Annotated in this window: 112 protein-coding genes and 12 tRNA genes (2 of these 124 cut by a window edge); 23 read left to right on the forward strand and 101 right to left on the reverse strand. The window is 45.5% G+C overall.

Features of this window, described 5'->3' with window-relative positions; genetic code table 11:
* The 23 genes from FME95_RS05275 to FME95_RS05385 all read right to left on the reverse strand — a co-directional run.
* A protein-coding gene (locus tag FME95_RS05275; RefSeq protein WP_246109323.1) for a GrpB family protein crosses the window boundary here: on the reverse strand, window positions 1–273 show its 5' portion. The gene continues 252 nt to the left of window position 1, outside the view; 273 of the gene's 525 nt are visible here — the first part of the coding sequence; it begins with the start codon at window positions 271–273; the stop codon falls past the left edge of the window.
* 85 nt (window positions 274–358) lie between these two features.
* Window positions 359–751 carry a YunG family protein gene (locus tag FME95_RS05280; protein ID WP_147713361.1) on the reverse strand — a complete coding sequence of 131 codons (393 nt, stop codon included), beginning with the start codon at window positions 749–751 and terminating at the stop codon, window positions 359–361.
* A 32-nt stretch (window positions 752–783) separates the two neighbouring features.
* On the reverse strand, window positions 784–1,083 hold the full coding sequence (locus tag FME95_RS05285; RefSeq protein WP_147713362.1) for a HigA family addiction module antitoxin: 300 nt from the start codon (window positions 1,081–1,083) through the stop codon (window positions 784–786).
* Window positions 1,083–1,361, reverse strand: coding sequence for a type II toxin-antitoxin system RelE/ParE family toxin (locus FME95_RS05290; RefSeq protein WP_147713363.1), 279 nt, complete (start codon window positions 1,359–1,361; stop codon window positions 1,083–1,085). Before FME95_RS05290 ends, FME95_RS05285 begins: the two co-directional genes overlap by 1 nt.
* A 98-nt stretch (window positions 1,362–1,459) precedes the next feature.
* Window positions 1,460–3,064: an amidohydrolase gene (locus FME95_RS05295; protein ID WP_187265450.1), complete on the reverse strand. Its 1,605-nt coding sequence runs from the start codon at window positions 3,062–3,064 to the stop codon at window positions 1,460–1,462.
* Between the two features lie 555 nt (window positions 3,065–3,619).
* Window positions 3,620–4,393 (reverse strand): hypothetical protein, encoded by a 774-nt coding sequence (locus tag FME95_RS05300; protein ID WP_147713365.1) that lies wholly within the window; start codon window positions 4,391–4,393, stop codon window positions 3,620–3,622.
* Window positions 4,394–4,405: 12 nt separating this feature from the next.
* Entirely contained in the window at window positions 4,406–5,038 is a 633-nt protein-coding gene (locus FME95_RS05305) for a hypothetical protein (RefSeq protein ID WP_147713366.1), read from the reverse strand.
* Between the two features lie 181 nt (window positions 5,039–5,219).
* Window positions 5,220–5,534 carry an SEC-C metal-binding domain-containing protein gene (locus FME95_RS13815; RefSeq protein ID WP_147713367.1) on the reverse strand — a complete coding sequence of 105 codons (315 nt, stop codon included), beginning with the start codon at window positions 5,532–5,534 and terminating at the stop codon, window positions 5,220–5,222.
* A 115-nt stretch (window positions 5,535–5,649) separates the two neighbouring features.
* Window positions 5,650–6,330 carry a hypothetical protein gene (locus tag FME95_RS05315; protein ID WP_147713368.1) on the reverse strand — a complete coding sequence of 227 codons (681 nt, stop codon included), beginning with the start codon at window positions 6,328–6,330 and terminating at the stop codon, window positions 5,650–5,652.
* Window positions 6,330–7,397 carry a ParA family protein gene (locus tag FME95_RS05320; RefSeq protein ID WP_147713369.1) on the reverse strand — a complete coding sequence of 356 codons (1,068 nt, stop codon included), beginning with the start codon at window positions 7,395–7,397 and terminating at the stop codon, window positions 6,330–6,332. The genes FME95_RS05315 and FME95_RS05320 overlap by 1 nt, the downstream gene beginning before the upstream one ends.
* A 147-nt stretch (window positions 7,398–7,544) precedes the next feature.
* The gene (locus FME95_RS05325; RefSeq protein WP_147713370.1) at window positions 7,545–7,871 is read right to left on the reverse strand and encodes a hypothetical protein; all 327 of its coding nucleotides are present in this window, start codon (window positions 7,869–7,871) and stop codon (window positions 7,545–7,547) included.
* Between the two features lie 100 nt (window positions 7,872–7,971).
* Complete coding sequence (locus FME95_RS05330; protein WP_147713371.1) at window positions 7,972–8,364, reverse strand: hypothetical protein; 393 nt, start codon at window positions 8,362–8,364, stop codon at window positions 7,972–7,974.
* A 100-nt stretch (window positions 8,365–8,464) separates the two neighbouring features.
* Entirely contained in the window at window positions 8,465–9,169 is a 705-nt protein-coding gene (locus FME95_RS05335; protein WP_147713372.1) for a hypothetical protein, read from the reverse strand.
* A 72-nt stretch (window positions 9,170–9,241) separates the two neighbouring features.
* Window positions 9,242–9,685, reverse strand: coding sequence for a GNAT family N-acetyltransferase (locus tag FME95_RS05340; RefSeq protein ID WP_147713373.1), 444 nt, complete (start codon window positions 9,683–9,685; stop codon window positions 9,242–9,244).
* 123 nt (window positions 9,686–9,808) lie between these two features.
* Window positions 9,809–10,240 (reverse strand): hypothetical protein, encoded by a 432-nt coding sequence (locus FME95_RS05345; protein WP_147713374.1) that lies wholly within the window; start codon window positions 10,238–10,240, stop codon window positions 9,809–9,811.
* A 102-nt stretch (window positions 10,241–10,342) separates the two neighbouring features.
* Window positions 10,343–10,654, reverse strand: coding sequence for a cupin domain-containing protein (locus tag FME95_RS05350; protein ID WP_147713375.1), 312 nt, complete (start codon window positions 10,652–10,654; stop codon window positions 10,343–10,345).
* A gap of 169 nt (window positions 10,655–10,823) precedes the next feature.
* Window positions 10,824–11,036, reverse strand: a complete 213-nt coding sequence (locus tag FME95_RS05355) for a hypothetical protein (protein ID WP_147713376.1) — start codon at window positions 11,034–11,036, stop codon at window positions 10,824–10,826.
* A 103-nt stretch (window positions 11,037–11,139) separates the two neighbouring features.
* A complete protein-coding gene (locus FME95_RS05360; RefSeq protein WP_147713377.1) occupies window positions 11,140–11,883 on the reverse strand; it encodes a KilA-N domain-containing protein in 744 nt (247 codons plus the stop codon).
* 135 nt (window positions 11,884–12,018) lie between these two features.
* Window positions 12,019–12,351: a DUF6508 domain-containing protein gene (locus FME95_RS05365; RefSeq protein ID WP_147713378.1), complete on the reverse strand. Its 333-nt coding sequence runs from the start codon at window positions 12,349–12,351 to the stop codon at window positions 12,019–12,021.
* 547 nt (window positions 12,352–12,898) lie between these two features.
* Window positions 12,899–13,396, reverse strand: a complete 498-nt coding sequence (locus tag FME95_RS05370) for a hypothetical protein (protein WP_147713379.1) — start codon at window positions 13,394–13,396, stop codon at window positions 12,899–12,901.
* A 166-nt stretch (window positions 13,397–13,562) separates the two neighbouring features.
* A complete protein-coding gene (locus tag FME95_RS05375) occupies window positions 13,563–14,675 on the reverse strand; it encodes a SpoIID/LytB domain-containing protein (protein WP_147713380.1) in 1,113 nt (370 codons plus the stop codon).
* Complete coding sequence (pbpC, locus tag FME95_RS05380; protein ID WP_147713381.1) at window positions 14,672–17,002, reverse strand: penicillin-binding protein 1C; 2,331 nt, start codon at window positions 17,000–17,002, stop codon at window positions 14,672–14,674. Before pbpC ends, FME95_RS05375 begins: the two co-directional genes overlap by 4 nt.
* A 15-nt stretch (window positions 17,003–17,017) precedes the next feature.
* The gene (locus FME95_RS05385) at window positions 17,018–24,613 is read right to left on the reverse strand and encodes an alpha-2-macroglobulin family protein (protein WP_147713382.1); all 7,596 of its coding nucleotides are present in this window, start codon (window positions 24,611–24,613) and stop codon (window positions 17,018–17,020) included.
* 351 nt (window positions 24,614–24,964) lie between these two features.
* Between FME95_RS05385 and FME95_RS05390 the strand changes: the two genes are divergently transcribed.
* The 3 genes from FME95_RS05390 (at window position 24,965) to FME95_RS05400 (ending at window position 29,394) form a co-directional block, all read left to right on the forward strand.
* Window positions 24,965–25,807 (forward strand): M23 family metallopeptidase, encoded by an 843-nt coding sequence (locus FME95_RS05390; protein WP_246109324.1) that lies wholly within the window; start codon window positions 24,965–24,967, stop codon window positions 25,805–25,807.
* 108 nt (window positions 25,808–25,915) lie between these two features.
* Entirely contained in the window at window positions 25,916–27,034 is a 1,119-nt protein-coding gene (locus tag FME95_RS05395; RefSeq protein WP_147713383.1) for a phosphoserine transaminase, read from the forward strand.
* Window positions 27,035–27,279: 245 nt separating this feature from the next.
* Window positions 27,280–29,394 carry a methyl-accepting chemotaxis protein gene (locus tag FME95_RS05400; protein ID WP_147713384.1) on the forward strand — a complete coding sequence of 705 codons (2,115 nt, stop codon included), beginning with the start codon at window positions 27,280–27,282 and terminating at the stop codon, window positions 29,392–29,394.
* A 61-nt stretch (window positions 29,395–29,455) separates the two neighbouring features.
* Here FME95_RS05400 and FME95_RS05405 read toward each other — a convergent pair whose 3' ends face one another.
* From FME95_RS05405 to grxD, 3 genes are all read right to left on the reverse strand, one after another.
* Window positions 29,456–30,670 (reverse strand): MFS transporter, encoded by a 1,215-nt coding sequence (locus FME95_RS05405; RefSeq protein WP_246109325.1) that lies wholly within the window; start codon window positions 30,668–30,670, stop codon window positions 29,456–29,458.
* A gap of 1 nt (window position 30,671) precedes the next feature.
* Window positions 30,672–31,424, reverse strand: a complete 753-nt coding sequence (locus FME95_RS05410; RefSeq protein WP_147713385.1) for a HesA/MoeB/ThiF family protein — start codon at window positions 31,422–31,424, stop codon at window positions 30,672–30,674.
* Between the two features lie 163 nt (window positions 31,425–31,587).
* Window positions 31,588–31,911: a Grx4 family monothiol glutaredoxin gene (grxD, locus tag FME95_RS05415; protein WP_147713386.1), complete on the reverse strand. Its 324-nt coding sequence runs from the start codon at window positions 31,909–31,911 to the stop codon at window positions 31,588–31,590.
* A gap of 147 nt (window positions 31,912–32,058) precedes the next feature.
* Here grxD and argF point away from each other — a divergent pair, with 147 nt between their 5' ends.
* A complete protein-coding gene (gene argF / locus FME95_RS05420; RefSeq protein WP_147713387.1) occupies window positions 32,059–32,973 on the forward strand; it encodes an ornithine carbamoyltransferase in 915 nt (304 codons plus the stop codon).
* A 189-nt stretch (window positions 32,974–33,162) separates the two neighbouring features.
* Here argF and FME95_RS05425 read toward each other — a convergent pair whose 3' ends face one another.
* From FME95_RS05425 to msrB, 3 genes are all read right to left on the reverse strand, one after another.
* Window positions 33,163–34,869, reverse strand: coding sequence for a SulP family inorganic anion transporter (locus FME95_RS05425; protein ID WP_246109326.1), 1,707 nt, complete (start codon window positions 34,867–34,869; stop codon window positions 33,163–33,165).
* Between the two features lie 135 nt (window positions 34,870–35,004).
* Window positions 35,005–35,673: a DNA-3-methyladenine glycosylase I gene (locus tag FME95_RS05430; protein ID WP_147713389.1), complete on the reverse strand. Its 669-nt coding sequence runs from the start codon at window positions 35,671–35,673 to the stop codon at window positions 35,005–35,007.
* A complete protein-coding gene (gene msrB / locus FME95_RS05435; RefSeq protein ID WP_147713390.1) occupies window positions 35,670–36,074 on the reverse strand; it encodes a peptide-methionine (R)-S-oxide reductase MsrB in 405 nt (134 codons plus the stop codon). The genes FME95_RS05430 and msrB overlap by 4 nt, the downstream gene beginning before the upstream one ends.
* Window positions 36,075–36,397: 323 nt before the next feature.
* Here msrB and FME95_RS05440 point away from each other — a divergent pair, with 323 nt between their 5' ends.
* Window positions 36,398–37,612 carry a pyridoxal phosphate-dependent aminotransferase gene (locus FME95_RS05440; RefSeq protein ID WP_147713391.1) on the forward strand — a complete coding sequence of 405 codons (1,215 nt, stop codon included), beginning with the start codon at window positions 36,398–36,400 and terminating at the stop codon, window positions 37,610–37,612.
* Between the two features lie 60 nt (window positions 37,613–37,672).
* Here the strand turns inward: FME95_RS05440 and FME95_RS05445 are convergent, their stop codons facing one another.
* The 3 genes from FME95_RS05445 to FME95_RS05455 all read right to left on the reverse strand — a co-directional run bounded on the left by FME95_RS05445 (window position 37,673) and on the right by FME95_RS05455 (window position 41,127).
* On the reverse strand, window positions 37,673–38,803 hold the full coding sequence (locus FME95_RS05445; protein WP_147713392.1) for a 4-phosphoerythronate dehydrogenase: 1,131 nt from the start codon (window positions 38,801–38,803) through the stop codon (window positions 37,673–37,675).
* Window positions 38,804–38,814: 11 nt separating this feature from the next.
* Window positions 38,815–40,347, reverse strand: a complete 1,533-nt coding sequence (gene rhlB, locus FME95_RS05450; protein WP_147713393.1) for an ATP-dependent RNA helicase RhlB — start codon at window positions 40,345–40,347, stop codon at window positions 38,815–38,817.
* A 222-nt stretch (window positions 40,348–40,569) separates the two neighbouring features.
* Window positions 40,570–41,127 (reverse strand): elongation factor P hydroxylase, encoded by a 558-nt coding sequence (locus FME95_RS05455; protein ID WP_147713394.1) that lies wholly within the window; start codon window positions 41,125–41,127, stop codon window positions 40,570–40,572.
* Window positions 41,128–41,322: 195 nt separating this feature from the next.
* Here FME95_RS05455 and FME95_RS05460 point away from each other — a divergent pair, with 195 nt between their 5' ends.
* On the forward strand, window positions 41,323–42,720 hold the full coding sequence (locus FME95_RS05460; protein ID WP_222709909.1) for an MATE family efflux transporter: 1,398 nt from the start codon (window positions 41,323–41,325) through the stop codon (window positions 42,718–42,720).
* Between the two features lie 40 nt (window positions 42,721–42,760).
* Here FME95_RS05460 and tusA read toward each other — a convergent pair whose 3' ends face one another.
* The 4 genes from tusA to FME95_RS05480 all read right to left on the reverse strand — a co-directional run bounded on the left by tusA (window position 42,761) and on the right by FME95_RS05480 (window position 45,774).
* Window positions 42,761–42,994, reverse strand: a complete 234-nt coding sequence (tusA, locus tag FME95_RS05465) for a sulfurtransferase TusA (RefSeq protein WP_147713395.1) — start codon at window positions 42,992–42,994, stop codon at window positions 42,761–42,763.
* Window positions 42,991–44,061, reverse strand: coding sequence for a 23S rRNA (cytidine(2498)-2'-O)-methyltransferase RlmM (gene rlmM, locus FME95_RS05470; RefSeq protein ID WP_147713396.1), 1,071 nt, complete (start codon window positions 44,059–44,061; stop codon window positions 42,991–42,993). Before rlmM ends, tusA begins: the two co-directional genes overlap by 4 nt.
* Window positions 44,062–45,045: a YheT family hydrolase gene (locus FME95_RS05475; protein WP_222709910.1), complete on the reverse strand. Its 984-nt coding sequence runs from the start codon at window positions 45,043–45,045 to the stop codon at window positions 44,062–44,064. It lies immediately after the preceding gene.
* Window positions 45,046–45,234: 189 nt separating this feature from the next.
* Window positions 45,235–45,774, reverse strand: coding sequence for a hypothetical protein (locus tag FME95_RS05480; RefSeq protein WP_147713398.1), 540 nt, complete (start codon window positions 45,772–45,774; stop codon window positions 45,235–45,237).
* Between the two features lie 184 nt (window positions 45,775–45,958).
* Between FME95_RS05480 and FME95_RS05485 the strand changes: the two genes are divergently transcribed.
* The 7 genes from FME95_RS05485 (at window position 45,959) to FME95_RS05515 (ending at window position 52,861) form a co-directional block, all read left to right on the forward strand.
* Window positions 45,959–46,034: transfer RNA gene (locus tag FME95_RS05485), tRNA-Asn, on the forward strand.
* Window positions 46,035–46,082: 48 nt separating this feature from the next.
* Window positions 46,083–46,158 (forward strand) — tRNA-Asn (locus FME95_RS05490).
* 540 nt (window positions 46,159–46,698) lie between these two features.
* Window positions 46,699–48,267 carry a cytochrome ubiquinol oxidase subunit I gene (locus FME95_RS05495; protein ID WP_147713399.1) on the forward strand — a complete coding sequence of 523 codons (1,569 nt, stop codon included), beginning with the start codon at window positions 46,699–46,701 and terminating at the stop codon, window positions 48,265–48,267.
* Entirely contained in the window at window positions 48,267–49,409 is a 1,143-nt protein-coding gene (gene cydB / locus FME95_RS05500; RefSeq protein ID WP_147713400.1) for a cytochrome d ubiquinol oxidase subunit II, read from the forward strand. Before FME95_RS05495 ends, cydB begins: the two co-directional genes overlap by 1 nt.
* Before the next feature lie 24 nt (window positions 49,410–49,433).
* Window positions 49,434–49,553: a cytochrome bd-I oxidase subunit CydX gene (gene cydX / locus FME95_RS05505; protein WP_147713401.1), complete on the forward strand. Its 120-nt coding sequence runs from the start codon at window positions 49,434–49,436 to the stop codon at window positions 49,551–49,553.
* 90 nt (window positions 49,554–49,643) lie between these two features.
* Complete coding sequence (locus FME95_RS05510) at window positions 49,644–51,248, forward strand: ABC transporter ATP-binding protein/permease (protein WP_281289412.1); 1,605 nt, start codon at window positions 49,644–49,646, stop codon at window positions 51,246–51,248.
* A complete protein-coding gene (locus FME95_RS05515) occupies window positions 51,245–52,861 on the forward strand; it encodes an ATP-binding cassette domain-containing protein (RefSeq protein WP_147713403.1) in 1,617 nt (538 codons plus the stop codon). The genes FME95_RS05510 and FME95_RS05515 overlap by 4 nt, the downstream gene beginning before the upstream one ends.
* A 147-nt stretch (window positions 52,862–53,008) precedes the next feature.
* Here FME95_RS05515 and bamJ read toward each other — a convergent pair whose 3' ends face one another.
* The 7 genes from bamJ to dapA form a co-directional block, all read right to left on the reverse strand.
* Window positions 53,009–53,731 carry a BamJ family beta-barrel-assembly machinery protein gene (gene bamJ / locus FME95_RS05520; protein WP_147713404.1) on the reverse strand — a complete coding sequence of 241 codons (723 nt, stop codon included), beginning with the start codon at window positions 53,729–53,731 and terminating at the stop codon, window positions 53,009–53,011.
* Between the two features lie 192 nt (window positions 53,732–53,923).
* Entirely contained in the window at window positions 53,924–55,369 is a 1,446-nt protein-coding gene (locus tag FME95_RS05525) for a hypothetical protein (RefSeq protein ID WP_147713405.1), read from the reverse strand.
* A 190-nt stretch (window positions 55,370–55,559) separates the two neighbouring features.
* Entirely contained in the window at window positions 55,560–56,393 is an 834-nt protein-coding gene (locus tag FME95_RS05530) for a porin family protein (RefSeq protein ID WP_147713406.1), read from the reverse strand.
* 57 nt (window positions 56,394–56,450) lie between these two features.
* Entirely contained in the window at window positions 56,451–57,161 is a 711-nt protein-coding gene (gene purC / locus FME95_RS05535; RefSeq protein WP_147713407.1) for a phosphoribosylaminoimidazolesuccinocarboxamide synthase, read from the reverse strand.
* 39 nt (window positions 57,162–57,200) lie between these two features.
* Complete coding sequence (locus FME95_RS05540; RefSeq protein ID WP_147713408.1) at window positions 57,201–57,968, reverse strand: MBL fold metallo-hydrolase; 768 nt, start codon at window positions 57,966–57,968, stop codon at window positions 57,201–57,203.
* Window positions 57,969–57,970: 2 nt separating this feature from the next.
* Window positions 57,971–58,546, reverse strand: a complete 576-nt coding sequence (locus tag FME95_RS05545; protein WP_147713409.1) for a hypothetical protein — start codon at window positions 58,544–58,546, stop codon at window positions 57,971–57,973.
* Window positions 58,547–59,422, reverse strand: a complete 876-nt coding sequence (dapA, locus tag FME95_RS05550; protein ID WP_147713410.1) for a 4-hydroxy-tetrahydrodipicolinate synthase — start codon at window positions 59,420–59,422, stop codon at window positions 58,547–58,549.
* A 151-nt stretch (window positions 59,423–59,573) separates the two neighbouring features.
* On the opposite strand from dapA, the gene FME95_RS05555 reads away from it, so the two are divergent.
* Window positions 59,574–60,071 (forward strand): peroxiredoxin, encoded by a 498-nt coding sequence (locus tag FME95_RS05555; protein WP_147713411.1) that lies wholly within the window; start codon window positions 59,574–59,576, stop codon window positions 60,069–60,071.
* Between the two features lie 27 nt (window positions 60,072–60,098).
* Here the strand turns inward: FME95_RS05555 and FME95_RS05560 are convergent, their stop codons facing one another.
* The 3 genes from FME95_RS05560 to hisA form a co-directional block, all read right to left on the reverse strand.
* Complete coding sequence (locus tag FME95_RS05560) at window positions 60,099–61,190, reverse strand: AI-2E family transporter (RefSeq protein WP_147713412.1); 1,092 nt, start codon at window positions 61,188–61,190, stop codon at window positions 60,099–60,101.
* A gap of 2 nt (window positions 61,191–61,192) precedes the next feature.
* Window positions 61,193–61,450, reverse strand: a complete 258-nt coding sequence (locus FME95_RS05565; RefSeq protein WP_147713413.1) for a sulfurtransferase TusA family protein — start codon at window positions 61,448–61,450, stop codon at window positions 61,193–61,195.
* Window positions 61,451–61,552: 102 nt separating this feature from the next.
* Window positions 61,553–62,329 (reverse strand): phosphoribosylformimino-5-aminoimidazole carboxamide ribotide isomerase, encoded by a 777-nt coding sequence (gene hisA, locus FME95_RS05570; RefSeq protein ID WP_147713414.1) that lies wholly within the window; start codon window positions 62,327–62,329, stop codon window positions 61,553–61,555.
* Window positions 62,330–62,429: 100 nt separating this feature from the next.
* Between hisA and FME95_RS05575 the strand changes: the two genes are divergently transcribed.
* Window positions 62,430–63,737 (forward strand): M48 family metallopeptidase, encoded by a 1,308-nt coding sequence (locus FME95_RS05575; protein ID WP_147713415.1) that lies wholly within the window; start codon window positions 62,430–62,432, stop codon window positions 63,735–63,737.
* Here FME95_RS05575 and nadA read toward each other — a convergent pair.
* From nadA to aspS, 16 genes are all read right to left on the reverse strand, one after another.
* Window positions 63,722–64,771, reverse strand: coding sequence for a quinolinate synthase NadA (nadA, locus tag FME95_RS05580; protein ID WP_147713416.1), 1,050 nt, complete (start codon window positions 64,769–64,771; stop codon window positions 63,722–63,724). The two genes, FME95_RS05575 and nadA, sit on opposite strands and share 16 nt — an antisense overlap.
* A gap of 131 nt (window positions 64,772–64,902) precedes the next feature.
* Window positions 64,903–64,978 (reverse strand) — tRNA-Lys (locus FME95_RS05585).
* 28 nt (window positions 64,979–65,006) lie between these two features.
* A tRNA-Lys gene (locus FME95_RS05590) sits at window positions 65,007–65,082 on the reverse strand.
* A gap of 108 nt (window positions 65,083–65,190) precedes the next feature.
* Entirely contained in the window at window positions 65,191–65,868 is a 678-nt protein-coding gene (gene queC, locus FME95_RS05595; RefSeq protein ID WP_147713417.1) for a 7-cyano-7-deazaguanine synthase QueC, read from the reverse strand.
* A gap of 41 nt (window positions 65,869–65,909) precedes the next feature.
* The gene (gene ybgF / locus FME95_RS05600; RefSeq protein WP_147713418.1) at window positions 65,910–66,671 is read right to left on the reverse strand and encodes a tol-pal system protein YbgF; all 762 of its coding nucleotides are present in this window, start codon (window positions 66,669–66,671) and stop codon (window positions 65,910–65,912) included.
* Window positions 66,672–66,685: 14 nt separating this feature from the next.
* Window positions 66,686–67,189 carry a peptidoglycan-associated lipoprotein Pal gene (gene pal / locus FME95_RS05605; protein ID WP_147713419.1) on the reverse strand — a complete coding sequence of 168 codons (504 nt, stop codon included), beginning with the start codon at window positions 67,187–67,189 and terminating at the stop codon, window positions 66,686–66,688.
* A gap of 87 nt (window positions 67,190–67,276) precedes the next feature.
* Entirely contained in the window at window positions 67,277–68,581 is a 1,305-nt protein-coding gene (gene tolB, locus FME95_RS05610; protein ID WP_147713420.1) for a Tol-Pal system beta propeller repeat protein TolB, read from the reverse strand.
* A gap of 2 nt (window positions 68,582–68,583) precedes the next feature.
* Window positions 68,584–69,390 carry an energy transducer TonB gene (locus FME95_RS05615; RefSeq protein ID WP_147713421.1) on the reverse strand — a complete coding sequence of 269 codons (807 nt, stop codon included), beginning with the start codon at window positions 69,388–69,390 and terminating at the stop codon, window positions 68,584–68,586.
* Entirely contained in the window at window positions 69,383–69,808 is a 426-nt protein-coding gene (gene tolR, locus FME95_RS05620) for a protein TolR (RefSeq protein WP_147713422.1), read from the reverse strand. The genes FME95_RS05615 and tolR overlap by 8 nt, the downstream gene beginning before the upstream one ends.
* A complete protein-coding gene (gene tolQ, locus FME95_RS05625) occupies window positions 69,805–70,512 on the reverse strand; it encodes a protein TolQ (RefSeq protein ID WP_147713423.1) in 708 nt (235 codons plus the stop codon). The genes tolR and tolQ overlap by 4 nt, the downstream gene beginning before the upstream one ends.
* 199 nt (window positions 70,513–70,711) lie before the next feature.
* Entirely contained in the window at window positions 70,712–71,722 is a 1,011-nt protein-coding gene (gene ruvB / locus FME95_RS05630; RefSeq protein WP_147713424.1) for a Holliday junction branch migration DNA helicase RuvB, read from the reverse strand.
* A 9-nt stretch (window positions 71,723–71,731) separates the two neighbouring features.
* Window positions 71,732–72,337: a Holliday junction branch migration protein RuvA gene (ruvA, locus tag FME95_RS05635; RefSeq protein ID WP_147713425.1), complete on the reverse strand. Its 606-nt coding sequence runs from the start codon at window positions 72,335–72,337 to the stop codon at window positions 71,732–71,734.
* Window positions 72,334–72,978, reverse strand: a complete 645-nt coding sequence (locus FME95_RS05640) for a trimeric intracellular cation channel family protein (protein WP_147713426.1) — start codon at window positions 72,976–72,978, stop codon at window positions 72,334–72,336. The genes ruvA and FME95_RS05640 overlap by 4 nt, the downstream gene beginning before the upstream one ends.
* A 12-nt stretch (window positions 72,979–72,990) precedes the next feature.
* The gene (ruvC, locus tag FME95_RS05645; RefSeq protein ID WP_187265452.1) at window positions 72,991–73,512 is read right to left on the reverse strand and encodes a crossover junction endodeoxyribonuclease RuvC; all 522 of its coding nucleotides are present in this window, start codon (window positions 73,510–73,512) and stop codon (window positions 72,991–72,993) included.
* An 11-nt stretch (window positions 73,513–73,523) separates the two neighbouring features.
* A complete protein-coding gene (locus FME95_RS05650; RefSeq protein ID WP_147713427.1) occupies window positions 73,524–74,246 on the reverse strand; it encodes a YebC/PmpR family DNA-binding transcriptional regulator in 723 nt (240 codons plus the stop codon).
* Window positions 74,247–74,528: 282 nt separating this feature from the next.
* The gene (gene aspS / locus FME95_RS05655; protein ID WP_147713428.1) at window positions 74,529–76,316 is read right to left on the reverse strand and encodes an aspartate--tRNA ligase; all 1,788 of its coding nucleotides are present in this window, start codon (window positions 76,314–76,316) and stop codon (window positions 74,529–74,531) included.
* Between the two features lie 131 nt (window positions 76,317–76,447).
* On the opposite strand from aspS, the gene FME95_RS05660 reads away from it, so the two are divergent.
* Window positions 76,448–77,011, forward strand: coding sequence for an outer membrane beta-barrel protein (locus FME95_RS05660; RefSeq protein ID WP_147713429.1), 564 nt, complete (start codon window positions 76,448–76,450; stop codon window positions 77,009–77,011).
* Window positions 77,012–77,129: 118 nt separating this feature from the next.
* Here the strand turns inward: FME95_RS05660 and FME95_RS05665 are convergent, their stop codons facing one another.
* Window positions 77,130–77,909, reverse strand: a complete 780-nt coding sequence (locus FME95_RS05665) for a hypothetical protein (RefSeq protein ID WP_147713430.1) — start codon at window positions 77,907–77,909, stop codon at window positions 77,130–77,132.
* 81 nt (window positions 77,910–77,990) lie between these two features.
* Window positions 77,991–78,260, reverse strand: a complete 270-nt coding sequence (locus tag FME95_RS05670; protein WP_147713431.1) for an acylphosphatase — start codon at window positions 78,258–78,260, stop codon at window positions 77,991–77,993.
* A gap of 305 nt (window positions 78,261–78,565) precedes the next feature.
* On the opposite strand from FME95_RS05670, the gene FME95_RS05675 reads away from it, so the two are divergent.
* The 4 genes from FME95_RS05675 (at window position 78,566) to fnr (ending at window position 82,373) form a co-directional block, all read left to right on the forward strand.
* On the forward strand, window positions 78,566–79,759 hold the full coding sequence (locus tag FME95_RS05675; protein ID WP_147713432.1) for a TsoY family (seleno)protein: 1,194 nt from the start codon (window positions 78,566–78,568) through the stop codon (window positions 79,757–79,759).
* A 160-nt stretch (window positions 79,760–79,919) separates the two neighbouring features.
* Entirely contained in the window at window positions 79,920–80,516 is a 597-nt protein-coding gene (locus FME95_RS05680; protein WP_147713433.1) for a gamma-glutamylcyclotransferase family protein, read from the forward strand.
* A gap of 146 nt (window positions 80,517–80,662) precedes the next feature.
* On the forward strand, window positions 80,663–81,553 hold the full coding sequence (ttcA, locus tag FME95_RS05685) for a tRNA 2-thiocytidine(32) synthetase TtcA (RefSeq protein ID WP_147713434.1): 891 nt from the start codon (window positions 80,663–80,665) through the stop codon (window positions 81,551–81,553).
* 82 nt (window positions 81,554–81,635) lie between these two features.
* Window positions 81,636–82,373 (forward strand): fumarate/nitrate reduction transcriptional regulator Fnr, encoded by a 738-nt coding sequence (gene fnr / locus FME95_RS05690; protein WP_147713435.1) that lies wholly within the window; start codon window positions 81,636–81,638, stop codon window positions 82,371–82,373.
* 101 nt (window positions 82,374–82,474) lie between these two features.
* Here the strand turns inward: fnr and nudC are convergent, their stop codons facing one another.
* From nudC to FME95_RS05775, 17 genes are all read right to left on the reverse strand, one after another.
* Entirely contained in the window at window positions 82,475–83,293 is an 819-nt protein-coding gene (gene nudC, locus FME95_RS05695) for an NAD(+) diphosphatase (RefSeq protein WP_147713436.1), read from the reverse strand.
* A gap of 51 nt (window positions 83,294–83,344) precedes the next feature.
* Complete coding sequence (ylqF, locus tag FME95_RS05700) at window positions 83,345–84,208, reverse strand: ribosome biogenesis GTPase YlqF (protein WP_147713437.1); 864 nt, start codon at window positions 84,206–84,208, stop codon at window positions 83,345–83,347.
* A 102-nt stretch (window positions 84,209–84,310) separates the two neighbouring features.
* Window positions 84,311–84,387: transfer RNA gene (locus tag FME95_RS05705), tRNA-Asp, on the reverse strand.
* A 72-nt stretch (window positions 84,388–84,459) separates the two neighbouring features.
* Window positions 84,460–84,536, reverse strand: a tRNA-Asp gene (locus tag FME95_RS05710).
* Between the two features lie 6 nt (window positions 84,537–84,542).
* A tRNA-Val gene (locus FME95_RS05715) sits at window positions 84,543–84,618 on the reverse strand.
* 175 nt (window positions 84,619–84,793) lie between these two features.
* Window positions 84,794–84,870 (reverse strand) — tRNA-Asp (locus FME95_RS05720).
* Window positions 84,871–84,876: 6 nt separating this feature from the next.
* Window positions 84,877–84,952, reverse strand: a tRNA-Val gene (locus tag FME95_RS05725).
* A gap of 148 nt (window positions 84,953–85,100) precedes the next feature.
* Entirely contained in the window at window positions 85,101–86,378 is a 1,278-nt protein-coding gene (locus FME95_RS05730; protein WP_147713438.1) for a TRAP transporter large permease, read from the reverse strand.
* Window positions 86,375–86,890, reverse strand: a complete 516-nt coding sequence (locus FME95_RS05735) for a TRAP transporter small permease (protein WP_246109327.1) — start codon at window positions 86,888–86,890, stop codon at window positions 86,375–86,377. The genes FME95_RS05730 and FME95_RS05735 overlap by 4 nt, the downstream gene beginning before the upstream one ends.
* Window positions 86,891–86,905: 15 nt before the next feature.
* Complete coding sequence (gene dctP, locus FME95_RS05740; RefSeq protein WP_147713439.1) at window positions 86,906–87,892, reverse strand: TRAP transporter substrate-binding protein DctP; 987 nt, start codon at window positions 87,890–87,892, stop codon at window positions 86,906–86,908.
* Window positions 87,893–87,903: 11 nt separating this feature from the next.
* Window positions 87,904–88,743 carry a TRAP transporter TatT component family protein gene (locus FME95_RS05745; protein WP_147713440.1) on the reverse strand — a complete coding sequence of 280 codons (840 nt, stop codon included), beginning with the start codon at window positions 88,741–88,743 and terminating at the stop codon, window positions 87,904–87,906.
* An 82-nt stretch (window positions 88,744–88,825) separates the two neighbouring features.
* The gene (locus FME95_RS05750; RefSeq protein ID WP_147713441.1) at window positions 88,826–89,323 is read right to left on the reverse strand and encodes a hypothetical protein; all 498 of its coding nucleotides are present in this window, start codon (window positions 89,321–89,323) and stop codon (window positions 88,826–88,828) included.
* A 1-nt stretch (window position 89,324) separates the two neighbouring features.
* The gene (locus tag FME95_RS05755; RefSeq protein ID WP_147713442.1) at window positions 89,325–90,023 is read right to left on the reverse strand and encodes an OmpA/MotB family protein; all 699 of its coding nucleotides are present in this window, start codon (window positions 90,021–90,023) and stop codon (window positions 89,325–89,327) included.
* The gene (locus FME95_RS05760) at window positions 90,020–91,267 is read right to left on the reverse strand and encodes a hypothetical protein (RefSeq protein WP_147713443.1); all 1,248 of its coding nucleotides are present in this window, start codon (window positions 91,265–91,267) and stop codon (window positions 90,020–90,022) included. Before FME95_RS05760 ends, FME95_RS05755 begins: the two co-directional genes overlap by 4 nt.
* A 91-nt stretch (window positions 91,268–91,358) precedes the next feature.
* On the reverse strand, window positions 91,359–92,492 hold the full coding sequence (locus FME95_RS05765; protein WP_147713444.1) for a sodium ion-translocating decarboxylase subunit beta: 1,134 nt from the start codon (window positions 92,490–92,492) through the stop codon (window positions 91,359–91,361).
* A gap of 10 nt (window positions 92,493–92,502) precedes the next feature.
* Entirely contained in the window at window positions 92,503–94,290 is a 1,788-nt protein-coding gene (oadA, locus tag FME95_RS05770; RefSeq protein WP_147713445.1) for a sodium-extruding oxaloacetate decarboxylase subunit alpha, read from the reverse strand.
* Window positions 94,291–94,343: 53 nt separating this feature from the next.
* Window positions 94,344–94,577: an OadG family protein gene (locus FME95_RS05775; protein ID WP_147713446.1), complete on the reverse strand. Its 234-nt coding sequence runs from the start codon at window positions 94,575–94,577 to the stop codon at window positions 94,344–94,346.
* Between the two features lie 280 nt (window positions 94,578–94,857).
* On the opposite strand from FME95_RS05775, the gene FME95_RS05780 reads away from it, so the two are divergent.
* Entirely contained in the window at window positions 94,858–95,796 is a 939-nt protein-coding gene (locus FME95_RS05780) for a tRNA dihydrouridine synthase (protein WP_147713447.1), read from the forward strand.
* Window positions 95,797–95,870: 74 nt separating this feature from the next.
* On the opposite strand, the gene FME95_RS05785 is transcribed toward FME95_RS05780, so the two are convergent.
* From FME95_RS05785 to FME95_RS05825, 9 genes are all read right to left on the reverse strand, one after another.
* A tRNA-Arg gene (locus FME95_RS05785) sits at window positions 95,871–95,947 on the reverse strand.
* Window positions 95,948–95,983: 36 nt separating this feature from the next.
* Window positions 95,984–96,060 (reverse strand) — tRNA-Arg (locus tag FME95_RS05790).
* Between the two features lie 25 nt (window positions 96,061–96,085).
* Window positions 96,086–96,175, reverse strand: a tRNA-Ser gene (locus FME95_RS05795).
* 113 nt (window positions 96,176–96,288) lie between these two features.
* Window positions 96,289–96,480: a carbon storage regulator CsrA gene (gene csrA / locus FME95_RS05800; protein WP_147713448.1), complete on the reverse strand. Its 192-nt coding sequence runs from the start codon at window positions 96,478–96,480 to the stop codon at window positions 96,289–96,291.
* A gap of 254 nt (window positions 96,481–96,734) precedes the next feature.
* On the reverse strand, window positions 96,735–97,967 hold the full coding sequence (locus tag FME95_RS05805) for an aspartate kinase (protein ID WP_147713449.1): 1,233 nt from the start codon (window positions 97,965–97,967) through the stop codon (window positions 96,735–96,737).
* Between the two features lie 13 nt (window positions 97,968–97,980).
* Window positions 97,981–100,584, reverse strand: a complete 2,604-nt coding sequence (alaS, locus tag FME95_RS05810; RefSeq protein ID WP_147713450.1) for an alanine--tRNA ligase — start codon at window positions 100,582–100,584, stop codon at window positions 97,981–97,983.
* Window positions 100,585–100,772: 188 nt separating this feature from the next.
* Window positions 100,773–101,228: a regulatory protein RecX gene (locus FME95_RS05815; protein ID WP_147713451.1), complete on the reverse strand. Its 456-nt coding sequence runs from the start codon at window positions 101,226–101,228 to the stop codon at window positions 100,773–100,775.
* A gap of 168 nt (window positions 101,229–101,396) precedes the next feature.
* Window positions 101,397–102,470, reverse strand: coding sequence for a recombinase RecA (gene recA / locus FME95_RS05820; RefSeq protein WP_147713452.1), 1,074 nt, complete (start codon window positions 102,468–102,470; stop codon window positions 101,397–101,399).
* 79 nt (window positions 102,471–102,549) lie between these two features.
* Window positions 102,550–103,011, reverse strand: coding sequence for a CinA family protein (locus FME95_RS05825; RefSeq protein ID WP_147713453.1), 462 nt, complete (start codon window positions 103,009–103,011; stop codon window positions 102,550–102,552).
* Between the two features lie 75 nt (window positions 103,012–103,086).
* Here FME95_RS05825 and mutS point away from each other — a divergent pair, with 75 nt between their 5' ends.
* Together mutS and fdxA are read left to right on the forward strand one after the other, a co-directional pair.
* On the forward strand, window positions 103,087–105,690 hold the full coding sequence (mutS, locus tag FME95_RS05830; RefSeq protein ID WP_147713454.1) for a DNA mismatch repair protein MutS: 2,604 nt from the start codon (window positions 103,087–103,089) through the stop codon (window positions 105,688–105,690).
* Between the two features lie 178 nt (window positions 105,691–105,868).
* On the forward strand, window positions 105,869–106,192 hold the full coding sequence (gene fdxA, locus FME95_RS05835; RefSeq protein WP_147713455.1) for a ferredoxin FdxA: 324 nt from the start codon (window positions 105,869–105,871) through the stop codon (window positions 106,190–106,192).
* 111 nt (window positions 106,193–106,303) lie between these two features.
* On the opposite strand, the gene FME95_RS05840 is transcribed toward fdxA, so the two are convergent.
* The 11 genes from FME95_RS05840 to FME95_RS05890 form a co-directional block, all read right to left on the reverse strand.
* The gene (locus FME95_RS05840) at window positions 106,304–106,921 is read right to left on the reverse strand and encodes a LysE family translocator (protein ID WP_147713456.1); all 618 of its coding nucleotides are present in this window, start codon (window positions 106,919–106,921) and stop codon (window positions 106,304–106,306) included.
* Window positions 106,922–107,089: 168 nt separating this feature from the next.
* Complete coding sequence (gene rpoS, locus FME95_RS05845) at window positions 107,090–108,133, reverse strand: RNA polymerase sigma factor RpoS (protein WP_246109328.1); 1,044 nt, start codon at window positions 108,131–108,133, stop codon at window positions 107,090–107,092.
* A 61-nt stretch (window positions 108,134–108,194) separates the two neighbouring features.
* Entirely contained in the window at window positions 108,195–109,004 is an 810-nt protein-coding gene (locus FME95_RS05850) for a peptidoglycan DD-metalloendopeptidase family protein (RefSeq protein ID WP_147713457.1), read from the reverse strand.
* 156 nt (window positions 109,005–109,160) lie between these two features.
* A complete protein-coding gene (locus FME95_RS05855) occupies window positions 109,161–110,003 on the reverse strand; it encodes a DUF368 domain-containing protein (RefSeq protein ID WP_147713458.1) in 843 nt (280 codons plus the stop codon).
* A 38-nt stretch (window positions 110,004–110,041) separates the two neighbouring features.
* Entirely contained in the window at window positions 110,042–110,716 is a 675-nt protein-coding gene (locus FME95_RS05860; RefSeq protein WP_147713459.1) for a protein-L-isoaspartate(D-aspartate) O-methyltransferase, read from the reverse strand.
* A complete protein-coding gene (gene truD / locus FME95_RS05865; protein WP_147713460.1) occupies window positions 110,709–111,752 on the reverse strand; it encodes a tRNA pseudouridine(13) synthase TruD in 1,044 nt (347 codons plus the stop codon). The genes FME95_RS05860 and truD overlap by 8 nt, the downstream gene beginning before the upstream one ends.
* Entirely contained in the window at window positions 111,749–112,240 is a 492-nt protein-coding gene (gene ispF, locus FME95_RS05870) for a 2-C-methyl-D-erythritol 2,4-cyclodiphosphate synthase (protein WP_147713461.1), read from the reverse strand. The genes truD and ispF overlap by 4 nt, the downstream gene beginning before the upstream one ends.
* Window positions 112,240–112,932, reverse strand: a complete 693-nt coding sequence (locus FME95_RS05875; RefSeq protein ID WP_147713462.1) for an IspD/TarI family cytidylyltransferase — start codon at window positions 112,930–112,932, stop codon at window positions 112,240–112,242. The genes ispF and FME95_RS05875 overlap by 1 nt, the downstream gene beginning before the upstream one ends.
* Window positions 112,933–112,935: 3 nt before the next feature.
* Complete coding sequence (locus FME95_RS05880) at window positions 112,936–113,211, reverse strand: septum formation initiator family protein (RefSeq protein WP_147713463.1); 276 nt, start codon at window positions 113,209–113,211, stop codon at window positions 112,936–112,938.
* Between the two features lie 124 nt (window positions 113,212–113,335).
* Window positions 113,336–114,637 carry a phosphopyruvate hydratase gene (gene eno / locus FME95_RS05885; RefSeq protein WP_147713464.1) on the reverse strand — a complete coding sequence of 434 codons (1,302 nt, stop codon included), beginning with the start codon at window positions 114,635–114,637 and terminating at the stop codon, window positions 113,336–113,338.
* A gap of 157 nt (window positions 114,638–114,794) precedes the next feature.
* Window positions 114,795–115,343, reverse strand: partial view of a CTP synthase gene (locus tag FME95_RS05890; RefSeq protein ID WP_147713465.1) — the final stretch only. 1,074 nt of this gene lie beyond the right edge of the window; 549 of the gene's 1,623 nt are visible here — the last part of the coding sequence; its start codon lies off the right edge, out of view; it ends in the stop codon at window positions 114,795–114,797.

Consider the following 115,343-nt stretch of genomic DNA (forward strand, 5'->3'; position numbering starts at 1 on the left):
TCGACCCTTTATTCCGAACTCGCCTTTAACAAGATAACCAAGCTCGGTCATATTTTCTGAATCGCTATCGAGCACGGCCAAACTATGAACTTCAATGAGAATATCGATAATAGGTTTTGCCGCCAAACCAATAACCGATGTGCTGCCAATATGGTGAATGGCTACAACATTCGTTTGATTTAGCGCTTTAGCAATATCGCTCGACTCTTTCTGATAATCTGCTTCCCAGCTTTCACTATAATCAGAGACTTCTATTATTCTGTTAGTGATCATGAGTTACTCAACATAAAATAAGACAACGAAAAACCGTCACTGTTAAACACATTAAGAGACATAAGTATTAAGTGGAAGCCGCTACCTAGTAACTTTCTAACTTACTTCTAACCAAACTCGATAATTTCAAATATCGGCCAGCTCCATTTTTTGGTCGTTTAGCAGGGCGATCAAATACTGAAGGTTCTCTTAGTTCTTCGCTTTGCCAAAATTGATCTCCAGTAGCATCAAACTGGGTACCGTCGGGTAACTCATTTGAATAATGAAAACCAATCTGTTCTTCACCGACAAAGACCTTCCAGAGAACTAATTTACCACCGAAATAGTCATTAATGATCAAAGAAGAAATACCACATTGCCCTCGACTTGGGTTCGAGGGTTGCCAATTTTCCGGTTCTTCTGTGCTTTCTAATGACCAAGACTCACGTAAAGCTCTCATCACATCATCAATACTTGGTTTAGAATCTTTTAATTGCATTTGATTACTACCTAACCCTATGCAACAGTTTATTAAGCCTGTGTTACAAAGGCATATGGGCGAACATGCAAAGAGGCTTTATGTTGACGCGCTTGCCAAAGATCAAAAGCATTCTGCAAGCGTAACCAGTGGTCAGCCGTTGGCTTCTTAAAAGCAAGCTCTAACCTTAAGGCCATTTCCGGTGTAATTGAGCCATGACCGTTTAGAACTTTCGATAAGGTTTTGCGACTAATATTCAGATGTTCAGAAACATCGGTAATAGTCGCACCCGTTGGCTCTATAATCAGCTCTTTTAGTATCTCACCCGGATGCGCCGGATTATGCATACTCATTAGTGATAATCCTCATAATTAACAATTTCTGCATCCCTGCCTTTAAACCGAAAAGTAACCCGCCAATTACCACTAACGGATACTGACCAAACACCGTTTCGATTACCTTTTAGCTCATGTAGTCGAAGGCCCGGTAAATCCATATCCATAGGAGTTTCAGCCTGATCTAAGTTGGTAAGAATCAAACGTAAGCGTTTTACATGGTTAGACTGAATACCAGACGTTTTCCCTGACCGATAGAATCGCTCAAGTCCTTTGTGTATAAAGCTAATAATCATAGAACAAGTGTAACCCAAGTGGTTACACTGTCAATAGGAGAGCACAAAAGGCTTAACGCTTATAACAGTTGTGCAGTCTTTTTTCGGGCCAACAATTTTTAATCCATCTCGCCTTGAGTGTAGACAACGTTACCGCCGGTCATCGTCAGTAAGGGGGTTAATTCGGAAATTTTATTTTCCTCAACCGTCAGGTAGTCTTTATCCAACACCACTAAGTCGGCGAGTTTACCGACCTCAAGCGAGCCGATGTGTTGTTCCATAAAAAGTAGCTCGGCGTTGTTTCGTGTGTGTGCTATCAATGCCTGCTCTCGGCTAACGCGTTGGTCTTCGCTCCAGCCTTCTTTATCTGCGACGTTGGTTCCTGCAACCACCCATTCAAGTGTTATGAACGGTTGGTACGGCGCAACGATACCGCCATCAGAGCCTAAACCCCACAGCGCGCCAGATTTTGCAATGCTGCCAATTCGAGGGGCGTCGACTGCAAAAACACTCATGCGGGCTTGGTTGTGTATAGCGAAGGCAATGCCGAGATCCGCCGCTCGTTTGATGTCTTCGTCTCTCATTCCATTGGCATGTGCGAAGGTCCAACGAAGGTCTTTAACGTTCGGAACCTCTGCTGAAATATCTTCCACCAGATCGAGAAACTGCACTGCCATGACTCGGCTCATTACATGTTCATGAACGGGCCAACCATTGCGAGCGGCGGCAAATGAAATCTGCGAGAACGGCGCCCAGACTTCTTCCTTCCAATAGCTCGAGTTGCGCGGGTTATCCGTAACAGGTGAATAGATGTGCTCGCCTAAACCCAGCAAGCCAAATTGTTCATCGTTAGAGCGAGGCACTGTACTTTCAGATTCAAACATCTTTAAAGCACTCGCTGTGGACTCAGCATCACGAGCGTTGTAACGCAATGTGTGGAAAACCCGCAACGGCATATCACCGCTTTTAGCAAAGGCTTCAAGTGGCGCGAGTTCACCTTCAGAAGGTCGGCCCACATCATAAACGGTCGTCAAGCCAACTCGATTCAGCTCTTCCATGTATGTACGGATTGCGCTCTCATCAGAGCTCTTGTTTCGCCAGCTAACGAGATTAATAAACTCACCAACATTGTCGCGCCCTTGCACTCGAGCCTGACCGCTGCTCTCCACATTCGCCAGCTCAAGCGCCTTACTATTGGCAAAGCCTTCTGAATAGCCAATCATCAAGAACAGCGGATTATCCGGCGCGATGTCGTCGAGTTCTTGTAGGCTAAACCGATCACTGTTATCGAGAAACTGATTATAGCTCCAGCCACCCATAACCGTGATCCACTTACCCGGCTCCAATTGCTTTGCCTTATCGCGGATTTTATTCATCGCCTCTGTGCGTGATTCTATGCCATCGAGCCGAACTTCCATCTGAAAGTTCCAGACGCCTCGAATAAAATGCAGGTGATTATCGATAAGCCCCGGAATAACCGTTTTACCATTAAGGTCAATGAGCTTTGTCTGCGTGCCAATCAACGCGTTGGTCTCGGCGTTGCTGCCCACTGCCACTATTCGCCCGTCGCGGATAGCCAAACTCTGAACAATGCTAAAATCATCATCAACCGTTAAAATTTTCCCATTGATAAGCAGAGTATCGGCACTTTGTGCAACCTCACTGTGAGCACTGACACTCACTAACATTAGGAGCAATAAGGTAACCACGTTTGTTTTTTTCATTTTATAATTTCCTATTACTGAACAAAGGAAGGCTATAACAGCGGTACAAAAAGTAGCAACGGCCCTCATCGAATAACTCTAGCCTTTGGGCGCTGTAATTGCAGCACGAACTTGGCGCAAAATATCGTAAAATAGCAACGATTTTTTAGAATTAGAGTTACTCAATGTTAGATTCAGCCGAATACAACCCGCGCTGAGTATGAAAAATACGACCACCACTTAAAGATGGTTATTATCGACGAAAAAATCTGATTACAGAATCTGGGTTAACTAGCAGTTAACTAAGACACCCACTTTAGCAGTTATAAAACAAACCTTACCTAAGTTCGGCTACCAAAGACTGCCAAACGTCGGTGATTTACTCACCTAAAAAGATAATCTTAGAAATTAAAATTATTCAGCAAGGATGATACTTTGCTGTGGCTGAAATATACCTTTTCGATAATTCAGTTCATATTCACTCAGATAAACCATGCACTCGATTATGAAATCGATTCTTTTCTAAATTAGCTAGGCTATTTCTTTAAAGTGGGTGTCTTAGTTTGTTGTTACAATTCATTGATACTTTTTGTTGATGAACCATCTATCATTTTCATCTTTGACAAAGAAGTCTGATTTATATGAATCAAGTAGGTTTTTTTTTAATTCCCTTTTATAAAAAGACATGTATTTTTTGAAAACTGGGAAGGAATGAAGTAGCAATTTAATCACATCAACCCTAGCTATTTCGTAGCCATATAGACTCTTTATATTCATCATATCTAACCATATTTCATAAGAATAGAACTCTTTTATAGGTGAAATATATTCTTTGTTAACACTCAAAAATGAGGGGGTAATACTTTGCGATTCTCGAAGGAAAGGGGCTGTTGTGAAAGAGCGAGTTGATACTATCCTGAACTTACTTTTATTGCCTAGTGAATAATCTGAACTATCACTATCTAGTGCAAAGTTAACATTCGGGTAAACACTAAGAACTAAATCATACAGGACAATAGGATACCCATGCACTGCTGCGTTTCTGAGCTTCTTCAATGCGGCTGTATATACGTTCCAACCCTGAAACTTAGACGCTTCCCACTTTAACCCAGTCATGGCACTAAACTCGCTTCGCATAGTTTCAGTTAACTGCTGACTTTTGAGCACGTACAACTCAAAGGATGCTCGAAAAGCGACTCGGTCTCTTCTTATATTGTTCAACTCTGTGTATAACCGAGATAAATCCCGATATACAACCTCACTTTTAATGCTTGGCTCTAATGTCAAAGCGATAGACTCCTGATGTAAACATAACGCCAACAGCAAGCGCGCTGCTTTTTTGCGTCGCATTGACTGTTTTTGTTATGTCTTTTCATGAACCCGAAGCTCACGTTTGGATATCCTCATTGCGTTAAATCTATGATTATCATCCTTCAGACAATCTATTGGATGAATCGCCATAGGAGTGCCCTGCATTAGCCTGTCGCCAATTGATTCTTTTGCTGGTTTAGATAATGAGTCCCACCACGAAGGTAAGGCCCAAGTATTTTCACTAAAAGAGTAACAAAATCTTACAATTGCATCAGACACTTGGTCATCACTTAATGCCAAAAGAGAATCTATAAACTTGCTGCAATACCCATCATGATCAGTAAGCCAGGAAAAAACAAAACACCCTTTCCCTTCGTAGCTTATACAGTTGAAAAATATGTAGCTATATACCTCGTCTTGGAGGCCTAGTTTTTGAAGAGCGTTACCATGGAAATCCATCTCAGGAACTACCATTGCGCTAACTAAGATTTTAGGGGTTTCGCTTAGCTCAAAAACACAATGTTTAATTTTAGAATAGTCAGATTCAGTAAGAATGGTGTCCATCTCAGACTTAAGATACCTCAGGTCTCGCAACGCAAGATCCACTCCCATTCCGAATGCATTTGCTTGTCCTTGAATATGCTGCTGCATCATTTCATCTTGGCCTCGGTCGGCCTCACGCATGAGCTCAGCAGTACCTTTATTTTGCTCCTTGTGATAGAGCTCACGACACATCCCTCTATACGCCAACAAAAATAGCTGTTTGTCATCTAGGGTTATAGCTTCATCTTCAATAGGTGAGAAAATTTCTTTGTCATGAACGGAACAAAAACCCGTAAATGTAGAAGCTTTCTTTATGCCAACTCTATTCTAGTTCTAGCTTTCCATTACTTTTAATTAAACCAGACAAACTCGGCTTTGCACCCATTACGTGGCCATTTTCAGATATCTCTTTCAGAGATCCGCTTTTAGAGATGGTATGTGCATTAATTATTTTTTTTGAACAGTCATCTGGGTACAAGTTATTAACACTGCAAACCTTCTTTGACTTTTGGTTCTTGGCGTAATCTTCTAGCTCTCTGCGCGTTAGTGAATCCTGTTCCTCTCGGATTAAGTGACATTTTTTATACTTTTTCCCCGAACCACACCAGCATGGTTTGTTTCTGTCATTACTACCCATTATCGATGACTACTCCTAAGACATAACGCCGCGTTAAGCGGCACAAAAAGCTTGGCTATAATTGGCGACGAAGGAGTACAAGCCAAGCTTATTGTGTCCGCCCTTAAACGCATTGTTATGCGCGACATAAGCTAAATCGGTGAGATTCTCTAATTTTATTTTCTGGATATTTATTGTTGAAATAGTCAATTAGCCAAATCTGTTTGGCACGAATTGAAGGGTGTTCACTCAGTTTTTCAGGCAAAACATTTTCTAGCACTACTAGATTGCCAGCTGCTGATTCCCCATTTAAATAACCAAGAAAGAATAGCCCATCATTTTCCTCTAGGATTAATTCGCTATTTACATTTCCAGTACTCCCAAATACCAATTCAATAAGTGCTTTGGATATAACTACTCTAGGGTTTAGAGCTAATTTTGATTCGATGTTATATGCATCGATTAACCCATGACTAAATAAAAAATCTTCTGTAGAAAAATGCTTACCGTAAGAAATACCGCCACGACAAAGAATACCAGAACAAAGTAAATCATATTGAAAATCAGAAATAATCTTACATATTGAGCTGAAATTATCGGCACTATATGGAACCGAAAGAACTACAGAATCAGAAAACTGAGTCAAGGACATGCCAGGTAGACTGGCCGATATTTCTTTTGTTTTCGTATGGATATCAAAAAGTTTTGAAATATACTTTTGCTCACCATCTGGTTTTTCACAATCATGTGAAACCATTGAACTAAAACCTAATAAGTCGATAAATGCGACAATGTGTGTTTTTAAACTTAAGCTCATTAATCCAATTCCATAAGACGCGTTTCTAACTCTGCAATACATTCCTTATAATCTGCCATACGCTCTTGTGCTCCCGTCCAAGCAGCACCTGTCCACGCCCTATTATTAGCATCCATAACTCTAGTATCATCCTGACTCAAGGCAAACATAGCTTTGCCATGTTCCTGCATTATTGGAGCAAGACCTTCAAAGTCTCTAATTTTTGATACAACAATTTCCTCACCAGTTAACCCTAATGTAAGGTCATAGTCCCCATGATTAAATTTTGAAATAATTGGATATAGTGATTGTTCAATTTTTCTTGGAATTCTTTCCATCCACATTCGATATGTAGGCTTAGGCTGTCCGCCCCTGATTTTAAAGCTTTGTAAAATAACACCTAAAAATTTTGGCAGCCCGTGTTGTATTGGTAGCCCTATTTCTTCAAAATCGCTTCTTATTTGCTGATGGTCTTTTATCCATTTACCAATGATAGTCGATAAAGTACCAATAGCTTGTACATTAAATCGGTCAGGACAAGTAGGTACAAAGTAAGCGTCACACGATAGGAAACATGCCCGAGTTAGCGCTCCAGAACTAGGCCCTACATCAATCAAGATATAATCAATATTATTTTCATCACCATATCTTCTTAATAAATCAGCTATGGCAACATACGTTCTTTTTTCATGAGTTTTGTTTGAAAATCGTTGTATATGAGATTCAGCTAAAGAGTCTTCAATAGAACTCAAATTCACATCCCCTTTCAATAACATTAGATTTTCGTCAATCGATATTGTTTCTACCGATTCTAAAGGAATTTCCGCTACCTCACCTTCTATTCTAGGTTTTAACAGCTCTAACAAACTAGTCCCTTGAATATCGTTTTCTTGATGAGTCTCAAGCTCAAGTTCATCTAATCGAGCTATCTGTGGAGAAAGCATTAACTCAGTTAAGTTACACTGTGGATCAGCATCAACAGCAAGCACTCTTTTGCCATTTGTCGAAAGCAACTTAGCAAGATTAAAACATGTAGTTGTTTTAGATACGCCACCTTTATGATTATATAAAGTAATTATTTTTGTCATTTTTATTCCTTAATAATGAAATTCAACCAAATTTCGACGTGCACATAACGCCCGTATAAGCTGCGGAGCATGCTGGACGCTTTTTTGAGTCATTCTCTTTTAAGCAAAAAAATCGGACAACTTGAACCGTCAGATTTGATGCGTTTGTTATGTATCTTTCCTAAATAACCGCCGGCACAATGCATTAAGGTTAACCCCTAAACCCATAAAATTTGGTTTCAATTCAATGACATCTTCCTTTAGAGCTATTGTGTTTTTACCACTCTTAGCATTAAGCCATTCACGCCCTAGCATGTTTATTCTGACATCGTTGAATCCAATATTTCCGCTCAAGTGCTTTGAAACAACCGCATCAAATAAGTTTTGGTCATACAACTCTTTTGCACATGAAAGATCTACGCCATATGAATCGTCAAGGTGCCGAATAAACCCATTATCTCTGATGAGTTCCAAGATTTTTATATGTTCTTCCATAGCTCACCCTGATACATAACGCCGTAATAACCGAGCGGAGCATTGCGTGGTAAAGTGAGCGAAGCGAACCACGCAATGCGGAGTCCGGTTGATTACTTTGTTAACTGCTGATCTTGGACGCATTTTTAACTTCCAAAACAAATGAATTTGCAGTTATAAACCACTCGTACCACGGTACGGTTTGTTTAAACCCATCAAATGAAAACACACCCTCTACGAAATGGGCATGCATGATTTCATCTAGCGGGAAATCTGGCTCAGGATGTTCCTTTGCAGCCTTGTCATAATCCCAAAACGTAGCTCGTTCTTTAGTTACGCCGAGAATCTTTAGTGTTGCTTCTTCAATATTCCAATCATAACCTTCAGAGTTCGGGTGCTCTTTGCTAATAAAGGCACCATTGATCTCTAAGATGATAGATCCCAATTGACGCTCAATTTTTTCAATTGATGCGTCATGAAATCCTAGTTTGTCAAAATCGGTGGTTATTTTCATCGTGCAGTTAACGCCAAGCGTTGCGGCGAGCTTGCGAGTCCGAGGCCAGCCCGAGTTTACGAGGGGGGTTCGGGCCTGTACAACCGCGCCTTGTTATAATTTAAAGACCAATAGCTATCAGTAAAACTTTCCCTAACTCCGAGATTTTATACTGGTCAATTTCAGCTAGTCCGGTCTCTGGGTCTATATAATCCTGAATGATATCAGGGTCATCTTCTGGCTGTAATTTATGAACGGGAAAAATCAGCTTGTAACTTTCTAAAGCATTTATATGAGCACTCCAGGTCGCCTGGCCTAATTCATATTTATAGCGCTCTCTATCTGTATAGTTCCTTACAGTACCGATTGTTTCCTGCCTTATATAATTATCATTTCGTGTCCCATGGTATCCAATGTCTCGAAATGACATCAATATCTCAATATCCTTGTCAGTGAGTGCTTCCAATGTGTTCAAAAGTTTTTTCTTAACACTGAAGTCGCTTTGATCAATGTCTTTATTTAGTGAAAGAAATGTCACTAAATATTCATTACGTTTATTGGTAAGAGATTTAATTGATTGCTGTATTGAATCTTCTAGTAAATCTATAAAGTACTGATTATTTTTTAAGGTTTCCAGCTCGGAATTCTCAATCCTTTGTTCAAGCTGACGAATAAAGTCTGTTACTCTGTCAAGCCTTTGATTGGGTATAGTCATTGATAGAAGCTCATTCAATACAGTGCCTGCAACAGGAATTGCTCCAACTACTGACCTAGAAACGGCTAGTCCAATATCAAGTTTATTGGTTTTCAGTTTATCTGATGACATAGCTACCAATACCTTAAGTTATAACGCTTGCAGCAGTTGCGCGGTCTTTTTCGCGTCGACTGCCTGTGATTGTTAGTGTGATTTTGGCTTGCGCTCCATAAAATAGTGAATATCACTCTCTGAAGTCACTTCAAAACCGTTTCTTTTATACAGTGCACCAACAGGGTTCCATTTTAAATACTCTAGAACAACAACTCGTGTATTTTTGTCACATTCAGATAAGAAATTCTTCAATATATATGAGCCAATACCTTTATTACGATATTTAGTCATCAAATAAAACTCACCAAATCTTACATAGTTTTCTAAGTGATGTACTGATACCGTACCAATAGGTTCACCATTGTAATACACTATAAACCAAGGCTTTTCAATGTATCGTTGCTCGTGAACACTTCTCTGAAAGGCTTCATCCCAGCCCCATTTAGACTTAATATGCTCTCCCATTGCTTGACGTTTTACTTCAAAAGCGAAATCAATATCAATCTCTAACGCTGGCACTAGTTCAATATTCATTTTTCACACTAACGCCCGCATAAGCTGCGGAGCATGTTGGACGATTTTTTTTGCGCCGTTTTCTTTTAAGCAAAAAAACCGACAATATGAGCCGTCAGGTTTGATGCGTTTGTTATGTGAGATTTAAAACAACAACTTATAATATTCGTCATTGACTCCAACGCAATAACCTTTCCTTTTAACTTCAGTGCATGCGGTGTATTCATAATCACAGGTCAACTCAACCCCCTCCGCATTCTTTAAAACCACCTTGCCTTCAGTCTTTGCGTCATACAGTGAACCATTAGAGTTAAAATATAATAAAAAATTGAGAGTTCCCTGTGAACAGTGATATTTATTTTCTTCGATATATGTAGAGTACTTCCCAGTCCATTCATCACCCTCGAAATTTACCTTCAACCTTCCGGATTCAAATTTTTTTAGAGGCGTATCTAAACTCCATAGCGGCAAAGTAACTATTATAGGGCTTTCAGGTTTTCCTTGTATGCGCTCTAATCTACCCTCGGTAGAGCAAATTATTCCTATCGTCAGAATACAAATACTTAGAGCTTTCATATTAACTCACATAACGTCCGCTTAAGCGGACTAAAATTGCTGGCTAAACTTGTTGAGGAACGAAACAAAGCCAGCTGTTTTAGTTCCGTTTTGAAGCGCTTGTTATACGCTGCCTTCTGATTCTACTACTAAGATTCTTGCTTCACCGCGAGGATGTGCAACGTGCTCAGTTCCAATAGAAGCATAAAATATATCACCAGTTTCAAGCACGGCTGATTGCTCAATTCCATTTTCTTTAAATAACATTTCAACAACGCCATCTAAAACAACAAAAACTTCTTCGCCATCGTTTACATGCCACTTATAAGGCTGATCTGTCCAATGCAAGCGAGTAGTAATGCCATTCATATTTACAATGTCTTTTGCTCCCCAAGCGCGTTCAGATTTAAAGGCTTTACTTCTAATTATTTCCATAGTGCTTCCAATTTATGAATAGCGTATAACGCCCGCATAAGCTGCGGAGCATGTTGGACGCTTTTTTGCGTCATTTTCTTTTAAGCAAAAAATCGGACAATATATAACGTCAGATTTAATGCGCTTGTTATGTGTAATTAGATAAACAGTAGATAGCTAATTACAATATTCATTCTTCCAGCTCAACAACCATTTCCCAACCTCTGAGTGTGATACTTTTAGTTTTATCTGTATCTTTCTCAGGATGTTCTTTAATGAAAAACTGACTAGGGTTAATAGATAGAATCTTTGCTCCTTTTTCAATTTTTTCATTTACTTCATCAGAGCCGTAAAACTTTAAACCTTCATTAGTTACGTTTAAGCCTATCTTAATTTCAATCATGTTCTCAGGTCACCTTGTTGACACATAACGCTCGGCTCATCGGCGAGCGAGGCGAGTCCGGTAAAGGCCGAAGGCCGGAACGAAATGCAGCCGCTTGTTAGCTTCATGATTGGTTAGGAAGTAATATTTGGCCAACATATTCAAGTGCTGCCGGCGCCCGCTGACCAAAATATTCAGGAGCTTTTTGCGGCAACCATACTGTATGAAAATGGTTTTTGAAATCTTCCATATATTCCATTGGGTAAAGTCTTGCTGGAAATACCCGGCCATCAGGAAACTCATGATCATAGCTTGGGAAATTTTTAGGCTCTATTCCTCTATTTTTTCTGAGCCAGTTGCAAAACATTTTACCTTCAGACGCATCAGGAAGAAGGTTTGCGGGCATAGTAAAACCAGCACTTTCCAGTGGGGCTACAAGGTTAAAAATCAACTCGTTTAACATTGAAAAATGTGTATGAGGAACTTTGTTTCTGTTAATCATGTACCTTTCGATATGGACAGGCATGACTGGCTTGGCTTTTCCATTCTGCCATTCGTATACCCACTGCGAAACTTTTACGGAAAACTTAACAGAAAGCCATTGACCAAGATTTATTGCTAGATATGGATGAACCCAAGTTCCCTGTGCGTTTCCACCTTGAATAATATGTATTAATTGTTCTTTTGGGAGTTGTGTCTGCTGGCTTAGTTCAGCAATAAACTCTTGAGTTGACTTTAGCGCGTGATAATCAGAGAACCGCTTCCCAACAGATTTACATAATGCTGTTGCACTAATATAACCATCACCAACCCTTTGAGGAATAATTTCGCCTTCCTCAACTCTAGGAATTAAAGCCTTTTGATCCATTTTTTATACTCCATATTCGATATTTGGGAGAAGCTAACGCCGCCAGCAACTGGCGGTGAGCTTGTGGATTTTTTTGCGGCTTCTTCTTTATTGCAAAAAAAGCTGCAAGTTTAGCGGTCAGATTGACTGGCCTTGTTATACGTTGTCAGCCGACAATTCTATGGCTTTTCTTACTGCGTTTTGCAAATTTTTATTTTCTAGCTGAGTTTTCCATCCGCCAGTAATAAACCTCTCACTCCGAACAATCCAAGTAATTACACAACTTAATTGTTCCAAGCTTGAGCTATCGATATTTGAAATTACATCTTTAAAATTATGTTTGCGATAATCACTAACAATAAAATTTGATTTACCCAATACGTTCATTAATTCAATAATTGTTTGGGGGTATTCTGGATGATGTCCTTCCCATGTGATTTTTACAATGTCATTTTCTGCCAAAGCAAGTATATCTATTAATTCATTCATATTATTAATTCACGTACATTTTTGACGTATAACAGTTTATTCTGCCGCTTAAGCGGCATTGTATGGAGCGGTTTTTTACGGTTACTTAAATCGACCGAATCCGCTGAATAGCCCTAATATGCTATCTCTTAGACTAGCATGTCAATTTGAGTCTCCAGAAAAAGCCGCGTGCGCGGTTATTTCCTTGTTATTGCCGCGCCGCTAGGCCTTTAAACATCGGGGGTTTAGTTTTTCTGTTGATATTTAAAATGCACTATTTGCTGTGCTTTCCATGTTTTACGGCGCAAGCGGCATTGTATGGGTATTCTCGGGGTTTTGCCGCGTGAGTTAAGGGTTCTCTATTAGCGCACGTTCCCCAGACAAAGAAAGCTGATGTTCAGGTATTGTGGTTATTAGCTTAACTAGAGCGGCTTAACCACTCAGCAATTTAAACCAAGCAATAAAAAAGCCCCACCAGCGATTAGCTGACGGGGCTTTTAAATAATTAACTTAACTATTTAACTTAACTACTTAGCTGAATAGTTAACTTAAACAGGTAACGAGAGGTTTAGTATTTACCTAGCTCGACTACAGTTTCTGCTAGCACTTTGTCACCCTGTAGGCTTTTAACGGTGACGTAGTAGGCGTGGTCGTTACCGCCAGAACAAGGTGGCATGTAGGCACCTTCTTTATCCCAACCTGGTCCTCGGTGAGCTTCAACCATTGTGAAGCCTTTTGGTAACTCGTAAGAGTGGCCTGGCACTGAAGGAACGGTAACTTTTTTTGCATTGGCTTTAAGCGCAAATTGCATGCGGCCATGGCCACCATTGTTCATACGCTCTGAATCACGGTCGCTGTATTCAAGCAATAGGCTGTCGGAACCTTTAGGAATACCTTTGATTTTAAGCTTTGGCGTCATCGGTGAGTCGCCCCCAAATTTTTGGCATTGCTGACCTTCTGGCACCATCATGCCGTCCCATGCTTTGTCTGCAACTTTGACTTCTAACGCTAATGCGCTGCCAGAAAACAACATCGCTAAAACGGTTAACAATAACTTATTTTTCATAATCATCGCCTTTTATTAAATTGTATAAACTTGCTTAGCTAAACACATAAAAACCACGGTAAGACAACATTAACGGCTTTAAGTTGCAACGATTAATGCAAAAGAGGCTACTCTTTTTAGATGCTGGATTTTAACTGCTGGGCTTTAGATATTGGGTTTTAGCTTATCATCGATCATAAAGTTCTATCGAGGCCATTGGGTAGAATAAAGCCAATAGCTGTGATGCACTCCAACCTTGCTTGGCTAAAGCGTTGGCCTGTTGCTGGCATAGGCCAACAAGATGCCCACGGCCAAAGCCTTCTAGTTGCCAACCGCCTGCTATCTTGGTGATTTTAAAATCGTTAGAGGGAATGGTGTTCCAGTCGTACTCTCGGTTTACCATTAGCCTAAAGGTTTCTGCGGCAAAGGCTTGGTTATCGACCACCACTTTTGTCGGCGTGCCAGGCTGTAAGCTAACAGCCGAAGCGGTTGTAAATACTTTGGCTAGTTGCGCTGCATTGAGTCTTACTTGCCAACGCTGGCCTTGTTGCATTTGTGTGGGCAGATCTAAGGCGGTAAAAAAATCGCCGGAGTCAAAAAACTGCGCGGCACTGAATATTTTTGAACCGCATTCGCCATGAAACAAAGCTTCGGTTAAGCGCCCTTCTGTTTTAAGTACCTGATGTTGCGTTTGCCGAGAGACGCTATAAACCGCCTCAGCATAATGATTAAAACCATGAAACACCTGATGATAGGCTAAATCTGATAAACGAACCGATTGGCTTTTTTTAAGCGCGTAGGTTCTGGCGATAATCGCCTGTGCTTTAACCAGTTCGCGGCTGGCGTGCGCACCCAACTCACCGACAACAACACCTGCAACATAGATTTCTAGCGGTGTGGTATTAATAATGCGGTACTCGGAACCTTGCCATTGCAGTTGGATTGCGCCTCGGTAATACCTTGTTTCGACACCGTTAACGGTAATACTAATTGGCTGGTTGAGTTGTTCACTAAACTGGAAATTTTTTACCTGATTGGGGCCAAATTCAAACAGGCGCGATTGGGTTTCTATCACCACCTGTTGAGGGTGAAACTTGCTGAGTATCATCACCTCTATTTGGTTATCTGTGCTTAGCTCTTCGATAACCTGCTCTTCAATGCCCTGATCATTCAGAGTTAGGTCGGCAATCGCGTTAATGCATAGCGTTTGTAACAATAAAAAACCCGCCAATAATTTACTGCAACTTAGCATGCGTTTTTTATTAGCCGTTGCTCGACAGCGCGCAACCAGTGCGATCATTGGCTCACGTTTTCCGGTAAAAGTTTGCGGTAATCTTCAACATCTAACCATACTGAATCGCTGCCGCCGGTGTCGTCTATCACCATCAGTTGGTAGCGGCCCGGAGGCGGGCTGATAAAAATTGGCTCGTAGGGTTTATCGGTTGTGACTAATAATTTGCCATCCATAAACCATTGCACCTGCTTAACTCGGTTGGTCACTGCAACTTGCAATTTAATTTGTTGGTCGTCACTGGCTAAACCTTCGTAACGGCGAATGTATTGTGCGCCTGCTACGGGCGATTGAATAACTGGCGGGTAATAGGTTGCGCCAGCCATGTTCGACACATTGTAAGCTGGTGCATCTGTAACCGGTAAGCCATGTAGATGGAAAAAGGCGGCGAGCTCCGAAGGCCAAACATCGACTAAGCGAACGCCCTCTTCGGTTGCAACCGGCTGACGCACTTGGCAGGTTTCATAATTCACATAGCCTTTAACCGCCGGTATGTATTGTTCGATGGTATTGTTTTCACAAAAGCTATTGCCGGGTAAACCGCAAAGCTCACAGACTTTACGCTCGGCAATGCCTGCCGGTTTGGCAAACCAATCTGTTGGCTGCTGCACAATGGCCTGCATGATGTCGAAAAATAACGGCGCGGCTGCGGTGTTGCCCGATAAACCTGTTGCAGGTTTGCCGTTAAAGTTACCCACCCAAACGCCAACGGTAAATTCAGGATGGTAGCCAATACTCCACGCGTCTTGGTGACCATAAGAAGTGCCGGTTTTCCAAGCAACGGTCGGTCTGGAACTGGAATACTGCCAAGTAGATGGGAAGTCTGGCCTTTCTACATCGGTTAAAATATCACTGATTAACCAGCTGGCTTCATCGCTTAAAAACTTGGCGTACTCTTGCGTTGTATCTACGGGTTGTTGCGAGTTGAATCGATAAGGTTGGTACTGGCCATAGTTTGCCAAGCTGGCATACAGGTTGGTCATTTCCAGTAGGTTTACTTCGACCCCGCCTAAAATAAGCGGCAAGCCGTAATAGCTGGCGGGTTTATCCATGGAGCTAATGCCGCCCTGCTTTAACAGCTGGTACAGCTTGTTTATTCCCAGCTGATTGCTTAAGCGCACGGCAACCACATTGAGCGAGTCAACCAAGGCTTCTCTCACCGTGACTTGGCCGCGAAAACTCTTACTGTAGTTTTGTGGGCTGTAACCGGCGACGGTCATCGGGATATCCGGCAACTGGGTTTTTTCAGCGATTAAACCTTCGTCCATTGCCAAGCCATACAAGAAGGGTTTTAAAGTACTGCCCGGTGAACGCAAAGCCGTGGCTCCATTATTGGCGCCTTCATGCTGTTGGTCAAAGTAATCGGCAGAGCCTAAAAACGAACGCACTTCGTGCGTTTTGGTGTCCATAACAACCACGGCGGCATTGCTAATGCCCTGCTGATATAAACTTTCTAAATACTGCTGAACAATCGCTTGGCTACGGCTTTGAATGTTGTAATCAACCGTCGTATAAAAATCGTCCTGCGTTGGGTTTTGGGATTTTAAATACCAAGCCAAATGAGGGATTTTTTGCGGAAAGCTTAGTCGCTGTTTAATTACCGGTTCATCAATGGCAAGCGCGAACGAGGCTTGGTCGATCAACTCAGCAGCCAGCATTTTTTCTAGCAGCGCGTCGCGTTGTTGCTTGGCGTATTCTGGATGGCGGTCTGGCCGAGTGCGGTTAGGCGACTTAGGCAAGGTGACTAGCAGCGCTATTTGGGCAACGCTCAGCTGTTTAGCTGGCTTACCAAAATAGGCATAGGTGGCGGCGTTTAGGCCTTCTAAATTGCCGCCGTAAGGCGCAATTGAAAGATAGCTTTCTAGGATTTCTTGCTTTGAATATCGCAGCTCTAGCTGTATAGCGCGAAACATTTCTAACAGCTTGGCAGAAAGCGTTCTGGGCCTTCGATCTAACATGCGCGCCAATTGCATCGTGATTGTGCTGGCACCCGAAACCACCTGACCACTAATAGCATTTGAAAGCGTTGCGCGACCAATGGCGATTGGGTTAACACCCGGATGCAGATAAAAGTATTGATCTTCTTGCAGCAATAATGCCTCGATCAACAATGGCGGCAACTCTTCGATATCAACCGACAGGCGATAAAAATGATCGTCCGAGATGATCACCTGTAACAGTTCGCCATTGCGATCGTAAAACCGGCTGGCCTGTGGCGCGTTAAGTTTTGCCAGCGGAACGGGCACTACCGCCAACAAAACGGCAAACAGCGTTATAGCAAAAAAAATGACCAGCGCGATGCTGGTCAATAGTTTTTTGTGAACAACAAACTTCATTGTCTGCAATTAACCTTATCGAGCTGGAAGCACTTTCATCGAGCCTTGGCCAGATAATGAATACTTACTTTCATCGTACATGGCTTCTGCACGAACCGCCGGAATCGCAAAGCTACCAATGGTCACCGCACGCGTGGTGTAGTAATAAACCACTTCGCGCTCAGTCAAACTCATGTATAGGTTCATGCGATCGTCTCGGATATCGATGTGATCAATCTCTGCTGTTGATTTAAGCCATTGAATGTCGGCGCTGGTACTCAAACGCGCGTTTTCAATTTCTAAACCGGCAGGTAGCAAATCGACAATGGCTACGTTATCTAAGCGATCTTTTAACGATTCCATCGTCAGCTTAACAACCACTAACTCACCCTGACGGATGTTGTTGAGGTCAACAGGCTCTTGCTTGGCATTAAAGAACTCACGGCGAATACGAATGCCGTTATCTTCATCGGCCTGTACTGGGTTCGATGAAACACCGTCCGCTTGCCAGAAGTAGTTTGCCTCAGCACTGCCTGTGGTACGTACGCTGACGTTACCAGAAAGCAGATCGACTGTTGATAAACGCACCGTCTGGTTAACCAGCTCATCACCGTTGGCTAGAGTAACAATAACGTCGCCCTGCTGAGTTTTAGCTGACTTGGCGATGCTCTTACCCAACGCCATTAATGCCACGGCGTTATTTTGTGTTGAGCCCCAGCGGCCAGAATTACGATAACCTTTTAGTTTATCGACCACTAACGGAATGGCGTCTGACTCTGGGTTTACCTCTAGTAATGCATCCAACAGAATTGCTAAGTCACGAGCGTTAGAGCCAAAGCTTCCTGAGGTTTCGGTGTAGCTGTCGTCGTATTCTTTTAGCGAAGTAATGTCGCTTAACAATTCCGTTGCTTGCGCTTCACGGCCCGCTAAATGGTAAGCCGCCGCTAAACGAGCACGGTCGTGTAAACGAAGTTTCTTGCTCTTATCTTCTAGCAGGTAATTCATTTCACTGACCAGAGGATTGCCCGACAGTGCTAACACATACAGTGCATAAACCTGATGGCTTAAGTTGTAATCGCCATCATAGTCTGAGCCTCGGCTGTACAGGTTAAGCGCACTTTCTCGCAAACGGTACTGCATGTTATTCCATACTGCTTCGTTAACTTCTAGGCCTTTATTTTTTGCTTCGGTCATAAAGTGCGATGCGTATAAGAAGGCGTAATAGTTAACCGACTCGCCGCCGCTCCAGTAAGAGAAGTAGCCGTTTTCTAATTGCATGCGCTCAATTTTATCGACACCTTCACGCAATAAATAACGAGGCGTGGTGGTATTAAATTCGACAAAGTCGGCACTCTTGGCAAAGTCTTCAAAGTACAACAACGGGAATAACTTAGACGTTGTTTGCTCTAAACAGCCGTGCGGGTATTGCAATAGATACTGCAAGCTACCTGCAAATTCCGTCATGCCAGCAGGTGCAATCGAAAGCGCTTGGTTTTCGGTACCTGTTTTAAAGACATCTGGAATCTGTATGGTTTTTGGCGTTGCCGCATCGATTACACCGCCATCACTGAGGCTGATGTAATTGCCCGAGGTTCGTACCGGCACTTGGATATGCTTAATGGTTTTTTCGTTTAAGCCTTCGGCTGTAATTTTAAAGTCCGCTAAGCCAAGGTCATCTTGCACGTTAAACGAGAAGCGACCTTCCGCTTCGCCACCGGCAGCAACGGTGACCGTCTGCGATGCATTACCAAGCAATGCGATATGGTCACTGTGCTCGACGGTAATGGTGACATCACCTTGCAGTTCGGTACTGTTAAAGACGTTAAACGGCAGTTCAAAGTGATCTCCAGTCGCTAAGAAGCGTGGTAAGGATGGCTTAAGCACCAAATCATCTCGAACCGTAACCGTTGTTTCTGCTGAGTTGAATCGTTGGTCACCAAACGCCACTAACATCAGCCTTAAGCTGCCATCAAACTCTGGTATATCGAAGGTGACCGTTGCGGTGCCATCGGCATCAAACTTCTGTAAGCCCGACCATAGAGCAACACTTTTCACCCGTGAAGAAGAGTCTGGGTTTTCACGCTTTTTCTTAATCAAGGCACGCGCTGGCGCACTACCCGATGGTGTAATCGTTTTCAGCTGCTGACTTTCATAAGGCATTACCCATGGGTACAGGCTGAAATGGGCCATTTTTAAGCGAAGTTTCTGCACAAAGGCTTCGCGCATATTTGGTGTTTTGAATTGAGTCAAATCCAAAATACCTTCATCAACCGCGGCCAATGTGAAGTAAACATCACCATTCGATAGTTCATCAATCGATAACTCTGCCGTTAGCTGGCCATTAGGCGATACTTTTGCAGGAGCGCTAATGGTAACTTCTGGGTTCTGTTTTAAATCACGAACATTAATATTCAACAACCCAGTAGCATAAACAGGTTTAGCCCGAGTACCTTTACTTGCAGGCTGCACAACAACCGCACTCAAGTAGAAGTTAGGTACGTGCTCGGCTTTAATAGGTATGCGAACCGTAGTCGAGTTAGAACTCATGTTGACCGATTGCGACCACATGACTTCGTCTCTTTCAGCAATCAACAATAGCTGACCAGCAAAAGGCGCTTGAACATCCACGACCAAATTATCACCAACCAGTGACGTCTGTTGACGCGGTGTTAATACAACCGACTCTGGCGCTTCAACAATACTGACCGCATCACGATCGCCACGTACTTGGAAATAATAACGTGTTACCTGACCGCCATTTAAATCGGTCACCTGTAAGTAATGTTCACCCGAATGTTCGGTTAAATATTCAAAGCGACTGCTATCACTTTGCTGCGATTGCAGTTCAACGTTAATACGTTCGGTGACATAACGATAATAGCCACGCTCATTTTTACGGTAGTGTGTCACTTTGCGTTTGCGATAAACCTGATAGACAAAGGATTGCGCATCGGCAGCGATCTTATCGCCATTAGCTCGCACGTTAGCAATATCGAAAACAACCGTATCGCCCAGCTCTATCGCTGAACTATTGGTACGGCGAACACCAACATATTGATCGTATAAATGCACTGGCACTTGAGCGTACTGAGCAACACCACGGCCACTGTCATCAATAACGGTACTACTGAAGTGCAGGTTCAAACCGATAGGCGAATCAATACCTTCTGGCACTTGGTATTCGTAACGGTAGTGACCGTCTTCATCCAGGCGAGTCTCTAACAGGTCACTGTTAAGTTGCTGGAAGCGATAGTCGTCGTGACCAAATTCGTAGTCTTGATAACCACTTGGTTTGAAATAAGCCGGTCGTAGACTGACCTGCGCATTCACTTTTCGGCCGCTGGCTGGCGGGCCAAATAAATTATTGGCTTGAACATCAAACTCAAACAACTTACCCGATATTGCCACCGGCGTTTGTGGTTCCAGTTCAACCTTAATTTTATTCGGAATAAACTCTTCAACCTGATAATTCACCGAGCCAATGACATCGTTTTTCCATTGCACCGTTGCCGACCACTTACCAGTTTTAGCATCGGTTGGTATGGCGTAATCGATGGTTACGGCACCACTGGCGTCTAACGTGAAACGCTCGCTAAGACGTTCAGATCCTGTTGGGTCTTTTAAACGTAGAGTCACGACATCGTTTTCTGGTAACGCGCCGGACTGATCTCGAACCACACCGACAAGGTGCAAATCATCGCCAGGGCGATAGACGCCGCGCTCAGAATACAGATAGGCTTGTAACAAATACGCATCTTCACTACTGATCAGGCCACCCACATCAAAGCCATTCAAAGATTCATAATGGGTTCTTAAATCTAAGAACGAAAAGTCATCGTTTCGGCTAGCTAAAACGGTATAGGTGTACTCTGGGCTTAGGTTATCTAATTTCACAAAACCAGAAGAATTACTACGGCCAGAGGAAGTCGTTTGGTTCCAATAGTCGACCAACTCAACCTGTACACCCGGTAGAGGTAAACCTGTTGCTAGCGAAATAGTCCAAACATAAACCGAGTCTGCTGTGGCGCGAGCAACCAAACCTATATCGGTCGATAACAGCCAACGGTAATTCTTAGTGCCGGCACCTGAAACAGCAACGCGATATAAACCTTTACGGTTGTCTTGGAAAAAATCAGACAAGTCGACATTGGTAATAAACTCGTCATTCACACCCACAGTGGTGGTGCGATCTTCGTTCGCCTCTTCGGTATAAATATCAGCTAACTTATAATTTTTGGTGTAAACCGATTTACCCGCCGTATCCAAACTGCCGTAATTATTTAAACCCTGGTTCAAATAGTTGCGCACGTTATTTGGATAAATTTGATCGATATACAGATTAAAGTTAGTCATGTTGGAGGTAATAATCGGCAACACTTGCGCGTCGTATCTGGAAATCAAATTACCCTGATTCACAAAGTCGACTAGGCGTTCTAAGTTTGGCGTGGTCGATGTATCGCTGATGTCGGCATTTGTTAACGCGCCGTCGGCAGCTAACAAGCCTTGCTCAATGGCAAATTCGTATTCGGTATCTGGCTTAAAGGTCGCTTCCACAAGGTAAGCGAACTGGCGGTCAGAACTGTAGTTGGCATCCACTGAAACTTGGTAGTCTAACGCTTCGCCAGCATCGTCATCGAACACAGTCATTAATTGCTTAAGCTTACTAGGTTCAACCGGAGCGTTAAGTTTTAAGCTGGCATTAAAGCGGCCATCTTCACGCGGCCAAGAGATGTCTTCAATGCTGATAAAGCGCGGCTTCTCTTGTAAAAAGTCACTGTTAAAGTGATCGGCCATGGTGGCATTACCGCCAATTGCCGGAACGCCACGCTCTATTTGGAAGTTAACCAAGCGGTCTTCGTTTGGTCGATCAATGTATTCACTGATCACTCTAAAACGGCGCGCTCTGTCTTCAGTATCTTCGGTCGTCAACTGATAAATCAGCGGCACTTCGACCGATTTACCATCGACAAAATTATCGGTCCAAAGGGTAAAGCGTTTTTCAACTTCGGCTAAGGTGGTCGCTTCTGCCAATTCAAAATCAATTAAGAAGCGCTGCTTCAGTGGGTCATCGTTTGCAAATTCGAAGGTTGAACTGGAACGAACAACTCGCTGGTACGGCGAATGGAATGCAAAGCTGTAAGGTTCAGGTTTATCCGATCTATCCAGTTCGAACCAAGAAAACTCAGCGCTGGCTATTTTTTCTGGGTTAATTGTCACCAAGTAATCGGTCGATGGCGCAAGTTCACCATCCGGTTGGAAAACCAATTTATTATCGGCCTGCCAGAACCACTTGCCATCCAGCTCAGGGCTTATAGAAACCAACTTAGTGAAGTCTAAGCCTCCGGTATCAATACTCTCTGGACGAATCGCCTTAGAAAATAAAATTTCAATAGTGCTGTAACTGGAGGTTTTACCTACCGGAGAAACACTGTAAGGCTCTACAATGTTTCGTTCGGTTTTAATCTGCCGCGCGTTTTCTTTGGCAAAGAAGGCGCTCGGTCTTGGTAAAATATTTTTGTTTAACTCAAAGGCTAATTCGCTATCCGCAGGCCAATAGGGCTTGGCATATAGCTTTAATTCTCGCTGCGAAATCCATTCAAATTCATAATCAATATCGTTTCCTTGCCACGTTAATGGCAAAAATTCAGCGGCCAAATCTGCGCTTTCATAACGGCGGCCAACACTGACGCTAACATCAATATCTTTATTAAAGACAAACGATAAATCCGATTCAGGCAGAACCTTTTCTTTGGTGGTTAAGTGAACCGCATCTTCGGGTACTTCGAACTCAATGACTGAACTGCCTTCGGCGTAATGCTGCTCATGGAAATACAATAAGTCGTTGGTCAGTGTAATGCTGTAATCTGTTTCTGGTGCCCAGCTGACTTCTGGCGTAAAGCTCAACAGTCGGTCAGACAGCCAGCTGTATTCACCTTCAACAGCTGGCACAATTTGAATCGCATCGCCGATGTCTGCAACATCTTTTAAGCGCTTACCAATGGGTCGATTAAACTCAATCCAAATGGACTGTTCTGGTTGCAGTGATTTTTCGACGGCAAACTGAGGTTTGCTACCAAAGAATTCAGCGCCGCTCGGTGCATGTTCAGGAATAAAATAGAAGCGCGGCGTAATCAGGTTTTCAGCCGTTTTAAAGCTAAACTCCTTAGTGCCTGACCATTCAAAGCGAGGATCTGGATTAAAGTCTGGATGTATCGAAACTTTATATTCTGTCAGTTCCGACCACGGCGTTTCTGACTCAATGATTAACGTACGGCCGTTGCTCCAACGATACGAACCCTGAATCGCCGGTTCAATCTTCACCGGTGCATTGGCGTATTCGTTTAGAGTGTGTGAGGTATCTAGCTGATCACTGTTAACTAGGCTACGAGAAAAACGAATTTCTAACTCAGATTCTGGGTCAACTTTATCGCCACGTAAATTGATGTTGCTGATCGACTGCAAGCGAGGCTCAACATAAAACTCAATGCTGTTAAGGCCGCGATTATCAGTCCAGTTACGATCTTGCTGAGTATTCACTTCTGGCAAAAACTCAATAGATACATTCTGCTTAACCGGCCAACCATCGCTGCTCGGTTTAAACTCTACTGTGCGGGCATTAATCCAACGCCAATGGCCATCGACCAGTGGGCGCATTAACACTGGCATAACCGAATTCGACTTAAGTTTATTTAGGTCAAACACGTTTACCATGTTGCCAGAAAATTCGAAGGTGATTGGCGTGTTCCATTCCACCTCTTTATCAATTGAAACATCATTGACATAGACATCGTTCGATGAGGTTGTCAGGGTAATTTCTTGCTCGCCCTGCCACTCTTGAAAGTCAGGGTTAATCAGCGCCTCAGGATTAATGCTGACTCGGTATTGGGTATCAAACTGGGGCTTTTGCTGGGTAAAGTTAAAGGTCAGAGTTTTATCGTCTTGCCATTGGAAGTAACCGCTTGGCATTGGCGATAATTCAATAAAGGGTACATCGCTCGGCTCTAACTTAACGCGTTTTTTATAGGTCGTCCCTACTGAGCCAGTAAATAAAATCCCGATCTGGTTGTTCAGTACTTCTGGCGCGTGCTCTTGGCTTGCGGTCGGCAATAAGTCTTCAATGGCGACAATTTCAATGGGCGTTGAAAACTCAATGCTGGATGGAATCGGTTTTATACCCAGCTTATAAATAAGGTTGGTATATTTTGTCGGGTTTTTCTGCTTAAGAATCAAGCTTTGGTTGTATGGTGTTGGCGTCTTAAAGCGAATGGTTTCTATGGTTTTGGTTTTATCCAACTGGCTTAGATAAGCTGCTTTAACAGTATTGCCATCGAGGTCGGTAACGGTAGTTAAGCGTGGATTGAACTTAGCGGTTTTGACTGGCTTACGATAGGTTAGCACTATTTCGCCGTCGTCTGGATCGACCGACTCAAGCGAGCTAATACTAACAAGCCCTTGCACTTGGCTGTACTGGATGTAAAACCACAAAGCACCGATTAACACAAAGATCAGCGCTGCGATGCCAGCCACTATTTTGCCGGCTCGACCGCCTTTGGTGGCTGACGTTACTTCAGAAACTTCGGCAGAGTCATCCTTATGCTCTTCACTCTCAACGACTTCATTCTTATCAGACACGCTACATTCCTTTTCATTTAAGCAGTAAATACACCCTACATGGGTTATCCAGCACCGAGGCGTTATTAACCTAAACCTCAGTGGAAACCCAATAACCAGAGCTCTTAATAACCCAGAGCCCTTAATAACCTAGAATAATATACAGTGGCTAGTTTAATGTCACATCGCTATTAAAAATGGCGACGGTCTCTCATTTTGAACTCACAACAACATCATCCGGCTTATCCATAGACAAAACCGATTGCCGCATTAGGAACCGAGCATAGGTAGGAATTCTGCTGAAAAACGTGCAAAGCTTTATGGCAAACAGGTAATATCGCTGCTTGTCTTCGATGCTGTTTGAGTGCTCCTATGAAATTTAGAATAAACACCGCAATGAAACCTATCGCCCAAAGACTACTAATCACCTGCTTAGCTTCGCTCGCGTCGATGGCCTACGCCATGGAACTGCGCGGAGACTTTACCCAAGGCAGCCTGATTCGAGGTAAGGTTGAGCCTGGCACTGCGGTGTTTCTAAATGACACCGCCGTTGCAGTGACTCCGGCAGGAGACTTTGCTATTGGCTTTGGTCGCGATGCACAACTCAGCCACGATCTCGTTACCAAACAGAGCAACGGTGTTGAGTTGCACCACACTATTGAATTAACCCCGCGCACTTACAATATTCAACGCATTAACGGTATTGCACCGGAGATCATGCAGCCGAGCGCAGAAAATATCGCCCGCGCACAAAAAGATGCCGTTATGGTCGCAGAAGCCCGCGCTGTAGCTTCAAGCCGAACCGACTTTTTAACTGACTTTATCTGGCCACTAACCGGCCGAATTACCGGCGTTTATGGCAGCCAACGAGTTTACAATGACCAACCTCGCCGACCGCATTTTGGTATTGATATCGCCGCGCCAACGGGCAGCAATGTCAAAGCCCCAGCCGATGGCGTTGTATCACTTTGGGTGCCTGACATGTTCTTTTCTGGTGGTACAATGGTGATCGATCATGGTTATGGTGTCAGCTCCAGCTTTTTGCATTTAAGCGCGGCGCTGGTCGAGGTGGGCGATGAAGTCAGCCAAGGCCAAGCGGTAGCAAAGGTCGGCTCAACTGGCCGCTCTACTGGGCCACACTTGGATTGGCGAATCAACTGGTTTGCGGAGCGTTTAGACCCAGCCACCGTCGTCGGTGATATGCCAAACCACTGATCAACATGAGTCCGACAAATCAACATTAAGCCTACAAATCAAGATTAACCCAACACTTCCGCATGACAGATTAAGTCATGCTTTAGCCATTTTTATAGGTGTTTTCCAATGAAGCCTAGCGTTAAACCAAACAACCCTAACTTTTCTTCTGGGCCTTGTAGCAAGCGTCCGGGGTACGACATTAACCAGCTCGATTTATCTTTATTAGGCCGCTCGCATCGCTCTGACGTTGGCGAAAAAGCGCTACAATTGGCTTGCACTAAAACAGCCGAATTGCTCGGTTTACCAGAAGGTTATCGAGTTGGCGTGGTGCCCGCTTCCGATACTGGCGCGATGGAAATGGCAATGTGGAATCTACTGGGTGAGCGCCCAGTTGACGTGTTCAGTTGGGAGTCGTTCGGTCAAGGCTGGGTGACGGATATCACCAAGCAGCTGAATCTGCGCGACGTTAATATTTTCAGCGCCGATTACGGTGAACTGCCGGATATGCAACAAGCCAACCCTGAGCATGATCAGGTGTTTACTTGGAACGGTACAACTTCCGGCGTTAAGCTGCCAGATGCCGACTGGATTGCCGACGATCGAGCCGGTTTAACACTTTGCGATGCTACTTCTGCGGTATTTGCTATGCAATTACCGTGGCACAAACTCGATGTAATCACCTTCTCTTGGCAAAAGGTGCTCGGCGGTGAAGGCGGTCACGGCATGTTGATTTTATCACCTAAAGCTGTTGCCCGACTGGAGTCATTCAGCCCCAGCATTCCGTTGCCAAAAATATTCCGCTTAACGCAAAACGGAAAACTGATCGAAGGGATCTTCCAAGGCTCGACCATTAACACGCCTTCGATGCTGTGCGTTGCCGACTATCTCGACGCGCTGGCTTGGGTAGAACAGCTAGGTGGTGTCAGCAAACTGATCGAAAAATCGCAGGCGAATTTAGCTGTTTTAACCGAATTTGTCGCCGCAACGCCGTGGATCGAGTTTTTAGCCAGCGATGCTGCGATTCGCTCAAACACCAGTGTTTGCTTTAAATTAGATTTGGCTGAAGCACAGGTCAAACAGATGATTCGTCTACTGGCCGAAGAGCAAGTCGCCTTCGATATTGGCTCCTACAAGGCCGCACCCGCTGGCCTGCGAATATGGGCTGGCGCTACGGTAGAACAGGCCGACTTAAGCGCTTTACTGCCTTGGCTAGAATGGGCCTATAACACCGTTCGAGAGCAGTAATTAGCCGACAATAGCGACTTTTTGTAGCTTTCTAGCATCGGCTCAATAACGCCAAACAACAAGCCCTAGCAATTAGGGCTTGCATCCCTTTGTTAATCCATTTACTAATAGACCATTGATAGAATTATTTTTCTATTCAAGAATATTAAAAGCTGGCTGATATATAAAAATAAAATATCCAGCAAACACAAATTATTTTCCGACACCCTCAAAACACAAAGAAGTACAATAATAGAGGTATTGGTATGAATTTATCGGTTGTAGCACGAATACGGCTAGGGTTTTTTGCCATCATCGCGTTGGTAATTGCAATATCAACCACAGCCTATCTCTCACAAACTCAGATGTCATCGAAGCTGGATTTAACAGCTAATAAGCTGACACACCTACTCGACGAAGCCAACAGCGTTTTAGTCGATCTTCAGCTCGCGAATCAGTCGATGCTGCTGCATGCAAACACTCAATTACCGGCAGACCGAAAGCTGCTCAGAGACAATTACACCGCCGCCAAGGCAGACTATCTCAATGCTGCGGCAGAACTCACTGAAGACTTAACAGACTACCCGCAATTGCAGCAGGAGATGATCGACGTCGACAGTGCTGCATCAAAAATGTTTGAGCAGTCAGAAAAGCATCTAGAACTGCACGATAATCGAATTACTGCGAATGAAAAATCGATTACCGAGCTGAATAACTTTCTCGATGTTTGGTCGTTTTTTGAAGACGACCTGAGCTATATCGCAGAAAGCGCTGAGGCAGAAGGGATAAGCAATGTCACTGCCAGTGCAGAAACCGCGTTGAATCATTCCTTAGCTGCCGTTGAGCTGCTAAAAAATACTCCGACCTTGGTGACATCCGCACAAGCAAAAACCTATGTGGAGCAACTTAGCGAATTACACGGCGCCTTTGTCGATGAGTTGAGTGTCATCATCAGCGCGATGCCCGACTACGCCATCGACCTAGAATATTATCGTGATGATTTTAATCGCGCCATCAACGAGCCATTGGGCGCATTCCAACAGAGGTTGGCGTATTTAGAATACAACGAACAAAGTATCGTCATCTTCAAAGCGGCAGCAGAGCAAATGGCGCAGATGACCACGGCGCTCAATAATATTGTCGCCGGTGTGCGCGATATTTCGAATCGAACGTTTCAGCAGTCCAATGCCTCGGTACAAACCTCGTTACTCGTTACGCTGGTTATGGCCGGTATTTCCATTAGCCTAGCCTTGGTTATTGCTACCTCTGTTGTCGCTTCGATACGAAAACCACTGGCGGATATTGTGCAATCGCTAAAGGCGCTGGCAGATGGCGATTTAACCAAACCGATTAAAAAGAAATATGGCTCCGAACTTGGCATGGTTGCTAACTCCATCAATAGCCTGATCGAAAAACTCGGCGCGCTGATTACTCGAGTACAAGAAGCCGCAGCGACCATCAGCGATGTATCCAGCCAAAACTATGAAATGAGTAACCGCACCAACGCCAGTGTCTCTAAACAGCGCGAACAGGCTGCGTCTGTTGCCGCGGCTGTGACAGAAATGGAATCGGCGGTGAACGAAGTTGCAACTCACGCCAACGAAGCCAGCACCGAAGTGGCGACCATTACCGATCAGGCAGAATCGAACATGGCGGCGATGGCTAAAAATTTAGAATTTGTTAGCCAGCTAAAACATTCGTTAGATGACGCGTCAGATATCATCAAGCAACTGTCTGATCAATCGCTGCACATTGGCGACATTTTAAATGTTATCCAAGAGATTGCAGAACAAACCAATCTACTAGCACTGAACGCCGCCATTGAAGCCGCGCGTGCTGGTGAGCAAGGTCGTGGTTTTGCTGTTGTGGCCGATGAAGTACGCACCTTGGCTACACGCACTCAGCAGTCGGCGACAGAAATTCGCGAGATGATCGACAGCTTGCAAAGCAAAGCTAAACAGGCGGTGACTATTGTTGAAAGCAACCAGAGCCATGCCGATCAGTCTTTGAGTCAAACAAAAGAAACCAACGAAACGCTGCAACAGATGCTGCAAGGTTTAGCCGCCATTAACGACATGAGTCGCTCAATTGCAGCGGCCTCAGAAGAGCAAAGTTCGGTTGCCAAAGAGGTGGCAGAAAGTGTGGTGAATATTTCTGATATGACCGAAAACATTGCCGACTCGGCTGAGCGCGCTGCGAGCAATAGCCAGTCGTTAAATCAGTTGTCTAATACGCAATCGGAATTGGTCAGTCAGTTTATTGTTAGCTCTCAAGCTTCTGAGCTGCCTCAAACGTCTGAACCGACAGAGGCATTGCAGGCTCGCGGTGATCAAGGTGATCTTGAAACAGAAGATGACCCTAAACCCGCGCTTGCAAATTAGTCCGTTGATCATTGCTTAACACTAGCGCCGACTTAAAACAGCGGCGCTAGCATTCAGCAAACTAGACCGGAGCCTTAACCTCAGCGGCAGGCAAACGAACCGGTCGCTCAGGTACCGGCAATGAAGGGATCAGCTGGCTACTAATCAGCGACAGCAATGCAATGACGGCCCCCAAATAGAAAACCGCACTAGGCGACACCAACCAAACCAAACCTAACAACACCGGTAATACAACCGCAGCGATGTGATTAATAGTAAAGGAAACACCTGCTGATGAGGCCATATCTTTTGGATCGGCGATTTTTTGAAAGTAGGTTTTAATGGCAATCGCAAAGGCAAAAAATAAATGGTCGACCACATAAAGTGTTGCCGCAACCCAGGCTGTTTCCACAACGGCGTAACTGGCAAACACGATGATCAAACCAATGTACTCAATGGTCAGTGCTTTGCGATCACCGACTCGGCCAATCCAAGCGCCAATCTTTTTAGCAAACAGCATGTTAAAGAAGTGATTAATTAACAGCAGTAACGCAACTTGACCAGCGCTGTAACCGAACTTTTCAACCATTAAAAAGCCAGCAAAAACGACAAAGATTTGCCGACGCGCGCCACTTAAAAAAGTCAGCCAATAAAACAGCCAGTAGCGTTTTTTTAGCACCAATTTTTTCTGCTGTATTTCTCTTGCAGGAAACAGCGGATAGCGCAACGCCATATAGATAACCGCAATCAGCGTTAGCCCACCGAACAGGGCGTAAACATAACGATAATCTAACTGAAAATAGTCAATCGACAGCCAAACTCCGCCGAACGAAATGATCGCGGCAATCGCCTTAATAGAAAGCGCCTTACCCATAAATTCTGCCGCATGGTCTTTCGAGATCCATTGTAGGGTGAGCGATTGATTGATGGTTTCAAAATAATGAAAGCCAATCGACATAATCACCGTGGTGATATAAAGCCCCAATACCGACGGGAAAAAGCCAGTAATAAAAACACCAAAACCTAATAGGAAAAGCGATACCACGGCAAAGCGTTGCTCATGGATATACCAAAGTAAAAACACTGCGGTAAAGGCTAAAAAGCCCGGCACTTCTCGTAAGCTCTGTAAGATACCAATTTCACGGCCAGTAAAGGCGGCCGCTTCAATCGAAAAGTTATTTAACAGTGCCATCCATGTCGAAAATGCAATCGGCATGGCAAAGGCAACCAACAACAAAAAGTGCTCTCTTAGTTTTTGGTCATTCTGGTGATGGTTTTCTGATTTTTTATCAAACAATTTAATGCTCTCCACAGACGCGACAAGAAGCCGATGCTCCGTATTCAAAAGTTTGCCATTGCATCGCCATGGCGTCCCAAACCAGCAACCGCTTAAGCAGCGGCTGGCCAATATTTAACAACAGTTTAATGGCTTCAACTGCCATCACTGAGCCAATGGTTCCAACCACCGGCCCCAGTACACCGCTTTCGGCGCAAGATAAATTTTCTTCTGTATTTGGATAAACGCAGGCTAAGCAAGGGCTTTGTTGCTGGCGAAAATCAAAGCTGGTCACTTGCCCAGAAAAGCCAATCGCCGCACCAGAAACCAATGGGGTTTTATGCTCCCGGCAATACTGATTTACAACTAAACGGCTGGCGATGTTGTCGGTACCGACAATCACTAAATCGCTCTGCTGCAAAAGTTGCTCAACATTATCGGCAGTTAAACGAAGCTGGTGCGTTGTTATTTCTATGCCGCTATTAAGCGCCTGTAAATTGCTCTTTGCGGCACTTACTTTGGCCTGCCCGACTTGCTGTTCGTTAAACAGTACTTGCCGCTGTAAATTGGTTTCATCGACGCTGTCGTCGTCGATAAGTATTAACTGACCAACACCGGCGGCGGCTAAATACTGTAAAACGGGACTGCCTAAGCCACCGGCACCCACGACCACAACTCGACTCGCAAGCAAGCTCTGCTGGCCTGCAATATCGACATCGTTGAGTAGAATATTTCGAGCATAACGAAGTAATTGGGTATCGTTTAGGTCGGCCATAGTATTCTTTTCATATTACAAAAAAACAAACATTAGCATTTTTTAACCGCTGAACGCTAAAAAATAAAAAGCCCAAACGAGGCGATCGTTCGGGCTTTTTATTTTACCTAATGGCAATGCTAACAGGACAGCCGTTACACGCTAAAACGGCGAGCAGAAGCGACTAAGCTTCTTTTGCGGCCTGTTCAACCAACGGCTTTAATTCACCGTTTTCAAACATTTCGGTAATGATATCGCAACCACCAACCAGCTCACCTTTCACCCACAACTGCGGGAAGGTTGGCCAATTAGCGAATTTAGGTAATTCTGCGCGAATATCCTGATGCTCTAGAATGTCGACATAGGCAAAACGCTCGCCACATGACATAAGAGCCTGTACCGCCTTAGCCGAAAAGCCACAACGAGGTTGGTTTGGGTTACCCTTCATATAAAGCAGAATGGTGTTTTCTGAAATTTGCTGTTGAATATTATCGAGAGTTTCGCTCATTTTAATAACCTACTAATTTGGTCAGATATTTAAGCCTATTGTACTGATTTCGCGCTTATCTGCCAGCACCTGATCAGACTTATTGAAGCCCACTATTAGGCGTGTTAGCCTGTTCGTTTTCCCGCCAAAAAATATGGAGCATCCACTATGGCAGTCCGACACTTTCTAACATTAAATGATTTGAGCCCTACTGAAGCTAAGCAAATTATAAAGCGCGCTTCAGAATTACGCCAAATGCATGAAAGCCGGACCGTCTTTGAGCCCTATAAAGGCCGCGTATTGGCGATGATTTTTGAAAAATCCTCGACCCGTACTCGCGTCTCTTTTGAAGCAGGCATGAACCAATTTGGTGGCAGTGCGATCTTTTTATCGCCTAACGACACCCAACTCGGTCGTGGTGAGCCGATCGAAGACACCTCTCGCGTGCTGTCGGAGATGGTCGACATCGTTATGATTCGTACTTTCGAACACAGTAAAATCGAAAAATTTGCCGAGTACAGCAGTCTGCCAGTCATCAACGCCCTTACCGATGATTATCACCCGTGCCAGCTATTGGCCGATGTGCAAGCCTATACCGAAGCGCGCGGCGACATTCAGGGTAAAACAGCGGTTTGGATTGGCGATGGCAATAACATGTGCAACAGCTACATCAATGCCGCCATGCTGTTTGATTTTAAACTCAACATCGCTTGCCCAGAAGGCTATGAGCCAATGGCTGAATTGCTAGAAAAAGCTGGTGATCGCGTCACCATCTATCGTTCGGTTGAAGAGGCGACAAAGGGCGCGCATCTTGTCACCACCGATGTTTGGGCCAGCATGGGCCAAGAGGAAGAAGCGAAAAAACGCATGGCCGATTTTGCAGGCTATCAGGTTTCGCCTGCATTAATGGATACTGCAGACCCAGAAGCGGTATTCCTGCATTGCCTACCGGCTCACCGAGGCGAAGAAATCAGCGAAGACATGCTTGATGACCCTCGCTCTATTGTCTTCCCGCAAGCCGGTAATCGTTTGCACGCGCAAAAAGCACTGATGGAATTCTTGTTGACCGAAGCCGGTAAGTAAGCAAACAAAAGACTCAAACGAGAACGACAAACCAGAGGCTCAAAGCCAAAACCTAAAAGCCAGCTTTCGCTGGCTTTTTAATAGCGTTAATTTAAAGATCGCTCAAAAAATAGGCATCGACGGTAGGCATAAAATCTGCTGTGAATCTGCCGAGAGTAATTAGCGATAAGAAGGCAAGCTGGTTACCGATCAGTCCTTTAACGCCTCTATTGCCTGATGCTGAGTCATGAAGATCTGCCCACTCAAATTTTCAATTAAATCCGAACCCTGTAGCCTATCTATGACTGGCCCTTTAACTTCAGATAAATGAAGTTTAATGTCGGCATTCTCTAAACGATCTGCAATTTTCTCTAAGCTTTGTAACGCGCTTGCATCAATCATATTAATGGCACTGCACATAAGAACTAAATGATCAATTTTGGGGTTTTGTGACACCAGAGTCTGCAATCGTTCTTCTAGTGAGCGAGCATTGGCAAAAAATAAATTCTCATCAATACGGACAGTTAAGATACTAGGGTGCGTTTCAACTTCGTAACGATCAACGTTCCGAAAATTTTCAGTACCTGATAGCCGCCCCACTACAGCAATATGTGGATGGCTGGTATGCCAAAGAAAAAACAATAACGATAAAACTACACCAACAATCAAACCGGCTTGCATTCCCTCAACCAATACTGTGACAAAGGTGATCGCCAATAAAAAGGCTTCTTTTTTTGAATAACGCCATAAGCTAAGAAAATCTTCAACGCTAATCAACTTTGCCATCGATATAGAAATAATCGACGCCAGTAGCACATTTGGTAAATAGAAAAACAATGGTGTTAAAAATAATAAGATCAGCAGAATAAATACTGAAGTTACAATACCAACCATGGGCGTTTTTGCACCGCAGTCGGCATTCAGTACCGAACGAGAAAAACCTCCGGTAACTGGAAAGGCACCAGACAATGCAGAACCGATATTGGCTAAACCCAGACCAATAAGTTCCTGATTGGGATCAATATCCTGACGACGTTTTGCGGCAAAAGATTGAGCAACAGACATCGAACCAACAAACCCAATAATGCTGATCAAAAATGCCCCTGGCAGCAAGCCTAATATTAATTCGAAACTGATCATTTCAGTTGGAATAGTAGGAATGCTTGTCGGAATATAGCCAATAATATGCACACCCGTTTTATCTAATGAGCCGAGCCAAACGACGAGTGTCATCAGGATCACAACAAATACAGCGCCAGACTTGCCCAATAATAAAACCGTTGTTTTTGCACAACCGATACGCTGTAAGAAGGTCGCAAAGTATCGCCGCATCAACAGCAATAAAGCGAGTGAACAAAGACTTAACCACAGCGTTGGATAGTGTGTATCAGATAGATGAGCAAACAGGCTCATGACTATAGGGATAAGGGTGTCACCTTGCGCCTGAATACCAAGTAGATGCTTTAACTGCCCCAAAATCACCAATAATGCAGAAGCGCTGATAAAGCCTGAGATAACAGGATGACTTAATAAATTGGTTAAAAAACCCAACTTCAAAATACTCAGTATTAACAGACATCCACCAGATAAAAGCGCAAGTAGCATAGCAATTGCTGCGTATTGCTCAGTGCCTGAAACCGCGAATGGGGCGACAACTGAAGCAGTCATTAGCGAGGTTAACGCAACTGGGCCTACCGCTAGGGTGCGGCTCGTCCCAAACAAAGAATACAAAATGGATGGCAAAATACTGGCGTACAGGCCAGTCACGGCTGGCAAGCCTGCCAACATGGCATAGGCTAAACTCTGCGGTATCACCATGACAGTAAAAACAAGGCTCGAAATGATATCTTGCTGCAAATCTATTTTTGAATAGCCTTGCAGCCAAGCTGCAGCAGGTAAGAGTTTTGCTAATTTCATGATTTACAGTGCCGTAATGGTGAAATGGAGGCGCACACTAGACTTCTTTTTGATATGCAAAGAAGTTATAAGGTTATTACTAAAAACTCAACCCCGAAGTGCGATAACTCCTAACCAGCTAAGTAACAGCTTATTTTAAGGCCCAATCGACATGGCTAACACCATACTCAAGGTGGCGTAATCTTCACCGGACTGTTCATGCAACTGATTAAAAAACTGCTGGGCTGCTTTTAAATCTCGCTGGCTGGTTGGTTTTTTAGTGACGATGCCTTCATTGACCAATACACGAACCACATCATCGGTGAGCGTGAAGGTATCTTTGCCGACCATACGCAAAAAACGTGCACCGCCGTCGCCACCTAAATGGCTGCCGTGTTTCTTTAAATAAGCCCACAGGCCGACAATATCGTCGCAAGGCCATTGGGTTAAAAAAGCACCAAAGCTGCCATGCTCGGCGGCAACATCGAGCACCATTTGCGCATTGATCGGGATGGTTTTCATCTTGCCCCAATGACGTATCAGGTCGCTGTTTTGCATCAGCTGTTCAAAACGGTCGTCATCGATAAGCCGACAGGCTTGTGGATTAAACTGCCAAAAAGCCTCTTCGAAGGCTGGCCATTTGCTATCGACCAGTGAATGCTTCATGCCTGCGCGAAACACCCGCCGACTGATATCACTGAGGTATTGCGCATCGCTAACCGACTGCAACTGTTCACTAGAGTGTGGTACCGGTAAGCGAGCGCGAATGGCTGCTTCGCTCTGATGATGCGCTAAGGCTTGCTGCCAATAGTCTTCAAACTTCATTTATCCGATGTATCCAAATTTAATGATGCAGAATTGATGCAATAACGTAAGCCTGTGTGTTGCTCCGGCCCGTCAGGAAAAACATGGCCTAAATGCGCATCACACTGGGCGCAAAGCACTTCCACCCGAACCATACCGTGCGAGCGATCTTCACGCTCAACAATGGCAGACTTATCAAGACTGTCATAAAAACTTGGCCAGCCACAACCGGCATCGTATTTTGTCGACGACTCAAACAGCGGTGCCTCACAACAAATGCAACGGTAAGTACCCTGTGCGGTTTCGTTCCAGTAAACGCCGGTAAAAGGCCTTTCGGTATGCGCTTTGCGTGTTACCAAAAACTGTTCTTCATCAAGCTGCGCTCGCCATTGGTCATCGGTCTTGGTTACCTTGTCAGTCACCGTTCATTACCTCCGTTTGTTATTGCATACTCTGATCGATCTCTGATCTATTTTATCGAGCATGCTCATTAAGCTCACTATACCTAAAGTCACTGCACCAAACGACAATGCTATAGTGCCAATTTATCATTAGGGTTTGCTCGCATTTGTCGTTAACATTTAAGTCAATTAAACTGACTGACTATAAAACACAAAACTGGCAACTCTGAGACCAGCGTTAACTTAAGTTAGTTGCAAAACGTTATATGTTTAAACGTGAATCGCTGCAGCTATTTCGTTTATCTAAACTTTTAACTTTTATCTAGACTATTAAAGAGCACCCCATGACCGATTTTAAAAAGTCCGACAAATTGGCAAATATTTTTTACGAAATCCGAGGCCCGGTCATGGACGAAGCAGCCCGTTTAGAAGATGAGGGGCATCGCATCTTAAAGTTAAACATTGGTAACCCAAAACCCTTCGGTTTTGACGCGCCCGATGAAATCATCACCGATGTTATTAAAAACTTACCTCACTCTGAGGGTTATTCAGAATCTAAAGGCATTTACTCGGCGCGCAAAGCGGTTATGCAGTACTACCAAAAGCAGCGCGTACACAATGTTGATGTCGATGATATTTACTTAGGCAACGGCGCTAGCGAGCTGATTCATTTGGCTTGTACTAGCATGGTCAATACCGGAGATGAGGTGTTAATTCCATCGCCGGACTACCCGTTATGGACCGGCGTTGTCACCCTGACTGGCGGCAAGGCGGTGCATTATGTTTGCGACGAACAGTCGGATTGGTTCCCTGACCTTGATGACATTCGCAGTAAAATCACGCCGAATACCAAAGCCATGGTGATCATTAACCCCAATAATCCAACCGGTGCGGTTTATTCGAAAGAAGTTTTGCTCGAACTGATCGAAATTGCTCGACAAAATAAGCTGATCATCTTGGCTGATGAAATTTATGACAAGATCGTCTTTGATGGTGTTGTTCATCACCCGCTTGCAGCGTTGTCGACCGACGTATTAACGCTGACCTTTAATGGCCTTTCTAAGGCTTATCGCTTATGTGGCTGGCGCTCTGGTTGGATGATGGTGTCAGGGCCTAAGCATCTAGCACAGGATTTAATCCAAGGTTTTAATATGCTCGCCAGCATGCGCCTTTGCCCTAACGTACCGGCGCAATATGCCATTCAAACCTCACTTGGCGGCTACCAAACCATTAACGACTTGGTGGCACCGCAAGGCCGAATGTACGAGCAGCGTAACCTCGCGGTTAACATTATCAATTCGATCGACGGACTCTCGGTTGTTAAACCGAAAGGCGCTCTTTACCTGTTTGTTAAAATGGATAAAAAGAAATTTGGCATCAAAGACGATGAACAGATGGCACTCGATTTACTGCGCCAAGAAAAGATTTTAGTGGTACATGGTCGCGGCTTTAACTACCACGATGTTGATCATTTCCGAATGGTATTCTTACCTTCGCAAGAAACACTAAACGATGCTGCTGAACGTATGCAGCGTTTCTTTAATAACTATAAACAATAACAACTATCAGCAATCTTAAACCTATAGGCCGACTTTCAATTACGACAGTCGGCCTATCAGTCAAACACTAAAGCCGAACGGCCGTAATCGTTGTGCTAATTCTGCGGGAGCTTGTTCGATAACGACAGAGGCAATTTCTCGGCGTGTTGGGTAATTTTTACGCAAAGCATCGAACGCCTGCGCACTGACCACACCCTGATTCAACGCCTGCTTTAAGGCTTGAGTATCTTCTGCTGGATCATAAACCGCTAACACTAATCGGCTGATCCAAGTATCGATATCAGCATGCTGATGTTGCAATGCATTGACCACTCCAGCCTTGGGGACGCTTACCTGTTCACTGACAAAGGTCTCACCAAGCCATTGGTAAAAAGCTTTAGCCAGCATGCGCGTGCCTTCAAACTTACCTTCCAAGCTGTAACCGGCAACGTGCGGTGAGGCTAACGCAACCTGTTGCAGCTGCTGCTCAGTGACAACCGGCTCTTGCGGCCAAACATCGAGTACCGCATTAAGCTCACCAGAATCTATTTTTTGCGCTAGCGCAGGCCCTTCAATAACCGGACCGCGACCGGCATTAATAATCCAACAGCCTGGGCGCAAGAGATTAAGCTGTTGCTGATTAAATAGATGATGAGTGGCGTGATCGCCTTTGGTTGTGTGCGGCGTGTGCAGACAAACAATATCGCTTTGCTGCAATAGCTCTTGTAATTCCACATGCTCCGGCAGCGAACCCTTCTGGTAGCGGATAGGATCACACAGTAACAGCTTGCAACCTAACCGCTGCAAACGCTCGGCGACCTTGCCGCCAACATTGCCAACGCCGACAATGCCAATGGTTTTATGTTGCCAATCCAGTTGACGGTCTAAATACAACCGGGCAAAAACAGACAGCAGCCAATCGCAAACCGATTGCGCATTACAGCCGGGCGCATGATGGAACTGAATGGATTTTGAATTTAGATAAGCAAGGTCGATATGATCCGTACCAATGGTCGCACTGCCAACGAAACGGATCAGGGTATTCTCAAGAAGTGCTTGGTTTACCTGAGTGACGGAGCGCACCAACAGAGCGTCGGCTTGGCTTAAATCATCGGCCGTCAGTGAACGACCGGGTTTGCGCACAATGGAACTGGCCACTGGCGCAAACCACTCTTCAACGTTGGGCATGTTTTCATCGGCGATGATACGCAACGTAGTAAACCTTATGCTTTTGGTAGACTCTCAGACTCTTGCTCTGAAGCATCGTCAGCCTTGGCTTCGTCATCAGCCTGTTCATCGACAAACACTTCAACCGTGATTTCAGGACCTGTTTCGGTTTCATCAACCACAACTTGGGTCACTTGACCAACTGGCTCACCTAAAACTTCAGCAACAGTTTGAGTTGCCGTTAATTCAGCAATTTGCTCAACTTCACTGGCTGGCTCAGGCTTATTAACAGAATCAGTATCACTAACCGACTCAGACTCGACACTTACTTCTTCAACCTCAACCACTGGCGCAGCAACGCCATCTTTAAACAGGTGTTCTGGCAACTGTTCTAGGTCGATTTTACGCTTAATGTATTCTTCGATTGCTGGGATTTGGAACGAATCATCTTCACAAGCAAAGCTGATCGAAACACCTTTTTTACCAGCACGGCCAGTACGACCAATACGGTGTACGTAATCTTCGGCATCTTCAGGCAAGGTAAAGTTAATGACGTGAGAAACACCATCAACATGAATACCACGGCCAGCAACATCGGTTGCTACAAGCACGCTGAATTTACCTTCTTTAAAGCCATCTAATGTACGCACACGTTTGTTTTGCGGTACATCACCAGAAAGTACTTGGCAGGCAATGCCATCGGCTTTTAGCTTTTCAGACAGATCACGTACGATATCGCGGCGATTAGCGAAAACCATGACTCGATCAGCGCCCTCTTGTTTTACGATGCGACGTAATACGGCGTATTTTTCATCTGCTGAAACCAAATAGACGTGCTGTTCAACATCGTCAGAGGTTTTAACTTTAGGTTCAACTTCGACTCTGACCGGATCGTTGGTCCAACGCTCAGTCAAATTCAAGATATCTGGTGAGAAAGTTGCCGAGAACAATAATGTCTGGCGGTCTTCAGTACGCGGCGTGGCACGAACAATGGTTTTGATGTCTGGAATAAAGCCCATGTCTAACATGCGATCGGCTTCGTCGATGACCAACATTTCAACCTGATCTAAGAACACAACTTTGCGGTTCATAAAGTCGATCAATCGACCTGGTGTTGCCACTAGAATATCGCAACGCTGTTCAGTCAATTGCTTCTGCTGTTTGTCGAAGTCCATACCGCCAACAACAGCAGCAACTTTTAAGCGGCTGTATTTGGTTAGCGAACGTGCATCTTCTTCAATTTGCAAAGCCAGCTCACGAGTTGGCGCTAAAATCAAAGCGCGAGGCTCACCGGCATACTGCTCTTCTAACTTATGTTCGAGCAAATCGGTAATCACGGTGATTAAGAAGGCTGCTGTTTTACCAGTACCTGTTTGAGCTTTACCAATGCAGTCATGACCATCTAATGAATAGGGTAAGGTCATCGCTTGGATCGGGCTGCAATATTGGTAGCCAACTTCTTGAATAGCACGCATCAGTGCAATCGGTAAAAACAGGTCGTGAAAACGAACCTTGCCCGCTTCTTCTTTGACTTTGAATTGGGAGATATGCCAACGAGGGCGACGGTAACGCTTATTTTGAGTAGACACTAAGTTATATTTCTCTGCTATGGGTTGAGCGCGCAGCATTCATACCCTGGTTTAATTGACTACTAGTGTAGACTAGTAAATTAACGGCTCCGGATTTATCGAACATCGGAGCTTAAAGCAGCGGCAAAACGGACGTTGATCGTCAGGCGTTCTGACCTACTTTAAAAACGCGCAAGATTGTAGCTCATTTTTTAGCTAATCACGACAGCCTAAGGCCAAGATTCAACGACTGGGCGCGACAAATTCTATTTTTGCTAAGTCGGTTTGGTAAATTTCGGCCAATTTTTGCTGTAAACGCGCCGTTCGAGCCGATAAACCTGAAGCTCTCAAGCTGATTGCTTTGTCATAAACACGCATGGCAAATGGCAAGGTGTCGTAATTTGGCAACGATAGATTGTCCGCACTGACGCGAAATGTACGACCGCAAGCCAAGGCGAGATGCCATTCAATCGCCTGCGGGTAAACCTCAACCTGCTCAAATTGCTGTTGCTGATCAGCATTACGGCCGTCTTCAGCATACCAATAGCCATAATCCAGTAACTGCCGCCGAGCTTCGCCGGCCACACACCAATGCGCCAACTCGTGCAATGCACTATTAAAGTAGCCGTGAGCGAAATGGATTTCGTGGTATGGACGCGACGCATCAGCCGGTAAATAAAGCGGCTCGGCATCTGAAGCCACTAAAGCAGTCTGCCAATGTTCTTGCAGCCAAGGGTTTAATTGCTGCAACAGATGCTCGACACCTGCTTCCCATAAATCGGCTGCCAAAAGATGCTTCATTAGTTTCTAATTCCCTAACTCTCACTCATTCGTAATGCGCGCCAGTTTACCAGCTTAAAACCAAAACCGACAAAACAGGCCATTGAGTCATTGGCAGACAATAAAACAGTATCACTTGTAAAACAGAACCGTTTGATCGTTGGTCGGCGTCTGCTAATATCCGGCCTCTACAGATAACCAAACTGAACCGCACGCATGCAAATAGATGAAAGTCACCAGCCGTTGGCTGGAAAAAACGAATCCCTAATTAGCCGAATAAAAAAAGAATGGTCAACGCTTGCTGTTTTAGGCGCGCCTATTCTTATTGGTCAGCTGGCGCAAATTGCCAATGGCGTTATCGATACCCTTATGGCAGGTCGCGCCAGTGCTGAAGATCTCAGCGGCGTCGCCATTGGCAACAGCCTGTGGGTGCCGCTTTTCTTATTCATGATGGGTTTACTCAATTCGACTCAACCGATTATTTCTGGCCATCGCGGTGCAAAGCAGTTTGATAAAATCATGCCGGTGACCTGGAATGCCTTCTATATTGCGCTGATTGCCGCAGCGATAACGATCGCCCTGCTGACGCATGTTTCGCCAGTGCTAAATGGGCTAGATATGGAAGCCGCCGCAGCTGACATCACAGTGGGTTATCTTAATGCGTTTGTTTGGGGTGTGCCGGCGGTATTCACTCTAGTGACGCTGCGAGGCCTGACCGATGGTCTTGGCAAAACCAAAATTTTTATGGCCTTTTCAATCTTATCCGCCTGCATTAACGCGCCGTTAAATTACATTTTCATTTTTGGCAAATTCGGTATGCCCGAGCTTGGCGGTGTTGGTTGTGGCTGGGCGACTGCCATTGCGAATTGGGCCAGCCTGCTACTGTTAGTCCTTTACTTGAACCGCGCCAAAGCATTTGAACAGCTTCGTTTGTGGCAACATCGCACACTGCCTAATCGTCAATCGATCTTAGAAATTATCCGCCTTGGTATACCGATTGGCTTTACTATTTTTGTTGAAGCGACGATGTTTTCGGTGGTTGCTTTACTTATGGTGCCCTTTGGTTCTGTGGCTGTTGCAGGCCACCAAATTGCACTTAACGTGACCAGCGTGCTCTTTATGGTGCCGCTCAGTTTAGGCTTTGCACTCACCTTGCGAATCTCTTTTTTACTCGGTGCTCAACAACCCAAAGAAGCCAAACTCGCTGCTCGTAGCACAGTTTTTTTAGCCGTCGTCATTGCGCTATTTTACTGTGCGCTACTACTAACGTTCTCCCGCCAGATTGCTGGACTTTACAGTCACGAGGCTGATGTCATCGCGATGGCAGCAAAACTGATTAGCTTTGCGGCCATGTTCCAAGTGGCCGACAGTGTCCAAGTTTCTTCGATCAGCGCATTGCGTGGCTATCGCGACACCAAAATACCGATGTTTATTATGATTTCATCATTCTGGATCGTCGGCATTCCATTGGGCTACATCCTTGCCAACACGAACTGGTTATTACCGGCGCAAGGGCCAAAAGGCTTTTGGATTGGTCTGATTTTAGGTTTGTCGCATGCAGCCTGCTGGTTGTTATTCCGGTTAATCACCAAAAAACATAAGCTTGCTGTTTAAACTTGCGGTTTAAAAGAGTCGGCAATAAAAAAGGCAGCGATTAACGGCTGCCTTTTTTAATCCAGTAATGATATTCATCATCCTGCGTTTCGGTTTTGATCAACTGATGCGGTAAAAACTCGCAAAACTTAGCGACATCGCGCTCGGTTGCAGGGTCAGTCGCTAATAGATGCACAACCTCATCAACCGCCATATTTCGAATGGCTTTATGCAGCATCATAATGGGTTCAGGGCAACGTAAGCCTCGGGTATCTAATTCGGTATCTGTACTCATCCGTTTTGATTCCTAAGATTCAGGTAGACGGTAATTTCTTCACGATCGTGATATAGATGGCGCGCTTGGAAGATCGCAGACGGATGCTGCTCAGCAATCAAATTATCCAACTCTTCTTTAATTTCCTGCCACTGATGCAGGCGCTTTTTCATCGGTAATTTCAAGTTGAAGATTGCCGCCTTGGCATGCTGTTGGTGCAGCCACTGATACATCAACCGAGCCACTTTAGCTGGCTTTTCAACCATATCGCAGACCAGCCAATCGACTCGCTTTTTAGGCTTCCAGATAAAGCCATCTTCTTGCACATGATCAACAAGAGCGGTATCCATCAGTTGCGTATCCATCGACCCATTATCGACCGCATGAACGTATATTTTTTGGTTCACTAACTGCCAAGTCCAACCACCTGGCGCTGCACCTAAATCGACAGCAGTATGATGATCGGCTAATTGTTCACGCCAATCGGAACCTAAAAAATGAATAAAGGCTTCTTCTAATTTTAATGTACTACGACTGGGCGCACCGGCTGGAAATTTAAGCCGTGCAACACCCATCGGCCAACTGGCTCGACAGTTTGGCGAATCAACGCCAATAATCACATTGCTAGAGTCACTAAAAAAAAGTCTTAAGGCAGGTAAGTCGGCGCGTTCTTTTTTAGTCAGCAGTCCTTCCCGACGCAAGGCTTGGCGTAACGGGTTAACAAACTTACTGGCAAAACGAGAGGTTGAATGGAATTCATCGCCTTCTGCATATTCACAGCTAACATTGCCAAAACCGGCTTTGTTTCGTTTTTCAAGTCGAGCAATGGCAGCAATAATCGGCGTCAACCGATCTTGCGTATCTAATTCCGTTAAGCGCTCAGTTACCGGCCAGCCATCACGAGTAAAAACCAACTTAGGTAATAGTGGATAGACTTGCTCCGCCTGCTCGGTTTCAAATAACACAAAACCAGAGTTAGGCTGCAAATTGGCCCAACCAAACGCCCCTTTGTGACTGGCGGCGTCGACGACCTCAGCGAGGCATTCTTTTTCAAAGCCAGGGCGGCAATACAATAATAAGGCTGTCATCTAATGGTTTCGTTGTAGTAAGGATTGGGCAAAAGACAGCGCACGCATCTCTGTCCATAAGGGTTTATTAATACGCCAGCGCGCAAAGCCAACATGACCACCCGACATTGGGATTTCTAATTGCAAATGCTTACAACGTTCTAAACAACGGCAATCTTTGCTTTGACGCGATAAGAACGGATCGTTATCTGCATTTACGACCAGGGTTGGTCGCTGCAACTGACTCAATGCAGGCTTACTGGAACAACGCTGCCAATAGTCCGCCGCGCTGTCAAAACCATGCAACGGTGCGGTGTAACGCTCATCAAACTGATGAAAGGTTTGAATTTCATCAAAGCCGGTACTGGAAACTAATTTTGGGAATTGACGCGCCTTGTGTTCAATCTTCACTTTCAGATCTTTTAAAAAGCGCTTCATATAGATTCGCTGGGCAGGCTTGGCCAGCTCTTCAGCGCAACTGGTTAAATCCAGCGGCACACTAAAACCAACACCACCAACAACTTGGGCAGCTAAATTAGGGTCGGCCAATGCCAAGAGGGTTTGATTACCGCCCATACTGAAGCCGGCTAAAAATATCTGTTCAGCTTGATGCTGACTGACAACATGCTCGATGACGCTGTTTAAGTCATCAACAGTACCGCTGTGATAAAGGCGAGGTAGACGATTCATCGAACCGCCGCAGCTGCGGAAATTCCAGGCTTGAACGCTCCAGCCAGCCTGATAAAAATATTTAGCCAGCCCCTGTATATAGTGGGCACGACTGGAACCTTCCATGCCATGGCTAACAACCAACCAAGGAGCAGAGCGATCTGCTTGAGCCAGCGTGTCCAGCGTCAAAAAATCGCCATCCGGTAATTCCAGTTGGCTACGCTGAAAGGGCACGTCGACTCGACGCATCAGGTGAGGGAAAATCGTTTGAATATGGCCGTTAGATAGTCCATAGCCTGCGGTATATGCAGGAAAGTCGACGAATGCTTCAGTCACAAAACCGCCTCTCACTGTAAAAAAAGGCGGAATCATACTCCTTTGTAGAAAAAATGCACTGGCTCTTTGGTGACTTTTACTAGCCTTATCCCATGGCCATCATCAGGCCGTAACCTAACAATAGAATAAGCGCCAAAATTAAGCCGCCATAGCGGATTTGCTGACAGTAAGGGCAAGGTTTCTTAGCCATTATGACATCACCTTTTTTGGCATATAACGTAGGCTCAATGCATCGAAAAAGCCTTCCTTCAATTGCGCAATGTCTTTTTTGACTTCATCCACTAGATGAATCTCTTCGCCGGTCAAGGTCTGCTTTTCGGCATAAATTTGACGTCTTAAATTGACGATTCTAGCGCCATAAATACGTAATGAACGCTCAAGACGTTTCTCACCCAGCAGCAGCAAGGTGCTTTCAGCTTTGGTTAGCTCATGGAAAACCTCCGCCAACTCCTCACCGACCTTGGCCAGTTCGTCACGTCGACTGCGCGGCCAGTGCTGACCGTAGCGGGTGAACTCAGTCGCTAACGATAGATACTTTTGATAAACATAATGTACGCGCCCAACCTGAGCGGCGACATCTTCAAACAGCTGACGGCGGCGTGTAATTTCGGCTTCTTTGCGGCTGTCTAATGATTGATAGCGCTTTAAGTAGATAAGAAAACATAACCCACTGACCAACATACCTGTGGCAATTTTGACACCAGCATCGACCATTTCCAGAGTTACCATGGCAAACCTCACAATTTTTTGACGTTATAAACATACTGACAGTAACTCAGCAAAAACAGTGCCTATTTTTAATTGATTTAAAAGCAGCTCATCGCTAAGCGGCGATTTTCAGAAAAAAGTCAAAAAAAACAAACAATTAGGTATTGACTCTTTAACAACTGACACTACAATACGCCCCCGTTGTTCCTCGATAGCTCAGTTGGTAGAGCAGTAGACTGTTAATCTATTGGTCGCTGGTTCGAGTCCAGCTCGAGGAGCCACTTATTTCTTATAGCGTCAATTTAGTTTGGCGGTATAGCACCAACTTTTCCTCGATAGCTCAGTTGGTAGAGCAGTAGACTGTTAATCTATTGGTCGCTGGTTCGAGTCCAGCTCGAGGAGCCATTTTAAAAAGCGTGCCCATTTGGCACGCTTTTTTTTATTTCTGCCCTTCTAATTTGTTTCACTTCTAGCACTGCCGCTTCCTAAACAATCCTTACTGCTTAGAAACAGCACCCCTTACTACTCAGAAACTTTTATTTCTCAGATCGCATTTCTACTACTACTTTAGAAGACGACTGCTTCCAAAACATTAACACTGAAAGCTCTACTCAAAGGCTGCTGTTCATCGATAGCATTAATTGCAATCCCAACCCATACATTAGGATGATCTAAAATAAATAATTCTTATAATCGGAATCCATAAAATATATAATCCCCGCCCTAGATGACTTTGGCTATGTTTTAGCCAAAAGATGGAAAACTATTCATCTATTGATCGACATCATCTTTTTAAGTGCAACAACCTACAGAAGTAGGATAACAAACCGTTTACTCGGGCCTATATTCGATTCTTTTTTGCGGCCCCGTTCAGTCACTGCTTTTTATAACGATAACAGCGACTGCACAGCAAGACCCTTTTCTTAACTAAGCCTAGGAGCAACCATGTCTGATACGCTGCTCGAACTATCACGTTTTCAGTTCGCACTGACTGCCATGTATCACTTCATATTCATTCCACTAACGCTTGGCATGACCTTTATGCTAGCCATCATGGAATCTGTTTATGTCATGACCCAAAAACAAATCTATAAAGATATGACCAAGTTTTGGGGCAAACTATTCGGTATTAACTTCGCCATTGGTGTCGCCACCGGCCTAACCATGGAATTCCAATTCGGCATGAACTGGTCTTATTACTCACACTATGTGGGTGATATTTTCGGTGCGCCTTTGGCGATTGAAGGCCTCATGGCATTCTTCCTTGAGTCCACTATGGTTGGTTTGTTTTTCTTTGGTTGGGATAAGCTCTCCCAAGTGAAGCACCTTATTGTTACCTGGCTGGTTGCCTTAGGTAGTAACCTTTCTGCGTTGTGGATCTTAATCGCTAACGGTTGGATGCAGCACCCGGTCGGCTCGACGTTGAACATTGACACCATGCGTATGGAAATGACCAACTTTGCAGAGGTTATCCTAAACCCTGTTGCTCAGGTTAAGTTTGTTCATACCGTTTCAGCAGGCTACACCACCGCTGCCGTTTTTGTACTGGCGATCTCTTCTTACTATTTATTGAAAAATAAAAACGTTGCCTTTGCTCGTCGCTCTTTTGCGATTGCAGCAAGCTTCGGCCTAGCGTCGGTAATTTCTGTGATCGTGCTCGGCGATGAAAGCGGCTACGAATTAGGCGATGTGCAAAAAGTTAAGCTCGCCTCTATCGAATCCGAATGGGATACCCATGAGCCACCAACCTCATTCACCGTTGTTGGTATTCCAAACCAAGCAGACGAGCGAACCGATTACGCGGTTAAAATCCCTTGGATGATGGGCATTATCGCGACACGTTCTGTGACTGAAGAAGTCACTGGCTTGAAAGACCTAAAAGAACAGCATCGCGAAGCGATCCACAACGGTTTAATAGCCTACAACTTGCTCGATGAAATGCGCGCAGATACGGCAACAGCCGAACAACAAGCGCTATTTGAAGCCAATGTCGAAGACTTAGGTTACGCCTTCTTACTCGAACCATTCACTACTGACATGAGCAACCCAAGTGATGAGTCGATTGATCGCGCTGTCGATTACAGCATTCCGAAAGTCGCGCCACTGTTCTGGAGCTTCCGCATTATGGTTGGCTGTGGCGTCTTAATGCTGGCAATGTTTGCATACGCTTTTTGGATCAGTGCAAGACATCGCATTGCTAAGCCGCGCTGGTTCTTAAAGGTCGCTCTTTGGTCACTACCGCTGCCTTGGATCGCTTCTGAAGCGGGCTGGTTTGTTGCCGAATATGGCCGTCAACCTTGGGCCATTGCTGAAATTCTACCGGTTCATACTGCGGTATCTAATCTGGCAATTTCTGATGTCGTTATTTCGTTGGTTGGCATTACCCTGTTCTATGGCGTTATGTTCTGGGCAGCGATGTATCTAATGATTAAATTTGCCAAGAAAGGGCCAGGCGAGCCGTCTGAAACTGACGTTGAAGTCGCCTCACTTGAACTTCCACAGGAGACTCGCTAATGCTTGATTACGACTTACTTCGCCTCATTTGGTGGGCACTGGTTGGTATTCTATTAATTGGTTTTGCCATTACAGATGGCTTCGATCTCGGTGTTGGTGCGTTGCTGACATTGATCGGCCGTAACGACGACGAGCGCCGTATTATGATTAACACGGTTGGCCCACATTGGGATGGTAATCAGGTTTGGTTTATTACCGCCGGTGGTGCCATTTTCGCGGCCTTCCCGCTGATTTACGCAACGGCCTTTTCTGGTTTTTATCTTGCTCTTATGCTGACGCTGTTTGCTTTATGGATGCGGCCGCTGGGTTTTGATTATCGTAGTAAGTTAGAAGATAAAAAATGGCGTACCGCTTGGGACTGGGCAATTTTTGCCAGTGGTTTTGTGCCTATTCTCATTTTCGGTGTTGCCTTCGGTAATCTACTCGTAGGCGTACCTTACACCTTCGATGAATACAGCAAAGCGACTTACTTAGGCAGCTTCTTTGGCTTGCTTAACCCATTCGCTATTCTGGCCGGTTTAATTAGCGTCTCGATGATTTTGATGCACGCTTCGGTTTGGCTGCAGCTTAAAACCGACGAGCTGATTCATCAGCGCGCCACGCAACTAGCATCGATTCTTGGTATTGCTACGACGGTTCTGTTTGCTTTGGCAGGTATTTGGATTGCCTTTGGTATCGATGGCTATGCTTACGTCAGCGCAATTGATGTAACAGGTCCTTCAAACCCATTGCTGAAAGAAGTCGCCATTGTCGATAAAGGCTGGCTTAGCAACTATGGCCAATATCCATGGATGATCATTGCACCAGTGCTTGGTTTAGCGTCACCGATTGGGGTTACGCTACTGAGTAAAATAGGCCGTTCTGGCTGGGCTTTTGTGTGCAGCTCTTTAAGCCTAACAGGTATCATTTTAACCGCTGGTTTTTCAATGTTCCCGTTCTTGATGCCAAACTCGCACAACCCAAGCTATTCACTCACAGTATGGGATGCTTCCAGTAGTCATTTAACACTGACGGTTATGTTTTATGCCGCCATGGTGTTTGTGCCTATCGTGTTGTCATATACCGCTTGGGGATTCTGGGTCATGCGCGGCAAGATCACCAAAAAAGACATTGATGGCAGCAGCAGCTACGCCATTTATTAATCGTTAACGCTTTGGAGTAACAATATGTGGTACTTTACTTGGATTCTCGGTGTCTTGTTGGCCTGTAGCTTTGGTATTATCAATGCACTTTGGCTAGAAATGACCGAAAACCTAGACCGTAATGTGGACCAAGACGAGAGCTAACACTTGTCAGATGTAATCAATAAAAATAAGCCGACGGATGTTCTGTCGGCTTTTTCTTTTTTAAGAAAACCCTTAAGAACGTTCCAGCTTTTGCTCGCCCTTTTTGCCACGTTAGCCGCCATGTCACTTTGGTACTGGTTTTATCTAACGGCCTATTGGTTAGAGGACTGGCTCAACAAAGCGGATACGCCCTACCCGTATGGCGCTGCGACGCTCAGCATTGGGCTGTTTATTGCTTTTCGCCTATTGCATATACAGACTAAAAAAGTCGCCGGCTTAAAGCTCAACCGCCTGTTTTACCAACAGCTGGTGTCTCAGCTGAGCGAAAAACGCTGGTCACTGATTCGCAGTAAACCTCAAACCGCTTGGCAAGATGTGCTATTCCGGCATCTACCTGCATTTGAGCAATACTTACTCGAATACGAAGTGCAGCGCATGCTGATTGGCATCATCCCATTAATTGTGCTGACCGTGATTACACCGATCAGCTGGTTAGCGGCCTTGACGTTATTTGTCACACTGCCATTAATCCCTCTTTTTATGTGGCTGGTCGGCATGGGTGCGGCAAAAATTCACAGCCGACACATTCGTGTTTTGAATCACTTGGGGCAGTTTTTCTATGACCGAATTGCGGGTCAGTCGAGCGTGCGTCTGTTCAATCAACAACAGGCGCAATTGGATCGATTTAACCTATCCAGCAATGAATTGAATCGTCGCTTAGCCGATGTCGTCAAGGTCGCCTTTTTATCATCGTCGACGCTGGATTTCTTCTCCACTGTGGCGATGGCATTGTTGGCGGTGTTTATTGGTTTTAGCTTACTCGAAGAAATTACCATTGGCTTTTGGCAAGCTGGCCCAAGTCTGGGCAGTGGTTTATTTATTTTGCTGATAGCCCCGGCATTTTTCGCCGAGCTTAAAAATCTTGGCCGCCTTTATCACGTCAAAGCCGAAGCTGTAGCGGGAGCAGAATCGTGGTGGCAAGTACTCACTAGCCCATCAGTTGAAAGTAATCCGTTAACACCGAGTCAGAGCCTCGACGAATTTGATTCGTTGGTGATTAAAGCTGCCAGCGTTTCCGGCATTCAACAAAGCGATACAGAAAGCTTACTGCGCTTTAATGACCTTTCACTCCACAGCAAAGATAGAGTTTTGCTGACAGGCTCTTCTGGCAGCGGTAAAACGGTGTTGCTCGATGTCATCGCCGGTTTACGGCAGCTCGACGCCAGTCTCATAGAGCTAAATGGTCAAAGCCAAAGCAATCTTGTTGCCTTAAGGCCGAAAGTGCTTTATTTAAGCCAAACGCCGGATCTCACCAGCGGTTCCATCCGTGACAATGTTGGCCTGCAACAGTGCAGTGACGACGATATTGTTCAGGCCATCGAGCAAGTTGGGCTGAGCGATTGGCTGAACGCACAAGCGAATGGTTTAGATACACTGCTGGGCGATTTTGCGCCTCTGTCTGGCGGTCAGCGCCAGCGTTTGGCTTTGACCCGCCTAGTGCTATTTAATGCTTCCATTGTGCTGTTGGACGAACCGTTAGCGCACACCTCTGAAGATGAGCACGCCTCGCTTTTGCAGCTGATGCTGAGATTAACCGAGCACCGAGCTTCTATCTGGATTTCGCACAAAACCATTGCCGCTGAACACTTTAATCAGACTTGGCACATCAACGCAGGTGAACTAACCCCGCTATGAGTTTTCACGTTACTTCCAATCGCTTTATCAGCTTACTACTGGCGATCACACAACTGGGCAGTGGCATTATTCTATTGGCGTTATCGTCTTGGTTTATTGCCGCTTGCGCCCTTGCAGGACACGCTGGCGTATTGGCTGGTTTTAATTATGTCATCCCAGCAACGGTGATTCGGTTTTTAGCCGTGGTACGTATTTTTTCGAGTTACTTTGAAAAGTATTTTGGCCATATCAGTTTATTAGCTGAACTAACCGATATTCGGCATCGATTGCTGCTGACAACCTTTCAGGGTCAAAGCGATATCAATGCCGCCGATACTGCCGCTATTTTGCAAGAAGATTCTGAGCGCGTCGCAGGTCGCTGGTCTGCCATCTACAACCCATTAGCCGGCGCGCTAGCAAGCATTGCTGGCATGAGTTTAATCTTCGCTATGCTGATCCCTGAGCTACTGTTCAGCTGGGCAATTTTGTTAGCGATTCTCTGCGCTATGACGGCGGTCTTTAGTTATTTAAATCAACGTGCGCACGGCTCTGTATTGGCCGCCTATGAATTCTATTATCAGCAACAACACCAATGGTTATCCGTCAGTACACTTTGGCATTTACGCCAAGATTGGATAACCGGCGAAGCAGTTAAAAATGCCGCAGACGCGCTATTTAAGGCAAGACAACGACAACATCAGCTAATGCACATCACAGAAACGCTGATTATAGTCACTGGCTTTAGTTGGCCATTGTGGATCATTGCTGAACTGTTCGATAGCGTTTCACCAAGCGCGGTTTGGGCCATACCATTGGTGTTATCAGCCTCGGTTCGCGATTGGTTTATGCCGATTGTTGGCGCCTTTGATCAACGAACAAAACTGCTGCCTAGCGCACGCAGGGTTTGGCAACATAGCCAACCGGTTGAGCAATCGTTAATAACAGAGCGCGCTGACATTAACGAAGACACTCATTCATTACAAACCGCTCATTCGTTGCAGCGAGCTAATTCGTTAATACTTAAAGAAGTTCGTTGGCAACGTAACCAGATGCAGGGAACAGCAATCAGTTTCGATATAACAAAACCCGGTTGCTACCTAATCTCAGCCAGCTCAGGCACCGGAAAATCCAGCCTATTTAACGCCTTGTGCGGTGAGCTCAACTTTAGTGGTGAAGCCTGGTTAAACGGTGTATCGCTTGCGCAATTAACACAACAAGAACGCAGCGAGCTAATTTTTTATGCCGAGCAATTTGCCCATGTCTTCTCCGACACTCTAAGACAAAATTTAACCATGGTTTGTCAGCCGATAACTGAAGTCTCGGCTGACGATTTAAACAACGCATTAGAATGGGCAGAGTTGGGCCATTGGGCAGGTGATGATCAATTACGTACATGGCTAGGTTCAGAAGGTAAACCTATTTCTGGCGGTGAGAAAAAACGCCTGTCGTTAGCACGCGCTTACCTCAGTGATCGACCTATTTGGTTATTGGATGAACCCTTCGAAGGTTTAGACAGTCAATTAGCAGAAAAGCTTGCGAGCAAACTATCCCAGATCAGCGAAGATAAAATCATTGTCATCGCCTCCCATATTCGACCAGCCTCATTAAAGCTAACGGAACAATTGGCTTTCTAATCAATTAGCATCTAAACAAAAAAGCCTTAACAAAAAAAAGCCTTCATACGAAGGCTTTTCATTACAGCGGTGCAAGTAAAACACCGCCGAGCAAACTATTAAATATATTCTAATAACTGGCTATTTATTCTAAGAACTGACTAGCAATTAAAGAATATCGAGTAATTCAACTTCAAAAATCAGTGTTGAACCAGCTGGGATCTGAGGACTCACCTGATTGTCGCCATAGGCCAAATCAGCAGGAATGAAGAAACGGTACTTATCACCTTTTGCCATCAGCTGTAGGCCTTCAGTCCAACCTGAGATCACACCGCCTAAAGGAAACTCAATTGCTTCACCACGCTCTATCGAGCTATCGAATACGGTGCCATTAATCAATGTACCATGATAGTGAACGCTAACTGTACTGCTCTCATCTGGGTACTCAGTACCGCCATTGGCTTCAATAACTTCATACTGTAAGCCAGATTCTGTTGTAATAACGCCTTCTTTTTCAGCGTTTTCAGCTAGAAAGGCTTCACCCTCTTCTCGCGACTTAGTAATCATCGCATCGCGTTCTGCAGTCTGCGCATCGATTTGTGCTTGCTGTAAGGCAACAATTGCAGCTTGAATGTCTTCTTCTGATAACACCATATCTTCTTCAGCTAGTGCGTCTAGTAAACCTTTAACCATCGCATCGCTGCTTAATTCAATACCTTGAGTTTGTGCCAAGATGTTTTGACCAAAACCATAGCCAATGCCGTAAGATGCTTTTTGTGCATCGGTTTCTAGTTCGACATTTTCTTGTGAGTTAACCGCCTGTGAACAGCCTGAAATGGCAATTGCCAGTGTTGTTCCAAGAGCTAAACCTTTGACACCTATAAATCTCATTGAATTACCTCAAATCATAGTGGGGGTCATAACGACACCCGATCATATTGTATTTGTTAGCTGCACTGGCGAGCGATAGTGGACTTGCAAGTGGCTATCAGCGAAAGAGCCGAGAGTTTATCGAGAACATCCCTACTCGGCTATAGCGTTTACCGCTCGCTGACTGATGAATTGATACACAAGTAGCGCTAATTAAGCTTGCGCACCCTGTCGACTGGCCTTTGTTTTCGCCTTCGCTGTGTTTTTCTTATTTTGTATTTTTCGTTCAAACCAAAGCGGCAAAAAGATGATTAGGTCATAAATTGCCAACAATAAGTTAAACAGCTGCTGCACTAATACTGTGAGCAACTTTATGATAAAGCCGATAAAGCGTAACAGCTGTACGGCAAAAAAGCCGAGCAACACGCGAGTACTGTCGATCAGCGACTCCATCGGAATGGCGATAAACATTAAAATAAACGGCATTAAGAAGACGATCATCATCTGAGCGGCACGTGGAATTAGGCTACCAACGGAGGCACTGCTCGCAGCTGCTAACTCAGCACCTTCTGAAACCACCGCCGCGGTTGTCGCTGCTGTTTGATGGCGGACGCTGTCATAAAACGCCAAACCACTTTGGGTTAACGCAAATACCACCAACATGGAAATGGCCATACCGATCAAGGCACTGCGTTTACGCTCGGTCAATGAACCAAATGCAGGCAACATATGAGTCACATGCAAGGCTTCCATCAAAAAGACACCCAGCGCGATCTCTAATAAGACAGTAATCAGGCTACTTAACTGCGCTATAGAAAAACCAGATAGCGGCTCAATAAAGGCGGCGTCAACGGTCATTGGCAAGGCAATAAACTGGTAGTTCAGGTAAGCACCCGCCAACAAACAGGCTAGGATAATGGCTGATTTCAGAAAGTTGGCAAAGGATGAGACATACAGCATTCGCGTCGCGGCATCACTACCAGACTGTATCGATTGGTAGCGCTCAAGCGCTTGGTCAATCTCTGCAGCCTTAATGATGAGGTTTTTGAACGATCCACCGACTCGCTCAATAGTATTATTCAGCTTACGCCAATAAGGCATCATGGCATGCAGCAGCTTATGACGTACCGCAACCGAATTGCGGTAGTTCGCAGCAGCCTTGGCTTGCTCAGTTTTTAAACCATGACAAAGCTCTTCAACCACTTTTAAAATGGTGGCATTACCCTTTTGCGCTTCTCTTAAATTGGCAATCGCTTCGATCGCTTCAACCCACTCGGGGCCGTCTGGTGGCACTTCGGCAGACTGGTGATAGTCTTCTTCGATTCGAGTAATCAGCTGTGAAATTTCTTTTTGCACCAACGGATAACCGGAGAAGTCATCTTCGACTATCTCTTTAACGCGGTGAAAATGGTGATTAAGCTGGCGTTCTACATGAATACGGCCCTGCTCTCGCAATACCTTAGTATTGCGTACATCTAACTGAGAGGCACTGTTTAAAAGCGCAAGCCGCTGGGATCGCAATAGCGATACTAAGCTGGCAGCAACAAGGCTGACCAAGCGCCGAACTGGCTGCCGTGCAAAATATAAAATGGCAATGAATACAACTGCCCATAGCAAGGCTGACTCTACGGGTCTTTCCGGGATAAGGATCCAAGTCACTGCTCAATCTCCAGATATTGGTTTTGATAAGCCGCTACTATAGCAACTATTGGCAGCTGACCAATAATGCCAAACGATATTTTCTTTCCTGCTTTGAGGCTAATTTACATTCTGACCGCTAAATCGCAGCCACAAAAAAGCGCCCATAAAGGACGCTTTGGTATAAATACGAGCAATCTAAATGAATGATTTAGAAGTGGAAGGTCGCTCCAGCAAAAATACCTGAAACGCTAACATCGGACTCATAATCAGAAAGATCTTCACCTAGCAGCTCGCCACCAATCTCCATATTAAATGCGCGGTAGCCGACTTCTAGGCCGAGCTTAGCAATAAGATTGGTTGGTAATGGCGCATACCAAGTTGCTTTCACATTCCAATCACTGACGTTGGTATCACCAATAGGCAAGCCTGAATATTCACCACTCAACTTGACATCAGCAAACGGAATGTTGGCTTCACCACCGATATACAACATCGGGATAATCAGCGGTACACCACTGATTTCAAACGGTGCATCAATGCTTTCTGTACCGCCACCACTAACTTCACCTTCAGCGCTAAAACCACCGATCATCGAACGGAAGTTAGCACCGAAATCAATACCGCCAACCAGTGGCAAAGGAATACGGTAAGACAGTGTTGTATCTAAGTGGGATAAATCTAATTCAGAAGAAACGCTACCATCGAAGTCATAACTTTCACCAAACACCTCTTCGGTAAACTGAACATCGTTGTAACCTTCTGCCAGCATGCTTTCGTACTTCACTTTAATGTCTGGAATAAACACGATGATCGGAGTAGACAGCTTCATCCAAGCATAAGCGCCACTGTTACCATCCATATTAAGACCATAAGGCTCAGAGTTACTAGTGCCGGTTAAATCGAACGTATTGCCCATCAATGTACTGTCATCGGCCAAGCCATTTGTACCCCAGCCTGCGCCAGCATCGATAGAAAATCCTGGTTTCGCCATAGCTAATGGCATTGCCATTATTAATAAAGGTGCTGCAAGATATTTGTTCATGTCCATATTCCTCTGAATTATCAGCTATTACCATAGCATCAAGCTTTGGCTTATGGGTTAGAAAGTTACACCAATTCGCTCGCCCACTTCCATGTACGACTTCACAACTTCACCTAAACCCTGTCGAAAACGATCTTTATCCATTTTTTCCATGGTTTTGGCGTCCCATAAACGGCAACCATCCGGCGAAAACTCATCACCGAGTAAGATTTCCCCGTCCACGACACCAAATTCCAGTTTGTAATCGACCAAGATAAGATCACCTTCAGCGAACAGCTGCTTAAGCACCTCATTAACTTTAAAGGTTAAGGCTTTCATCTGTGCGATTTGCTCTTCATTCGCCCAACCAAAGGTCGTAATGTGATAATCGTTAATCATCGGGTCGTGCAGTTCATCGTTCTTCAAAAAGAACTCAAATACTGGCGGTGATAACTCTTGCCCTTCGGCAACACCTAAGCGACGCACAAGGCTGCCAGCAGCACGGTTACGAACCACACACTCAACCGGCAGCATTTTTAAATTCTGAACCAGCGATTCAGTGTCGGATAAGCGCTCAATGAAATGCGTTTTAACACCAGCAGCTTTCAGCTTTTCCATAATAAAGGCGTTAAACAAATTATTAACACGGCCCTTATCTTCCAAGGCTTCCATTTTTTCACCATCGAACGCGGAAGTATCATTACGAAATTCCATAACCATGCGTGATTTATCTGCAGTGGTGTGGATGGTTTTAGCTTTACCGGCGTAAAGAACCCCAGTTTTTTCCATTATCAAACCCTCGTTTTACTGATGCATGAAACGGCGTCATTAGCCGGTATGCGACAATTGAATCCAATCACAGCCTTCTTGCTGAGATAAAAATTGCACGTCAACGTCGTGATTTTTAATCTCGGCTGCCAAGGCCGCCTGAACTAGCTGTTTATCGTTATTTTGTTCACTGATGTGAGACACCAGTACGTGCCTAAGCCGCTCTTTATCAACAGTGCTGAGCATTTGCGCCGCCTGCTGATTGCTTAAATGCCCATAATCACCACCCACTCGAACCTTTAAACTCGGCGGATAAGGACCAACTCGAAGCATTTCTGGGTCATGGTTACATTCCAGCAGCAGCAGATCGCACTGCTGATACTCTTTAATAACCTGATTAGTAATAAAACCAATATCGGTTAATAGGCCTGCGCGAATATTCTGATGGCCAATGACAAATTGCGCCGGTTCTGCGCCATCGTGAGGTACCGTGACGGTTTTCACCTCAAAAGGCCCTATCGATAAAACATCACCCGCTTTAAAAAGCTTAAGCTTTTCAACTGGCCGCTTAATGGCTCGAGCGGTGCCGTGAGTCACCCACAATGGAATCTTATAACGATTCGCTAACATAGGCGCACCCTTTAGGTGATCCCCATGTTCATGAGTGATTAAAATCGCACTGAGGCTCTGTGCTGTAACACCTTTGGCGGCTAATCGCTGTTCAATTTCTTTTAGGCCAAAACCACAGTCAACTAATAGCCGCTCACCCTGAGCTTCAATAACCGTTGCGTTGCCTTTACTACCACTGCCTAATGACGCAAGTTTCACCGTTACTGAGGTTTCCTAGCGTCGAAATAGCTCAATAGCTGTTGCAATGTTTGCTTAGCTTGAGGCGAAGATGGCACCTCTTCACTCTCGCCTTCAACAAAGACAAGGGTATCTTGCTCGTGAGGAATTAACACCAAGCTTAGTTCATCACCGGAGGAGCTAAATAGTCGACTGAACCAGTTGCCAGAGCGCTGATCTGGGATCAATTCAAAACGGTATTCGCTGCGATTTTTGTCTTTCAGAACAACCGCCATATCAGCAAAGGCAAGGTCGATTAATTCCCATGTAGCGGTTAATGGGCGATTAAAACTCAGCGACATGTTGCCAATGCTGTCTTCGATCGCCAACACTTCCAGCTTTGCCGGCTGTTGCACAGAATCTTCGGCAACATAGGGCGCATGACGAGGTATATCAAATTCCGTATAGGTCACCGAAGAAGGGGCATCGCTGGGTATCGGATACCAATCGCTCGGGCTCGTTTTTGTACTGTCGTAATCGACACTGATCGCTTTAGAGGCACATGAACTTACCAATACAAGAGCCAGCATCGACGAAACCAAGAGAGCTAAATTTTTCAACTAGATAATTCCCGCTTCAATCATCGCTTGCTTGAGCGGCTCGTGATAACGAGCATCTAAGGTGACTAACGGTAAACGGATGCCATCAGGGATAAGCCCCATCTGATTAAGCGCCCATTTCACCGGAATAGGATTGGCCTCTAAAAACAACTTTTTATGCAATGGCATCAGTGAGTCATTCAAGCGTTCAGCTAATTCACGATCACCGTTAAGGGCTGCTTGGCACATGCTTGCCATCGCCTTAGGTGAAATATTAGCGGTGACCGAGATATCACCGTGACCACCAGCCAGCATAAATTCTAATGCGGTGGCATCATCGCCACTGTACAACGCAAAGCCTTCTGGTGCGTTATCAATTAAATACTTAGCTCGCTCGATATCGCCAGTTGCTTCTTTAATACCGACGATGTTTTTAATCTGCGCTAAACGCAACGTGGTTTCAGGCAGTAAATCCACTGCCGTTCGGCCCGGTACGTTATAAAGGATTTGAGGGATATCAACCGACTCAGCAATTTTCTTAAAGTGCTGATAAAGGCCTTCTTGAGGCGGCTTATTGTAGTACGGCGTGACGATCAAAACGGCATCAGCGCCTACACGCTTAGCGGCTTGGGTTAGATGAATCGCTTCTGAAGTGGAGTTGCCACCAGTACCGGCAATAACAGGAATGCGTCCAGCTGTTAGATCAACAGCAAACTTGATCGTTTTTTCGTGTTCGGCCATATCCAATGTGGCGGACTCGCCTGTTGTGCCGACGATGACAATAGCGGATGTGTCATTCTCAATATGAAACTCAATAAGCTTTTCTAAATCACCCCACGCGATTGAACCGTCTGTGTTCATTGGGGTAACAATGGCGACCATGCTGCCAGTAATCATAAGTTCTACTCTCCTAAGCAATGGCGTCAATGGTACTGAGCGCGCCACATCAGTACAAGTTGATTAGCTGGCAAAACGAAAAATATGAGCCATACTTCAGTAAAGATGTGCAAAAAACAAACAATAACAAAATGAAAAGCGAGGAGCTTGGATGATTCACGTTGGCAGTGCCATACCTGACTTCGTAGCTGCAGCAACAAGCTATAAGAATGTTCGACTCAATACTCTCAAAGGCTATCAGGTGTTGTTGTACTTTTACCCGAAAGATAGCTCACCGGCTTGCACCATCGAAAACCAAAATTTTGCTGCTAACTATGCTCAGTTTAAACATCACAACACGCTGGTGTTCGGCGTTAACCGTGACTCTCTCGAAAGCCACGAACGCTTTAAAGCAGAGCAATCCCTACCCTTTGAATTAATTTCCGACACGGACGGTCAGCTGTGTGAATTATTTGGTGTACTGAAGGAGAAGAAGCTGTTCGGAAAGTCCATTCTTAGCCTCAGTCGCTGTACCTTTTTAATCGACGACCAAGGCATATTGGTTCACCAGTGGCGCGACGTTGATATTAAAAATCACGTCCACGATGTGCTCAGTTTTCTGGATCGACGCGCAAGCCAATCTGATCAAGCAGCTTCATCAACACGTTAACTTAAAGCGCCATCCAGCGAAGCATCATTAGGCTTCGCTGATCGCCTTTTGCTCACCTCGAGGCCAAGCCGTCAACACCGCTTTAACAAGAGTGGCTAACGGTATCGCGAAGAAGATCCCCCAAACGCCCCAAATACCACCAAAAATTAACACGGCAACGATAATTGCAATGGGGTGCAGATTAACCGCTTCTGAGAACAGCAATGGCACCAAGACATTACCATCGAGTATTTGAATCACCATATAGGCCAACATCACCCAATACATCTCTTGGCTAAAGCCCCACTGGAAGACACCAATTGCAAAGACAGGAATCGTCACAACAGTAGCGCCGATGTAAGGGATCAATACCGAAAATCCGACCAAGACGGCAAGTAATGCGGCGTAATTTAAGTCCAAAAACAAGAAGGTCACAAAACTTACGCCACCGACTATAAGAATTTCAATAAACTTACCACGGATGTAGTTGGCGATTTGCTGGTTCATTTCTAAAGCGATCTGGTTCATAAGGCGTCGCTGATTCGGCAACGTCTGCTTAAATTTATTCCACAGATACACTCGGTCTTTCAAGATAAAGAACACCATCAAAGGCACCACGATGGTGTAAATCAAAATCCCAAGCACACTGGATAAGGTACTTAATGAAAAACTCAATACATTCGGCAACCAATTACGCAGCTGGTTGCTGATCTGATTTAGGTTAAAGCTGGTGATCCATTGAGCAACCAATTCTTCAGAAATAAAGTCTGGATACTTTTCTGGCAATCCAGCCAATTCCTCTTGGAAAAACCGGAGCATTTGCGGCACATCACTAACCAAGGCGGTAACCTGCCGGACTAGTGCAGGCACAATGGTCACGACCGATACAAACAGCAGCGCAAAGAAGAACAAAAATACCAACACAACAGAAAGCGTGTGCGGTACTTTAAGCGCCTGCAGTCGATCGACTACCGGCGACAGCAAGTAAGAAAACACAACGGCGGCAAACAACGGCGCTAAAATAGAGCCAAAGACATAGATCAGAAAAAAGGTTATCAGTATCAATAAGAATAAGATGATCGCTTCTTCATCTGAGAAGTACTTAGCGAGAAAGTCTTTAACGACTCTTAAGAATTTCAACCTTACTCTCCTTTAATTATGCAAAAGGTATAAACACCGTCTGCGTCACGCTGCTCAACCAGCCGATGCTTGGTTAGTTCGATATAGGCAGGAATATCTTTCTTTGATCCTGCATCCGTCGCTTCCAGCTCAATACAGGTGCCAACCTGACATTGGCTCAATGCCATTTTCAGTTTTAATAATGGCATTGGGCATCTCATTGTCTTGGTGTCGATACGCAAGCGCGATTCTTGTTCTGTATGGTTCTGATGAACACTCATATTACGTACTTTATATGTCAATTCGTCGAAGGACGAGTATGAGTTAACTGGCTTGTTATTACTGTCCGCAACTATCTGCTCGTAGCCAACAGCTCGACTGCGCTACGCGTTTTCGTTTGCAGACTTGGCGCGACAATAATCGACAACGTCTCGATACGCAATGGGGCCACCAAACAGATCCAATGCTGAGCCAATGGTGACATCAATTTTGCCACTGCCTGCTCGGTCAATCGTCTGTAAATCTTGCATCGAGCGGACACCACCAGCGTAAACAATCGGCTTGGTTTTACATTGCGCCAACAACGCAATAAGACGCTCATCGATGCCTTGCTGCTTACCTTCAACATCAACCGCATGTACTAAAAATTCAGCACAGTATTCGCCTAAATCCACTAGTGTCTGGGCGTCTACAACCGTATCAGTAAACACCTGCCAGCGATCCGTAACCACATAGTAGCGGTCGTCCTTTAGTCGGCAGCTTAAATCCAACACTAAGCGCTCTTTACCAATTTCGGCAACCAGTCGCTCCAGCCGATCATAGTCAATTCGGCCTTGATTAAAGATATAGGAAGTAACGATAACGTGAGAGGCGCCAGCGTCTATCCACTGACGCGCATTATCGGCGGTAATGCCACCACCAATTTGCATACCCGAAGGCCAAACAGCTAAAGCCTGCTTTGCCGCTTCGTCATTATTAGGGCCTAACTTAATAATATGGCCGCCAGTTAATTGATCAGTTTGGTACTGCTGAGCATACCAAGCTGACGATTGCGTTGAGACAAAATTGGTCTCCGGTTCAGCACCGTGATCGGACAGTGAACCACCGACGATCTGTTTCACTTGGCCGTTATGCAGGTCAATACAGGGTCTGAATTTCATAAAAATTTACAACCAAAATAGAGCGTTAAAATGAATATGCTGCTGTGTTTTTAACTACATCCTTTACACTGGAGCTAATTTTAAGCAATACGCAGACAACATGCGAAACATTATTCAACTTACATTAGGACTTCTGTGTATCGTCCTGCTGCAAACAGCTCTAGCCGAGGTCGGTGAAGAGAGTATTGATTGGACAGATGCAAACCAAGAACAGTTTCAAGATTACGCTGTGCGCAGTTTGAATCGTCGCGATGCCTTATTGAACGAGTATTGGCCACACTATTGGCTAAACCAACGCTATCTAGAGCTCAACTTAGCCAATAGTCGCCCGCTTTCAGATGTCATCGTGGTCAACCTGAAAAGTTCTGCCGTGAATGCCTTTGCCATGCCCGGCAATCTCATTGGTATGCATCAAGGCTTGTGGAACTTTGCCGACAGCGAAGATGAATTCTTATCGGTGTTGGCGCATGAAATGTCGCACATTAGTCTGAATCACTTTTCTCGCTTAAGTAATAACCAGACTGAGCAAGGCTGGCTAACCACCAGCGGTATTCTATTGGCAGTGATCCTATCGCAACAAAACGCCGACCTAGCCAGTGCTACTTTTTTAAGCTCACTGGCGGCCGCGAACCAAAACAGCCTGACCTTTTCTCAAGCGATGGAACTAGAAGCGGATCAATTTGGCCACCAGCTATTAGAAAAAAGCCAATACGATGCTCAGGCCGCGCGCAGCTTTTTTCAACGTCTATCGAGTGAACCTCTCAGCGGTGAAACCTATGAGTTTTTACGAACTCACCCTTACGGCTCAACTCGTGCTTCTCGCTTAAGTAACGAGGCAAGCGATCAATCCACTTATGCAGACGATGAAGTAACAGCATTCGATGTGATCAAATTTTTATTTATGGACAGCGCCGCCAACAGCCAACAGGACAACCCTTTTTTAGACCGGCAATCGCAGGATCAAACAAACGACCCGAATGTACTGATGGGCTGGCTAGAATATAACTATAGAGAAACTGGCGATCGCGATAACTACATCGAACAACTCAGTGGTCTAATCGCAGACTATCGTGGCTTTCTACCGGCCTACTTTCGTCGCCTAGAATTAATGTCGCAGCAGAACACCAATAAGCAACAACAATGTGCCGCCTATCAAGAGTTTAATCGGCTGATTCGCAACCAAAAGGTCACGCTGGATGTGATTAGGACAATGGCGCAGCTAGCAGAGCGCTGCCAAGCCGAACAGCAACCGGAGTGGCATGTGCAGCTTCTTTGGCAAAGCGGTCAAGAACAACAGGCGATTGGCTACTTAAAGCGCATTATCGGGCAAGAGCAAAACACCAATCTATTAGCCAGTCGACGCGCTCTATTGGAAACGTTAGAGCAAAGCGCTCAACGTTTTCGTTGATTAGAAAAGTTCAACATCCGCTCCAGCGGAATGGTTGCTCGCGTAATAAGCTCGGGAGCAACAAAGATCTCATTCGCTGGCGAGAGCAATTCATTTTTAATGCGCTCTAAGCTATTCATCGCCATCCAAGGGCAGTGCGCACAACTACGACACTGAGCACCCTGACCGCCAGTGGGAGCTTCGATAAATAACTTTTCCGGTGAGCGCTGCTGCATCTTATAAAAGATGCCGCGGTCTGTTGCGACAATAAACTGAGGGTTCGGCAAGGTCTCGGTAGCGTTTAATAGCTGTGTTGTTGAGCCCACGACATCCGCTAGCTCGACCACCGCATCGGGTGACTCTGGGTGTACCAATACGGCAGCGTCAGGATACATGGCTTTCATTTCACGTAAGCCCTTAGCGCGGAACTCCTCATGCACAATACAGCTACCGTTCCACAACAGCATATCGGCACCGGTTTGCTTTTGCACATAGCCGCCTAAATGCTGGTCTGGAGCCCATAGAATTTTCTCACCCTGGCGATCAAGGTAATCGCATACATCTAATGCAATGCTCGATGTCACCACCCAATCAGCCCGGGCTTTAACCGCTGCAGAAGTGTTAGCGTACACGACGACGGTACGATCCGGATGGGCATCGCAAAACAGGTTAAATTCTTCCACTGGGCAGCCTAAATCTAACGAACAGGTTGCCTCTAACGTTGGCATCAACACCTGCTTTTCTGGGCTTAAAACTTTAGCGGTTTCGCCCATAAACTTAACCCCAGCAACCAATACCGTACTGGCGTCGGTATCTCTACCGTATCTGGCCATTTCGAGCGAGTCACCAATGAAACCGCCGGATTTTTCAGCCAATTCCTGCACCAATGGATCACAGTAGTAATGCGCAACCAAGGTTGCATTGCGCTGCTCCAATAACGCGATGATTTCTTCGTGATACTGCTCTATCTGTTCACGCGACAAGGGGCTTTCTTGCTCGGCAAGTGGCACCTCAAAATTGATTTGTAAGTCTGCGAGATTAGCTTTAGAAGTCATAACGATGGAGTCCATATGAACGGAAGAATGTACACTGCGGCCCAATTAACTAGGGTCTGGAATTAGCTATTTTACCACTTGGGTTTCGATCTTGCACAAAAAAAGGAGAGCTAGGCTCTCCTTTTGGAATTTGGTGGGTCGTGCAGGATTCGAACCTGCGACCAATTGGTTAAAAGCCAACTGCTCTACCAACTGAGCTAACGACCCGATTCGCTTCAGGTCACCATAAAAAGTTTGGTGGGTCGTGCAGGATTCGAACCTGCGACCAATTGGTTAAAAGCCAACTGCTCTACCAACTGAGCTAACGACCCCTGAAGGAGGCGCATATAATATGGATATTTATTTATGTTGCAACCCCTAATTGAAAAAATAACGCGCCAAGTCGTTGTTTTTTCAACAGAAAAGCCAACTTGCAGAGCTTAACTCGCTGCGTAGCGGGTCGGATCACTAACGGCTAATTCCTCAAAGCCTTTTTTTCGTAGTCGACAGGAGTCACACTCGCCACAGGCTTCGCCCTGACTGTTAGCCTGATAGCAGGAGACAGTCAGAGAATAATCAACACCCAATGACAAACCTAGCTTTACAGTCTCTGCTTTGGTCAGATCGATCAACGGGGTAACAATCTTAATAGGATTGCCCTCAACGCCACGTTTGGTGGCAAGATTAGCCATCGTCTCAAACGCTGCAATATATTCTGGTCGACAATCGGGGTAGCCAGAATAATCGACTGCACTGACACCGACAAAGATAGCATCGGCTTCTATGACTTCTGCCCAACCCAACGCGATAGACAAGAAGACAGTATTACGCGCAGGTACATAAGTCGCAGGAATACCTTCGCTTTCTTGCGTTGGCACATCGATCGAATCATCCGTTAATGCCGAACCACCAATGGTTCTAAGATTCATCGGTACAACCTTATGCTCAGCGACAGCTGCCTGCTCTGCGATTTTTTTCGCTGCATCGAGCTCGGCATCATGACGCTGGCCATAATCAAAGCTGAGCGCATAAACTTGATAGCCGTCATGCTTGGCTTTAGCTAAAACAGTGGACGAATCCAGCCCACCACTTAACAGGACAATTGCTTTTTTGGTCATAGTTCACCATGGTTAGCCACCGCTAAAGGGTGACAAAAAGATTAATTATTGCTGAGTCGTGCACTGGAAAGCTTAGCGCTTTGGCTACTTGGATACTCTTCAATGACTCGCTCAAAATAACTTTTTGCAAGTTCAGCATCGGCCGACTGTTGAGCAATAACGCCTAACTTATAAAGCGAATCTGGCGTTTTACTGTGCTCAGTATAGTCATTAACGACGGTTTCAAACGCTGCCGTTGCCGCTGCAGTATTACGCTGAACCAGATGTATTTCTCCGGTCCAATAGATGGCGTTTGCTGTTAGCGGATGCTCAGGGTAGTTAGCTGCAAAGGCTTCGAGCTGGGCAATGGCCTGATCGAATTGCTTCTCTTGCATTAACGTTGTTGCTGCAGTGTATTGAGCAAGAATTTCATCATCACTGAGCGGCGAAAGTGCTGCCTGCTGTGCCGACTGACTGACGGCTGGCTCAGCCTGTAACGATTGAATACGACCATCGATATCGATGTAACGTTGCTTTTGTTCTTGCTGCAACATCTCTAATCGATAACTCAGCTCTTCAATTTGGCCGTTTTGCTCTGCAACGGTGCGCTGTAATTGCTGCACCTGAAACACCAAGCTTTGCATCAATTCAGTGTTATTGGCTACGTTAGGCGCTTGCTGAATAGTTAATGGTGTTGCATTAGCCGATGTTGTTTGATGAACCGCTTGCGACTCAACAACAGGAACGGCGGCAAATACCGCGGATTGGGCGAATAAAAAAGCGCCGTTAATAATAACGGCGCTTAATAGAGGTTTACTCATCATATCTGATCAGTCTATTAGTAAACGAACTCTACACGACGGTTTTGAGAGTAAGCTTCTTCAGTGTTACCAGCAGATAGTGGCTTTTCTTCACCGTAGCTTACAACGTCAATTTGAGAGGCAGAAACACCTTGAACCTGTAGATAAGCAGCAACCTGCTTAGCACGACGCTCACCAAGTGCTAGGTTGTATTCACGAGTACCGCGCTCATCAGCGTGACCTTCAAGAACAACAGTTGCACCAGTGGCAGCAATGTGTGCAGCATGTGCATCTAGCATGTCACGGTATTCTTCTTTGATTTCGTATTGATCGTAATCGAAGAATACTAAAGTCATTTCTAAGTATTTTGCGTGTGCATCTTCAACCATCTCTTCTGCAGCAGCTTCAGCCGTTGCTTCCGCTTCAGTTGCAGTTGTTTCAGTTGTAGCAGTCGTGTCTTCACTTTGAGTATTGCCGCCACAAGCAACCAAAATCAATGCAGAAGACAACACAGCAGCAGTTAATAGTTTGGATTTAGCCATTTTCTGATCCCATATTCAGGTGTTTAGTTAAGTTATAATTTTATACAATATTGCTTAAAGAGTAACCATCTTGAACTGCTTTTGCGATCAGTTCAAGTACGGAGACCAAGCAGGTTCGATTACGTCACCAAATGTCGATGACATCTGATTCGTTACTTGGCCATCGAGAGAAACCCAAGCCAATATCCCTTTACCATTTCGCTGGGTCGCATACACCAACATTGTGCCGTTAGGCGCTATTGAGGGTGACTCATCTAAATAGGTTTCGGTAAGCACTCGAAGATTCTTTGTTGCCAAGTCCATGGATGCTACATGGTAACGCCCCTCATGAACATGGATAAAGACAATATATTTACCATCATAACTGTATTTAGGTCTCATATTTTGACTCCCCTCGTAAGTCAGCCGTTCAGTCTGGCCTGTAGCAAGGCTATAGCGGTAAATTTGCGGCCGACCACCCTTCTCTGAGGTATAGACAATATGCTGAGAATCCGGTGCAAAACTAGGCTCAGTATCAATGTAGCTATTGCGTGTTAAACGTCTCGATAAACCAGTTTGAAAATCATACAGATACAATTCTGGACTGTTCTGATCACTCGATACATACGCCAAGTAACGGCCATCGGCTGAGAAGGTTGGCGAGCTGGTATAACCTCTATTGTCCGATATCGAGCTAACGCGACCAGTACTGAGTTCTTGAATGAATATTTTCCAGCGATCACCGACCTTATTAGCAAACGCCAGTTTTTTACCATCGGCAGACCAGGTCGCCGAAATAATCGGCTCCGATGATTTATAGATGGTTCTGGCTCGTTGCCCGTCAGCATCGGCTATCTGTAAGCGATAGCTGTATTCTTGGCTTGCCGATATCTCTCGAGTAACAAAGGCAATGCGAGTTGAAAACACACCCTTAACACCGGTAATACGCTCATAGATTAAATCGGATAATGAATGAGCAAAATCACGCAGCTGATAATTACTTAATACTTGCGAGACCTTGAATAAACGCTGATTTTTAACCACGTCGAACAAAAATATGTCAGCTTTGATTTGCCCATCTTCGGTCGGCTCCATATGGCCAATAACGAGGTATTCTTGGCCTAATAAACGCCAATCTCGGTAAAACACCGATTGTTCGGAACTCGGTTGGCTTAACATACTGGATGGATCTAACGGATCAAACTGTCCGGTTCGCATCAAATTATTGGTAATTGTTTGATCAACCGACTCATCTAAACGATCACTACCGCTCCAAAAAAACGGCACGATGGCGATTTTAGTTTTCGCATCGTAACCACGAGTGACCACGATATCTAAGTCGGCCTGCACCAATGACGACAGGCTGGAAAGAATCAACAAAGCTGGCAGTAATAGTGTCCGAATAGGATTCATGATTACATTAAGTCCTCAGGTTTAAAGGTGATATTCAATCGGCGAAAGCCGCCCTGCTCAAAGGTAATGGAGTCTGCTGGTACGCTGAATCGACCGACTTTATCAATTGCACGAAGAATCGAATCATCAAAACGTGCATTGCCGCTGGATTGGGAAATACGCGCGCTTCGCAGCTCACCAGAAGGTAGCAGCTCAACGATGACTTTGGCTTCCAACGCACTTAGATCAATCAACCCGACTGGCCGAGACCATTTCTCTTCTATTTGTCGGGTGATTTGTGCTCGATAATCTTCTACCGAGGCATTTATTTCTGCTTGACGAGCACGCTGGGCTTCATTTTCCGCGACTCGCTCATTGATCGCCGCCGTTTCCGCCTGCAAATCACTGAATAGATCATCCAAAAGTTCTTCTTCACTGGGCAGTGCTGGAATTTCCGGTTCTGGCTCAGCTTGGGCCACCGGTTCAGCTTGCTTTTGCTCTACTGGCGCTGGCGTCTCAACCACTGGCGCAGGTTCGGGCTTAGGAGCAACCTCTGGTTTAGGCGTTTCCTTTACCACCGGCTTTGGTTGGGGCGCTGGCTTTGGTTGAGGCTTTGGTTTTACGGGCGCAGGCGTCGGTTTTTCAACCGTCACCACATTGGCAATAATATGCTCAGGAATCTGAAAGTCGGCAGACTTTGGCTTACTGAAAGACCAGCTGCCGATCAATGCCACGGCAACAATAGCATGAATAACAATGGCCCCAATGGCTGGCAATGAATAGTGCGCAACCGGTGACTCATTGACTTCCTCTTGGGCGTAACTACTCATCGGGCGCCTCAGTGACTAAGCCAACTGACTCAATACCCGCTTGCTGCAAACTCGACATCACCGACATGACTCGGCCATAAACAACATTGGTATCGGCTCGTAATAACACCTGTAATGTTGGTTCGGCATCTAAAATACCGGCAACATAGCTGGCAATGGCCGAATTTTCGACCGCCGCAGGCTCTTCATCGCCGCGCTCGATAAATGCTTGTCCATCGGCTGTGATCGCAATAATTAAATGCTGATTCCGATCGTCAATGTTCAACGGCGTCGAACTCACCTTCGGCACTTCAACATCAACACCCTGTACCAACATTGGCGCGGTCACCATAAAGATAATCAGCAACACCAACATAACGTCGATATAGGGCACAACGTTCATTTCTGAGACCGGCTTACGCCTTACTCGAACTTTCATTCTTGCTCCTGCTGACGCTGCTGAACTTCTAATGAATGCGCTTGGCGATGCAAGATGGCTGAAAACTCTTCGGCAAAGGTTTCCAAGTTATTGAGCATTTTTTCCGATCGGGCAGAGAAACGGTTAAAGGCAACCACGGCTGGAATGGCCGCAAACAAACCCATCGCCGTTGCAATTAAGGCTTCTGCGATACCGGGCGCAACCGTCGATAAAGACACTTGAGTGACGGTCGCCAAACCCAAAAACGAATGCATAATGCCCCAGACGGTACCAAACAAACCGATATAGGGACTGGTAGAACCAACCGTTGCCATAAAGTTTAGGTGTGCATCCAAACGCTCGGCTTCGCGACTTACCGCAACCCGCATGGCGCGCTGACAGCCCACCATAATGCCTTCGGCGTCGGTCACGTTTTGCTGTCTTAATCGCGTAAACTCTTTAAAGCCAGCACGAAACACCGCTTCTCCGCCACTGTGCTCTTCTGGGTTAGCATTCACCTGACGATAAAGATGAGCCAGATCGATGCCAGACCAAAAGCGTTCTTCAAAGAGCGCAAACTTGTTAAATGAATCGGCGAGAACATTTCGACGTTCAAAAATAAACACCCAAGTTGTGATCGATAAGCCAACCAGCGTCAACATGACTAGCTTTACAAGTAATGAGGCATCAACAATCAGTTGCCAATAGGAGAGTTCTTCACCCACTCGAGCATTCCTTAATTCAGTTAATAGTTAATCGATAGTAGAAATCGTTAAACTGTAGGCTAAATAAATAGAAAACAGAAAGCCAGCTAACAGTGTGACATTGTTAGAACTTTTCGTTGCGCTTTCATTACTGAATGGCTGTGTAACTGGAAACAGCACGCCTGAGCGGCGCACCATTGAAGGGAAAATAAATATTCGGCTAGCTTTCTGGCCGATCAAGCTCAAAGTGCAGATAGGCTAAATCGGTAGCGATTCGCCCTCTTGGCGTACGAATTAAATAGCCCTGTTGAATCAAGTACGGCTCGACGACATCTTCAAGCGTGTCACGCACTTCACTGAGTGCCGCTGCGATATTTTCAATACCCGCAGGGCCGCCATTGAATTTTTCAATCAAGGCCAATAAAACACGACGATCTAAATGATCGAAACCTGCCTTATCAACATGCAGCATATCCAGCGCACTGTCGGCGATGGTTTGAGTGATGTGACCATCCGATTTCACTTCAGCAAAGTCACGTACACGGCGCAATAGTCGGTTAGCAATACGTGGCGTACCGCGTGAACGCAGCGCTATTTCGTGAGCACCAGCCTGTTCGATTTCAATGCCGAGCTTATCGGCAGAACGTGTCACGATGGTGGTCAAATCGGTTACTGAATAAAATTCTAAACGCTCAACAATACCAAACCGATCACGTAGCGGTGAGGTCAATTTACCCGCACGAGTCGTTGCGCCCACTAATGTAAAAGGCGGTAGATCTAGCTTAATGCTACGTGCAGCAGGACCTTCGCCAATCATAATATCGAGCTGATAGTCTTCCATCGCTGGATAGAGAATTTCTTCAATATGAGGCGACAAACGATGAATTTCATCAATGAACAGTACGTCACCCTGCTCTAGATTAGTCAGTAATGCCGCCAAATCGCCTGCCTTTTCTAAAACTGGGCCAGAGGTGGTTTTAATATTCACTTCCATCTCATTGGCGATGATGTTCGCCAATGTAGTTTTACCCAAACCCGGCGGGCCAAAAATTAGCGTGTGATCCAAAGGCTCTTGGCGTTTTTTAGCCGCACCAATAAAGATATCCATTTTTTCACGAACCGCTGGCTGGCCAATATAGTCCTGCAGCAATGTCGGCCTAATCGCTCGGTCGTGTTGTACTTCGACTGGCGATTCTGGCACTGGTGTAATAAAGCGATCCGTTTCAATCATGAGATGTCCTTACATGCTTTTTAAAGCATTACGAATTATTTCTTCCGAAGTCATGCCATCTGCGGCAACTTTGGCAATCGCTTTAGCAGCCAAAGCAGGCTTGTAACCGAGCGCAATAAGAGCGCTTTCAGCATCTTGCAGATGATCGACTCTATCTTCAGCTGGTGTTAAATCACCAAACGGCGACATCAGCATGGCACCGGCACTGCCCAGTGCATTGAGTTTATCTTTCATTTCTACAATGAGACGCTCGGCTGTTTTTTTACCGACGCCTGGAATTTTAGTCAATGCTGCTGGGTCCTGATCTTGAATCGACTGAACAAAGCGCTGAGTTTCCATACCGCTTAAAATAGCCAGCGCCAACTTAGGGCCAACCCCACTGATTTTAACTAGGGTGCGAAACAACATACGTTCGTTTTCAGTCGCAAATCCATATAGGACATGAGCATCTTCACGTACCGCCAGATGCGTAATCAGAACCACTTTTTCACCCACCTTCGGTAACGCAAAAGCGGTAGACAGCGGCGCTTGAACCTCATAGCCAATGCCATTGACATCAATTAATAAGTCAGGCGCTTTATTTTCGAGTAAAACGCCCTGAATGCGACCAATCATGAATTCTCCTTGTCGGATGGTTGGCGATAACTGGTGGTAAATAAAAATCGTGGTAGCGATAACTGCCAACGAATCGCCGCAAAGCGAATAGCGACAATAATGGCAAAGCCGGTGATAACGCAAATAAACTCAGCGACACCAAATAAGAACAACAAATAACTAACCAACGAGCCTATCAATGCTGCAGTTGCATAGACATCGCGGCGAAAAATCAATGGCACTTCATTGGCGAGCAAATCTCGGAAAATACCACCAGCAATTCCTGAAGCCATACCCATCATCACAACCACAAGTCCGGGCAGGCCTAAATCAAAAGACGCCTGCGTGCCGCTGACGGTAAAGGCCGCCAAGCCAATCGCATCGGCATAAAGTAAGGCTTTAAACGGAATAGCAACAAACTTAACAAGAATAAAAGCCAAGGTTGCAGCAATAAGTGCTGTGTAGGCCAAGGTTAAATCAGCAATCCACGCCAATGGCGAAACATTCAATAACAGATCTCGCAGTGTGCCACCGCCTAGCGCGGTGACAAAGGCCAGCACCAAGACACCAAATAGGTCGAAGCGCTTACGTGATGCTTCTAACGTGCCTGCAATTGCGAATACAGCAACACCAAACAATTCAATCCAATAGAGACTATTCATTAGGCTAACTCATTAAACCAACCGGCCCCGGCGGGAATGGCTGGCTCCGGCAATGTTAATCAGACCGGTCGCAGTATAGGCGTGACAAGCAGCAACGGCTAAGGCATCGGCAGCATCTTCTTGAGGCACACCCGGCAATTTTAATAAGGATTGCACCATGTAACCGACTTGCTCTTTGGTGGCGCCGCCATTACCAGCTACTGCCTGCTTAACTTTACGGGCAGCGTATTCGTACACCTCTAATTTCGCCTGAGTTCCTGCTATCATAGCTGCACCACGTGCTTGACCAAGTTTAATCGCCGCATCTGGGCCTCGGCCCATAAAGACTTCTTCGATCGCCATTTGCTGTGGGCAATACTGGTCGATGATTTCAACCAAGGAACTAAAAATCAAATCGAGACGGTGAGCCATTGTTGGCTCTTTATGAACACGAATAACGCCGCTAGCAATATATTCTAGGCGTGAGCCAACCTGGTTAATTAAACCAAAACCGGTTTTTCGCGAACCTGGATCGACACCAAGAATAATAGCCAAGTAACGTGCGCCTATTGGTCAATAAAATTTGCGTTAGTATAGACTGCTTGCACATCGTCTAAGTCTTCTAACATATCGATAAGACGCTGCACCTTTTCAATCGCTTCACCTTCGATATCCACTTCGGTGCTTGGAATCATAGTCACCTCGCCTTCAGGTTCATAACCTGCATTCACCAATGCAGTTTTGACCGTTAGGAAATCTTCTGGAGTTGTTCGTACTTCAAAGCTGCCGTCGTCATTGCTGATAACATCTTCTGCACCAGACTCTAACGCCAGATCCATCAACGCATCTTCATCGGCTTTTTCAACAAATAGCTGACCGGCACTGCTGAACAAATAAGCCACCGAACCATCGGTACCTAAATTACCGCCAGTTTTAGTAAAGGCGTGGCGAACCTCACTGACGGTACGGTTTTTATTATCTGATAAGCATTTAACGTAAACAGCAACACCTTGGATGCCGTAACCTTCATAAGTCATCGCATCAAAGTTTTCACCATCACCGGCGCCGGCGCCGCGAGCAATGGCTTTATCGATGGTGTCGCGTTTCATATTGGCGCTTAATGCCTTATCGATAACGCTTCTTAAACTGGGATTATCTTCTGGGTTCGGCCCGCCTGATTTGGCGGCAACAACCAGCTCACGAATAATTTTGGTGAAAATCTTACCGCGCTTTGAATCTTGCGCTGCTTTTCGATGGCGAATATTTGCCCATTTACTATGACCGGCCATAGCTACCTCTTACCTATCTTACAGATTAAACAAATCATCTTGATGTAACGGTTCGTTGATTCTTCACCTCGTTACATCACTGCTAACTATTAAAAATTCTTTGCTATAAAAATGGCTAAAAACGCTTTGCTATAAAAACGCTTTTCTATAAAGAGCTACTCGCTATAAAAATAAGGGAGCCATCAGCTCCCTATTTTCAATTTAGACACTTCGCTATGCGATGACCTACCTTATAAAACAATCCGTCAAATAAAATAACTCGCCATCGCTTTTGGCTGGTGACTATTTTTTCTCTGCGGTTTCTTTACGAACGCGAATGTTCAACTCTTTAAGCTGTTCACTGTCGACATGGCCCGGTGCTTCAGTCAATACACAGGCGGCCGTTTGAGTTTTCGGGAACGCAATCACTTCACGAATGGATTCAGACTTTGTCATCAACATAACCAGACGATCCAAACCAAAGGCTAAGCCACCATGCGGCGGGCAACCATAACGCAGTGCAGACAATAAGAAACCGAACTTCTCTTCCTGCTCTTCTTTGCTGATGTTCAATACATCGAAGACAGTGTTCTGCATCGCTTCATCATGAATACGAATCGAGCCACCACCAAGTTCCATACCGTTAAGCACCATATCGTATGCTTTAGACAAGGCGTTGAGCGGGTTAGCGACCAACTCTTCTGGTGAGCATGAAGGCATGGTGAACGGGTGGTGCAATGCAGTTAAGTTACCATCACCGGTTTCTTCAAACATTGGGAAATCGACAACCCATAATGGCGCCCACTCTGCAGTATAAAGATCTAGATCTTCACCAATCTTACAACGCAAGGCACCTAGCGCATCGTTAACGATTTTCGCTTTATCGGCACCGAAGAAGATTAGGTCGCCATCTTTAGCTTCTAAACGCTCAAGCAACGCTTTACGGACATCGACCGGTAAGAATTTAACAATCGGCGATTGCAAACCACAGTCATCGCCATCTTCTAACTTGGTGACATCGTTAACCTTGATGTACGCCAAGCCTTTAGCGCCGTAGATGCTAACGTACTTGGTGTAATCATCGATCTGCTTACGCGTTAGGCTGTTACCACCCGGTACTTTTAAGGCAGCAACGCGGCCAGCTGCATCTTTTGCAGGGCCTGAGAATACTTTAAATTCAACAGATTCCATTAGGTCGTTAACAGACACTAACTCCAATGGGATACGTAAGTCAGGCTTGTCACTGCCGTATTTTTCCATCGCTTCAGAGAATGGCATACGTTGGAAGTCGCCGAACTCAACATCCAAGACTTCTTTAAACAACGCACGAATCATGGTTTCGGTAATCGCCATAATGCCGTCTTCATCTAAGAATGACGTTTCGATATCGATCTGAGTAAATTCAGGCTGACGGTCTGCACGCAAATCTTCATCGCGGAAACATTTTGCGATCTGATAATAGCGATCAAAACCCGACACCATTAACAGCTGTTTGAATAGCTGAGGTGACTGCGGCAGTGCAAAGAACGAGCCCGGATGGGTGCGCGATGGTACTAAGTAGTCACGCGCGCCTTCTGGCGTTGCTCGGTTCAAAATCGGGGTTTCAACGTCAATAAAGCCTTGGTCTTCCAACGCACGACGCACACTCGAAGTAATACGTGAACGCAAAATCAGCTTTTGCTGCATCTCAGGACGACGCAAATCCATGTAGCGATACTTCAAACGAACATCTTCACCAACAGGTGAATAATCATCCAACGGGAACGGCGGTGTTAGTGCTTTGTTTAGCACTTTAATTTCACGACCCAGCATTTCGACTTCACCGGTCGACATGTTGGTGTTTACTGTGCCTTCTGGGCGCGCACGCACAAGGCCGGTAATTTCAACGACATATTCACTACGAACGCGATCGGCAGTTGCAAAGCTTTCTTCAGCGTCCGGGTCAAATACCACCTGCATGATGCCTTCACGATCTCGAACATCTAAAAAAATGACACCACCGTGGTCACGACGACGATGAACCCAACCGCTAATAGTTAATGTCTGGTCAATGTTTGAGCTATTTATGGCTCCGCAATACAGGCTTCGCATGGTTTTTCCCGATTCAGATATTTGATTTTCAAAAAAAGGCGGGCATTATACAACGAATCAGTTAAGAATTAACCCACTGAAATACAGATGGCCATTATGTTTTTTTCCTCAACGTTAGAATGGATGCAAGAATGATCAAATCAATTACGACCAGCTTAATCACCGTGTTCATTTCAATCCCATTAGTAATGGCGGATGAAGTGCCACAAGACAAGCGCAGTGGCTTTTACCTAAGCGGTGGCATTGGACTTCATTACATGAATTATGACTTACTTATTAATGATGGCCTATACGCATCAGAAACTAACTACGGTGCTGTAAGCTCTGTCAAAATAGGTGGTTATCTCACACCTCAATTCGCCCTTTATTATGTCCGTGATGCCGCTTGGTGGAATGATGAAGATGTTGATTCAACTATGCTAACAGGCTTAGCAGGTATCGGTGGCTCTTACTACTTCTCACCAAATACGCCTAGTACTTTCTTGGAATTTGGGTTAGGCGTCGGCGACATTCAAAACACTACGTACTCGACAGGGGAGTCCGGTGGTGCAGTGATGATTGGCCTAGGAAGAGAAATCACCCCACATATCCAGCTATCTGGTAATATTTTAAGCACCAGCATTGATGACAGTTACTACAGCAATGTAATCTATGAAACATCAGCCATTTACGTAAAATTAGAATTCAAATTATAATCGAACCACTGGCTAAGGCTTTTGTTTTAACCAAATGAAAGCCTTGGCTCATAACTCCACAAATTCAAATGACATCGGAGGCCATTCCAACCGGCACAGCTTTCGAATTTTGTAATCATTAACGCAAAGAATAATGCTTAAAAACCGCCTGACGAATTTCCATATATGAAATGCCATTGTCTGGAACATACATTTCTCGAAACAGATGACGCCCATCTTTATATTCAAAACTCACATCACAAACCCTATAAGGCGTACCAGGGACACCATTTTTACTGCGCGGTACGACTGTTTTGCAGCCATCAACAAGGAAATCACCAGTATCAATTCGTGAATAAGCAAACGCTTGACTGCCTTCAAACCAAGTAGCAAAAATAATCGTTAGAAGTGTAGGTAGAATTAAACGGGAATTATTAATAATTTGATAAGCATACTTTGAGCTGAGCACTATCATGGTCCCAAGCAGGTTTACAACGATCAATACAATCAACATGTTAGGGACCGTATGAAATATATAGGTATCATCGTGCACAATCAAAAACATAGGACCTATCGATGTCATATAAACAAAACATGCCCACCACAGCTGACTCTCTGGATCTTCAGCAAAAAATGCCCACAACACTATCGTCGATAAAAGATAAGCCAATGACAGCACCAAAGGCACAAGAAGGGGGGACATATAAACCAAAATTGCATAATCTTTAGGGACTTGCGATTGAGGCCCAGAGATATAAGCAACGGAAAAAAGATAGACAACGATGAAAATTGACAGGCTTTTCTTGAAGTGAGTAACAAGTAAAAACAAAATTGTTTTATTTATAGCTCCAGTGACATAGGAAACTGGCCAAATCATGCCATTTTTAGGCTGATCGTCATCAACTTCTGCAGAGCTCATTTTATTCCTAAATCATTCGGGATTCTCGGCAATCATACCCTGCGAATGAGAATGCTAAAACCTAACGCTGTGCAACAACACTCAACCGGTCATAAAACCCTGTACTTTTGTTGGCTCACACGGCTCAACATCGACCCCCAGTACTTTGGCAAAAACCGGCCCTTCGTGCAGAGACTCAATCATTTCGCCTATCGCTTCTGTTGAGCCACACATGAACACCTCAACACGGCCATCGGCAAGATTTAATGCATAGCCTTCAATATTTAACTCGCGCGCACGCTTTTTACAATACAGTCGATATCCCACTCCCTGCACTTTGCCGTATACCCAAGCTTTTACATACTGCCGCATAGCACCTCCTTTTAGCCTTTATTGTTTGCCACACCATGATACTAACTAAGTTCGACACGGCGTTATATTGCACTTTGATAACAAATGAGATGAATTATTCGCTCAATAGTTAACCAACTTAGAAACGCCATCGGCATCCACCATAAGTCGGTACTGCAACAACCTTAGCTTAGTCATACAAACAGCCCCCTTATATTAGAAAAAACTAATAAAATTAATCTTAGTCAATTAAAATCTAACAAATAGCGTGCACTTCCTGTAAAAACCTATACATTAGTAAAAACTAATATAAAGGGAGAGCCCTAATGATTCGCAGAAACCCAAACCTAAATTATCATCCAAGCTATTGGCTCGCCGCGCTAGGTGCTGGCGGCACCGCGGTAAGCTTCTTTATGTATCTGATGTGGATGGTGCCACACAAAAGCACGCCGATTCCGACCTTTGCAGATTTACAGGCGCAACTCAGTACGGGTGGCATTGTCACTTCGATCAGTATTGCCGCCATTATTGCGATTATCGGTTTTTCGATTTTGCATTTAGTCCTACTTGGCTGGAACATTCTTGAAAGCCTTGCTCACAAAAAAGACCTCGATGCTCTTAATAACACCCCAGCAGAACTGCAAAAAATGGCCATTCCACTGACCTTTGCAATGACGATTAATGTGTTCTTCATTCTTGGAGCTTTATTTGTACCTGGGCTTTGGAACTACGTTGAGTACCTATTCCCAGGAGCCATCGTTGCATTCGGCATTGTCGCATTTTTCGCAACCCGACAGTTTGGCAACTATATGGCTCACATCATTCATAACGGTGGCCACAAAAGCCATGAACATAATCATCTATCCGGTTTGATCAGTGTTTTTACCTTTTCAATGGTTGCCGTCGGCTTTGCGGCCTCATCTGCCATGTCTCATGTTGGCGCCACCGTTGCCGTAGCAACAACACTAAGCATTGCCTTTGCGGTATTTGCTGTTGTGCTGGCGATCATTGTTTTGACTCACGGCTTAAATGCCATGATGGAGCACGGCTTAGCACACCCGGCCTCACCTAGTATCTGGATGCTTATTCCAATCTTGACGCTTTTAGGTATCACCTGGGTACGCTTGTCTCATGGCCTAACTCACGAATACGGCGTTGAAAGCAGTGCTGGCGATCTATTTTTACCCTTGACGATTTTATTCTCGCTACAGATTGGCGTACTGGCCTTAGGCTATAAAGTCATGAAAGCCAATGGCTATTTAAAAGCCTATATTCAAGGAGATCAGGAAAGCCCTGTCAGCTTTGGCTTAATTTGCCCAGGCGTCGCTCTGTTTGTACTAGGCATGTTTTGGTGGCACATCGGCTGGGTTAAAACGGGGGTTATCGCTCAATTCAGCCCTATTTATTGGCTTGGCATGGCGCTTTTGTTTGTAGTTCAGCTAATCACCGTGGTCGCGTTGCTTAAGTTATCGAATAAATTACTTCGCCACCCTGCTGATCGGACTCTAGCACACGCTTAGGTTTATTATTTAGTGACTTAAGCTCATTCTTGGGTAGCTTCGGCTACCCACTCCTCACTTCTAAAAACCAACTTGTGATGCATATCGCGTTGTGGATGTCTTGGTTTATACTGCCTCCTTGAAACCCATATTTTACAATTACAGCTAAGCGAAGTTATTCATGCACTACATTTTTGGCTACGGCAGCCTCATATGCGGCGATAGTCGTTCCCGAACCGGCGTTACAGCTAACGCCTATGCTATAGAAGTAGAGGGCATTGCCCGTCGCTGGTCGGCGTACATTCCTAGCTGGAGTGGCACCGCAGTCAGCGCTCACCTAGACCCAAAAAGCCGCTGCAATGGGGTTTATTTTGCCGTCGATGATGAAAACTTGGCATTATTTGATGAGCGTGAATATGGCTATCGGCGTGTTGCGCTGCCTTGGCAGGCTGTCATGCCGCTGGATCAAACGCCTCTACCCAGAGATGGAACACTTTGGGTTTATGTCGGCAACAGCGTCGACATTCCAAGCCCAGAAAAACCGATTCTGCAAAGCTATTTAGATGTCATTATAAATGGCTGCTTAGACATTGATGAATCCTTTGCTCGTCGCTTTATTGAACTGACAGGCCAATGGGGACATTTGGTCAATGACCGCGATGCACCACTTTATCTACGCCCTCTTGCCCGCAAGAGCAGTACCGCCCGAATCGACGAGCTGCTGAATAAGCAACTGCCAGCAGGCGTCAGCGATGACTATCAGGGCAAGCCGCTGTAATTCGGCTAGGCAAGTAAAATCCGTTTACTGAACAGGGTAAGCATGTTAAAAAGCGGCCCCTATATAAGGTATAGAGCAAGCGCTATCGCTTTTTACTGAACTGACTTTCATTAACTGAACTGGCTTTGATTATCCAAACTAACTTCATGACCGAATTTAATACCGCTAAAGACAAATTGGAATACAACAAACTGCATAAGCGGTTAAGACGCGAAACAGGCCGAGCCATTGCCGATTTTAATATGATCGAGCAAGGCGATAAGGTCATGGTTTGCCTATCTGGCGGTAAAGACTCGTTCACCATGCTCGACATCCTGTTGAATTTGCAAAAGAGCGCTCCTGTAGACTTTGAATTGGTCGCGGTGAACCTAGATCAAAAGCAACCCGGCTTTCCTGAGCATATTTTGCCTGAGTATTTGAAGTCAGTTGGCGTGCCTTTCCATATTTTAGAGCGCGACACCTACAGTATCGTGCAAGAAACAGTGCCTGAAGGTAAAACTACCTGTGGTATCTGTTCGCGACTACGGCGCAGTACAATCTACGCGTTTGCAGACCAAATAGGCGCAAATAAAGTCGCTCTGGGGCATCATCGTGACGACATTATTGAAACACTGTTTTTGAATATGTTTCATGGCGGTAAGCTCAAGGCGATGCCGCCTAAGCTACTCAGCGACAGCGGTACGAATGTGCTGATACGTCCTTTGGCTTATTGCAAAGAAAGCGATATCGAGCGCTACGCGCAGATTCGTGACTTCCCGATTATTCCGTGTAACCTTTGCGGCTCGCAAGAAAACCTGCAACGACAAAATATCAAAGCCATGTGCCGTGATTGGGACAAGCAATTTCCAGGTAGAATTGATAACATCTTCCGTTCGATGGCCAATATATCGCCTTCGCAATTGGCCGACCAAGAGCTGTATAATTTTAAATCCCTCACCGCCAGCAACATCCCTCTGGCACCTCAATCGACGGATAGCCCCTACGCTCCGATGAGTACAACCAAGGTCAATACTTGGGAACCAAACATCAGCGAGTAAAAATGATAATATAAGTGAGATACATCAATAGATATCTTGTAGTATGATTGATAGATATCAAGACTTAAATTGGAGTCGTTATATGGCACTGTCAACCGCCTGCAAGAACTGTAGCCTGCACCCTTTATGCCTACCGCTGTCTTTGACCGCTGATGATATGGACCTATTGGATGCCATTATCAAACGGGGCCGGCCGATGCAAAAGGGTGAGCATCTGTTTTATCAGGGTGATGAGTTTAAGTCGATCTTCGCAGTCCGTACCGGTACGATTAAAACTTACACATTGACCAACGACGGCGAAGAACAGATCACGGGCTTCCATTTAGCCAGCGAACTGGTTGGACTCGAAAGCTTCGACATGGTGACCTATCCAGCCTCTGCAAAGGTATTAGAAACAACTAACGTCTGTGAAATTCCTGTTGATCGATTAGATGACCTTGCAGGCAAAATGCCCGAACTGCGCCGCCAACTCATGCGCCTGATGGGTAAAGAGCTGCGCGAAGAACAGCAAATGATGCTGTTGCTGAGCAAAAAAAGCGCAGAAGAGCGTATTGCGTCATTCTTAATCAATCTAGCGGCTCGCTTTAAGCATCGCGGTTTTTCAGGCACCTCGTTCCGCCTTACGATGTCGCGTGCTGACATTGCCAACTATTTAGGCTTGGCAGTCGAAACCGTTAGCCGAGTCTTCACTCGCTTTCAGAAGCAGGGCTTACTGGAGCACACTGGCAGCGCTAAAGACATCGTCATTAGTGACTTTGAAGGACTGACGGCTATTGCATCACTCGCCGAATGCGAACGCGTTGAACTGGGCATCGACTAGCCTTAAATACACATAAGGCAGTACTCTGCACGTCCCTCTCATATAACAAAAAGCCGCACTGTTCAGACGCTGCGGCTTTTTAGTTTTAGATCATTAAGCGTTTATCGACCCGCTTGACGTTCAAGCTGATATTGCCGAATCAGCCAACCTGCAATGGTGGTGGTTGGTGGGTACTTCGGTAGAGAGTGAATATTGAACCAAGCTGCATCAACGATCTCCTGTACCTCTGGCACGATCTGGCCGGACGCATATTCGGCGGTATAACCCAACATCAACTGATTCGGAAACGGCCAAGCCTGGCTATTTTGATAACGAATCTGAGCAACTTCAACGCCCAACTCCTCTCGCACTTCACGAATCACCGCCTGCTCTGCAGATTCTCCAGCCTCAATAAAGCCAGCAACAGCGCCATACATACCGGCTCCTCGATGACGCCGGCCTTGCGCCAACAAAACCTCATCACCACGCGTAATCAGTACGATAACGCAAGGCGAAATACGCGGATAAAAACGAACACCACAGGGCTCGCAACTGGTCGCTGGTTCACCCACGATACGCTGGGTAGCTTGGCCACACTGACCGCAAAACCGATGTTGATTAGCCCAATCCAATAAGCTTCTGGCTCTCGCACACAGTGAAAAGGCCGTCTCACTGATGACGGCAATGTCTCGTAAGGTGGCAAGCTGCCCATCAAGCTGCCCTTGAGTTAAGCTTGCTGTGAAATAACCCTTTCCATCCAACAGCGCGACAAACTCAATAGCATCAAGCTCAACATCAACCAATTGAGAGTAACGCCAAGCAATATCTTGCCCCGAAACCAGCAACTGAGTGCCCTGCCAAACAATGACTTTACTGTCAGCGCCTAACGCAGGCGCTTGCTTTGGAAAATCGATTTGATGCTGATCTAATTCATAAAGCATGATGAATCACTTACTTATGCTGTGAATGATGTTACTGGCTTAAGGAATCACTTAACCTTCTTCAAGCAGATCTCGATAAAGAACTTCGTTATCGACCTCTTCAAGGCTGATACGACCCAACGCGCCAGAGCGTAGATCCTTTAAGACAATTTCACTGACCTTATGCCAATCAACCTCACGACCTCGAATGCAGGCACGCTGCCGTGCGATCTGTTCCATACAGGCCATTGAGCTATCAGCGAGAGTTTCGATCTTATAACGAGTTTTGAGTGCTTCTGGATAACGCTGGGCGAGATAGTCGACCGCGAACAACGCTATATCTTCATATTCGACAGCGGTGTCACGAATCGCACCACTGGCAGCTAACCGATAGCCGCCTAATTCGCTTTCAGGCGATGGCCACATAATTCCTGGTGTATCCATCAGGGTAAAGTCGTCTGCAATCTGAATACGCTGTTGGTTACGAGTCACAGCAGGCTCATCACCAACCCGCGCGATCTTTTTGCCTGCCAAACCATTGATTAACGTCGACTTGCCAACATTTGGGATGCCGACAACAACACTACGCACAGGCTTTGCTAAGCCGCCACGGTGCGGCGCTAAATTTCGACAGTAATCTGGAATTTTTGCCAACTGCTTACGATCTTGCATAACAATAGGCACAACATGAATACCCTTTTCGCTCGATAAAAACTCAACCCAACGTTGAGTCACCTCAGGATCGGCCAAATCCGCTTTACTGAGCAGACGTAGCACCGGCTTATCACGACGCACCTTGGTTAAAATAGGATTCATACTGGAATGCGGAATCCGCGCATCAAGTACTTCGATAACAACATCGATCTTTGGAATAATATCGCTGATTTGACGGCGAGCTTTCGCCATATGACCAGGAAACCAATTAATTTTTGCCATGATTAAAACTACGCTTGAAAAAACAGAATTATAACACCGATTACAAAAGCAACCGAGGTGAGAAAGGAATAAACAAAATAGGAAGGGAAAAACACATAGAAATGGCGGAACGGACGAGACTCGAACTCGCGACCCCCGGCGTGACAGGCCGGTATTCTAACCAACTGAACTACCGCTCCACGGCACAGATTAACGTACTGCTACGTCTCTTTTAATCTTGAGAAAAGATCCCTTTTTAACTTAGAGAAAAGTGGCGGAACGGACGAGACTCGAACTCGCGACCCCCGGCGTGACAGGCCGGTATTCTAACCAACTGAACTACCGCTCCGCATTATGGTGGGTGTGAACGGGATCGAACCGCTGACCCTCGCCTTGTAAGGGCGATGCTCTCCCAGCTGAGCTACACACCCATAATGCGTTGAATTTTGTACCTTCCGGTAAGCTTGTTCGGCTGCCTGCATCGGCGCTTTCGCGCTCCAGCTGCACCCGTCCGGGCATAAAAGCTACACACCCATAATGCATCGAATTTCGTACCTTCCGGTAAGAGTTATCGTTTCTCAACGTCCCTTTATACTTAGGGAAAAGTGGCGGAACGGACGAGACTCGAACTCGCGACCCCCGGCGTGACAGGCCGGTATTCTAACCAACTGAACTACCGCTCCGCATTATGGTGGGTGTGAACGGGATCGAACCGCTGACCCTCGCCTTGTAAGGGCGATGCTCTCCCAGCTGAGCTACACACCCATAATGCAATGAATTTTGTACCTTCCGGTAAACTTGTTTGGCTGCCTATTAAACTAACTAAAATAGCTTATGGTTGCCAAAAAGTGACGCGCATTGTATCGATTTTCTCAATGAAGTCAAACATTTAGCGAACATCTGATGAAAAAAATCATCTCACTAAGAAGAGCACCATATCAGGCCAAAAGGTAATCAAAAGAACCACCAGCATCAATACCAGCATCATCGGAATTGTAGCGGCGTACAACTCTGTCATTGATTTTTTAAACCGATAGCTGGCAATAAACAGATTCATACCGACTGGCGGCGTAAAGTAACCTATTTGCATATTTGCTACGAAAATAATGCCTAGGTGAACAGGATCAATGCCGTATTCCATCGCTACCGGCAATATGAGCGGCACGATAATAATTAGCGCAGCAAAGATATCCAACACCGCCCCAAGCAATAACAGGGCGACGTTTAAGCAAAGTAGGAATACCCAGCGTGAATCAATATGCGCCTGAATAAAGTCGAAAACCCGAGTCGGAATCTGTAGATCTACTAACAGGTTAGTAAAGGCTAAGGCTACCGCCAGAATCAATAAAATACCGCCGACCATCTTCATGGCATCGGCAGCAATACGCGGCAAGCTCGATAACTTGATATCCCGATACACAAAGACCTCAATGATCAATACATAAAGCGCCGTAATAGCTGCAATATCGCTAATCACCAACCAACCACTGATCAAGCCAAGCGCGATAATCAGCGGTATTCCAAGCTCCCATTTGGACAGCCAGAGCTGTTTTAGCACCTCGCGGATAACAAAGGGTGTCAAAGGCACTGGCTGGTGTCGCTGGCTCCATAAGCCATAACCCCATAACGCCAACACCATAATGCCAGCTGGAATTAAACCCGCGACAAATAAGTCTTTAATATCAACATCGGCGATATCCATTTGCTGCGCAACAACGCCGTAGAGAATCAACGGTATCGCCGGCGGTAACAGCAAACCTAAACTACCAGAGGTGGTAATTAAGCCCATCGAAAACTTTTCGCTGTAACCAGCACTCTTTAACGCAGGAACCAATAAAGCGCCTAACGCGACGATGGTAACGCCAGAGCCGCCGGTTAATAACGTAAAGAACGAACAGGCCAAGAGCGAAATCAAGATCATCCCGCCCGGTAACCAGCCCAACGCTGCTTGCGTCAAATTAACCATTCGATCCGCTGTTTTACTCTCGCTCAGCAAATAACCCGCAAAGGTAAAAAGAGGTAGAGAGATCAGCAAGGTATTTTCTGTCAGCCGAAATATTTCTATTGGCAATACCATCAGATCAATTTGCACCGACCAAAAGCCGTAAGCGGCTCCAGCAAGAATGATAATAAAAAGTGGCGTACCAATTAACGCAACCGCAATAATCAGCGGTACAACAATAGCATTCATTGAACAGTCCTTTTGTTACCACTTATATTTGTATGAGTCTTTGGATGAGTTAATTTTGTACCACCGACTAACGCATGAGCAAAACGCAGCGCCATGACTAAAAAGCCAATCGGCATAATTAATTGGAATGGCCAAGCAGGCAAATTAGAAAAGGTTGTCGTTTGATAAACAAATTCGTCATAAACAAAACGGCTAGAATGGAAGGCCACTAGAGCGCAGACTAAGGCTGAGAAAAAGTAAGCAATACGCTGCAACGTTTTAAACCAAAGTCGATCTGAATAATGGCGTAGTAAATCGATAGAGATATGCTCTCGTTCACGAGTCGCAACCATGGCACCTAAAAGCGCTAACCAAAGCACTAACAGGCGATTAAAGGGATCAATCCAAAAAAGGCTTATACCGACAAAATTACGCAATAGGATCTGAGTGACGGCAAGCAGAATCATCGCCAACAATACAAAAATTAACAATGCTCGTTCAACGGCAGCCCAATAGCTAGCAATATAATTCAAGTTCTAACGTCCTAATTAAGGGTTTCGATAGTCAGTTAATACATCACTTATACGCTGATACAAATCCCGATCGAACTCACCTGAGGATATCAACTTGTCAGTCGCCTCATCGGCTTCACTTTCGATCGCGTGACGGAAGTCGTCATCAAGACTTACCGTACTAATGCCCAGGCTAGATAATGCATCGAAGGCGCGAATATTTTCCGCTCGTGCAAGGTCATTTAAACGTTGACTCAAGGCGGTGAGCTCCTGCTCTACCAGATAAAAATCTGATTCAGACAGGCTAGCAACGGTACGCTCAGACAATGCAATCACACCGTAAATATACATAAAGGGCGCATCTAACAAATAATCAGCCTGTGTATACCACTGCAACACAATGGCACCGGTCGGAGGGGCTAAAAACGCATTCAACGCGCCAGTTTGCAAGCCTGTTAAAACATCACCAATACTCAAACTAAAGGGGTTTATTTCAAATGCCTTGGCTATTTTTTCAGACAGCGGGTCGTTGGCAGGCAGCCACAGCTTTTGCTGCTTTAGCTGCTCCATACCGTGTACTTTATTAGCCGACATCAAGTAAGCAAAACCGCCCTCGATTAAGCCAAAGGTATGCCAGCCACTATCAATAAAGCCTTGATTTAGCTCGTCATCAAACTGAGCGCGAACTAAATCCACCTCCTCAAAGCTGCGAAACAACAGCGGCGCATTTAGAACTTGCGCATTCTTATATTCATAAGAGAAGGCAGTGCTGTGGATGAAGGTGCCATTTAATTGCCCAATACGAATTTTTCGCCGCACCGCTAAAGCGTCACCCATAACGCCACCAGGGTAAAACTTAAAGCTAACTCGCCCTTCTGTCGCTTGTTCAATACGCTCACCGGCCATCCGTAACTCAGACAAAATAGCATTGCCGTCCGGATATTCGGTGGCTATTTTAAGCACGGTCGCATTCGCGAACGTTAAGCAACCGCAAAGCGTTAACGTTATCCAGGCTAGTTTCATAATATCCCTAATCAAAAGTACTCGTTCGATGAGGCAAGCAACTCAGCCGCTTGCTGTTTGGCATAAACATTTTGCAAAGTATAGCCTTCTACGTAAGGATCGAGTGTTAAGACTTCTTTTAATAAAGAATCATGCAGTGATTGGTCAAAGATCAGTCGGGCATAGTTTGATGCATAGTAGACATAGATAATTAAATTTTGTTCAGCACCAGCTTCTAGAGCACGCTCATAGTAATCTTTAGCTAAATCGGCTTTGCCACCTAGACTTGGCGGCAAGATGCTATTCATCACGCCCAGATAAAGCAATGCGGTACCCTTTTCATGGCTTGGATCTATTGCCACAACCTGCTTTAAAACCGTTTCGGCTTGGCCCAGCTGCGCAACCACTAACCAATCATCGGAATTCGCTTGAATATAACTAGCCCAGGCAGTTCCGAGCGCATAAAGATAAGGAACATCATCCTCGTCATCCCACTCAGCCAAGGCCTGATTTAATTCGACACCGTTTAGCTGAGCAATACCACAGGCATTTTTATCGTACAAACAAAAGGCTGTTTTGGCGTGATCTAACGCCTTCTCTGCTAGTCGCTTTTTCCGCTCTGTATCAGACGCAGGCACAAAAACACCACCGTATGCACCATTTAATGTTGCCGCGGTAAGATGCATTGACTCACTTTTAGGGTAAGTCAGCGTTAACGCATCAACCATCAATAGATAACTGGGCAAACCATCTTTAACAGTCGTCAAGTCATCGCTATTCACTATCGCTTGAGACAAATTATTCGGTAATTTACTGACCGCACAGCCAGTCGTTACAAACACAGACAATAAAACAGAAATCAGTAATCTCATGGCAAGCCTTTAATCGAATTCAATGAATAATTATCAATAAGCATAGCAATAGAAAATGACAAATTGGCAAAGCTTTGGCGTATTAGGCCAACGGCTTGCGAACCTCTTTAAATACGGCAACGGGGTATTGCTGATAGCCAGTCCAAAACTGCGCTAAGTTAAACTTACGATAGATGTCTTCGCTGTAATGTTCTTTGCGCGCTTTTTGATCGTCATAACCCTGAAACTGCAAGGTTTGTAAGCACGCCTTACAGACATGCATATTATTATTTTTTTCTGCTAATCGCGTCGTGATTGATAGTTTTTCAAGCTGCTTGCTGCGCTGGCAAGCGGCTATGTGATATTCGTCGATATCGAGAATAATGACGCGTGAATTTTTATAAACCAAGGTAAAATCGAGCAGCTGCATCAGTTGATGACGATCGACCTGCATACCTTGAAGCTCTAGCTGAGATCGCTCTTCACCTGTCAGGTGATGTTCTGGGTCGAACATTTCAAACGAGCCTAGTTTGGTTGCAGCCATTTTTTCCCGCAACTCATTAAACGGCTCGAACTCGGTAAAATCGATCAGCTCTGGCATATTAAAGTTGACTCTGAAGTATCGCTGCGATGCGACTTTCTGCATCGGTACGCAGTCTAAACTCAACACGTCTGGAACGCTCTCGGTCTTCATTACCATCAGCTGACAACACTGGCTTAGAGGATGATAAGCCATTGGCTGTCATATGTTGCTTCAACCAATCCTTTTCACCTTCGACCGAGCCTAGCGACAATAAATAATCGAGCGTTGAACGGGTTCGCTCCTGACTCAAGCCCATATTAAGAATATAAGCATCATCGTCATCTTGTCCTAACCAACCACTCGAAGTGTGTCCTTCGATACGCACTTCAGCAATATCGTTACGGTATTTATCTGAGGCAATGATGTTTAAATAACGAGGGAAAAAGTCCGTCAAAATAGCCTTAAAGCCATCCTGTAAATCCTTTTCTCCGTTCTCGAAAATCAACTCTGGACGACCGAATCGAATACTTAAATCAGGATTAATTTCGGCACCCCAAGCCTCTAAATCTGGCTCGAATTCGCGTACAAGATCTTGGTACAGCTGAGTACGCAATCGATCATAAAGTATCGCTACATCACGTACTTTATTACGCTCTATTTCAGCATTGACCATAAAGACAATGGCGACCAATAAAAACACCATCATCAGGCCCGCCATTAGGTCACTCACCGAGACCCAATGCTCTTCCTGTTCAATATGTTCTTCGTCGCTTCTCACTTCTTCGCCTCAGCCATAGCCACCAGCGCCTGCAAGCGATCGGTCAGTGGCATATAGTCGTTAACAAATTTTTCAGACAACGATGTCAACTGATAGCCGAAAGTCATTAAGGCTTTTTTCAGCTCTGCTTCCATGCCTTCTTCTAGCTTGCTGAGCTGAGTATTATTTTGTTCAAACAGCTGTGCCAGCTGTTCAGATACCGCTTTCTGCGAAGTCTGCGTACCTTCAATCAGCAATGAACTGACTTTTTGGCTGGTATCGCGAATGCCTTCAGAAGCTTGCTCGACTAGAGTAAGCATCTGTTGAGACTGCTGCTCTACCACTTTTTGCAAGCCGCTGGTAAGCATTAGGATCCGCTCTTCAATTTGCGGTAAACCATCCTGCGCGTCGACAATCAAACTGGAAAAGGTCGATAAATATTCTCTTAAATTCTCGCTTTGGCTTTGCAACGCATTTAGCAAGGTCTCCATATCTTCCGCGACATTAGAGAAGGACGAGGTTTGTTTAATGAGCCGCTCAAAGGCATTAGTTGCGACCTTAGCTGATTCTGCCGAACGCTCGTTAGCATCAATAAGACTTTCAACTTGTGCTTTATGCTGCTCTTGCCACTTAAGCATTAAACCAACAGAGTCGTTCAACTTAGTAAAGTTATCGCCGTACTGCTCTTCGATGCGAGTATTGAATTCACGCATAACATTAGAAATGGCTTTTTCTAAGGCTTCTTGGTTCGCCTTAGTCATCTGTTCTTGATAGCCCTGCAAAGCATCGATCAGTTGTCGGTGCTGCTCAGACTGAGCATCACTGCTTGCCTTCGCCCACTGATACCAATTGTTCTCGGCATCTTTATCAACCACGGCGGTCGCAATGCGATCAAGATGCCAAGCCAAATCGTCGATGGTCGCTGTCATCTTCGATTCGCGATGAGCGCGCATCCGCATACTAGCAACGGCATAACGGAATTTAATCGATAAGGCGCCCAACAGACCGGCAATGGAAGTCCAGAACGCCGTTTTTAGACCATCTAGCAAGTGCGGCACACTGTCTTCGATAGACGTGGTGTCGAACTCGCTCAAGCCCAGAGCAACACCCAGAAAGGTACCAAAAATACCGACACTGGTTAGAATACTCGGCGCGTAATTAGCAGTATGAGACGAATAAACCGGACCATGAAAATAAATAAGAAGCGCGGCGACAACCGCCATAATGACCCAAGTCAGCGCTGTAAATGATTGCAGTAATTCCATATTCAACCAGTTATAAAATGTGTTGATCAGTATGCATGTTGGAGTCTATTCAGAAAACCCCTAACAGCGTGCATTTATAGCCTACTTTACGTTAGCTAAAGAAGGACAGCATAACACCAGCGGCCACAGCCGAGCCAATAACCCCAGCAACATTAGGACCCATGGCGTGCATCAGCAAGTAATTTTGATGATTCGCTTCAAGGCCGACCTTATTTGACACTCGTGCCGCCATCGGAACAGCCGAAACGCCAGCAGAACCAATTAATGGGTTAATCGGTATTTTTACAAATAGGTTCATCAATTTAGCCATCAAGACTCCGGCGCCAGTACCGACACAGAATGCGACCAAACCTAAAGCCAGAATACCGAGAGTCTCAACCTTTAAGAACGCCTCTGCACTCATTTGTGAGCCAACACCGAGACCCAGCATAATCGTAATAATGTTCATCAAGCCATTTTGTGCAGTGTCACTGAGTCGATTAACAACGCCGCTTTCTTTCATTAAATTACCGAAGCAAAACATCCCCAGCAAAGGGGCAGCCGACGGCAAAAACATAGCGACTAAAAACAACACCACGATAGGAAAAATAATTTTTTCCCGCTTAGATACCGTACGCAATTGCTCCATCTTAATTTCACGTTCGGCCTTGGTGGTCAGTGCTTTCATGATTGGCGGTTGAATAAGCGGCACTAAGGCCATGTAACTATAAGCAGCAACTGTAATCGGGCCGAGTAAACTCGGAGATAACTGACTGGCAATAAAGATCGAAGTCGGGCCATCTGCACCACCAATGATTCCAATCGCAGCGGCATCTTTTAGCGAGAAATCCACCCAACCTAAGCTGCTCATGCCTACCGCACCAATAACGGTACCAAAGATACCAAATTGAGCTGCCGCACCTAGCAATAGTGTTTTAGGGTTCGCCAACAACGGACCGAAATCGGTCATCGCGCCAACACCCATAAAAATAAACAGCGGAAAAACACCGGACTTAATCCCGACAACCGAGATGTAGTGCAACAAGCCATCAGCGCCACCCATACCGGCACCCGGAATGTTAATCAGCAGGGTACCAAAGCCAATTGGCAACAGCAGTAGCGGTTCAAATTTTCGGGCGATAGCTAAATAGATTAACGTTAAGCCAACAAGCATCATCAGCAGCTGGCCAGACTCTATCGTCGCAAGCCCTGAGCTTGAAAATAAATTTGCAAAATTTTCTAACATTTAAACCGCCTTATAGCCTGTACAGGCAATCGCCAACCGCAACTGAATCGCCTTCTTTGACCGAAATCTGGCTGATTGTGCCTGCTTCGGTTGCCCTTACTTCAGTTTCCATTTTCATGGCTTCAAGGATCATCACGACCTGCCCTTCTTGCACCGCATCACCAACGGATACCAATACCTTAAAGATATTGCCTGCCAATGGCGCGGTCATATTATTTCCTGCTGGTGCTTGGCTTGTTGCTGTCACATCACCACCAGCGGCTACGTTAGCGGTATAAGTTTGACCGTTAATGCTAACACTGACGTCGCCACGACCATCAACCTGAGCAAAGTAAGACTTACCATTGAGCTGTACGGTATAAACATCATCGCCATGAGTTTCTGAATGATCGTTTGCGCCGCTGCTCATAGGTGAAGCTTCAAAGGCACTGGCATCACCTCGGTTCTGCAAATACTTAAGCCCCATCTGCGGGAACAGCGCATAAATAAGCACATCATCGACCTGATTTTCTGCCAATGAAAAGCCTCGCTCCTCAGCCTTAGAGACCAATTCCGAGGTAAGCTTTTCTAATTCGTTGTCGATTAGATCTGCTGGCCGACAGCTGATTGGCTCGGCACCCTCTAAAACCCGTGCCTGCAAGGTTTTGTCAAACGCGGAAGGCGCTGCACCATATTCGCCTTTTAAAATAGCCTGCGTTTCTTTAGATATTGATTTATAGCGCTCGCCAGTTAAGACATTCAATACCGACTGAGTACCGACAATCTGAGAGGTTGGTGTAACCAGCGGAATAAAACCGAGATCTTTACGCACTCGGGGGATTTCTTCGAGCACTTCATCAAAACGGTCGGCTGCTCCCTGCTCTTTTAGCTGATTTTCCATATTGGTCAGCATACCGCCTGGCACTTGGGCGGTTAAAATTCGGGTATCTGTACCTCGAAGCTGGCCTTCGTATTGAGCGTATTTTTTACGAATTTTTCGGAAGTAGGTTGCAATCTCTTCAAGCAAAGCGAGATCCAAACCAGAATCTCGTTCAGTGCCTTTTAATGCTGCGACCAGCGCTTCGGTTGGTGAATGTCCATAGGTCATCGACATCGATGAGATCGCGGTATCAATATGATCAACACCCGCCTCAATCGCTTTCAATTGAGTCATCGAAGATAACCCAGACGTGGCGTGCGCGTGTAACGAGATAGGAATATCTAATGCCGCCTTCATCTGACTGATTAATTCATAGGCATCATAAGGCGTTAAAATGCCTGACATGTCTTTTATAGCGATCGAGTCAGCGCCCATGTCTTCGATCTCTTTTGCCAGCGACATCCACTTCTCAGTGGTGTGAACTGGGCTAGTTGTATAGGAAATCGTTCCTTGAGCATGCGCGCCCTGTTTACGTACCGCATGCATCGCTCGCTGTAGATTGCGAGGATCGTTCATCGCATCAAACACTCGGAATACGTCAACGCCATTGACTACCGCTCGCTCAACGAACTTATCCACGACGTCATCCGCATAATGCCGATAGCCCAATAGATTTTGACCTCGCAGCAACATCTGCTGGCGAGTATTAGGCATCGCTTTTTTCAGCTCTCGAATACGCTGCCACGGATCTTCGCCCAAATAACGAATACAGGCGTCAAAGGTCGCTCCGCCCCATGATTCGACCGACCAATAACCAACCTGATCTATTTTTTCACAGATTGGCAACATATCGTCAATTCTAAGCCGCGTCGCAAATAATGATTGATGCGCATCGCGTAATACCACATCGGTAATTTTAATGGGGTTTTTCGTGGTCATAATGAGAATCCCAGAACTTTTATAATTTATTATGTAAGCCTAAATGCAGGCGTTTATCGGCCATGGGCCTTAGTGACTGCTGCAGCAACGACTGCGACCTCGAGCATATTTTGCTGCTCACTGGATGCAGAATTTTGGCTATTATCAGCAGCGGCCTTAGCTTCTGGCAGCTTGCTGAGTAACCATGACAGTAAGCGGGTCATTACAACCAGAAGAGCCAAAAATAAGAATACGGTCGACATACCCATAACCATCAGGGTAATGCCACCAGAGATTAACTCAGGCATTTGCCAGCTCCTGTTAACATTAAGTTACGTTTATTGTATTTCTAAATATAAATCAGGCGCTTAATAGCCCATGTATTGTCAATAGATTACCTTAAACAGGTAAAATCGCGCAATTAGTGTAACAAAGTAGATGGCCTCGACCGATGTTTCAATTACGCTTCTTTGTCATACGCCAATTTATTGCGGCAACTAGGCTGAAAAGCTCGATAAAAAGCCATAACTGACCTACTATCGCCGCTCGTTTTAACTAGCCCGCCTCTCTTTAGTACGGCATGACCTGATGAAAATATACCTCGCACCGATGGAAGGTCTTGCTGACCAATATTTACGCCACCTTATCGCCAAGGCAGGCGGCTACGATCTTGTTGTAACCGAGTTTGTTCGCGTCGTCGATCAACTGTTACCCGCATCCGTTTTTCACAGAACAGTACCTGAATTATTACGCGGCAGTGTTTGTGGCGAGCAAACACCGCTGCGTGTACAGCTGCTCGGCAACCACCCTGAAGCACTGGCGAGAAATGCGGTGCGCGCCATCGAATTAGGCTCACACGGAGTCGACCTCAACTTCGGCTGCCCAAGCAAAACCGTCAATGGCAGTCAGGGCGGTGCAGTATTACTGCAACAACCAGAGCAACTTTACCGAATTACCCGAAATGTCAGACAGGCGGTTGATCAAAACCAGCCCGTGAGCGCTAAAATGCGGCTCGGCTATGAAGACCACCGACTAATGAAAGAATGTGCGCTCGCACTCGAGGCAGCCGGCGCCAATGAAATTACTGTTCACGCCCGCACCAAAGTTCAAGGCTATACACCGCCAGCACACTGGCACCTTGTTGCAGAAATAACGTCGCAGCTGAATATTCCCACCATCATTAATGGTGAAATCTGGAATAGCCAAGACGCCGAACAGGCGTTACTACAGTCTGGCTGCCAACATCTAATGCTTGGTCGAGGCGCTGTACGTAACCCTTGGCTGGCACAACAAATCACCACTGAAACAGCAAAAACCTGCTGGTCACAATTACTGCCACTGGTAGATGAATTTTGGCAAATGGTCAGACAAGATATGAGTCCGCGCTACTGTGCTGGCCGACTCAAACAGTGGCTAAGCCACTTACGTTTAAGCTACCCAGAAGCAGAACAACTTTATAACGAGATAAAACGGATAAAAGAGATTGAGACCATTAGTGCGATCTTAGCTCGGCAATCAGCATCATAGACGCCAATCGGCACTCATAACTAGACAGACTAGTGCGATCAATAAAGATAACTTACGGGGATATTAAAAGAAGTTGGCGCGCCCGGTACGATTCGAACGTACGACCGCCTGGTTCGTAGCCAGGTACTCTATCCAGCTGAGCTACGGGCGCGCAAAAAAGGTATGCAACAGTATAGTCTATTTGAAGTGGCGCGCCCGGTACGATTCGAACGTACGACCGCCTGGTTCGTAGCCAGGTACTCTATCCAGCTGAGCTACGGGCGCTTAAACTTACAAATAGTAAGTTGCATGGCGGAGAGAGAGGGATTCGAACCCTCGATGAGCTTTCGCCCATACGCCCTTAGCAGGGGCGCGCCTTCAGCCACTCGGCCATCTCTCCAAAACAACGGCGCGCATCTTACCATGTTTTCTTAAAAATAAAAGAAAAAACTCAATAAAATTAATATATTAGCGAGTTTTTAATGGCACAGATAAACACCTTATCGGAGCGGATTAATCCTCGGAATGCTCGATATCGTCAGATTCCCCTTGGATTCTCTGATAGATCTCTTCTCGGTGAACAGCAACATCTTTTGGTGCATTAACACCAATGCGCACCTGATTCCCTTTTACGCCAAGCACTGTGACGGTAACCTCATCACCAATCATCAGGGTTTCACCTACTCGACGAGTTAAAATAAGCATTTATGCGACTCCTAGTGTATTTTTCGGGCAATCCTCTTAACCTAAGCTCATCCTTGCTTAGGTGCCCAGCTATTAACATTGAATCGACCTTGCTTTTGAGGAGCACTAAGACAACCAGTCCTATGCCTAACCCAGCTACCGCTGAATTTTACAATCCCTATAACCTCAACAATGTCGACTACAAACTCAAACCTGGTAGACAGATGTATGAGCTTTTTTCAGAAATACAATCGGTCGAATAGTTTTTATGCAAATTATTCGGCGACCGCGTCACTATCTAAATCAAACGCACTGTGCAAAGCCCGCACGGCTAATTCTAGATACTTTTCTTCGATCACAACGGAAATTTTAATTTCTGACGTCGATATCATTAAAATATTAATGTTTTCAGACGCTAGACAATCAAACATTTTTGAAGCGACTCCCGCATGAGATCGCATGCCAACACCAACGATAGAGACTTTAGCAATGCTGTTATCGCCAACCACACTTTGCGCACCTAAATCTTCTGAAACAGATTCAAGGACCTGCTTCACACGCTGATAATCGTTGCGATCAACCGTAAAGGTAAAGTCGGTGGTTTTATCTTCTGCGATATTCTGCACGATCATATCAACTTCGATATTAGCAGCACTCACAGGACCTAGAATTCGACTGGCTGCACCAGGAATATCGGGCACGCCGACAAGGGTTAATTTGGCTTCGTTTCGATTAAAAGCAATCCCCGAAATGACTGGCTGTTCCATTTTTTCAACACCTTCAAACGTTATAAGAGTACCTTCACCCTCAACAAAACTAGATAACACACGCAACGGCACTTGGTATTTTCCGGCAAATTCAACCGAACGAATTTGTAATACCTTTGACCCTAAACTGGCCATTTCTAACATTTCTTCAAATGTAATCCGTTCAAGTTTACGTGCTTTTTCGCATACTCGCGGGTCCGTTGTATAAACACCGTCAACATCGGTATAGATCTGACACTCATCTGCCTTCAGTGCCGCAGCAACAGCAACCGCAGAAGTATCTGAGCCGCCTCGACCCAAGGTTGTGGTATTGCCTTGTTCATCCACACCTTGGAAGCCAGCAACAACAATAACGCGCCCCTGCTTTAAGTCTTCTTGCATGCGAGCAACATCAATATTTTTAATTCGAGCTTTGGTATGAGAGCTGTCAGTTAATATTTTAATCTGATCGCCAGTGTAGGATTTTGAATCGCAGCCTAGCTCCTGCAATGCAATTGACAACAGGGCAATAGTCACTTGCTCGCCGGTTGAAACCAAAACATCCAATTCACGCGGGCTTGGATCGGCAGAAATTTCTGCAGACAACGCCAGCAGCCTATTTGTCTCACCACTCATCGCCGACACAACAACAACAATGTCATGGCCTTCGTCTCGGCAAGCCTTAATATTTTTCGCGACCGCCTGAATGCGCTCTACACTGCCAACCGAGGTGCCACCAAATTTTTGAACATATAACGCCATCTGCTAGCTATCCTTAGGCAAGTTTCTGCTTGATGAGTTCAACGGCAACATCCAACGCCTTTGGCAATTCAGCAAGGTCGCCACCGCCAGCCATCGCCAGATCAGGCTTACCGCCACCTTTAGCACCCATCACTGCGCCGACTTCTTTAACTAGATCACCGGCCTTAACGACGCCAATTTGATCTTTAGTGACGCCGACCGCGAGCTGAACTTTGTCGCCATTAACTGCAGCTAAAACAATAACCGCTGACTTTAGCTTATCTTTCATTTGGTCCATGGTGCTTCTTAGCGAGCCTGCATCAACGCCGTCTAAACGCGCAGCCAAAACATTAACGCCATTCACATCAATAACCGCTGAGGTTAGATCATTCGCCGCCGAACTGGCTAACTTAGCTTTGAGATTTTGGATTTCTTTCTCTAACTCTTTGATTTGACCGATAGATTGCATAACACGGTCTTCAACCTGTTCTTTTGAGCACTTTAGAGTCGCTTGCAAATGACCAATCAAATTATCTTGGCGATGAATATCTGCGATAGCGTAAGGCCCTACAACCGCTTCAATACGTCTAACGCCTGCTGCAACACCAGTTTCTGATTGAATACGGAAAACACCAATATCACCGGTCTGGCTAACATGGGTTCCGCCGCAAAGCTCTTTCGAGAAACCATCGGTGCCCATGGTTAAAACACGCACCTGATCGTCATACTTTTCACCAAACAGAGCCATCGCACCGGAGGCTTGCGCCGACTCAATATCCATCAATTCGGTTGTGACTGGTGTATTGGCCTGAATGTGCTTGTTAACCAACACCTCAATAGCCTCTAACTCACTGTCCGTGACCGGCTCTAAGTGAGAAAAGTCAAATCTCAGCTTGTCGTAGCTGACCAACGAACCACGCTGCTGAACGTGAGTGCCTAAAATTTTACGCAGTGCTGCATGCATCAAATGCGTAGAGCTGTGATGGCGTGCAGTATTAAGACGCTCTTCGCGTTTAACGCTGGCATTTAATGACATACCCACACTGACACTACCAGCGGAAACTTTGACACGGTGTAAGAAATGCCCCTGCTGCTTAGTACAATCAACAACCTCTAATTCGACTGAATCGGCCGTTAAGGTTCCGGTGTCTCCAGCTTGGCCGCCAGACTCAGCATAAAATGGTGTGCGATCTAAAATAACCACCGCTTCATCACCGGCATGAATACTGTCTACCGACTCGCCATCCTTCAGTAATTTTCTCACCGAGCCTTGAGCCACTAATGAGTCATAACCTAAAAATTCGGTAGCACCGTCAAGTTCAAGGTCAACATCACGATCTAGCTTAAATTTATTGCCTGCTTTTGCTCGCTCTCGCTGGGCTTGCATCGCCTCATCGAAACCTTGTTGATCGATTTCTAGCGATTTTTCTCGCGCCACATCGGCAGTCAAATCGGCAGGAAAGCCATAGGTGTCATAAAGCTTAAAAACCAACTCACCAGGGACAACCTTGCCTTCTAACGACTGAATACCCGCTTCCAATATCGCCATACCATTGGCCAAGGTGCGAGCAAACTGCTCTTCTTCTAGGATCAGAACTTTAACCGCGTGATCCGCCTGCTCAGCAAGCTCTGGATAGGCTTCACCCATTTCTGCCACGAGATCAGCAACCAATTTATTTAAAAATAGCTCTTCGCAACCTAACTTATAGCCATGACGAATGGCGCGACGAATAATACGGCGCAACACATAGCCACGCCCCTCGTTCGACGGAATCACGCCATCGACAATCAAAAAGGCCGCAGATCGAATATGGTCTGCAATCACCCGCAGTGATCGGTTTTCGATATCTTGGCAACCGGTTACACGCATGGCCGCTTTGATTAACGATTGGAACAGGTCGATCTCATAATTACTGTGTACGCCTTGCAAAATAGCGGCAAGTCGCTCAAGTCCCATTCCAGTATCGACAGATGGTTTAGGCAATGGCACTCGGCTGCCGTCTGCCAACGTATCAAACTGCATAAATACGAGGTTCCAGATTTCAATATAACGATCTAAGTCGTCATCTGGGCTGCCCGGAGGACCACCTGGCACATCTTCGCCGTGGTCATAAAAAATTTCTGAGCATGGGCCACAAGGACCGGTATCGCCCATCATCCAAAAATTATCTTTATCACCCAAGCGTGATAGACGATCGGCCGGAACACCCATCTTATTGATCCAGATGTCGGCTGCTTCATCATCGTCTTTATAGACTGTAACCCAAAGCCGCTCTTTGGGTAGGCCAAGCTCTTCTGTCAAAAAAGTCCACGCAAACTGAATCGCTTCTTCTTTGAAGTAATCGCCAAAACTGAAGTTACCTAACATTTCAAAGAAAGTATGGTGTCTTGCGGTATAGCCAACATTTTCAAGGTCGTTATGTTTACCACCGGCTCGAACACATCGTTGTGCTGTCGTTGCTCGGTTGTAATCGCGCTTGTCACTGCCTAGAAAGACATCTTTAAACTGGTTCATACCTGCGTTGGTGAAGAGTAATGTCGGATCATTGCCCGGCACCAACGAGCCCGCAGGCACGATACGGTGGTTATTTTTTTCAAAAAAATCTAGAAAGCGGCGGCGGATTTCTGAGGTCTTCATTGACGGCTGTAGTCTCTGTTAGGGTTCTATAGATAAAAGGGCTGCCAATATTACACATATGGACAAACAGAAGAAATACCACTCATTAAGAATAAAAAGTGATCACTCGCTAGTTTTGCCATGCTAGGCAGGTAACTGCACCCTCGCTGCACGTTTAATTCGTCTGGCTTGTTGCCATAAAAAGGCGATCAATCCGCATCTAGCTGTTGCGAGTTTGTCTCTATAGCTGAGATCGCATAGCGAACCATTTCGCCATTAAAGCCACGATAGCTCAAATAGCGATACGCTCGTGCATAGGCTCGTTGGTCTGGCAATGAAGAAAACTTACGAAGCGCACAATCACGTGCGTGCTCAAACCAATTAATCTCGCTCTGTTCGAGTAAGCCTTGAATAAGCGAAGCAATACCTTTGTTACGCGCCTCGTAACTAATACGAATAGGGCCACGACCTTTTTCAACTTGGCTGTTCAACCACATTTCAGCAAAGCGCTGATCGGATTGCAGCCCTTGCTCGACCAAGCGTTCAAGTACTTGCTCTATTTCTTCTAGCTGTTCAGGAAACCTTGTCTGCAGCTTAGTACGCAGCTCGCTTTGTGAGTATTCCCGTTTAGCTAGAGTGTTTAACGCCGAATTCCAAATACTCATGATATTCACCTGTTTAACGCAGCACTCACGCTATAGCACCAACCTTTCATCGACGAGCCAGCCTCAATTTGCTACCGCTGAATAGCAAAAACCCACAACGAGGTGGGTTTTATTTATTAACAGCTTAGATGCTCTGCAAAAGCTTTGATCGCGTATGCATGCTTTAGATTACTCGGCCGCCTTATCTTTTTTTGCTACTGCCTTAGCTGGCTCAGGCTTCTCTGCTTTATCTTTTGATTCTGGCTCTGATGCAGGCGTATCTAAGAATTTAGCTCGTACGGCGCTTTCAATCTCATTAGCCATTTCCATGTTCTCACTTAAGAAGCGAGCAGCATTAGCCTTGCCCTGACCGATCTTATTACCCTTATAGGAGTACCAAGCACCGGCTTTTTCGACCAAGCCAATCTTCACACCAAGGTCGATGACTTCACCCATATGGTAAATACCTTGACCATACATGATTTGGAATTCGGCCTGCTTAAACGGCGGTGCTACTTTGTTTTTAACAACCTTAACCCGTGTTTCTGAACCGATGACTTCATCACCATCTTTGATGGTGCCTGTACGGCGAATATCTAAACGCACAGAAGAATAGAATTTAAGCGCATTACCACCTGTCGTCGTTTCTGGGTTGCCAAACATGACTCCAATCTTCATACGAATCTGGTTAATAAAGATCACCAAGCAGTTGGCTGTTTTGATATTACCGGTAATTTTACGCAGTGCCTGCGACATCAAACGTGCCTGCAAACCTACGTGATGGTCACCCATCTCACCTTCAATTTCAGCTTTAGGTACCAAGGCCGCTACGGAGTCAATAACAATGACATCGACAGCATTAGAGCGAACCAACATATCGGAAATTTCTAAAGCTTGCTCACCCGTATCTGGCTGTGAAATAAGCAGGTCATCTACATTAACGCCTAGCTTTTGCGCGTAAGATGGATCCAAAGCGTGCTCAGCATCAACAAACGCACAGGTGCCACCAGCTTTTTGCGCTTCGGCGATAACCTGCAATGTAAGCGTTGTTTTACCAGAAGATTCAGGGCCGTAAATTTCAACAACACGACCTTTCGGTAGACCACCAATACCTAACGCAATATCAAGGCCTAGCGAGCCAGTTGAGATCGCAGGGATATCTAACTGCTCTCTGTCACCCAGACGCATAACAGAGCCCTTACCAAACTGCCGCTCAATTTGGCCTAACGCAGCCGATAATGCTTTTTCTTTATTGGTGTCCATAATCTTCTTCCAACTAAAACTGTATGAATGAACAGTATATTGTCATAAGGCTGCCTAGGCTGACAAGCAAATTTTTTGTTTATTTTAACAACTCGACTAATTTATCGATGGCGTACTCTACCGTTTGCTTACGAATCTCTAAACGGTCGCCACTAAATTGCATACGCTCACTGAAAAGCTGGTTTGAGTGTGCCCATGCAAAACAAACGGTACCTACCGGTTTTTCTGCCGAACCGCCACCGGGCCCCGCAATACCGGTGACTGCGACGGACCAGTCGGCAGCACTATACTCCAGACCGCATTGCGCCATCTGCTCGGCAACCTCGATACTGACTGCGCCATGATGCTCTATGGCACTAGGCTCGACGCCCAATTTAATTTTCATTTCATTGGCATAGGTGACCACTGAGCCTAAAAACCACTGTGAACTGCCGGCCAAATCGGTACAGGCCGTAGCAATGCCGCCGCCAGTACAGGATTCAACCGTGGCTAATGTCTGACCTCGATCTAACATTTTTTTTGCCAATAAATGCAACTGCATAAAACCTCCGGGTTTTGATTAGTACCAGAATCGAATACCATTACCGGCTGATCGTCTTCTGGTACTGATAATTACATGAGTAAACAACAAACAGCCCACACTCCCATGATGCAGCAATATTTTAAGCTAAAGAAGCAGCATCCTGACGATCTATTATTTTACCGCATGGGTGATTTTTACGAGCTCTTCTTTGACGACGCTAAATCCGCCGCTCGCTTACTTGATATCACCTTAACCAAACGCGGTCACAGTAACGGCGAGCCAATACCTATGGCCGGCATTCCGTTTCATGCCGCCGAAAATTATATCGCTAAATTGGTTCAGCTTGGCAAGACCGTCGCCATCTGTGAACAGATTGGCGATCCCGCGACCAGTAAAGGTCCCGTTGAAAGAAAGGTCGTTCGTGTTTTAACGCCGGGTACACTAACCGATGAGGCCTTTCTGCAAGACCGTCAAGAATCGATCCTTGCCGCTATATTTAAAACGCCTAATAACGAACAATGGGGTGTCGCAACACTGGATATGGCCAGTGGACGCTTTAACCTGATGGAGCTGGAAAATCAGTCAGCATTAATTAATGAATTAGAGCGAATCAAACCTAGCGAATTGCTGGTTGCAGAAGACGGCCTTGAAGCTAATCCATTGTTGGCAGAGCAACTCAACAGCTATCTTGTCCGTAAACAGCCGAGCTGGCACTTTGAGTTCGACAGCGCCTTTGATGCACTCACCAAGCAGCTTGGCACGAAGGATTTATCCGGCTTTGGTGTCGAAGAGATGACACTTGCGACACAAGCAGCAGGTTGCCTTTTAGATTACGCCAAAGAGACGCAACGCAGTGAGCTGCCTCATATTCAATCGTTGTCGGCAGAATCCCACGATGACAGCGTTATCTTGGATGCAGCAACACGACGTAACTTAGAGATCGACACCAACATTCGAGGTGAGTCCGATCACACCCTATTCCAGCACATGGATTTATGCAGTACCACGATGGCCAGTCGGCTATTGCGCCGTTGGTTGAACCGACCCATTAGATGCAAACAAACATTAGAGCAACGCCTGCATGCCATCGAAACTCTGCTAAAAGACTTTAGCTTTGAACAGATCAACAGCACTTTAAAGCCCATTGGTGATATCGAGCGAGTACTGAGCCGAATCGCTTTGTTATCTGCTCGACCTAGAGATTTGGTACGCCTTAAGGAAGCCTTAAAGGTCGCGCCAATCTTGCAAGAACAATTACTCAGTTGCAGTGAATCTCCATTGCTGCATGAACTGACCACGCAATTGACCACCAAGGCTGACTGGCTGGATGAACTTTCGGCAGCACTGAAAGACAACCCTCCGGTGGTGATTCGAGAAGGCGGCGTCATCGCCGATGGCTACGATGATGAATTAGATGAATTACGCTCACTGGATACCAATGCTGGTGAATTTCTGACCCAGTTAGAATTACGGGAACGCGAACGCACTGGCCTTTCAACTCTGAAGGTCGGTTATAACCGGGTGCATGGTTACTACATCGAAATCAGCAAGGCTCAGTCAGCCGAAGCGCCTACCGAATACGTTCGCCGGCAAACGCTCAAAAATGCTGAACGCTTTATAACGCCAGAACTCAAACAGTTCGAAGATAAAGCCTTAAGTGCGCGTAGCCGCTCCTTAGCAAGGGAAAAACATCTATACGATCAACTGATTCAAAAACTAGCAAACGACTTACAGCCGCTACAAAAATTTTGCCAAGCCTTGATTCAGGTCGATGTGCTATCGACACTGGCGAACTGCGCCGACAGCTACGATTGGCGCAAGCCTGTGCTCGTTGACGAGCCGACGATCGACATCAAGGCTGGTCGTCATCCGGTGGTGGAATCATTAATTGAAAACGCCTTTGTGCCTAATGATACCCAACTCAACCCAGACTGCAGTTTGCAGGTTATTACCGGCCCTAACATGGGCGGTAAATCGACCTATATGCGTCAGGTTGCGGTTATTTCATTACTCGCCTGTATTGGCAGTTATGTACCTGCCGAACAAGCCACCATCGGCTCATTAGATCGAATTTATACTCGTATGGGTTCATCGGACGACATCGCTGGCGGCCGATCCACCTTTATGGTTGAAATGACCGAAACGGCGAGCATTCTTAACAACGCCAGTGAACACAGCTTAGTTATCATGGATGAAGTCGGTCGCGGTACCAGCACCTTTGATGGCCTGTCTCTGGCTTGGGCGAGTGCCTGCCAATTAGCAGAGAACACCAAGGCGCTAACGCTATTTGCGACTCATTACTTTGAAATGACCGCACTGGCAAACCAATACCCTAATACGCAAAATGTTCACCTAGATGCAACAGAGCACAAAGATCGACTGGTGTTTTTGCATCGAGTTCAAATAGGCCCAGCGTCGCAAAGTTACGGTATTCAGGTCGCCAAGCTTGCTGGCCTGCCTGCGAATGTTATTGCGCAAGCAAAGCTCAAACTTAGTGAACTAGAAGGCTCGACAAGCGTCTCAGATTCAAAACCGACACCAGCCTTATTGCAAAGTACTCAAGAACAGCCAGCCCAAGCAGACCTGTTTGCCAGCTCGCCTCACCCAATCGTGGAGAGCCTGAGTCACTTAGAACTGGACAGAATGACTCCTAAGCAGGCTTTAGACTGGTTATACCAACAAAAACAGCAATTATAGTGCTCTGTAGACTGGTTGACTTATCGACAATCTCATTCAACAATTTATTAATAAACGATAATAAACAGGCTGAATAGATCATTAGGTAATAAGGATCAACCATAATCGGCTTAATTTAACATTGAGACTGACAACCTCAGGCACTACTATTAGCGCAAACTAGAGAAGAGATCATTAGATGGCATTTGTTGTTTTAGAAAATTGCATTAAATGTAAATACACCGACTGCGTAGAAGTTTGTCCCGTTGACTGTTTCTACGAAGGCCCTAACTTTTTGGTGATTCATCCGGATGAATGCATCGACTGCGCACTTTGTGAGCCAGAATGCCCAGCCGAAGCCATTCTTTCTGAAGATGAAGTACCGGCCGATCAGATCGATTTTATCGAACTTAATGCCGAACTTGCCGAAGTATGGCCAAATATCACAGAGCAAAAAGACCCGCTCCCGGAGGCCGATGAGCAAAATGGCATTCCCGGCAAGCGCGCTGCTCTAGAACGCTAATTAAAAACTATCGCTGAGCCTGATAATTAGGCTGGTGGTATCAAAAAAGCCCGAAATAATCGGGCTTTTTTTATGCTCTAAACAAATACGAACAAACCAAGCTAGCACTGCCTAGTTTTTTAACAGCAAAAATGCACCTGCTGCCATCATGATAGAGCCTGATGTTCGATTTAACCGGCGAGAACCTCTGGGCGTTTGAACCATGTGTCGAGCCGACGATGCAAATGCCGCGACCAGGCTCAAACCGATCATTAGAGCGATGATAGCAAGCGCGCTTGCAATAATAATATCTTTACCCTGCAACACAGTGACATCGATAAAGGTCGGTAAAAACGCGATATAAAATAGAATCACCTTAGGGTTGGACGCTGATATTACAAAGCCCTGAAAAAAGGTTTTCAACCGCATTGGCGAAGCCACTAACGGCTGTGTAATTTTAGCTGCAGATGTCGCTGTCCACAGTTTCCAACCCAAGTACAGTAAATACAGCCCACCGAAAATCCTAACCGCCAAAAACAATTCCGACCAATTTTCAGCAATTGTCGCTAAACCAAAGCAGGCGGCAATCAGGTAAAGTACATCACTAACCGCCATTCCTAACGACAACCAAAAGCAGGCTCGACTGCCAGACACCAGCGCGCGTGAAATAATCGCAAAAATCCCAGGGCCAGGTGTAATACCAAACACAAACAACGCAATAAAAAATGAAATAGCGGATTCTAGAGTCATCTAACCTTCCTCTCACTCTGCGAATAAGACAACGCCCTTAACTCAATAGACAAGAGTCGTCCCAGCTAGGAGCCATTAAAGAGTCAACGACATAAATGCAAAAGCCCGCTAAATGCGGGCTTTCAAAGATAAGAGCTTAAACTGAAACTAAAGCAATAGACAGGCTAGTTAAACACCGAATAAGGAGGTGGCGTCCAGACCTTGCTTTTCCATGATTTCACGCAAGCGTTTTAACGATTCAACTTGAATCTGACGAACACGCTCACGGGTTAAACCAATCTCTCTGCCAACATCTTCTAGCGTACTGGTTTCATAACCTCGCAAGCCAAAGCGACGGGCAACAACTTCGCGCTGCTTTTCAGATAAATCGTCAAGCCAACGGTCGATACTGGCTTTCAAATTTTCTTCCTGCAATGCATCCGAAGGATCATTAGCCTGATCATCAGCAATAGTATCGAGTAAGCTCTTCTCTGAAGACGGGCCAATTGGCGTGTCAACTGAAGTCACTCGTTCATTCAGCGCCAGCATTTTTTTCACGTCTTCAACCGGCTTCTCAAGCAAGAAGGCTATATCTTCTGCGGTTGGTTCGTGATCAAGCTTTTGTGAAAGCTCACGAGCGGCTCTTAAATAAACATTTAATTCTTTAACCACATGAATAGGTAAACGAATAGTACGTGTCTGATTCATAATGGCGCGTTCGATGGTCTGTCGTATCCACCAGGTCGCGTAAGTAGAGAAGCGGAAGCCTCGCTCTGGATCGAATTTTTCTACCGCACGAATCAGACCCAAATTTCCTTCCTCGATCAGATCAAGCAAAGTAAGGCCACGATTTAAATAACGTCGCGCAATTTTAACCACCAGACGAAGATTACTTTCAATCATCCGTTTACGACCTGACGCTTCACCCTTGCGAGCTAGACGCGCGAAATAGACTTCTTCATCTGGAGTGAGAAGTGGAGAAAATCCAATCTCATTAAGATAAAGCTGAGTTGCATCTAAAGAGCGCTGAATATCACTATTCGCGTTGAGCGCATCTTGAAACTCACCATCGTCAGTATCGACTGTATCTGTTGCAAAACTTTCGAAATCTTTCTTATTATTATTTTCTACGCCAGTATCGCCGTCTATATTTTCGTTTTCGTTCAAAAGATCTTTAAATGTGGAAACCTGATCTTCTGCAATACCAATGGCGTCTTCCCTAAGTTCTGTCATTGTGTCCACCTATTCCTGCTGTGTTCTTTTAATCGACTTATCGACTCGGAGGAGGTTGGCTTTAACGCTTCGGCAAATAAATTGTTGGATTGACAGGGGTTCCTTCTCGTCTTATTTCGAAATGCAGGCCTGCTTGATCACCCTGATTGCCCATTGTGGCAATTGTTTGACCAGCGGTCACTGACTCCTTTTCCTTGACCAAAATCTCTTCCGCGAATGCGTAGGCACTTAAAAATGAGCCTTCATGCTCAACTATAATTAAATTACCGTAACCAGCGAGTCCATCTCCGGCATACACGACAGTACCCTCTGCCGCTGCAGCTACAGAATCCCCAATTCGACCGGCGATATCAATGCCTTTTTGCGCCGACTGATCTGGATCAAATGTTCGCACTATTTTCCCATCGTGAGGCCAGCTCCAATCGATATAGACCTGCGCTACCGGTTTGGCGACCACTGTAGCGGTGTCGGATTTTTGACTGGCGCTTTGGCTACGTCTGGAATCAGTATTTGAGTTGGACGACTGAGTCGATTTTGGTACTGAGCGAGAAGAAACTAACGAGGCTTCTTTTAAGCTCAAACGCTGGCCTTGGTAAATTTTATAGTCATTTCCAATACCATTGGCCGCGGCAAGCTTTTTATAATTTAAGCCAAAACGAAAGGCGATAGAATAGAGGGTATCGCCACGCTTAACCCGATAAGAACTCGGTCGACTAGTAGCCACCGGCTGAGTCGTCGTCGCATTAGCTTGCCATTTTGGCACGCCTCGTTTTTCGATTGATACGAACCTCTCACTGTTCAAACAGGAGGTCAATAATATTATCAATACAAAAACTATACATTTTTTTGACACTAATACCACGGTACGCATTCCTCAATACGCTGGCTAGTTCACGTTAACGATTTGAACTGAACACCTTTAAAAGTCAATTTCTCTATAACAATCTTCAACTCATAGCCTAAAATATATAACTAATAAGTCTAAATAAATGTGCAATTAGCGTGAATTCCTGATTATCACTCTCATTCAGCCTTGACTTTCACTTTTGGTTGAGTAGGAAAATAATAATCCTGACAATAAAACACCGATAAAAAAACTCACGACAGAAGCAAAAAGCCATTCATTTTGGCCAGTATAGGTGGCGTAAGTACTCGGCAAAAACCATTGTTCATTTGCCTGCCAAGGCCAAACTTTTAATAATGCACCAGCAATAACACCGAGCATGCAACAAAGGACTGGTGAGTACCAATTGTTCATCAACCATTTCAGGAATTGACTAAAACTCAATACGCCAATTAGGCAGCCCAAAGCAACCCAAGCTATGACTTGAATATCTCTATCGTGTATCGCTTCAACGATCTGAGGATATAACCCTAGCAGCACTAAAATAAACGAGCCCGAAACGCCGGGCAGTAACATTGCAGAAATCGCCAATGCGCCCCCTAACACCAGCATCAGTGGTGTGGCGGCCAAATCAATTGCCGCCAAAAACACCAAGCCAAGAGAGCCAGCAAAACCTAAGGCAAACAGCGCTAATCGTTTGGCATTCCAAGTCTGTTGACGAGCAAGATGAACCAGCGATATCAGGATGACGCCCATAAAGAAAGCCCAAAGCAACGGAGCAGCTCGCTCCAACAGCCAATGCATAGCATGCAGTACGCTCAACAAGCTTAATAAAATACCTGCGCCTAAGCTGAACAAAAAATTACCATCGATACGCTGCCAAAGCTTCGCCCACTGCCGGGTTAAAAGTAAGTTCAACAAGTCAGGTTTAAAGCTGGCTAAGGCTTCGATAAAACGGCGATAAACACCGGTGATTAGTGCGATCGTGCCACCGGATACACCAGGAACCGCGTCGGCAGCCCCCATAGCTGCACCCTTTAACAGCCAACTTATAACATCTTTTATCACGCGTTCTTTACTCCGCTGAGCATTGGTACAAACACAACCGGCTCGATTTGTGTTTTGGTTATTTGATCATCAACCTTATCGATAACAGTAAGGTATTGCTGTTCTTCGCCAATGGGCATGATCAACCGACCGCCATCAGGTATCAATTGATCCAGTAATTCCATCGGTGGCTCACTGGGCGCTGCCGTGCCAATAATGACATCAAACGGGCCTTCTTCCGGCCAGCCGAAAAAACCATCATCCATCTTAAGCTGAACATTTTTTAAATTAAGTTGTTGCAGACGAGATTTCGCCTTTTGCTGTAGCGGCGCAATACGTTCGACTGAGTACACTTCATCGACTAAGTTTGCCAACACGCAGGTCTGAAAGCCTGAACCGGTACCAATTTCTAATACCCGCTCATGATGGGGCGCCTGTAAAACAAGCTCTGACATTTTGGCAACAATGTAGGGTTGTGACAGTGTCTGGGCATAACCAATAGGCACTGAAATGTCCTCGTATGCTTTATGACCCAGAGCCTCGTCTACAAATAGGTGACGAGGTACCAACTCAAAACAGGCCAAAACTTTAGCATTTTGAATTCCCTGTTCTACTAAGCGGTCAATCATTCGAGCTCGGGTTCGAGCCGAAGTCATGCCTATTCCATGCACACTGCGCGAATGATCATTCATGCCAATGCTCTCCCAAATTAGCCGTGGTATCACAAAGCTCAGAAATCACCGTGGTCGCAAAGCAGCCCGCTGGTAAGAAAAAGCTGAGAACCGGATCGTTATCGACAAAATTAAGCGTTGCTCGCTCTGGGAAGACTCGGAACTTTCGGAAATGCCGACTGACCTTCTTTTCCTTCAGCGCGGTTATGATTTCTGCCCATGGCTCCAGCACTGAGCTCTCTCGCTGATCGAGCTCATCAAACTCATCTTTTGATACACCTGGCAAACTGCCACATGGTGATAACTTACCAGCAAGGCAACGCTCATGATCATCAGGCTCTGGCGCGGCACAATAGAAACCTGCCTTACCTTCGGTAAATTGTGCAAACTCATGTGCGACTAGTCGATTCCAAGTTTGCTGAGTTACTCGCTCCGCCAACAGGCTATTGAACAGGTAAGAGCGCACGGCTGATAGATAAATGGATTCTTGATGCCGAGGGAAACGCTGGGTTTTGGTTAATAGTTGAATGCCTTTATCGACATTGAGACCGTCGATACCAAAACGCTGAGAGCCAAAATAATTCGGCACACCCTGTTCGACAATTTGCGCCCAGCCAGCACTTATTTCTGCCGGAGTTTTAGTGCAGTGGCGCAAACGGATAGTGAATTGATTTCCGATTAGCTGCCCTGTTTTCAGCTTACGGCTGTGGCGCTCAGCACTGAGAATAGTTACACCATCAACCGAAAATTGGTCAAGGTCTGGGTTTTCTTGCCCAGGAAGATGAATCGAAAAGGTTTGCTGGGTAACCGCTTGACGATCCTTTAAACCTGCAAAGCTAACATCACGAGGTTTAACATTTGCCCATCGAGCAATTTGCTTAGCCACCCAATTGGTATTTTGACCGGTTTTTTCAATCAATAGCCATAGATGCTCACCTTCCCCATAGGGCTGCTCGGGTAACTGCTCAACAACCTTAAAGTCTTCAGGGCTTTGTTTTATCTGGGCTTCAGCAAGGGCAAAGGCGTGGGCGCGAGGCCAGTTGAACGAAAGGCTCATGCCTTCACTCGCTCAATCAAACAAACGGCATCAACCGCGATGCCTTCTTTACGGCCAACAAAGCCCAACTTTTCAGTCGTGGTCGCCTTAACATTAACGTTGGTTGGCTCGGTATTGAGTAGCTGTGCAATATTACGCGCCATCGGCAGTTTGTAATGTTTTAAACGTGGTGCCTGTGCGGCGATACTAATATCGGCATTAACCAGCTGGTAACCCTGCTGATTCACCAGTCGATAAACTTCTTGTAGCAACAAGCCAGAATCAGCACCTTTCCATCGTTCATCCGTATCTGGAAAATGCTCGCCAATGTCTCCCTGCGCAATCGCGCCCAATAAGGCATCGGTTAAGGCGTGCAATACAACATCACCATCAGAATGCGCCAATAGCGAATGGGTCGACCCAACATCAATGCCGCCCAATTTAATGGTGCACTGACTGCTGTTTTGATCAAATTTATGGACATCGTAACCATGACCAATTCGGAACATTAGATCCTACCTTGCTGTTTTAAATAAAATTCGACCAACGCAGCATCTTCGGCGTGGGTCAGCTTAACATTGTCGGAAGAGCCAACGACCAAGTTCATCGGTTGCTCCGCCAGCTCCATAGCGCTTGCTTCGTCGGTAATAGCGATACCCATCTTATCGGCCTGTTGAATTGCATCGCGCAACTCTTTAACACGAAAACACTGCGGTGTTTGTGCCGCGCAGAGTGTACTGCGGTCAATAGTTTTTGGCACCGTTAAAAGGCTATTGGCCTGCTTTATTGTGTCGGTAATGGGTTGGCACAATAGACCGCCGACCTGAGAAATTAGGCAGGTATCGATTAGCCGTTGAATATCTTCAGCCCGAACACAGGGCCGTGCAATATCGTGCACCAGCACCCAGTCATTGGGGTGAACAATCTCAAGCATTCGATTCAAGCCATTTAATACCGTCTCGAATCGCTCAGAACCGGCACTAAAGATACTGAGATCTTGATAACCTTCGGAAATCTGCCTGCCCTGTTCGTCGTTTGGAGATAAACCAATAAAGGCGTGGCCCTTTCGATCGGTTTCGAAACAGGCTTGCAGCGTCCACTCCATCACTGTTTTACCGGCGATACTGGTCAGCTGTTTCGGCTGATCAGCACCAAAACGCTGGCCTACGCCACCGGCTGGAAATAAAAAATGCATCGCCATAAATCAATCGGCCTCGTTGATGACGATATAGACTTCATCTGGTTTTACTAAGCCAAGCTCCTGACGAGCCAATTCTTCAATCGCATCATTACCGGATTTCAAATCAATCACACGAGCATTCAACTGGTCGTTAATCGCTCGCTGCTCATCGAGTTGCTGTTGCAGTTCGATGACTTCCTTCGTTAAACGCTGTTTATCCGCGTAGCCGTTCTCGCCAAGCCAATAACGATATTGCAAGAAAGCCACAAGCGCTAACAATAGAATTTGAATAATGCGCATTGCCTAAACCTTGTAAAATAAGTCGCCTATTCTCACGCATAAAAAAAAGGGAGCCAAGCCCCCTTTTGCTATCGGTGGCTATTTATTAATAAATAACCACCTATGTATGCTAATTCAGTATGAATTAAGCTTGGCCTTTAACTTCTTTCAAGCCATTGTATGGCGCTTTAGCACCTAACTGCTCTTCGATACGGATCAACTGGTTGTACTTAGCAACACGATCAGAACGGCTCATAGAACCTGTTTTGATCTGGCCAGCAGCAGTACCTACCGCCAAGTCAGCAATGGTTGCATCTTCAGTTTCACCAGAACGGTGAGAAATAACCGCAGTGTAACCAGCGTCTTTCGCCATTTTGATTGCTGCCAACGTCTCAGTTAAAGAACCGATCTGGTTGAATTTAATCAAGATAGAGTTAGCGATGCCTTTTTCGATACCTTCAGCAAGGATCTTAGTGTTTGTAACGAACAGGTCGTCACCAACCAATTGAAGCTTGTCGCCTAAAAGTTCTGTCTGGTGCTTAAAGCCATCCCAGTCAGACTCGTCCAAACCGTCTTCGATAGAAACGATTGGGTATTCGTTAGCAAGACCTTGAAGGTATACGTTGAACTCTTCAGAAGTGAAGATTTTGCCTTCACCCTTCATGTTGTAGTTGCCAGCTTCTTTGTCGTAAAACTCAGACGCAGCACAGTCCATAGCAAGAGTAACGTCTTTACCTAGCTCGTAACCCGCCATTTCAACAGCTTCTTTGATCGCTGCAAGTGCTGCTGCGTTAGACTCTAGGTTAGGCGCGAAACCACCTTCATCACCAACAGCTGTGCTCATGCCTTTCGACTTAAGAACTTTAGCTAGGTTATGGAATACTTCAGCACCAACACGTAGCGCTTCTTTCAACGTTGGCGCGCCAACAGGCTGAATCATAAATTCTTGGATATCAACGTTGTTATCTGCGTGCTCACCACCGTTGATGATGTTCATCATTGGTAGCGGCATAGAATAAACACCAGAAGTGCCGTTTAGGTCTGCAATGTGTGCATATAGCTCAACGCCCTTTTCAGCCGCTGCAGCTTTAGCGTTTGCAAGAGAAACCGCCAAAATAGCGTTTGCACCGAAGTTTGATTTGTTCTCAGTGCCGTCTAGGTCGATCATTACTTGGTCAACGTCAGCTTGAGCCAATGCATCTTTACCGATCAGCGCATCACGGATTGGACCGTTAATCGCATCAACTGCTTTTAATACGCCTTTACCTAAGAAACGGCTTTTGTCGCCATCACGCAATTCTAACGCTTCACGAGAACCAGTTGACGCGCCAGAAGGTGCTGCTGCACGACCTTTTGCACCACTTTCTAGAATTACATCTGCTTCAACCGTTGGGTTACCACGGCTATCAATGATTTCACGAGCTTTAATATCTACAATTTTCGCCATTTCAGACTCTCCAATGAGTAATAAAAACCAAATCGGGCTTATTGTTGTGATTTGGCTGAACAATAACTTGTTCGGGGTCAATCTATTTGTAATTTTGCTACAAAATTCAGGGCAAATCCGCGCAATGAATTCTCAGAGGCGGGGATTATTTCAGGAATTAGCCGTTGTGTGCAATCACAGCTGAAATAAAACCACTAAATAGGCCATGACCTTGTCTTGGTGTCGATGTGAATTCGGGGTGGAATTGACAAGCAACAAACCAAGGATGGTCGGGGTTTTCAACGATTTCAACCAGCGCACCGTCGGACGAACGCCCTGCAATGACCAAACCGGATTTTTCTAAATCGTTAACATAGTGATTATTTACTTCATAACGATGACGGTGACGCTCAACAATTCGGTCTTTGCCATAGGCCTCGCGAGATAATGAGCCTTCGGTGAGCTGACATTCCTGCCCACCTAATCGCATGGTACCGCCAAGATCGGTCGACTCATCACGCTCAACCACCTTACCGTCGGCTTCAATCCATTCTGTAATAAGGCCAATCACCGGATGACGGGATTGACGATCAAATTCGGTTGAGTGCGCACCCTGCAAACCGCAAACATTACGCGCGTACTCAATAACAGCTACCTGCATACCTAAACAGATGCCTAAATAAGGGATTTTATTCTCACGGGCATATTGCGCTGCCAATATTTTCCC

Source organism: Reinekea thalattae (assembly GCF_008041945.1).
Lineage (GTDB): Bacteria > Pseudomonadota > Gammaproteobacteria > Pseudomonadales > Natronospirillaceae > Reinekea > Reinekea thalattae.

What these genes read in the sequence shown, in the direction of transcription:
- FME95_RS05280 (WP_147713361.1), bottom strand. Translation starts at nt 751, where the DNA reads ATGCAATTAAAAGATTCTAAACCAAGTATTGATGATGTGATGAGAGCT.
- FME95_RS05285 (WP_147713362.1), bottom strand. Translation starts at nt 1,083, where the DNA reads ATGAGTATGCATAATCCGGCGCATCCGGGTGAGATACTAAAAGAGCTG.
- FME95_RS05290 (WP_147713363.1), bottom strand. Translation starts at nt 1,361, where the DNA reads ATGATTATTAGCTTTATACACAAAGGACTTGAGCGATTCTATCGGTCA.
- FME95_RS05295 (WP_187265450.1), bottom strand. Translation starts at nt 3,064, where the DNA reads ATGAAAAAAACAAACGTGGTTACCTTATTGCTCCTAATGTTAGTGAGT.
- FME95_RS05300 (WP_147713365.1), bottom strand. Translation starts at nt 4,393, where the DNA reads ATGCGACGCAAAAAAGCAGCGCGCTTGCTGTTGGCGTTATGTTTACAT.
- FME95_RS05305 (WP_147713366.1), bottom strand. Translation starts at nt 5,038, where the DNA reads ATGCGTGAGGCCGACCGAGGCCAAGATGAAATGATGCAGCAGCATATT.
- FME95_RS13815 (WP_147713367.1), bottom strand. Translation starts at nt 5,534, where the DNA reads ATGGGTAGTAATGACAGAAACAAACCATGCTGGTGTGGTTCGGGGAAA.
- FME95_RS05315 (WP_147713368.1), bottom strand. Translation starts at nt 6,330, where the DNA reads ATGAGCTTAAGTTTAAAAACACACATTGTCGCATTTATCGACTTATTA.
- FME95_RS05320 (WP_147713369.1), bottom strand. Translation starts at nt 7,397, where the DNA reads ATGACAAAAATAATTACTTTATATAATCATAAAGGTGGCGTATCTAAA.
- FME95_RS05325 (WP_147713370.1), bottom strand. Translation starts at nt 7,871, where the DNA reads ATGGAAGAACATATAAAAATCTTGGAACTCATCAGAGATAATGGGTTT.
- FME95_RS05330 (WP_147713371.1), bottom strand. Translation starts at nt 8,364, where the DNA reads ATGAAAATAACCACCGATTTTGACAAACTAGGATTTCATGACGCATCA.
- FME95_RS05335 (WP_147713372.1), bottom strand. Translation starts at nt 9,169, where the DNA reads ATGTCATCAGATAAACTGAAAACCAATAAACTTGATATTGGACTAGCC.
- FME95_RS05340 (WP_147713373.1), bottom strand. Translation starts at nt 9,685, where the DNA reads ATGAATATTGAACTAGTGCCAGCGTTAGAGATTGATATTGATTTCGCT.
- FME95_RS05345 (WP_147713374.1), bottom strand. Translation starts at nt 10,240, where the DNA reads ATGAAAGCTCTAAGTATTTGTATTCTGACGATAGGAATAATTTGCTCT.
- FME95_RS05350 (WP_147713375.1), bottom strand. Translation starts at nt 10,654, where the DNA reads ATGGAAATAATTAGAAGTAAAGCCTTTAAATCTGAACGCGCTTGGGGA.
- FME95_RS05355 (WP_147713376.1), bottom strand. Translation starts at nt 11,036, where the DNA reads ATGATTGAAATTAAGATAGGCTTAAACGTAACTAATGAAGGTTTAAAG.
- FME95_RS05360 (WP_147713377.1), bottom strand. Translation starts at nt 11,883, where the DNA reads ATGGATCAAAAGGCTTTAATTCCTAGAGTTGAGGAAGGCGAAATTATT.
- FME95_RS05365 (WP_147713378.1), bottom strand. Translation starts at nt 12,351, where the DNA reads ATGAATGAATTAATAGATATACTTGCTTTGGCAGAAAATGACATTGTA.
- FME95_RS05370 (WP_147713379.1), bottom strand. Translation starts at nt 13,396, where the DNA reads ATGAAAAATAAGTTATTGTTAACCGTTTTAGCGATGTTGTTTTCTGGC.
- FME95_RS05375 (WP_147713380.1), bottom strand. Translation starts at nt 14,675, where the DNA reads ATGATCGCACTGGTTGCGCGCTGTCGAGCAACGGCTAATAAAAAACGC.
- pbpC (WP_147713381.1), bottom strand. Translation starts at nt 17,002, where the DNA reads ATGAAGTTTGTTGTTCACAAAAAACTATTGACCAGCATCGCGCTGGTC.
- FME95_RS05390 (WP_246109324.1), top strand. Translation starts at nt 24,965, where the DNA reads ATGAAATTTAGAATAAACACCGCAATGAAACCTATCGCCCAAAGACTA.
- FME95_RS05395 (WP_147713383.1), top strand. Translation starts at nt 25,916, where the DNA reads ATGAAGCCTAGCGTTAAACCAAACAACCCTAACTTTTCTTCTGGGCCT.
- FME95_RS05400 (WP_147713384.1), top strand. Translation starts at nt 27,280, where the DNA reads ATGAATTTATCGGTTGTAGCACGAATACGGCTAGGGTTTTTTGCCATC.
- FME95_RS05410 (WP_147713385.1), bottom strand. Translation starts at nt 31,424, where the DNA reads ATGGCCGACCTAAACGATACCCAATTACTTCGTTATGCTCGAAATATT.
- grxD (WP_147713386.1), bottom strand. Translation starts at nt 31,911, where the DNA reads ATGAGCGAAACTCTCGATAATATTCAACAGCAAATTTCAGAAAACACC.
- argF (WP_147713387.1), top strand. Translation starts at nt 32,059, where the DNA reads ATGGCAGTCCGACACTTTCTAACATTAAATGATTTGAGCCCTACTGAA.
- FME95_RS05425 (WP_246109326.1), bottom strand. Translation starts at nt 34,869, where the DNA reads ATGAAATTAGCAAAACTCTTACCTGCTGCAGCTTGGCTGCAAGGCTAT.
- FME95_RS05430 (WP_147713389.1), bottom strand. Translation starts at nt 35,673, where the DNA reads ATGAAGTTTGAAGACTATTGGCAGCAAGCCTTAGCGCATCATCAGAGC.
- FME95_RS05440 (WP_147713391.1), top strand. Translation starts at nt 36,398, where the DNA reads ATGACCGATTTTAAAAAGTCCGACAAATTGGCAAATATTTTTTACGAA.
- FME95_RS05455 (WP_147713394.1), bottom strand. Translation starts at nt 41,127, where the DNA reads ATGAAGCATCTTTTGGCAGCCGATTTATGGGAAGCAGGTGTCGAGCAT.
- FME95_RS05460 (WP_222709909.1), top strand. Translation starts at nt 41,323, where the DNA reads ATGCAAATAGATGAAAGTCACCAGCCGTTGGCTGGAAAAAACGAATCC.
- tusA (WP_147713395.1), bottom strand. Translation starts at nt 42,994, where the DNA reads ATGAGTACAGATACCGAATTAGATACCCGAGGCTTACGTTGCCCTGAA.
- rlmM (WP_147713396.1), bottom strand. Translation starts at nt 44,061, where the DNA reads ATGACAGCCTTATTATTGTATTGCCGCCCTGGCTTTGAAAAAGAATGC.
- FME95_RS05480 (WP_147713398.1), bottom strand. Translation starts at nt 45,774, where the DNA reads ATGGTAACTCTGGAAATGGTCGATGCTGGTGTCAAAATTGCCACAGGT.
- FME95_RS05495 (WP_147713399.1), top strand. Translation starts at nt 46,699, where the DNA reads ATGTCTGATACGCTGCTCGAACTATCACGTTTTCAGTTCGCACTGACT.
- cydB (WP_147713400.1), top strand. Translation starts at nt 48,267, where the DNA reads ATGCTTGATTACGACTTACTTCGCCTCATTTGGTGGGCACTGGTTGGT.
- cydX (WP_147713401.1), top strand. Translation starts at nt 49,434, where the DNA reads ATGTGGTACTTTACTTGGATTCTCGGTGTCTTGTTGGCCTGTAGCTTT.
- FME95_RS05515 (WP_147713403.1), top strand. Translation starts at nt 51,245, where the DNA reads ATGAGTTTTCACGTTACTTCCAATCGCTTTATCAGCTTACTACTGGCG.
- bamJ (WP_147713404.1), bottom strand. Translation starts at nt 53,731, where the DNA reads ATGAGATTTATAGGTGTCAAAGGTTTAGCTCTTGGAACAACACTGGCA.
- FME95_RS05530 (WP_147713406.1), bottom strand. Translation starts at nt 56,393, where the DNA reads ATGAACAAATATCTTGCAGCACCTTTATTAATAATGGCAATGCCATTA.
- purC (WP_147713407.1), bottom strand. Translation starts at nt 57,161, where the DNA reads ATGGAAAAAACTGGGGTTCTTTACGCCGGTAAAGCTAAAACCATCCAC.
- dapA (WP_147713410.1), bottom strand. Translation starts at nt 59,422, where the DNA reads ATGATTACTGGCAGCATGGTCGCCATTGTTACCCCAATGAACACAGAC.
- FME95_RS05555 (WP_147713411.1), top strand. Translation starts at nt 59,574, where the DNA reads ATGATTCACGTTGGCAGTGCCATACCTGACTTCGTAGCTGCAGCAACA.
- FME95_RS05565 (WP_147713413.1), bottom strand. Translation starts at nt 61,450, where the DNA reads ATGAGTGTTCATCAGAACCATACAGAACAAGAATCGCGCTTGCGTATC.
- hisA (WP_147713414.1), bottom strand. Translation starts at nt 62,329, where the DNA reads ATGAAATTCAGACCCTGTATTGACCTGCATAACGGCCAAGTGAAACAG.
- FME95_RS05575 (WP_147713415.1), top strand. Translation starts at nt 62,430, where the DNA reads ATGCGAAACATTATTCAACTTACATTAGGACTTCTGTGTATCGTCCTG.
- nadA (WP_147713416.1), bottom strand. Translation starts at nt 64,771, where the DNA reads ATGACTTCTAAAGCTAATCTCGCAGACTTACAAATCAATTTTGAGGTG.
- queC (WP_147713417.1), bottom strand. Translation starts at nt 65,868, where the DNA reads ATGACCAAAAAAGCAATTGTCCTGTTAAGTGGTGGGCTGGATTCGTCC.
- ybgF (WP_147713418.1), bottom strand. Translation starts at nt 66,671, where the DNA reads ATGATGAGTAAACCTCTATTAAGCGCCGTTATTATTAACGGCGCTTTT.
- pal (WP_147713419.1), bottom strand. Translation starts at nt 67,189, where the DNA reads ATGGCTAAATCCAAACTATTAACTGCTGCTGTGTTGTCTTCTGCATTG.
- tolB (WP_147713420.1), bottom strand. Translation starts at nt 68,581, where the DNA reads ATGAATCCTATTCGGACACTATTACTGCCAGCTTTGTTGATTCTTTCC.
- FME95_RS05615 (WP_147713421.1), bottom strand. Translation starts at nt 69,390, where the DNA reads ATGAGTAGTTACGCCCAAGAGGAAGTCAATGAGTCACCGGTTGCGCAC.
- tolR (WP_147713422.1), bottom strand. Translation starts at nt 69,808, where the DNA reads ATGAAAGTTCGAGTAAGGCGTAAGCCGGTCTCAGAAATGAACGTTGTG.
- ruvB (WP_147713424.1), bottom strand. Translation starts at nt 71,722, where the DNA reads ATGATTGAAACGGATCGCTTTATTACACCAGTGCCAGAATCGCCAGTC.
- ruvA (WP_147713425.1), bottom strand. Translation starts at nt 72,337, where the DNA reads ATGATTGGTCGCATTCAGGGCGTTTTACTCGAAAATAAAGCGCCTGAC.
- FME95_RS05640 (WP_147713426.1), bottom strand. Translation starts at nt 72,978, where the DNA reads ATGAATAGTCTCTATTGGATTGAATTGTTTGGTGTTGCTGTATTCGCA.
- FME95_RS05650 (WP_147713427.1), bottom strand. Translation starts at nt 74,246, where the DNA reads ATGGCCGGTCATAGTAAATGGGCAAATATTCGCCATCGAAAAGCAGCG.
- aspS (WP_147713428.1), bottom strand. Translation starts at nt 76,316, where the DNA reads ATGCGAAGCCTGTATTGCGGAGCCATAAATAGCTCAAACATTGACCAG.
- FME95_RS05660 (WP_147713429.1), top strand. Translation starts at nt 76,448, where the DNA reads ATGATCAAATCAATTACGACCAGCTTAATCACCGTGTTCATTTCAATC.
- FME95_RS05665 (WP_147713430.1), bottom strand. Translation starts at nt 77,909, where the DNA reads ATGAGCTCTGCAGAAGTTGATGACGATCAGCCTAAAAATGGCATGATT.
- FME95_RS05670 (WP_147713431.1), bottom strand. Translation starts at nt 78,260, where the DNA reads ATGCGGCAGTATGTAAAAGCTTGGGTATACGGCAAAGTGCAGGGAGTG.
- FME95_RS05675 (WP_147713432.1), top strand. Translation starts at nt 78,566, where the DNA reads ATGATTCGCAGAAACCCAAACCTAAATTATCATCCAAGCTATTGGCTC.
- FME95_RS05680 (WP_147713433.1), top strand. Translation starts at nt 79,920, where the DNA reads ATGCACTACATTTTTGGCTACGGCAGCCTCATATGCGGCGATAGTCGT.
- ttcA (WP_147713434.1), top strand. Translation starts at nt 80,663, where the DNA reads ATGACCGAATTTAATACCGCTAAAGACAAATTGGAATACAACAAACTG.
- fnr (WP_147713435.1), top strand. Translation starts at nt 81,636, where the DNA reads ATGGCACTGTCAACCGCCTGCAAGAACTGTAGCCTGCACCCTTTATGC.
- nudC (WP_147713436.1), bottom strand. Translation starts at nt 83,293, where the DNA reads ATGCTTTATGAATTAGATCAGCATCAAATCGATTTTCCAAAGCAAGCG.
- ylqF (WP_147713437.1), bottom strand. Translation starts at nt 84,208, where the DNA reads ATGGCAAAAATTAATTGGTTTCCTGGTCATATGGCGAAAGCTCGCCGT.
- FME95_RS05730 (WP_147713438.1), bottom strand. Translation starts at nt 86,378, where the DNA reads ATGAATGCTATTGTTGTACCGCTGATTATTGCGGTTGCGTTAATTGGT.
- dctP (WP_147713439.1), bottom strand. Translation starts at nt 87,892, where the DNA reads ATGAAACTAGCCTGGATAACGTTAACGCTTTGCGGTTGCTTAACGTTC.
- FME95_RS05745 (WP_147713440.1), bottom strand. Translation starts at nt 88,743, where the DNA reads ATGAGATTACTGATTTCTGTTTTATTGTCTGTGTTTGTAACGACTGGC.
- FME95_RS05750 (WP_147713441.1), bottom strand. Translation starts at nt 89,323, where the DNA reads ATGCCAGAGCTGATCGATTTTACCGAGTTCGAGCCGTTTAATGAGTTG.
- FME95_RS05760 (WP_147713443.1), bottom strand. Translation starts at nt 91,267, where the DNA reads ATGGAATTACTGCAATCATTTACAGCGCTGACTTGGGTCATTATGGCG.
- FME95_RS05765 (WP_147713444.1), bottom strand. Translation starts at nt 92,492, where the DNA reads ATGTTAGAAAATTTTGCAAATTTATTTTCAAGCTCAGGGCTTGCGACG.
- oadA (WP_147713445.1), bottom strand. Translation starts at nt 94,290, where the DNA reads ATGACCACGAAAAACCCCATTAAAATTACCGATGTGGTATTACGCGAT.
- FME95_RS05775 (WP_147713446.1), bottom strand. Translation starts at nt 94,577, where the DNA reads ATGCCTGAGTTAATCTCTGGTGGCATTACCCTGATGGTTATGGGTATG.
- FME95_RS05780 (WP_147713447.1), top strand. Translation starts at nt 94,858, where the DNA reads ATGAAAATATACCTCGCACCGATGGAAGGTCTTGCTGACCAATATTTA.
- csrA (WP_147713448.1), bottom strand. Translation starts at nt 96,480, where the DNA reads ATGCTTATTTTAACTCGTCGAGTAGGTGAAACCCTGATGATTGGTGAT.
- FME95_RS05805 (WP_147713449.1), bottom strand. Translation starts at nt 97,967, where the DNA reads ATGGCGTTATATGTTCAAAAATTTGGTGGCACCTCGGTTGGCAGTGTA.
- alaS (WP_147713450.1), bottom strand. Translation starts at nt 100,584, where the DNA reads ATGAAGACCTCAGAAATCCGCCGCCGCTTTCTAGATTTTTTTGAAAAA.
- FME95_RS05815 (WP_147713451.1), bottom strand. Translation starts at nt 101,228, where the DNA reads ATGAGTATTTGGAATTCGGCGTTAAACACTCTAGCTAAACGGGAATAC.
- recA (WP_147713452.1), bottom strand. Translation starts at nt 102,470, where the DNA reads ATGGACACCAATAAAGAAAAAGCATTATCGGCTGCGTTAGGCCAAATT.
- FME95_RS05825 (WP_147713453.1), bottom strand. Translation starts at nt 103,011, where the DNA reads ATGCAGTTGCATTTATTGGCAAAAAAAATGTTAGATCGAGGTCAGACA.
- mutS (WP_147713454.1), top strand. Translation starts at nt 103,087, where the DNA reads ATGAGTAAACAACAAACAGCCCACACTCCCATGATGCAGCAATATTTT.
- fdxA (WP_147713455.1), top strand. Translation starts at nt 105,869, where the DNA reads ATGGCATTTGTTGTTTTAGAAAATTGCATTAAATGTAAATACACCGAC.
- FME95_RS05840 (WP_147713456.1), bottom strand. Translation starts at nt 106,921, where the DNA reads ATGACTCTAGAATCCGCTATTTCATTTTTTATTGCGTTGTTTGTGTTT.
- rpoS (WP_246109328.1), bottom strand. Translation starts at nt 108,133, where the DNA reads ATGACAGAACTTAGGGAAGACGCCATTGGTATTGCAGAAGATCAGGTT.
- FME95_RS05850 (WP_147713457.1), bottom strand. Translation starts at nt 109,004, where the DNA reads ATGCGTACCGTGGTATTAGTGTCAAAAAAATGTATAGTTTTTGTATTG.
- FME95_RS05855 (WP_147713458.1), bottom strand. Translation starts at nt 110,003, where the DNA reads ATGGGGGCTGCCGACGCGGTTCCTGGTGTATCCGGTGGCACGATCGCA.
- FME95_RS05860 (WP_147713459.1), bottom strand. Translation starts at nt 110,716, where the DNA reads ATGAATGATCATTCGCGCAGTGTGCATGGAATAGGCATGACTTCGGCT.
- truD (WP_147713460.1), bottom strand. Translation starts at nt 111,752, where the DNA reads ATGAGCCTTTCGTTCAACTGGCCTCGCGCCCACGCCTTTGCCCTTGCT.
- ispF (WP_147713461.1), bottom strand. Translation starts at nt 112,240, where the DNA reads ATGTTCCGAATTGGTCATGGTTACGATGTCCATAAATTTGATCAAAAC.
- FME95_RS05875 (WP_147713462.1), bottom strand. Translation starts at nt 112,932, where the DNA reads ATGGCGATGCATTTTTTATTTCCAGCCGGTGGCGTAGGCCAGCGTTTT.
- FME95_RS05880 (WP_147713463.1), bottom strand. Translation starts at nt 113,211, where the DNA reads ATGCGCATTATTCAAATTCTATTGTTAGCGCTTGTGGCTTTCTTGCAA.
- eno (WP_147713464.1), bottom strand. Translation starts at nt 114,637, where the DNA reads ATGGCGAAAATTGTAGATATTAAAGCTCGTGAAATCATTGATAGCCGT.